Annotated in this window: 112 protein-coding genes, 1 tRNA gene and 3 pseudogenes (2 of these 116 only partly in view); 83 read left to right on the top strand and 33 right to left on the bottom strand. The window is 70.6% G+C overall.

The window, feature by feature from the left end; translation table 11 throughout:
* The 14 genes and pseudogenes from murD to pyk all read left to right on the top strand — a co-directional run.
* Positions 1-546, top strand: the final stretch of a protein-coding gene (gene murD / locus OIE40_RS03820) for a UDP-N-acetylmuramoyl-L-alanine--D-glutamate ligase (RefSeq protein WP_264700231.1). It extends 963 nt beyond the left edge of the window; 546 of the gene's 1,509 nt are visible here — the last part of the coding sequence; its start codon lies off the left edge, out of view; it ends in the stop codon at positions 544-546.
* A gap of 6 nt (positions 547-552) precedes the next feature.
* Positions 553-1,815 carry a putative lipid II flippase FtsW gene (ftsW, locus tag OIE40_RS03825; protein WP_264700233.1) on the top strand — a complete coding sequence of 421 codons (1,263 nt, stop codon included), beginning with the start codon at positions 553-555 and terminating at the stop codon, positions 1,813-1,815.
* A 7-nt stretch (positions 1,816-1,822) separates the two neighbouring features.
* Entirely contained in the window at positions 1,823-2,920 is a 1,098-nt protein-coding gene (murG, locus tag OIE40_RS03830) for an undecaprenyldiphospho-muramoylpentapeptide beta-N-acetylglucosaminyltransferase (protein ID WP_264700235.1), read from the top strand.
* A gap of 1 nt (position 2,921) precedes the next feature.
* Positions 2,922-4,325, top strand: a complete 1,404-nt coding sequence (gene murC, locus OIE40_RS03835) for a UDP-N-acetylmuramate--L-alanine ligase (RefSeq protein WP_264700237.1) — start codon at positions 2,922-2,924, stop codon at positions 4,323-4,325.
* Positions 4,322-5,044, top strand: a complete 723-nt coding sequence (locus tag OIE40_RS03840; protein ID WP_264700238.1) for a cell division protein FtsQ/DivIB — start codon at positions 4,322-4,324, stop codon at positions 5,042-5,044. The genes murC and OIE40_RS03840 overlap by 4 nt, the downstream gene beginning before the upstream one ends.
* 187 nt (positions 5,045-5,231) lie before the next feature.
* A pseudogene (gene ftsZ, locus OIE40_RS03845) lies at positions 5,232-6,213 on the top strand (cell division protein FtsZ); the annotation flags it as partial.
* Positions 6,214-6,446: 233 nt separating this feature from the next.
* On the top strand, positions 6,447-7,172 hold the full coding sequence (locus OIE40_RS03850) for a purine nucleoside phosphorylase YfiH/LACC1 family protein (RefSeq protein ID WP_264700241.1): 726 nt from the start codon (positions 6,447-6,449) through the stop codon (positions 7,170-7,172).
* Positions 7,173-7,237: 65 nt separating this feature from the next.
* Positions 7,238-7,762 carry a cell division protein SepF gene (locus tag OIE40_RS03855; protein WP_264700242.1) on the top strand — a complete coding sequence of 175 codons (525 nt, stop codon included), beginning with the start codon at positions 7,238-7,240 and terminating at the stop codon, positions 7,760-7,762.
* 14 nt (positions 7,763-7,776) lie between these two features.
* Positions 7,777-8,067, top strand: a complete 291-nt coding sequence (locus OIE40_RS03860; RefSeq protein WP_264700243.1) for a YggT family protein — start codon at positions 7,777-7,779, stop codon at positions 8,065-8,067.
* Positions 8,068-8,154: 87 nt separating this feature from the next.
* Entirely contained in the window at positions 8,155-9,270 is a 1,116-nt protein-coding gene (locus OIE40_RS03865) for a DivIVA domain-containing protein (RefSeq protein ID WP_264700244.1), read from the top strand.
* Positions 9,271-9,374: 104 nt separating this feature from the next.
* Positions 9,375-9,782, top strand: a complete 408-nt coding sequence (locus OIE40_RS03870) for a TraR/DksA family transcriptional regulator (protein WP_264700245.1) — start codon at positions 9,375-9,377, stop codon at positions 9,780-9,782.
* Positions 9,746-10,312, top strand: a complete 567-nt coding sequence (locus OIE40_RS03875) for a signal peptidase II (protein WP_264700246.1) — start codon at positions 9,746-9,748, stop codon at positions 10,310-10,312. The genes OIE40_RS03870 and OIE40_RS03875 overlap by 37 nt, the downstream gene beginning before the upstream one ends.
* Complete coding sequence (locus OIE40_RS03880) at positions 10,309-11,226, top strand: RluA family pseudouridine synthase (RefSeq protein WP_264700247.1); 918 nt, start codon at positions 10,309-10,311, stop codon at positions 11,224-11,226. Before OIE40_RS03875 ends, OIE40_RS03880 begins: the two co-directional genes overlap by 4 nt.
* Positions 11,227-11,285: 59 nt before the next feature.
* Positions 11,286-12,695, top strand: a complete 1,410-nt coding sequence (pyk, locus tag OIE40_RS03885; RefSeq protein WP_264700248.1) for a pyruvate kinase — start codon at positions 11,286-11,288, stop codon at positions 12,693-12,695.
* A gap of 62 nt (positions 12,696-12,757) precedes the next feature.
* Here the strand turns inward: pyk and OIE40_RS03890 are convergent, their stop codons facing one another.
* The 3 genes from OIE40_RS03890 to OIE40_RS03900 form a co-directional block, all read right to left on the bottom strand.
* On the bottom strand, positions 12,758-14,251 hold the full coding sequence (locus OIE40_RS03890; protein WP_264700249.1) for an FGGY-family carbohydrate kinase: 1,494 nt from the start codon (positions 14,249-14,251) through the stop codon (positions 12,758-12,760).
* Between the two features lie 148 nt (positions 14,252-14,399).
* Positions 14,400-15,443: a zinc-binding dehydrogenase gene (locus tag OIE40_RS03895; RefSeq protein WP_264700250.1), complete on the bottom strand. Its 1,044-nt coding sequence runs from the start codon at positions 15,441-15,443 to the stop codon at positions 14,400-14,402.
* Positions 15,443-16,228: a class I fructose-bisphosphate aldolase gene (locus tag OIE40_RS03900; RefSeq protein ID WP_264700251.1), complete on the bottom strand. Its 786-nt coding sequence runs from the start codon at positions 16,226-16,228 to the stop codon at positions 15,443-15,445. Before OIE40_RS03900 ends, OIE40_RS03895 begins: the two co-directional genes overlap by 1 nt.
* 129 nt (positions 16,229-16,357) lie before the next feature.
* Between OIE40_RS03900 and OIE40_RS03905 the strand changes: the two genes are divergently transcribed.
* On the top strand, positions 16,358-17,164 hold the full coding sequence (locus tag OIE40_RS03905; protein ID WP_264700253.1) for a DeoR/GlpR family DNA-binding transcription regulator: 807 nt from the start codon (positions 16,358-16,360) through the stop codon (positions 17,162-17,164).
* 18 nt (positions 17,165-17,182) lie between these two features.
* On the opposite strand, the gene OIE40_RS03910 is transcribed toward OIE40_RS03905, so the two are convergent.
* Positions 17,183-17,265 (bottom strand) — tRNA-Leu (locus OIE40_RS03910).
* A gap of 104 nt (positions 17,266-17,369) precedes the next feature.
* Here OIE40_RS03910 and OIE40_RS03915 point away from each other — a divergent pair.
* On the top strand, positions 17,370-17,987 hold the full coding sequence (locus OIE40_RS03915) for an ANTAR domain-containing response regulator (protein ID WP_264700255.1): 618 nt from the start codon (positions 17,370-17,372) through the stop codon (positions 17,985-17,987).
* A gap of 2 nt (positions 17,988-17,989) precedes the next feature.
* On the opposite strand, the gene OIE40_RS03920 is transcribed toward OIE40_RS03915, so the two are convergent.
* Positions 17,990-18,748: a putative protein N(5)-glutamine methyltransferase gene (locus tag OIE40_RS03920; protein ID WP_264700257.1), complete on the bottom strand. Its 759-nt coding sequence runs from the start codon at positions 18,746-18,748 to the stop codon at positions 17,990-17,992.
* Positions 18,738-19,148: a PaaI family thioesterase gene (locus tag OIE40_RS03925; protein WP_264700259.1), complete on the bottom strand. Its 411-nt coding sequence runs from the start codon at positions 19,146-19,148 to the stop codon at positions 18,738-18,740. The genes OIE40_RS03920 and OIE40_RS03925 overlap by 11 nt, the downstream gene beginning before the upstream one ends.
* Before the next feature lie 66 nt (positions 19,149-19,214).
* Between OIE40_RS03925 and polA the strand changes: the two genes are divergently transcribed.
* Positions 19,215-21,926, top strand: a complete 2,712-nt coding sequence (gene polA / locus OIE40_RS03930) for a DNA polymerase I (protein ID WP_264700261.1) — start codon at positions 19,215-19,217, stop codon at positions 21,924-21,926.
* Positions 21,927-21,954: 28 nt separating this feature from the next.
* On the opposite strand, the gene OIE40_RS03935 is transcribed toward polA, so the two are convergent.
* Positions 21,955-22,521: a CG0192-related protein gene (locus OIE40_RS03935; RefSeq protein WP_264700263.1), complete on the bottom strand. Its 567-nt coding sequence runs from the start codon at positions 22,519-22,521 to the stop codon at positions 21,955-21,957.
* Positions 22,522-22,764: 243 nt separating this feature from the next.
* Between OIE40_RS03935 and OIE40_RS03940 the strand changes: the two genes are divergently transcribed.
* From OIE40_RS03940 to OIE40_RS04000, 13 genes are all read left to right on the top strand, one after another.
* The gene (locus OIE40_RS03940; protein WP_264700265.1) at positions 22,765-23,796 is read left to right on the top strand and encodes a sulfate ABC transporter substrate-binding protein; all 1,032 of its coding nucleotides are present in this window, start codon (positions 22,765-22,767) and stop codon (positions 23,794-23,796) included.
* The gene (cysT, locus tag OIE40_RS03945) at positions 23,793-24,668 is read left to right on the top strand and encodes a sulfate ABC transporter permease subunit CysT (RefSeq protein ID WP_264700267.1); all 876 of its coding nucleotides are present in this window, start codon (positions 23,793-23,795) and stop codon (positions 24,666-24,668) included. Before OIE40_RS03940 ends, cysT begins: the two co-directional genes overlap by 4 nt.
* Positions 24,665-25,621 carry a sulfate ABC transporter permease subunit CysW gene (cysW, locus tag OIE40_RS03950; RefSeq protein WP_264700269.1) on the top strand — a complete coding sequence of 319 codons (957 nt, stop codon included), beginning with the start codon at positions 24,665-24,667 and terminating at the stop codon, positions 25,619-25,621. Before cysT ends, cysW begins: the two co-directional genes overlap by 4 nt.
* Entirely contained in the window at positions 25,618-26,658 is a 1,041-nt protein-coding gene (locus OIE40_RS03955) for a sulfate/molybdate ABC transporter ATP-binding protein (RefSeq protein WP_264700271.1), read from the top strand. The genes cysW and OIE40_RS03955 overlap by 4 nt, the downstream gene beginning before the upstream one ends.
* A gap of 18 nt (positions 26,659-26,676) precedes the next feature.
* Positions 26,677-27,135, top strand: coding sequence for an RrF2 family transcriptional regulator (locus OIE40_RS03960; RefSeq protein ID WP_264700273.1), 459 nt, complete (start codon positions 26,677-26,679; stop codon positions 27,133-27,135).
* 236 nt (positions 27,136-27,371) lie between these two features.
* Positions 27,372-28,724, top strand: coding sequence for a dicarboxylate/amino acid:cation symporter (locus OIE40_RS03965; protein WP_264700274.1), 1,353 nt, complete (start codon positions 27,372-27,374; stop codon positions 28,722-28,724).
* A 287-nt stretch (positions 28,725-29,011) separates the two neighbouring features.
* A complete protein-coding gene (gene rpsA, locus OIE40_RS03970; RefSeq protein ID WP_264700275.1) occupies positions 29,012-30,469 on the top strand; it encodes a 30S ribosomal protein S1 in 1,458 nt (485 codons plus the stop codon).
* Between the two features lie 114 nt (positions 30,470-30,583).
* Complete coding sequence (locus tag OIE40_RS03975; protein WP_264700276.1) at positions 30,584-31,318, top strand: hypothetical protein; 735 nt, start codon at positions 30,584-30,586, stop codon at positions 31,316-31,318.
* Between the two features lie 55 nt (positions 31,319-31,373).
* Entirely contained in the window at positions 31,374-32,009 is a 636-nt protein-coding gene (coaE, locus tag OIE40_RS03980) for a dephospho-CoA kinase (RefSeq protein WP_264700278.1), read from the top strand.
* Between the two features lie 238 nt (positions 32,010-32,247).
* Positions 32,248-33,375: a PrsW family glutamic-type intramembrane protease gene (locus OIE40_RS03985; RefSeq protein ID WP_264700678.1), complete on the top strand. Its 1,128-nt coding sequence runs from the start codon at positions 32,248-32,250 to the stop codon at positions 33,373-33,375.
* On the top strand, positions 33,372-34,394 hold the full coding sequence (locus OIE40_RS03990; RefSeq protein WP_264700280.1) for a hypothetical protein: 1,023 nt from the start codon (positions 33,372-33,374) through the stop codon (positions 34,392-34,394). Before OIE40_RS03985 ends, OIE40_RS03990 begins: the two co-directional genes overlap by 4 nt.
* 99 nt (positions 34,395-34,493) lie before the next feature.
* Positions 34,494-36,575, top strand: coding sequence for an excinuclease ABC subunit UvrB (gene uvrB / locus OIE40_RS03995; protein ID WP_264700282.1), 2,082 nt, complete (start codon positions 34,494-34,496; stop codon positions 36,573-36,575).
* Between the two features lie 165 nt (positions 36,576-36,740).
* Positions 36,741-37,730: a TerC family protein gene (locus OIE40_RS04000; protein ID WP_264700284.1), complete on the top strand. Its 990-nt coding sequence runs from the start codon at positions 36,741-36,743 to the stop codon at positions 37,728-37,730.
* 3 nt (positions 37,731-37,733) lie between these two features.
* On the opposite strand, the gene OIE40_RS04005 is transcribed toward OIE40_RS04000, so the two are convergent.
* Both OIE40_RS04005 and OIE40_RS04010 read right to left on the bottom strand, forming a co-directional pair.
* A complete protein-coding gene (locus OIE40_RS04005) occupies positions 37,734-38,348 on the bottom strand; it encodes an MBL fold metallo-hydrolase (RefSeq protein ID WP_264700285.1) in 615 nt (204 codons plus the stop codon).
* 4 nt (positions 38,349-38,352) lie between these two features.
* Positions 38,353-39,069 carry a maleylpyruvate isomerase family mycothiol-dependent enzyme gene (locus OIE40_RS04010; RefSeq protein WP_264700286.1) on the bottom strand — a complete coding sequence of 239 codons (717 nt, stop codon included), beginning with the start codon at positions 39,067-39,069 and terminating at the stop codon, positions 38,353-38,355.
* Positions 39,070-39,144: 75 nt separating this feature from the next.
* On the opposite strand from OIE40_RS04010, the pseudogene uvrA reads away from it, so the two are divergent.
* From uvrA to OIE40_RS04060, 10 genes and pseudogenes are all read left to right on the top strand, one after another.
* A pseudogene (gene uvrA / locus OIE40_RS04015) lies at positions 39,145-42,042 on the top strand (excinuclease ABC subunit UvrA); the annotation flags it as partial.
* Between the two features lie 117 nt (positions 42,043-42,159).
* A complete protein-coding gene (uvrC, locus tag OIE40_RS04020; protein ID WP_264700290.1) occupies positions 42,160-44,109 on the top strand; it encodes an excinuclease ABC subunit UvrC in 1,950 nt (649 codons plus the stop codon).
* Between the two features lie 7 nt (positions 44,110-44,116).
* The gene (gene rapZ / locus OIE40_RS04025) at positions 44,117-44,986 is read left to right on the top strand and encodes an RNase adapter RapZ (RefSeq protein WP_264700292.1); all 870 of its coding nucleotides are present in this window, start codon (positions 44,117-44,119) and stop codon (positions 44,984-44,986) included.
* Positions 44,983-45,933, top strand: coding sequence for a gluconeogenesis factor YvcK family protein (locus OIE40_RS04030; RefSeq protein ID WP_264700294.1), 951 nt, complete (start codon positions 44,983-44,985; stop codon positions 45,931-45,933). The genes rapZ and OIE40_RS04030 overlap by 4 nt, the downstream gene beginning before the upstream one ends.
* Before the next feature lie 41 nt (positions 45,934-45,974).
* Positions 45,975-46,961, top strand: coding sequence for a DNA-binding protein WhiA (gene whiA / locus OIE40_RS04035; protein WP_264700296.1), 987 nt, complete (start codon positions 45,975-45,977; stop codon positions 46,959-46,961).
* Positions 46,962-47,118: 157 nt separating this feature from the next.
* Entirely contained in the window at positions 47,119-48,123 is a 1,005-nt protein-coding gene (gap, locus tag OIE40_RS04040; RefSeq protein WP_264700298.1) for a type I glyceraldehyde-3-phosphate dehydrogenase, read from the top strand.
* Positions 48,124-48,166: 43 nt separating this feature from the next.
* Positions 48,167-49,378 carry a phosphoglycerate kinase gene (locus tag OIE40_RS04045; RefSeq protein WP_264700300.1) on the top strand — a complete coding sequence of 404 codons (1,212 nt, stop codon included), beginning with the start codon at positions 48,167-48,169 and terminating at the stop codon, positions 49,376-49,378.
* A 1-nt stretch (position 49,379) separates the two neighbouring features.
* Positions 49,380-50,162, top strand: coding sequence for a triose-phosphate isomerase (gene tpiA, locus OIE40_RS04050; protein ID WP_264700302.1), 783 nt, complete (start codon positions 49,380-49,382; stop codon positions 50,160-50,162).
* Between the two features lie 69 nt (positions 50,163-50,231).
* Complete coding sequence (gene secG / locus OIE40_RS04055; protein WP_264700304.1) at positions 50,232-50,495, top strand: preprotein translocase subunit SecG; 264 nt, start codon at positions 50,232-50,234, stop codon at positions 50,493-50,495.
* Between the two features lie 44 nt (positions 50,496-50,539).
* Positions 50,540-50,896: an RNA polymerase-binding protein RbpA gene (locus OIE40_RS04060; protein WP_264700306.1), complete on the top strand. Its 357-nt coding sequence runs from the start codon at positions 50,540-50,542 to the stop codon at positions 50,894-50,896.
* A 60-nt stretch (positions 50,897-50,956) separates the two neighbouring features.
* On the opposite strand, the gene pgl is transcribed toward OIE40_RS04060, so the two are convergent.
* From pgl to tal, 4 genes are all read right to left on the bottom strand, one after another.
* Positions 50,957-51,688 (bottom strand): 6-phosphogluconolactonase, encoded by a 732-nt coding sequence (gene pgl, locus OIE40_RS04065; protein ID WP_264700307.1) that lies wholly within the window; start codon positions 51,686-51,688, stop codon positions 50,957-50,959.
* Entirely contained in the window at positions 51,685-52,614 is a 930-nt protein-coding gene (locus OIE40_RS04070) for a glucose-6-phosphate dehydrogenase assembly protein OpcA (protein WP_264700309.1), read from the bottom strand. Before OIE40_RS04070 ends, pgl begins: the two co-directional genes overlap by 4 nt.
* Positions 52,615-52,623: 9 nt before the next feature.
* Entirely contained in the window at positions 52,624-54,102 is a 1,479-nt protein-coding gene (gene zwf / locus OIE40_RS04075; protein WP_264700679.1) for a glucose-6-phosphate dehydrogenase, read from the bottom strand.
* A 110-nt stretch (positions 54,103-54,212) separates the two neighbouring features.
* Positions 54,213-55,304, bottom strand: a complete 1,092-nt coding sequence (gene tal / locus OIE40_RS04080) for a transaldolase (protein WP_264700310.1) — start codon at positions 55,302-55,304, stop codon at positions 54,213-54,215.
* Between the two features lie 134 nt (positions 55,305-55,438).
* Between tal and OIE40_RS04085 the strand changes: the two genes are divergently transcribed.
* Positions 55,439-56,353, top strand: coding sequence for a heme o synthase (locus OIE40_RS04085; protein ID WP_413774452.1), 915 nt, complete (start codon positions 55,439-55,441; stop codon positions 56,351-56,353).
* Here OIE40_RS04085 and OIE40_RS04090 read toward each other — a convergent pair.
* From OIE40_RS04090 to OIE40_RS04105, 4 genes are all read right to left on the bottom strand, one after another.
* On the bottom strand, positions 56,302-57,219 hold the full coding sequence (locus tag OIE40_RS04090; RefSeq protein WP_264700312.1) for a COX15/CtaA family protein: 918 nt from the start codon (positions 57,217-57,219) through the stop codon (positions 56,302-56,304). The genes OIE40_RS04085 and OIE40_RS04090 overlap by 52 nt on opposite strands.
* A complete protein-coding gene (locus tag OIE40_RS04095; protein ID WP_264700313.1) occupies positions 57,207-57,902 on the bottom strand; it encodes an ABC transporter permease in 696 nt (231 codons plus the stop codon). The genes OIE40_RS04090 and OIE40_RS04095 overlap by 13 nt, the downstream gene beginning before the upstream one ends.
* Positions 57,899-58,600 (bottom strand): ABC transporter ATP-binding protein, encoded by a 702-nt coding sequence (locus tag OIE40_RS04100; RefSeq protein WP_413774453.1) that lies wholly within the window; start codon positions 58,598-58,600, stop codon positions 57,899-57,901. The genes OIE40_RS04095 and OIE40_RS04100 overlap by 4 nt, the downstream gene beginning before the upstream one ends.
* Positions 58,601-58,677: 77 nt before the next feature.
* Entirely contained in the window at positions 58,678-61,278 is a 2,601-nt protein-coding gene (locus OIE40_RS04105) for a sodium-translocating pyrophosphatase (RefSeq protein WP_264700315.1), read from the bottom strand.
* A gap of 332 nt (positions 61,279-61,610) precedes the next feature.
* Between OIE40_RS04105 and OIE40_RS04110 the strand changes: the two genes are divergently transcribed.
* From OIE40_RS04110 to OIE40_RS04150, 9 genes are all read left to right on the top strand, one after another.
* A complete protein-coding gene (locus OIE40_RS04110; protein ID WP_264700316.1) occupies positions 61,611-62,321 on the top strand; it encodes a helix-turn-helix transcriptional regulator in 711 nt (236 codons plus the stop codon).
* Positions 62,318-63,760 (top strand): Fe-S cluster assembly protein SufB, encoded by a 1,443-nt coding sequence (sufB, locus tag OIE40_RS04115; RefSeq protein ID WP_264700319.1) that lies wholly within the window; start codon positions 62,318-62,320, stop codon positions 63,758-63,760. Before OIE40_RS04110 ends, sufB begins: the two co-directional genes overlap by 4 nt.
* Positions 63,760-64,908 carry a Fe-S cluster assembly protein SufD gene (sufD, locus tag OIE40_RS04120; RefSeq protein WP_264700321.1) on the top strand — a complete coding sequence of 383 codons (1,149 nt, stop codon included), beginning with the start codon at positions 63,760-63,762 and terminating at the stop codon, positions 64,906-64,908. Before sufB ends, sufD begins: the two co-directional genes overlap by 1 nt.
* A complete protein-coding gene (locus OIE40_RS04125; RefSeq protein WP_264700323.1) occupies positions 64,905-65,237 on the top strand; it encodes a Rieske (2Fe-2S) protein in 333 nt (110 codons plus the stop codon). The genes sufD and OIE40_RS04125 overlap by 4 nt, the downstream gene beginning before the upstream one ends.
* A gap of 6 nt (positions 65,238-65,243) precedes the next feature.
* Positions 65,244-66,008 carry a Fe-S cluster assembly ATPase SufC gene (gene sufC / locus OIE40_RS04130; protein WP_264700325.1) on the top strand — a complete coding sequence of 255 codons (765 nt, stop codon included), beginning with the start codon at positions 65,244-65,246 and terminating at the stop codon, positions 66,006-66,008.
* A gap of 33 nt (positions 66,009-66,041) precedes the next feature.
* Positions 66,042-67,301: a SufS family cysteine desulfurase gene (locus OIE40_RS04135; RefSeq protein WP_264700327.1), complete on the top strand. Its 1,260-nt coding sequence runs from the start codon at positions 66,042-66,044 to the stop codon at positions 67,299-67,301.
* Positions 67,298-67,744, top strand: a complete 447-nt coding sequence (gene sufU, locus OIE40_RS04140; protein WP_264700329.1) for a Fe-S cluster assembly sulfur transfer protein SufU — start codon at positions 67,298-67,300, stop codon at positions 67,742-67,744. The genes OIE40_RS04135 and sufU overlap by 4 nt, the downstream gene beginning before the upstream one ends.
* Positions 67,744-68,124: a metal-sulfur cluster assembly factor gene (locus OIE40_RS04145; RefSeq protein WP_264700330.1), complete on the top strand. Its 381-nt coding sequence runs from the start codon at positions 67,744-67,746 to the stop codon at positions 68,122-68,124. The genes sufU and OIE40_RS04145 overlap by 1 nt, the downstream gene beginning before the upstream one ends.
* Positions 68,125-68,188: 64 nt before the next feature.
* Positions 68,189-68,668, top strand: a complete 480-nt coding sequence (locus OIE40_RS04150; RefSeq protein ID WP_264700332.1) for a MarR family winged helix-turn-helix transcriptional regulator — start codon at positions 68,189-68,191, stop codon at positions 68,666-68,668.
* On the opposite strand, the gene OIE40_RS04155 is transcribed toward OIE40_RS04150, so the two are convergent.
* Both OIE40_RS04155 and OIE40_RS04160 read right to left on the bottom strand, forming a co-directional pair.
* Positions 68,631-68,804 carry a hypothetical protein gene (locus tag OIE40_RS04155; protein ID WP_264700333.1) on the bottom strand — a complete coding sequence of 58 codons (174 nt, stop codon included), beginning with the start codon at positions 68,802-68,804 and terminating at the stop codon, positions 68,631-68,633. The two genes, OIE40_RS04150 and OIE40_RS04155, sit on opposite strands and share 38 nt — an antisense overlap.
* 70 nt (positions 68,805-68,874) lie before the next feature.
* Positions 68,875-69,108: an ATP-binding cassette domain-containing protein gene (locus OIE40_RS04160; RefSeq protein ID WP_264700334.1), complete on the bottom strand. Its 234-nt coding sequence runs from the start codon at positions 69,106-69,108 to the stop codon at positions 68,875-68,877.
* Positions 69,109-69,842: 734 nt separating this feature from the next.
* Between OIE40_RS04160 and OIE40_RS04165 the strand changes: the two genes are divergently transcribed.
* The 7 genes from OIE40_RS04165 to OIE40_RS04195 all read left to right on the top strand — a co-directional run bounded on the left by OIE40_RS04165 (position 69,843) and on the right by OIE40_RS04195 (position 76,373).
* Positions 69,843-70,298 carry a GNAT family N-acetyltransferase gene (locus OIE40_RS04165; protein ID WP_264700336.1) on the top strand — a complete coding sequence of 152 codons (456 nt, stop codon included), beginning with the start codon at positions 69,843-69,845 and terminating at the stop codon, positions 70,296-70,298.
* A 26-nt stretch (positions 70,299-70,324) separates the two neighbouring features.
* The gene (locus tag OIE40_RS04170; RefSeq protein WP_264700337.1) at positions 70,325-71,218 is read left to right on the top strand and encodes an NmrA family NAD(P)-binding protein; all 894 of its coding nucleotides are present in this window, start codon (positions 70,325-70,327) and stop codon (positions 71,216-71,218) included.
* Between the two features lie 12 nt (positions 71,219-71,230).
* A complete protein-coding gene (locus OIE40_RS04175; protein ID WP_264700339.1) occupies positions 71,231-71,782 on the top strand; it encodes an ester cyclase in 552 nt (183 codons plus the stop codon).
* A gap of 448 nt (positions 71,783-72,230) precedes the next feature.
* Positions 72,231-72,488: a hypothetical protein gene (locus tag OIE40_RS04180; protein WP_264700340.1), complete on the top strand. Its 258-nt coding sequence runs from the start codon at positions 72,231-72,233 to the stop codon at positions 72,486-72,488.
* Positions 72,485-73,132, top strand: coding sequence for a TetR/AcrR family transcriptional regulator (locus OIE40_RS04185; RefSeq protein WP_105185868.1), 648 nt, complete (start codon positions 72,485-72,487; stop codon positions 73,130-73,132). Before OIE40_RS04180 ends, OIE40_RS04185 begins: the two co-directional genes overlap by 4 nt.
* Positions 73,120-74,073: a class I SAM-dependent methyltransferase gene (locus OIE40_RS04190; RefSeq protein ID WP_264700343.1), complete on the top strand. Its 954-nt coding sequence runs from the start codon at positions 73,120-73,122 to the stop codon at positions 74,071-74,073. Before OIE40_RS04185 ends, OIE40_RS04190 begins: the two co-directional genes overlap by 13 nt.
* Positions 74,074-74,771: 698 nt before the next feature.
* Positions 74,772-76,373: an ABC-F family ATP-binding cassette domain-containing protein gene (locus OIE40_RS04195; RefSeq protein ID WP_264700345.1), complete on the top strand. Its 1,602-nt coding sequence runs from the start codon at positions 74,772-74,774 to the stop codon at positions 76,371-76,373.
* A gap of 64 nt (positions 76,374-76,437) precedes the next feature.
* On the opposite strand, the gene OIE40_RS04200 is transcribed toward OIE40_RS04195, so the two are convergent.
* The 5 genes from OIE40_RS04200 to OIE40_RS04220 form a co-directional block, all read right to left on the bottom strand.
* On the bottom strand, positions 76,438-77,640 hold the full coding sequence (locus OIE40_RS04200) for a M20 metallopeptidase family protein (RefSeq protein ID WP_264700346.1): 1,203 nt from the start codon (positions 77,638-77,640) through the stop codon (positions 76,438-76,440).
* A 97-nt stretch (positions 77,641-77,737) separates the two neighbouring features.
* The gene (locus tag OIE40_RS04205) at positions 77,738-78,547 is read right to left on the bottom strand and encodes a putative RNA methyltransferase (protein WP_264700348.1); all 810 of its coding nucleotides are present in this window, start codon (positions 78,545-78,547) and stop codon (positions 77,738-77,740) included.
* Positions 78,544-79,302: an SDR family oxidoreductase gene (locus tag OIE40_RS04210; RefSeq protein WP_264700350.1), complete on the bottom strand. Its 759-nt coding sequence runs from the start codon at positions 79,300-79,302 to the stop codon at positions 78,544-78,546. The genes OIE40_RS04205 and OIE40_RS04210 overlap by 4 nt, the downstream gene beginning before the upstream one ends.
* A 9-nt stretch (positions 79,303-79,311) precedes the next feature.
* A complete protein-coding gene (locus OIE40_RS04215) occupies positions 79,312-80,139 on the bottom strand; it encodes an SURF1 family cytochrome oxidase biogenesis protein (protein WP_264700351.1) in 828 nt (275 codons plus the stop codon).
* Between the two features lies 1 nt (position 80,140).
* A complete protein-coding gene (locus tag OIE40_RS04220; protein ID WP_264700352.1) occupies positions 80,141-80,464 on the bottom strand; it encodes a DUF3099 domain-containing protein in 324 nt (107 codons plus the stop codon).
* 43 nt (positions 80,465-80,507) lie between these two features.
* Between OIE40_RS04220 and fabG the strand changes: the two genes are divergently transcribed.
* From fabG to OIE40_RS04245, 5 genes are all read left to right on the top strand, one after another.
* Positions 80,508-81,278: a 3-oxoacyl-ACP reductase FabG gene (gene fabG, locus OIE40_RS04225; protein ID WP_264700353.1), complete on the top strand. Its 771-nt coding sequence runs from the start codon at positions 80,508-80,510 to the stop codon at positions 81,276-81,278.
* 17 nt (positions 81,279-81,295) lie between these two features.
* Positions 81,296-82,066, top strand: a complete 771-nt coding sequence (fabI, locus tag OIE40_RS04230) for an enoyl-ACP reductase FabI (protein ID WP_264700355.1) — start codon at positions 81,296-81,298, stop codon at positions 82,064-82,066.
* Between the two features lie 74 nt (positions 82,067-82,140).
* Entirely contained in the window at positions 82,141-82,926 is a 786-nt protein-coding gene (locus OIE40_RS04235) for an ABC transporter ATP-binding protein (protein WP_264700357.1), read from the top strand.
* A 7-nt stretch (positions 82,927-82,933) separates the two neighbouring features.
* Positions 82,934-83,386, top strand: coding sequence for an NfeD family protein (locus OIE40_RS04240; protein ID WP_264700359.1), 453 nt, complete (start codon positions 82,934-82,936; stop codon positions 83,384-83,386).
* A 5-nt stretch (positions 83,387-83,391) separates the two neighbouring features.
* Positions 83,392-84,612, top strand: a complete 1,221-nt coding sequence (locus OIE40_RS04245) for an SPFH domain-containing protein (RefSeq protein ID WP_264700361.1) — start codon at positions 83,392-83,394, stop codon at positions 84,610-84,612.
* Positions 84,613-84,629: 17 nt separating this feature from the next.
* Here the strand turns inward: OIE40_RS04245 and OIE40_RS04250 are convergent, their stop codons facing one another.
* Positions 84,630-85,598 carry a bile acid:sodium symporter family protein gene (locus tag OIE40_RS04250; protein WP_264700362.1) on the bottom strand — a complete coding sequence of 323 codons (969 nt, stop codon included), beginning with the start codon at positions 85,596-85,598 and terminating at the stop codon, positions 84,630-84,632.
* Positions 85,599-85,654: 56 nt separating this feature from the next.
* On the opposite strand from OIE40_RS04250, the gene OIE40_RS04255 reads away from it, so the two are divergent.
* The 3 genes from OIE40_RS04255 to OIE40_RS04265 are packed head-to-tail and all read left to right on the top strand — an operon-like array spanning position 85,655 to position 88,849.
* Entirely contained in the window at positions 85,655-86,452 is a 798-nt protein-coding gene (locus tag OIE40_RS04255) for a TrmH family RNA methyltransferase (RefSeq protein WP_264700364.1), read from the top strand.
* Positions 86,453-86,489: 37 nt separating this feature from the next.
* Positions 86,490-87,371 carry a DinB family protein gene (locus tag OIE40_RS04260; RefSeq protein WP_264700365.1) on the top strand — a complete coding sequence of 294 codons (882 nt, stop codon included), beginning with the start codon at positions 86,490-86,492 and terminating at the stop codon, positions 87,369-87,371.
* Positions 87,372-87,424: 53 nt separating this feature from the next.
* Entirely contained in the window at positions 87,425-88,849 is a 1,425-nt protein-coding gene (locus OIE40_RS04265) for a serine hydrolase domain-containing protein (protein WP_264700367.1), read from the top strand.
* 115 nt (positions 88,850-88,964) lie between these two features.
* Here OIE40_RS04265 and OIE40_RS04270 read toward each other — a convergent pair whose 3' ends face one another.
* Both OIE40_RS04270 and def read right to left on the bottom strand, forming a co-directional pair.
* Complete coding sequence (locus OIE40_RS04270; protein ID WP_264700368.1) at positions 88,965-89,444, bottom strand: YbjN domain-containing protein; 480 nt, start codon at positions 89,442-89,444, stop codon at positions 88,965-88,967.
* Entirely contained in the window at positions 89,441-90,052 is a 612-nt protein-coding gene (gene def, locus OIE40_RS04275) for a peptide deformylase (RefSeq protein WP_264700369.1), read from the bottom strand. Before def ends, OIE40_RS04270 begins: the two co-directional genes overlap by 4 nt.
* A gap of 77 nt (positions 90,053-90,129) precedes the next feature.
* On the opposite strand from def, the gene OIE40_RS04280 reads away from it, so the two are divergent.
* Positions 90,130-91,044, top strand: a complete 915-nt coding sequence (locus tag OIE40_RS04280) for a tyrosine recombinase XerC (protein WP_264700370.1) — start codon at positions 90,130-90,132, stop codon at positions 91,042-91,044.
* Positions 91,045-91,100: 56 nt separating this feature from the next.
* Here the strand turns inward: OIE40_RS04280 and OIE40_RS04285 are convergent, their stop codons facing one another.
* Positions 91,101-92,030, bottom strand: a complete 930-nt coding sequence (locus OIE40_RS04285) for a M23 family metallopeptidase (RefSeq protein ID WP_264700372.1) — start codon at positions 92,028-92,030, stop codon at positions 91,101-91,103.
* A gap of 810 nt (positions 92,031-92,840) precedes the next feature.
* On the opposite strand from OIE40_RS04285, the gene rpsB reads away from it, so the two are divergent.
* The 7 genes from rpsB to OIE40_RS04320 all read left to right on the top strand — a co-directional run bounded on the left by rpsB (position 92,841) and on the right by OIE40_RS04320 (position 99,907).
* Positions 92,841-93,848 carry a 30S ribosomal protein S2 gene (gene rpsB, locus OIE40_RS04290; RefSeq protein ID WP_264700373.1) on the top strand — a complete coding sequence of 336 codons (1,008 nt, stop codon included), beginning with the start codon at positions 92,841-92,843 and terminating at the stop codon, positions 93,846-93,848.
* A 34-nt stretch (positions 93,849-93,882) separates the two neighbouring features.
* Positions 93,883-94,695: a translation elongation factor Ts gene (tsf, locus tag OIE40_RS04295; protein WP_264700374.1), complete on the top strand. Its 813-nt coding sequence runs from the start codon at positions 93,883-93,885 to the stop codon at positions 94,693-94,695.
* Between the two features lie 89 nt (positions 94,696-94,784).
* Positions 94,785-95,495: a UMP kinase gene (gene pyrH / locus OIE40_RS04300; RefSeq protein ID WP_264700375.1), complete on the top strand. Its 711-nt coding sequence runs from the start codon at positions 94,785-94,787 to the stop codon at positions 95,493-95,495.
* A gap of 30 nt (positions 95,496-95,525) precedes the next feature.
* Positions 95,526-96,080 carry a ribosome recycling factor gene (gene frr / locus OIE40_RS04305; RefSeq protein ID WP_264700682.1) on the top strand — a complete coding sequence of 185 codons (555 nt, stop codon included), beginning with the start codon at positions 95,526-95,528 and terminating at the stop codon, positions 96,078-96,080.
* Entirely contained in the window at positions 96,080-96,958 is an 879-nt protein-coding gene (locus OIE40_RS04310) for a phosphatidate cytidylyltransferase (RefSeq protein ID WP_264700376.1), read from the top strand. Before frr ends, OIE40_RS04310 begins: the two co-directional genes overlap by 1 nt.
* Positions 96,959-97,080: 122 nt before the next feature.
* Entirely contained in the window at positions 97,081-98,226 is a 1,146-nt protein-coding gene (gene rlmN, locus OIE40_RS04315; RefSeq protein WP_264700684.1) for a dual-specificity RNA methyltransferase RlmN, read from the top strand.
* 139 nt (positions 98,227-98,365) lie between these two features.
* Complete coding sequence (locus tag OIE40_RS04320) at positions 98,366-99,907, top strand: succinic semialdehyde dehydrogenase (protein ID WP_264700378.1); 1,542 nt, start codon at positions 98,366-98,368, stop codon at positions 99,905-99,907.
* On the opposite strand, the pseudogene OIE40_RS17130 reads toward OIE40_RS04320, so the two are convergent.
* Positions 99,864-101,028 (bottom strand): annotated as a pseudogene (locus OIE40_RS17130) (LOG family protein). The gene OIE40_RS04320 and the pseudogene OIE40_RS17130 sit on opposite strands and share 44 nt — an antisense overlap.
* 80 nt (positions 101,029-101,108) lie before the next feature.
* Between OIE40_RS17130 and OIE40_RS04330 the strand changes: the two are divergent.
* From OIE40_RS04330 to OIE40_RS04375, 10 genes are all read left to right on the top strand, one after another.
* Positions 101,109-101,645: a universal stress protein gene (locus OIE40_RS04330; protein ID WP_264700380.1), complete on the top strand. Its 537-nt coding sequence runs from the start codon at positions 101,109-101,111 to the stop codon at positions 101,643-101,645.
* On the top strand, positions 101,636-102,067 hold the full coding sequence (locus OIE40_RS04335; RefSeq protein WP_264700382.1) for a FluC/FEX family fluoride channel: 432 nt from the start codon (positions 101,636-101,638) through the stop codon (positions 102,065-102,067). The genes OIE40_RS04330 and OIE40_RS04335 overlap by 10 nt, the downstream gene beginning before the upstream one ends.
* On the top strand, positions 102,064-102,429 hold the full coding sequence (locus tag OIE40_RS04340) for a fluoride efflux transporter FluC (RefSeq protein ID WP_264700384.1): 366 nt from the start codon (positions 102,064-102,066) through the stop codon (positions 102,427-102,429). Before OIE40_RS04335 ends, OIE40_RS04340 begins: the two co-directional genes overlap by 4 nt.
* A 23-nt stretch (positions 102,430-102,452) precedes the next feature.
* Positions 102,453-103,610 carry a 1-deoxy-D-xylulose-5-phosphate reductoisomerase gene (gene dxr / locus OIE40_RS04345; protein WP_264700386.1) on the top strand — a complete coding sequence of 386 codons (1,158 nt, stop codon included), beginning with the start codon at positions 102,453-102,455 and terminating at the stop codon, positions 103,608-103,610.
* Positions 103,607-104,890: a M50 family metallopeptidase gene (locus OIE40_RS04350; protein WP_264700387.1), complete on the top strand. Its 1,284-nt coding sequence runs from the start codon at positions 103,607-103,609 to the stop codon at positions 104,888-104,890. The genes dxr and OIE40_RS04350 overlap by 4 nt, the downstream gene beginning before the upstream one ends.
* Positions 104,890-106,134 carry a nucleotide disphospho-sugar-binding domain-containing protein gene (locus OIE40_RS04355; RefSeq protein WP_264700388.1) on the top strand — a complete coding sequence of 415 codons (1,245 nt, stop codon included), beginning with the start codon at positions 104,890-104,892 and terminating at the stop codon, positions 106,132-106,134. The genes OIE40_RS04350 and OIE40_RS04355 overlap by 1 nt, the downstream gene beginning before the upstream one ends.
* 158 nt (positions 106,135-106,292) lie before the next feature.
* Entirely contained in the window at positions 106,293-107,444 is a 1,152-nt protein-coding gene (gene ispG / locus OIE40_RS04360) for a flavodoxin-dependent (E)-4-hydroxy-3-methylbut-2-enyl-diphosphate synthase (RefSeq protein ID WP_264700389.1), read from the top strand.
* Positions 107,445-107,461: 17 nt separating this feature from the next.
* Entirely contained in the window at positions 107,462-108,310 is an 849-nt protein-coding gene (locus OIE40_RS04365; protein ID WP_264700390.1) for a GNAT family N-acetyltransferase, read from the top strand.
* Between the two features lie 4 nt (positions 108,311-108,314).
* Entirely contained in the window at positions 108,315-108,977 is a 663-nt protein-coding gene (locus OIE40_RS04370; RefSeq protein ID WP_264700391.1) for a cysteine hydrolase family protein, read from the top strand.
* Positions 108,974-109,960 carry a Gfo/Idh/MocA family protein gene (locus tag OIE40_RS04375; protein ID WP_264700392.1) on the top strand — a complete coding sequence of 329 codons (987 nt, stop codon included), beginning with the start codon at positions 108,974-108,976 and terminating at the stop codon, positions 109,958-109,960. The genes OIE40_RS04370 and OIE40_RS04375 overlap by 4 nt, the downstream gene beginning before the upstream one ends.
* Positions 109,961-110,022: 62 nt before the next feature.
* On the opposite strand, the gene OIE40_RS04380 is transcribed toward OIE40_RS04375, so the two are convergent.
* The 4 genes from OIE40_RS04380 to OIE40_RS04395 form a co-directional block, all read right to left on the bottom strand.
* On the bottom strand, positions 110,023-110,736 hold the full coding sequence (locus tag OIE40_RS04380) for a YhfC family glutamic-type intramembrane protease (RefSeq protein WP_264700393.1): 714 nt from the start codon (positions 110,734-110,736) through the stop codon (positions 110,023-110,025).
* A 146-nt stretch (positions 110,737-110,882) separates the two neighbouring features.
* Positions 110,883-111,188 (bottom strand): winged helix-turn-helix domain-containing protein, encoded by a 306-nt coding sequence (locus OIE40_RS04385; protein ID WP_264700394.1) that lies wholly within the window; start codon positions 111,186-111,188, stop codon positions 110,883-110,885.
* The gene (locus OIE40_RS04390; protein ID WP_264700395.1) at positions 111,185-111,607 is read right to left on the bottom strand and encodes a hypothetical protein; all 423 of its coding nucleotides are present in this window, start codon (positions 111,605-111,607) and stop codon (positions 111,185-111,187) included. The genes OIE40_RS04385 and OIE40_RS04390 overlap by 4 nt, the downstream gene beginning before the upstream one ends.
* A gap of 57 nt (positions 111,608-111,664) precedes the next feature.
* On the bottom strand, positions 111,665-111,874 hold the 3' portion of the coding sequence (locus tag OIE40_RS04395) for a DUF202 domain-containing protein (protein WP_264700396.1). 138 nt of this gene lie beyond the right edge of the window; 210 of the gene's 348 nt are visible here — the last part of the coding sequence; the start codon falls outside the window, past its right edge; the stop codon is at positions 111,665-111,667.

Raw genomic sequence — 111,874 nt, forward strand, 5'->3', positions numbered from 1 at the left:
GAGAACGCGTTGGCCGCCGCCGCGCTGGCCCGGTCGTTCGGGGTGCCGGCCACCGCCGTGCGCGACGGGCTGCGGCACCTCGAGCTGGGTGACCACCGGATCCAGACCGTGGCGCAGGGTGACGGTGTGCGTTGGGTCGACGACTCCAAGGCGACGAATCCGCACGCCGCCGCATCCTCGCTGCGCGCCTTCGACTCGATCGTGTGGATCGCGGGCGGGCAGGCCAAGGGCACCACCTTCGACGAGTTGGTCGAGACCTACGCCGGCAAGCTCCGTGCGGCGGTGCTGCTGGGTGTCGACCGGGCGGTGATCGCCGATGCACTCGCCCGACACGCGCCCCAGATCCCCGTGACGGTGATCGATTCCCCCGACACTGGAGCGATGGCGCAGGCGGTCACGGCCGCACACGCCTACGCCCGGCCGGGCGACGTGGTGCTGTTGGCACCGGGTTGCGCCAGCCGGGACATGTTCACCGGGTACGACGCCCGGGGTGCCGCATTCGCCCGGGCCGCCCGGGAGATCACCGGAGCCGAGGAGAAGGGCTGAGACACCGTGGCGATCCTTTCTTCCCCGCTGGATCGTAGGCAGGCGACGAAAGGTGCGACACGGCGTCCCCGGGCCACCCTGATCGCGGACGCGCTGGCCCACCCGCGCGCCAGCTTCTACCTGGTCCTGGTGCCGACGGTGCTGCTGTTGGCGCTGGGCATGATGATGGTCCTGTCGGCCTCCAGCGTGCTGGGCAGCGTCCGGTTCGACGACGCCTACTACTTCGTCAAGCGGCAGGTGTTCTTCCTGGCCGTCGGCGGCGTCGCGGCGCTGCTGCTCTCCCGCTTCAGTCCGAAGTCGTTGAAGATCCTCGGCTGGGTCCTGGTGCTGGCCGCCCTGGGGCTGCAGATCCTGACCTTCACCCCGCTGGGCTGGGGCGAGGCGAAGGGGAACCGCAACTGGGTGCAGTTCGGCACGTCGTTCTTCCGCGTCCAGCCCTCCGAGCTGGCGAAGCTGGCGATCATCGTCTGGGGCGCCGACCTGCTGGCCCGCAAGCAGAAGTTGCTCGACCAGCCCAAGCATCTGCTGGTGCCGTTCGTGCCGGTCTCGGCACTGCTGATCGGCCTGGTCGTGCTGCAGCACGACCTGGGCACCGGCATGATCATGGGCGCCATCGTCGTGACGATGCTGTGGTACGTGGGCGCGTCCTGGAAGCTGCTGGCCGGCATCGGTCTGTCGGTGGTGGTCGCGGTGATCGGCCTGGTGGTCAGCTCGGGCAACCGGATGGACCGGATCGCGGGGTTCTTCAACTCCGACCACGACACCATGGGCGTCAACATGCAGCCGCTGCGCGGCATCTTCGCGCTCGCCTCCGGCGGCTGGTGGGGGCTCGGTCTGGGCGCCTCCCGGCAGAAGTGGGGGTCGCTGGCCGAGGCGCACACCGACTACGTGCTGGCGATCGTCGGTGAGGAACTCGGGCTGGTCGGCACCGTGGTCGTGCTGTCGCTGTTCCTGGTGCTGGGCTATGCCGGCTTCCGCATCGCACTGCGCTCCGACTTCGCCTTCTGCCGCTACTTGTCGGCCGGCATCACCTCCTGGCTGATGATCCAGGCGCTGGTGAACATCATGGTGGTGCTGAGGCTGATCCCGGTGCTGGGCGTCACCCTGCCGTTGTTGTCCTACGGCGGATCGGGACTGATGGCGAACCTGGCGGCCATCGGCATGCTGCTGGCCTGCGCCAAGCTCGAGCCGGACGCCCGTAGGCTGGCCCAACGCAGCAAGCGCAAGGGCGGGAAGGCCGTGACCGTGGTCGAGTCCCGCCGCGCCTAGGAGGACCATGGCTCACGTCGTGCTGGCCGGTGGCGGCACCGCCGGGCACACTTCCCCCCTGATCGCCACCGCCGAACGCATCGCCGAGGCCGACCCGTCCGGCACCCTGGCGGCGGTCGGCACCGCCCGGGGGCTCGAGACCACCGTCGTCCCGGCCGCCGGGCTCCGGCTGGAACTCATCCCTCCGGTGCCGCTGCCCCGTTCGCTCACCCCGGAACTGCTGGCCGTGCCCTGGCGGCTGGTCCAGTCGGTGCGGCAGGCGCGCCGCATCCTGCGCCAGGAGGCTGCGGACGTCGCCGTCGGGTTCGGCGGCTACGTGTCGCTGCCGGTGTACCTGGCGGCGCGCAGCCTGGGCATACCGGTCGTCATCCACGAGCAGAACGCCCTGCCCGGGCTGGCCAACAAGGTCGCCGCCCGGTTCGCGAAGCTGGTGGCGGTGTCGTTCCCGGACACGCCGCTGGCCGGCGCGGAGTACTTCGGGCTGCCGGTGCGCCGCGGCATCGCCGAACTCGACGTCGACGGGCGACGCGCCGCCGCGCGGACCGGGTTCGGCCTCGACGCCGATCGGCCCACCCTGCTGGTCTCGGGCGGCTCCCAGGGTGCGTTGAGCATCAACACGGCCACGCTGGGCGCCCGCGCGGCGCTGCTGGCGGCCGGCATCCAGATCCTGCACGTGCTCGGGCCGAAGAACATCACCGAAACCGACGTGGTGGTCACCGACGACACCACCGGCGCCCGCTACGTGCCGGTCGGTTACGTCGAGGCGATGGAGGACGCCTACGCGGCCGCAGACGCGATGGTGGGGCGCTCGGGTGCGGGCACCGTGATGGAGACCGCCACCGTCGGCCTGCCGGTGATCTTCGTGCCGCTGCCGCACGGCAACGGCGAACAGGCTCGCAACGCCACCTTCCTGGTCGCCGGCGGGGCCGGCGTCCTCGTCGACAACGCCGACTTCGGCGCCGACCGGATGCGCAGCGAGGTGCTCGCCCTGTTCGACGACCCCGAACGGCTGCCGGCGATGCGGGCCGCGGGCCGGGCTCTGGTGCCGCCGGACGCCGCCGGCCGATTGGCGGCGCGCGTGCTGCAGATCGCGGAGCGGTCCTGAGATGGCGCTCGTCGAGCCCGTCCCGCTGGTCGAGGTGGACGCCCTGGGCGGCGTCCACTTCATCGCGGTGGGTGGAGCCGGGATGAGCGGCATCGCCGCCGCGTACGTCGCGCGCGGCGTCGCCGTCAGCGGCAGCGACCAGGCCGACTCCGGGAACCTGCGGCAGCTGGCCGCCGAGGGGATCGCCGTGCACGTCGGCCACGACCCGGCCCAGCTCGGCACGGCGGGCACCGTGGTGGTGTCCTCCGCGGTTCGCGAGACCAACGTCGAGCTTGCCGAGGCGCGGCGCCGGGGCCTGCGGGTGTGGCATCGCAGTGCCGCGCTGGGGGCGCTGATGCTGGGCCGGCGCGGGGTGGCGATCAGCGGCACCCACGGCAAGACCACCACCACCGGGATGACCGCCGAGGTGCTCACCGCGGTCGGCGCCGACCCGTCCTACGTGATCGGCTCACCGTTGGCGAGCACCGGGCACAGCTCGCACCTGGGCGCGGGGGAGGCGTTCGTCGTCGAGGCGGACGAGTCCGACGGCTCGTTCCTGCAGTACCCCGCCGAGGTGGTGGCGATCACCAACATCGAGGCCGACCACCTGGACAACTGGGGCACCGCCGAGGCGTACTTCGACGGCTTCGCCGCCCTGGTGCGGCAACCGGGGGTGCGCACCGTGGTGCTGTCCGCCGACGACCCGGGCACCCGGGCGCTGCGTGGGCACGCCGAGGGCGACGGACGCCGGGTGGTCACCTTCGGCGAATCCCCGGACGCCGAGGTGCGGCTCACCGACCTGGTGGTCGACGTGCCCGGCGCCTCGGCAACCCTGCACGCGCCCGGCGACACCGGCGCGCTGCGACTGGCCGTGCCGGGCCGGTACAACCTGCACAACGCCGCCGCCGCGTACGCGATCGGCCGGGCGCTGGGCCTGGACGGCGCGCAGCTGCGGGCCGCGGCGCTGCGGTTCCACGGCACCCACCGCCGGTTCAGCTTCGTCGGCGAGCTGGGCGGTGCCCGGCTCTACGACGACTACGCCCACCACCCGACGGAGGTGCGGGCTCTGCTGGCCGCGGCCCGGCCGCTGGCCGGGGCGGGTCGCCTGGTGGCGTGCTTCCAGCCGCACCTGTTCAGCCGGACCCGCGACTTCGCGGTCGAGTTCGGCGCCGCCCTGGCCGCCGCCGACGAGGTGATCGTGCTCGACGTGTATCCCGCCCGCGAGGACCCGATCCCGGGTGTGACCGGCGCCCTGGTCGCCGACGCGGCCCGGGCGGCGGGGGCCGCGTCGGTGCACTACGTCGCCGACAGGGCGGACGCCCCGCGCGTCCTGGCCGGACTGCTCCGCCCCGGCGACCTCGCGCTGACCATCGGCGCCGGTGACGTCACCGCCGTCGGTCCGGCCGCGCTGGAGGTGACGCGATGACGGCGACCGGCGTCCGTGATGCCACCGGACGGATCGACCTGCGACGCCGGCAGGGCCGGCGCCGGCGTGGGCTGCTGGCGCTGCTGTTCGCCGGGGTGATTGCGCTGATCGGCGGCCTGGGTTGGCTGGTGCTGGGCTCCGACGTGCTCGGCGTGAAGGCCGTCGAGGTGCAGGGCAGCACGCTGGTGTCGGCCGACCGGGTCCGCGAACTCGCCGCCGTGCCGGCGGGCGTCCCGCTGGCCACCCTCGACCTGGACGCCGTGGCCGAGCGGGTGGCCGGCCTGCCGTCGGTCGAGCGGGTCAGCGTGGCCCGGCAGTGGCCCAACACGGTCGGCATCACGATCACCGAGCGCACCGCCCTGATCGCTGTCGAGACCCCGGGCGGCTACTGGCTGGCCGACGCTTCGGGCGTGGTCTTCGACTCGGCCACGAAGCCGCCCAAGGGGCTGGTGGTGGCCCGGGTGGCGTCCGGCGACCAGCGGCTGATCCGCGACCTGGGCACCGTCACCGGGGCACTCCCGGCGGCCCTGCGCGCGAAGGTCCAGCGGGCCGCCGCGCAGAGCGCCGACGACATCACCCTCACGCTCAGCGGAGGTGCGACGGTGGTCTGGGGCGGGGCCGAGCAGTCGGAGCTGAAGGCCCAGGTGCTGGCGGTGCTGATGAAGACCGAGGCCCGTGTCTACGACGTGTCGGCGCCGTCCCATCCGACCACCCGGTGAGGGCTCCCGGACAACCCTGAAGTAGTACTTGAGGGACGCGCCGAGGGGAGTGGCCGCGTTGGACGCGAGTGTTCGCCGCTGCGTAGCCTGTCATTCGACGTGAGTGAGTTGCCTTCCCCGTGGTCTACACCGCAACTTGAGACTTGTTGTCGGCAACAGCAGAAGCGCTATTGAGGTGGGAATCTTCGTGGGCAGTGCATCCCAGAATTACCTGGCGGTCATCAAGGTCGTCGGCGTCGGCGGTGGCGGGGTCAACGCCGTCAACCGGATGATCGAATCGGGTCTGCGGGGCGTCGAGTTCATCGCCGTCAACACCGACGCCCAGGCGTTGCTGATGAGCGACGCCGATGTCAAGCTCGACATCGGCCGCGACCTGACCCGCGGGCTCGGCGCCGGTGCCGACCCCGACAAGGGCCGGCAGGCCGCCGAAGACCACTCCGACGAGATCGAAGAGGTGCTCAAAGGCGCCGACATGGTCTTCGTCACCGCCGGCGAGGGCGGCGGCACCGGCACCGGCGGCGCGCCGGTGGTGGCCCGCATCGCCCGCTCGCTGGGCGCGCTGACCATCGGCGTGGTGACCCGCCCGTTCAGCTTCGAGGGCAAGCGCCGGGCCACCCAGGCCGAGAACGGCATCGCGGGCCTGCGCGAAGAGGTCGACACCCTGATCGTCATCCCCAACGACAAGCTGCTGGAGATGACCGACCACCAGGTGGCGATCCTGGACGCCTTCAAGCAGGCCGACCAGGTGCTCATGCAGGGCGTGTCCGGCATCACCGACCTGATCACCACCCCGGGCTTGATCAACCTCGACTTCGCCGACGTGAAGGCCGTGATGAGCAACGCCGGTTCGGCGCTGATGGGCATCGGCTCGGCCCGCGGCGAGGACCGCGCCCGGGCGGCGGCCGAGATGGCGGTCAGCTCGCCGTTGCTCGAGGCCAGCATCGAGGGCGCGCACGGCGTGCTGCTCTCTATCGCCGGTGGCTCCGACCTGGGCCTGTTCGAGGTCTCGGCGGCCGCCAACCTGATCGAGGAGGCGGCCCATGAGGACGCCAACATCATCTTCGGCACGGTGATCGACGACGCCCTGGGCGACGAGGTCCGGGTCACCGTGATCGCCGCCGGCTTCGACGGCGGCCAGCCGCCGCGGCGCCAGCCCGGGATCACCCGGGCGCCCGACCTGCGGCAGTCCCGGCCGACCGGGCCCGCGCCGGCCGGACGGCCCGATCCGGCGCCGGGCCAGCCCGCTCAGCAGCAGCCGGCCGCACCGGCCTCCGAGCCGGCCCAGCAGCAGCGTCCGACCCAGGCCGAACGGCCGTCCATGTTCGCACCGCGGCCCGCGGCGCCGGCCCCCGACGACGACCTGGATGTGCCCGACTTCCTGAAGTGAGCCCACCCTCCGACGATGTACCACTTCCTGCGTGACCCCGGCGCCGACGGCGTCGGGGTCGCGTTTTCGGACGCCGTGGCGGCCGACGGCTCGGTGCTCAGCCTGGGCGGTGCGCACGGCGCGGCGGGGCGTCCGCCGGGGATCGCCACCGTCGAGGCGGCGCTGGGCGTGCCGCTGGCCGTGGTCCGGCAGGTGCACGGCACCGACGTGGCGGTCGTCGGCGGGGTCGACGACCTTCCCGAGGTGGCGACGCGCAGCGCCGACGCGCTGCTGACCACCGCGTCCGGCGTCGGGCTGGCGGTCCGGGTCGCCGACTGCGTGCCGGTGCTGCTGGCCGACGCCGGCGCCGGCGTGGTCGCGGCCGCGCACGCCGGCCGGGTGGGGCTGGCCGCCGGGGTGCTGCAGGCAACCGTGCGGGCCATGCGGGACGCCGGGGCGGCGACGATCACCGGGTGGATCGGCCCGCACATCTGCGGCCGCTGCTACGAGGTGCCAGAGGCGATGGCCGACGAGGTGGACGCCGCAGTGCCCGGCACGCGCTCGGTCACCTCCTGGGGGACGCCGTCGCTCGACCTGGCCGCCGGGGCGCGGGCGGTGCTGGCCGGGCTGGGCGTGGAGGCGGCCACGGTGGGCGGCTGCACACTGGAGGACCGCTCGCTGCACTCCCACCGCCGGGACGCCGCGGCGTCCGGGCGGCAGGCCGGGATCATCTGGCTGGACGGCGCGTGTCGGCCAACCTAGCCGGGGGACCGCCTGCCACCATGGGTTAGGTTGCAGCAACTCGGCAGGACGACAAGGGGTTTGAGATGGCTGACGCACTGAAGAAGGCGGCCGTGTGGCTCGGGCTGGTTTCCGACAACGACTACGCCCAGTACGAGTCGGGCGCCGAAGACGTCACCCAGGAGGTGCCCACCGACGACCGGCAGCGCGCCACGTCGGCGCAGCCCGCCGTCCCGCGCGCCACCCCGGCGACCCCGGTGCCGGCCACCGCTGCGGCGACCGTGACCGAGCTGGAGTCGCGGCGTCCGGCCTCGCCCGCCCCGCGCACCGCCGACATCAGCCGGATCATCACCGTGCATCCGCGCACCTACAACGAGGCCCGCACGATCGGTGAGAACTTCCGCGACGGCGTCCCGGTGATCATGAACCTCAGCGACATGGAGGACGTGGACGCCAAGCGACTGGTCGATTTCGCCGCCGGACTGATCTTCGGACTGCATGGCAGTATTGAACGCATCACCAGCAAGGTGTTCCTGCTCTCGCCGCACAACGTCAACGTGACCGCCGAGGACAAGGAACGCATCGCCGGGGGGTTCTACAACCAGAGTTGAGTGGGGGAGCGCACGTGCAGTTCGTCGGTTTGGTCCTGTGGTACGTGCTGTGGGCATACCTGGCCGTCCTGATGGTGCGTGCCGTGCTGTCCTTCGTGCCCCTGTTCGTCCGCGACTGGCAGCCGCGCGGCGTCATGCTCGTGGTCGCCGAGTTCGTCTACACCCTCACCGACCCGCCGCTGCGCTTCATGCGCAAGCTGATCCCGCCGCTGCGGATCGGCTCCACCAGCTGGGATCTCGGCTTCCTGGTGCTGTTCATCGGACTGTCGTTCCTGCAGCGGCTGATCCCGGTGATCTTCTTCTGAGCCTCCTCGTTGGGGCTTTGTGCCGCCCACCGGGCAACGGCTAGCCTGGCGTGCGGTTGATCCATCCGTTCCGACACGAGGTGAAGCATGACCCTGACCCTGGAGCAGGTCCGCAAGACCAGGTTCCACCTGGCCCGTCGCAACGGGTACGAGCCGGTGGACGTCGACAACTTCGTCGACAAGGTCGAGGTCACCCTCGCCCAGCTGGGCGAGGAGAACGACAGCCTGAAGAAGCAGGTGGATGCCCTGACCGCCGGCGGCGACGAGCCGAGCGCCCCCGCCGCCGACACCGCGGCCGCCGAGACCTCCGGTGCCGACACCGCTGAGCTCGACACGCTGCGGCGCCAACTGGACGAGTCGCACGCCGAGGTCGAGCGGCTGCGAGGCGAGCTCGACGGCAAGGGCCGCGAACTCGCCGGGGTGCAGGGTGAACTCGAGACCGCGCGCGGGGCCTTGTCCGAGGGCGACCAGGGCGAACTGGTGGCCAAGCTGCAGGCCGAACTGGACGCGGCCCGCAACGAGCTCGACCAGGTCAAGGCCGAGATCGCCGGACGGGACGAGAAGCTCGCCCAGTTGACCGCCGACCTCGAGACGGCCAGGGCCGCCCAGGAGGAGCGCACCAGCAAGGTCGAGAACATCGTCGTCACCGCCGCCCCGGACGCCGCACCCGCCGTCACCAAGCTGCTGCAGATGGCCACCGAGCAGGCCGAGCGGCTGGTCGGCGAGGCCGAGACCGAGGCCGAGGAGCTGCGCAGCACCGCCCGGGCCGAGGCCGACCGGGTCACCGCCGAGGCTTCCGGCAAGGCCGACGCCGCCGTCGAGGAGGCGTCCGCCAAGGCCCACGAGGCGCTCGCGTCGGCCCGCACCCGCGCCGAGGAGATCGAGACGCAGGCCCGCACCGCGGCCGACTCGGTGACCGGTGAGGCTCAGGCCAGGGCCGAGGCGCTGCACGCCGAGATCGACGGCCGGCGGACCGAGTTGATCAAGGCTCTCGAGGGCGAGCGCGACGAGTTGCGCGGCAAGGTCGAGCAGCTCCGATCGTTCGAGGACCGCTACCGGCAGAGCCTCACCAGCCAGTTGCAGGCGCACCTGGACTCGCTGTCCGGGAAGGCCGAACCCGACGATGCTCCGGAGGTTCTCCAGGAGCATGCGCAGGCGTCCGCGACCCCCCGGCTGGACGCCTTGCTCAACGAGCAGAACTGAGTCCTGGCAGGGCCTTCGACGGCGTCGGCGCAGGTGGTACTGTTCCCGCTCGTACCGTCACCCCGAAGGAGCGCCCCATGTCAACGGCTCGCAGGACGGGTCCCATGGTCAAGGGGCCGGAAGCCATTCCCGTCGCCGACGGAGAGGACCCGTGGACGGCGGAGGAACTCGAGGAGCAGCGCGACGAGCTGACCGGTGAGATCGCGCGCCTGCAGCGGGCGATCAGTATCGCGCAGGCGGGCCTGAAGGATCTGTTCTCGGACGGCAGCGAGGGCGCGGGCCGGGACTCCGCCGATGTGGGGACCTCGAACTTCGAGCGGGACCAGGAGATGTCGCTGGCGGCCAACGCCCGCGAAATGCTTGAGCAGGCGCAACTGGCCCTGCGCTTGTTCGACGCAGGGGAGTATGGAAAGTGCGAATCGTGCGGCAGGCCGATCGGCAAGGACCGGCTGCAGGTGTTCCCGAGGGCGACGCTGTGCATGCCGTGCAAGCAGCGGGAGGAACGGCGGTAGCCGGCGCCGGCCGCCGCTACGCCGCGGTGGCGGTGGGCCTGGGCGTCCTGGGTTTCCTGGCCGACTGGCTGACCAAACGGTGGGCGCTGTCCGCGCTGTCCGATTCGACCTCCGTGCCGGTCATCCCGGGCCAGCTCTACCTGCGCCTGGTGCGCAACCCTGGCGCCGCCTTCAGCATGGGGGAGAGTTTCACCGTCGTGCTGACCTGCCTGGCCATCGCCGCGCTGGGCTTCCTGCTGCTGTGGATGGTTCCGCGCGTCAAGCACGGCGGCTGGGCGGTCGCCACCGGCCTGCTGCTGGCGGGGGTGTCGGGCAACCTGTTCGACCGGCTGTTCCGTGAGCCGGGCGCCTTCCACGGCCACGTGATCGACTTCCTGCAGGTGCCCTGGTTCGCGGTCTTCAACGTCGCCGACATCTGGATCACCTTCGCTGCCGTCACGGTCATCTGGCTGACCATGATCACCGGGGTCAACCTGGCCGGCGAGAAGGTCGACCGACCCGGCCGGGACACCCCACCCGCGCAGCCGTGAGCGTCCTGCTGGTGCCGGACGGCCTGGCCGGGCAGCGCCTCGACGCCGCGGCCGCCCGGATGACCGGACTGTCCCGCAGCCGGGTCGAGGAGTTGATCGGCACCGGCCACGTCCTGCTCGACGGGCAGCCGGCCACCAAGTCGACCAGGGTGAGCGGCGGCGAGCTGCTGGAGGTGACGATCCCCAGTGGCGGGCGGTCGGTCCAGGTCACGCCGCGCGAGGTCGCCGGGGTCCGGATCGTGCACGACGACGCCGACATCGTGGTGGTGGACAAGCCCGCCGGCGTCGCCGCTCACCCCTCACTGGGCTGGGACGGGCCGTCGGTCACCGAACACCTGGCGGCGGCCGGTTTCCGGATCTCCACCTCGGGTGCGGCCGAGCGGCAGGGCGTCGTGCAGCGGCTCGACGTCGGCACCTCCGGGCTGATGGTGGTGGCCAAGAGCGAACGCGCCTACACACTGCTCAAGCGCGCCTTCCGGGACCGGACGGTCGACAAGGTCTACCACACGCTGGTCCAGGGCTTCCCGGACCCGCACGTCGGCACCATCGACGCCCCGATCGGACGCCACCCGGGCCACGACTGGAAGATGGCGATCATCGACGGCGGCCGGCACAGCGTCACCCACTACGACACCCTGGAGGTGTTCCGCGGAGCCACCCTGCTCGAGGTGCACCTGGAGACCGGCCGGACCCACCAGATCCGGGTGCACATGCAGGCCATCGGCCACCCGTGCGTGGGCGACCCGCTGTACGGCGGCGATCCGGTGCTCGCCGCCCGGCTGGGCCTGGACCGACAGTGGCTGCACGCCGTCGAACTCGGCTTCGAGCACCCGGGCACCGGTGAACAGGTGCGGTTCAGCTCGCCCTATCCGGCCGACCTGGCACACGCGCTGGAGTATTTCGGCGAGGGTTGAATACCGATACGTCACGCCGCCGCAGCAGGATCGTCACATGGGTCCGGTAGTGTCGCTGCGTGCGTAGAGCGAAAATTGTTGCAACCCTCGGGCCCTCAACGGACACCCTCGAGAAGGTGAAAGGACTGCTGGACGCCGGTGTGAACGTGGTGCGCCTCAACATGTCGCACGGCGACCACCAGGAGCACATGCGCCGGCTGCAGTTGGTCCGGGACGCCTCCCACGACGTGGGTCGTCCGGTCGGGGTGTTCGCCGACCTGCAGGGCCCGAAGATCCGGTTGCAGCGCTTCGAGAACGACTTCGCCGTCCTCGAGCCCGGCCAGACGTTCATCATCACCACCGACGACGTGCTGGGCACGGCCGAGCGGGCGTCCACCACCCTGAAGAGCCTGACCCGCGACGTCCAGCCCGGCGACCACGTGCTGATCGACGACGGCAAGGTGCACCTGCGGGCCGTCGAGGTGACCGACACCGACGTGGTGACCGAGGTGATCGTCGGCGGCCGGGTGTCGAACAACAAGGGCATCAACCTGCCGGGTGTGGCGGTCTCGGTGCCGGCGCTCAGTGAGAAGGACGCCCACGACCTGCGCTGGGCCCTGCGGCACGGCGTCGACATGGTGGCGCTGTCGTTCGTCCGCAGCGCCTCCGACTACGACCGGGTGCGGGAGGTGATGGACTCGGAGGATCGGCACGTCCCGGTGATCGCCAAGATCGAGAAGCCGCAGGCGGTCGAGAACCTGCAGGAGATCGTCGACACCTTCGACGCGCTCATGGTGGCCCGCGGCGACCTGGGCGTCGAGCTGCCGCCCGAGCAGGTGCCGTCGGTGCAGAAGCGCATCATCGAGAGCGCCCGCAAGTGGGCCAAGCCGGTGATCGTCGCCACCCAGATGCTCGAATCGATGATCAGCGCCCCGCAGCCCACCCGCGCCGAGACGTCCGACGTGGCCAACGCCATCCTGGACGGCGCCGACGCGGTGATGCTGTCCGGCGAGACCGCGATGGGGGAGTACCCGATCGAGGCGGTCGAGACGATGTCGCGAATCATCAACTTCACCGAGGGCACCGGAATGCAGAACATCCGGGGCATCGACTGGAACCCGCACACCCACTCGGGCGTGATCTCCAAGGCCGCGGTCGACATCGCCAGCCGGGTGGGGGCCAAGTACCTGGCGGCGTTCACCATCTCGGGCGACACCCCGCACCGGCTGGCCCGGTTGCGCAGCGAGATCCCCATCCTGGCGTTCACCCCGAAGCCGCGTACGGCCCAGGAACTGACCCTGTGCTGGGGGGTGCAGTCCTTCGTCACCCCCGAGTTCACCACCACCGAGGCGATGCTCGAGTCGGTGCAGGACGTGTTGATGGAGACCGGCTGGGTGACAAGTGGCGACCTGATCGTGATCGTCGCGGGCAACCCGGCCCGGCTCGGCGGGCAGACCAACGCCGTGCGCATCTACGAGTTGCACGGCTGAGCGCCGTAAGGCGACGAAGGGGTGACGGAGCTGCTCCGTCACCCCTTCGCCGGGTCAGTGGATCATTCGCCGAGCTGGATGCCCGCCAAGTGATGGGCGATGTCCTTGGTCGCCGGGTACAAATCTAGGTAGTGGCCGAACAGGTCGTCGTACAGACCCTTGTTGTCGGTGTCGGGCTGGACCCTGGCCGACTCCTTCATCCACGACGTCGACTCGTCGGCGGCGCCCACGTTCTGCGCCGAGATCAGCGCGTCACCGTAGCTGGCGCCGATGGCGAGCTTGGGCAGCACCTGCTCGATGCCGCAGATGTCGGACATTATCTGCGTCCACAGCCCGCCCTTGGTGCCGCCGCCGACCGCCACGTACCGCTTGCCCTCGCCGCCGGCCTCCTTGATCGACTCCAGCAGGTGCCTGGTGCCGTACGCGGTGGCCTCGAGCAGCGCCCGGTACAACTCGGCCCGGCTGGTGCTCAGGGTGAGCCCCGCGATCACGCCGCGGGCCATCGGATCGCTGATCGGCGTCCGCTCACCGGCGAAGTAGGGCAGAGCCAGCAGCCCGTTGGAGCCGGGTGCCACCTCGGACGCCTCCTCGGTGAGGACCGCGTACTCGGTGCCGCCGACGATGTCACGCAACCAGGTGGTCAACGCGCCCGAGGCCGACAGGCCGCCGGCCAGCGCGAACGTGTCGCGGTAGGTGCCGGTCAGCGCCCACAGGTTCGGGTGCGACATGAAGTGGTCGGCGATCAGGTCGGCCACGATCGTCGAGCCGTACATCAGCATGACGTCGCCCGGATCCTTCACACCCACGCTCAGCGCCTCGCTGAATGCGTCGGTGCTGCCCACGCCGACCGGGATGCCCTCGGGCAGCCCGCTCAGCCGTGCGCCCTCGGCGGTCACGTGACCGGCGATCTCGTTGGAGTACTTGAGCTGCGGCAGCGGCAGGCCGGGGGCGACCAGCTCGGCCCATTCCGGGATCCAGTCCTGGGTCTTGGGGGAGTACATCGGGTCGAACATCGAGGCCGACAGGTGGTCCAGCACGTACTCGCCGGTGAGCTTGAACGCGACGTAGGTCTGCGACATGAAGACGTACTTCGCCTTCTCCCACACCCACGGCTCGTTGCGGGCCGTCCACAACAGCTTCGGCCCCTGCGACTGCGAGGTGAGGATGTTGCCACACTTCTCGACCAGGGCCTCCTCGCCGATCTTGTCGGTGAGTTCGGCCACCTCCTTGTAGGCACGGGTGTCGACGCCGTACAGGATGGCGGGCCGCAGCGGCTTGCCGTCGGCATCGCAGAACAGGCTGCAGGGTCCGATGCCCGAGGTGGTGATGCCGACGATGGGGCCGTCGGCCTTGCGCAGCAGGTCGCCGGTGATGGCCAGGAAATCGGCCCACCAGACCTCTTCGGCGTCATGCTCGACGTGGCCGGGCTTCGGCATCGAGGTCCGGTGCGCCTTCTCGGAGGAAGCGATGACCTTGCCGTTCAACCGGGCCAGCACGCCCTTCGAGCTGCCGGTGCCGAAGTCGATCCCGATGACCAACCTCTTGTCCTTCGCCATTGTGGTGCTCCTTTCTCGAGCAACATTGCTCATCGCGGGGCGACCGCGGCGGTGCCGTCCTCCCCACACAGCACGGTATTGGATGCCGAGCCGTGTGGGGAGTGTCCGTGAGAATTGTTTTGTGGATACTCCCACTAACGGTGAGGTCTCAATCGGGGATGACGGCCACCTTGATGCCCTCGCCGGAGGCCACGAACTCGATCGCCTCGGTGGCCTGTGACAGGCCGAAGGTGTGGGTGATCAGCGACTTGGTGTCGATGGCTCCGCTCTCGATCAGGGCCACGGCCCGGACGAAGCTTTCCCGCCCCGAGTTGGAGGCCCCCACCACGGTCAGTTCGCGATAGTGGATCAGGTTCGCGGCGATGTTCGACCAGCCCTCGCCGGCCAACCCGGCGAAGATGCTCACCCGGCCCCGCTTGCGGACCAGGTTCAGGCAGTCGTTGACCAGGGCCGGCACGCCGATGCACAGCACCGCGACGTCGGCGCCCTCACCGTCGGTCAGACCCCGCACGGTGCCCAGCAGGTCGCTGGCGGTCGGGTCGACCGTCAGGTCCGCACCCAGCGCCTCCGCGGTGGCCCGCCGGGTCTCAGACGGGTCGGAGACGATCACCTGGCGGGCCCCGGCGATCCGGGCGAGTTGCAGGTGGATCAGCCCGATCGGCCCGGCACCGACGATGACCACCACGTCGCCCACCTCCACCCGGTAGTTGTCCAGGCCGTTGAGGCAGCACGAGATCGGCTCGGCCAGCGACAGCTGCGCCGGCTCCAGGTGGGGGGCGGCCTTGACCAGCTGCCGGCGGGCCCGCGCCTCGCGCGGAATCAGCATGTAGTCGGCCAGCCCGCCGTCGATGTCGTAGCCGACCAAATGGACGTCCTCGCACAGGTGCTCGGTGCCGCGCCGGCACGGCCCGCACACGCCGCAGCACACCGATGGCGGCATGGCGACCAGGTCGCCCTCGGCGAACCCCTCGACGCCCTCGCCCACGGCGTCCACGTAGCCGGCAACCTCGTGACCCAGCACCGCGCCCAGCCGGACGCCCTTGGACTTCTCGCCGCGCAGGATGCGAAGGTCGGTGCCGCACACGGTGTTGGCGCCGACCCTGATGCGCAGTTCGCCGGGACCCGGTTCGGGGGTGGGCAGTTCGGTCAACTGGGCCGGCACCCCCGGGCCGGCGTAGGTGAAGCCGCGCATCACTGCTCCCCGTGCACGATCTGGACCAGATCGCGGGTCGCGGCCACCGGGTCGGGGGTGTTCCACACGTTGCGGCCGAAGATCAGCCCGCGGGCGCCGGCCTCGATCGCGCCCTGCGCCGACCGGATCACGTCGTCGCGGGCACCCTCTGCGCCGCCCAGGGTGAGCACTGGGATCGCGACCGAGTCGATGATCTCGCGCATGGTGGCCGGGTCGCCGGTGTACTCGGTCTTGATCGCGTCGGCACCGAGCTCGTAGGCCATCCGGCAGCCATGCTGCAGGGCCTCGGCGTTGTGCTTGTCGGTGTGCCTGGTGCCCCACAGGGTGGCCTCGACGATCAGCGGCATGCCGACCCGGTGCGCCTCGACGGCGGCCCGGGCGACCTGCTGGACGTTGTCGGCGAAGGTGGTGCCCTCGGCCGGGCCCAGGATCAGGTACATCACGATCGCACCGGCCCCCATGGCGTGTGCGTCGCTGGGGGACAGCATCACCTTGTAGTGCTCGCCCGAGTCGCGCTTCCAGTCGTCGTTGATGACGGTCCAGTCGGCGCGCAGCACCGGAACGGGCGCGCCGCGGTGGGCGAAGAGTTCGGCACCGGCGCGCAGCATTCCGGGCGCCAGCAGGACGCCGTCGGGGCCGCCCTCGACGATCTTGGCCAGAACGTCGAGCGGTTTGCCGCTGGCGGCGGGCACCTTCAGGTTCGTGCCGTGGTCGTAGGCGGTGATGAACGATCGCCCCGAGCCGGGCTGGAACAGCCGTCCGAGAGAGATCTGGGTTCCCGTCATTGCTTCCTCCTCACCAGCTTCCATGCTGGTTTCTGCGGTTTCTTGCAAGAAGATTAGCGGCCCGGGTTGCAGGAGGCCAACTGGAATGCGAAAGTTGGCATAAAACAGCATCTCTGGCATTCTGGGTGCGTGAATCTGCATGCTGAACCGGCGTCCCCTCCCACCGTGGGCGGTGCGGCCCTACCGGGCGCGCGGCGCTCGTTGGTCGCCGAATACGTCCGCACCCACGGCAGCGCGACGGTGGCCGAACTGGCGGAAGGGTTCGAGGTCTCTGCCGACACGGCGCGGCGCGATCTCGACCTGCTGGACGAGCAGGGCGTGGTACGGCGCACCCATGGCGGTGCGGTGGCGATCGCGACCCCTGCGGCCGACCTCGAGAGCGTGACCGAACGCGGCACCCGGCAACTGGCCGCCAAACGGGCGATCGGAGCGGTCGCGGCCCGGCTGGTGCGTGACGGTGAGACCGTGCTGCTCAACGGCGGCACCACGGCGGTGGCCGTCGCCCGGGCGCTGGGCACCCGCGACATCGCCCTGGTCACGTGTTCGCCCGCGGTGGCACAGGAGGTCGGCGAGACCGCGACCCGCGGGGTGTACCTGCTGGGTGGGCGCTACCACGCCGCGTTCGGCGTGGTGATCGGACCGGTGCGGCTGCCGGGTGCGGTGGGCCTGCGGGCCGACCTGCTGATCACCGGGGCGGCCGGGATCTCCGCCGGCGGCATCAGCATCGCCAACATCGAAGAGGCGGAGATGCTCAGCGGCATGATCGAGGCCGCCGAGCGGGTGGTCGTGGTGGCCGACTCCACCAAGTTCGACCGGACGGCGTTTGCCCGGCTGGCCGGGCTCGAGCGGGTTGACGTGCTGGTCACCGACCGCCCGCCGGGCGAGGAGTTGGGACGTGCCCTGGACGACGCAGCGGTCGAGGTGATCATCGCCTGAGGGCACCCGATGGTGCGGTGCCGAGGAGGGGAGTCGAACCCCTATGCCCTTGCGGGCAGACGGGTTTGAGCCGTCCGCGTATGCCATTCCGCCACCCCGGCTGGAGCCATACGATCATGCCACATTCTGGCCAGCACCGCTTGTCGGAGTAAGGTGCTCCCAGAGCCATGCGACACCCCCACCCCACGACAGAAGAGTGCAGACAATGACGTCCGAAGACGAGACCACCACCGGTCGCGCCCGAGTCCTGGTTGCCGAGGACGAGGCGCTGATCCGTCTCGACCTGGTCGAACTGTTGACCGCCGAGGGCTACGAGGTCGTCGGCGAGGCCGGTGATGGCGAACAGGCCCTCGCCATGGCCCGGGAACTCGAGCCCGACCTGGTGGTGATGGACGTCAAGATGCCCAAGATGGACGGCATCTCTGCCGCCTCGGTGATCGCCGAGGAGCGGATCGCCCCCGTGGTCATGCTGACCGCCTTCTCGCAGCGCGAACTGGTCGAGCGGGCTCGTGAGGCCGGCGCGATGGCGTACGTCGTGAAGCCCTTCGACGCCTCCGACGTGGTGCCCGCCATCGAGGTGGCGATGGCCCGGCACGCAGAACTCAAGGCGCTCGAGGACGAGATCGACGACCTGACCGAACGGTTCGAGTCGCGCAAGCTCGTCGAGCAGGCCAAGGGCCTGCTGATGGAGGGCCTCGGGCTGACCGAGCCTGAAGCCTTCCGCTGGATCCAGAAGACCGCCATGGACCTGCGCAAGTCGATGCGTGAGGTCGCCGAAGGGGTCATCGACCACGCCAAGGCGGGCAAGAAGCCCCGCCGCTGAACTCAGCCGTTCACCGTCTCGGCAACGACGGCGGTGGCGTCCAACGCGTCGTCGGTGTGCACCCGCACCCGCAGCCCCGCGGCGCCGAGCAGCGCGGTCGCCGCCTCCACCTGAGCGGGGGCCACCTCGATCAGCAGTCGCCCACCGGGTGCCAGCCAGTCGGCCGCCTCGGCGCCGATCCGCCGGTGCACCGCCAGGCCGTCCAGTCCGCCGTCCAGGGCGCTCAGCGGTTCGTGGTCCCGCGCCTCGGCGGGCATGAACGCGATGTCGTCGCTGGGCACGTAGGGCGCGTTCGCGACAATCGCCCGCACGCCACCCTGCAGGCGCCGGGGAAGCGCGTCGAAGAGATCGCCCGTCCACACCGACGACGTGGGCAGGTTCAGCCGCGCGCAGGCCACCGCGGCCGGATCGCGATCGGCGGCATGCAGGTCGAGGCCGGGCACCCGCTGCGCCAGCGCAGCGGCCAGCGCTCCGCTGCCGCAGCACAGGTCCACCACGACGTCGCCGGGCCGCAGCCCCTCGGCTGCGAGCCGGACCAGGAGCTCGGAGCGGCGCCGCGGCACGAACACCCCCGGCCGCACGGTGATCCGCAGGCCGTCGAAGGCCGCCCAGCCGAGCACCTGCTCCAACGGCTCGCCGGCGAGCCGCCGTCCCAGCAGCGGTTCCACCGGGCCGGGGGCGTTGGACAGCAGCGCCGCTTCGTCCTCGGCGAAGACGCACCCGGCGGCGCGCAGCGCCGCGATCAGCCGGTCAGGAGTCACGGCGCTTGGGTCGCTGCAACGCGCAGGTGACCCGGGCGGTGCACAGCCGCTCGCCGTCGTCGTTGGTCAGCACCACATCCCAGGTGCCCAGCCTGCCCCCCACGAACAGGGCGGTGGCTACGCCGTTCACCCAGCCCTCACGGATCGAGCGGTGATGGGTGGCGTTGATGTCGACCCCGAAGATCGCCCCACCCTGGCCCACCTCGGCGAAGGCCGCCATCGACGCCAGCGTCTCGGCCAGCACGCAGGACGCCCCCCCGTGCCAGTACCCGAAGGGCTGGGTGTTGCCCTCGACGGGCATTCGCCCCGCGGTTCGGGTGGCGGACAGCTCGAACAGCTCGATGCCCATCTTGTCATCGAGTGCGCTGTGGACGCCGGTGGCCCAGTCGGGAAGGCTCATGGGGTCACGATTCCACATCGGAGGGCGCCGTCCGCAACCCCCGCTGCAGGGTCGCCGGCCAGGTCAATGTCGGTGCGCTCCGCTACCCTCGCTCAGGTGAGTGACGAGCCGGGAACGCTGCTGCTGATCGACGGCCATTCGGTTGCCTATCGGGCCTTCTTCGCGCTGCCGGTGGAGAACTTCTCCACGACCACCGGACAGCACACCAACGCCGTCTACGGCTTCACCTCGATGCTGATCAACGTGTTGCGCGACGAGCAGCCGACCCATCTGGCCGTCGCGTTCGACGTGTCCCGGCAGACCTTCCGCAGCCAGCTCTACACCGAGTACAAGGCCAACCGCTCCAAGTCGCCGGCCGAGTTCACCGGTCAGGTCGCGCTGATCAAGGAGGTGCTGGACGCACTCAACGTCACCCATGTTGAGCTCGACGGCTTCGAGGCGGACGACATCATCGGCACCCTGGCCACGCAGGCGTCCGCCCAGGGCATGAAGGTGCTGATCTGCACCGGCGACCGCGACACCTTCCAGCTGGTCAGCTCCGACGTCACGGTGCTGTACCCGCGCAAGGGCGTCTCCGACCTCGCCCGGATGACCCCCGAGGCCGTCGAGGAGAGGTACTTCGTGCCGCCGGCCAAGTACCCCGAACTGGCGGCGCTGGTGGGCGAGACGTCCGACAACCTGCCCGGCGTGCCGGGGGTGGGGCCCAAGACCGCCGCCAAGTGGATCGCCACCTACGACGGGCTGGAGAACATCGTCCGGCGCGCCGATGAGATCCCCGGCAAGGCGGGCGAGTCGTTCCGCGCCCATCTCGACGACGTGGTCCGCAACCGTGAGGTGAACGCGCTGGTCTGCGACCTCGAGCTGCCGGTGACGGTGTCCGAGCTGGAGCGGCGTGACTGGAACCGCGAGGCCGTGCACACCGTTTTCGACGGCCTCGAGTTCAGGGTGCTGCGCGACCGGCTGATCGAAACCCTTCCCGCCGAGCAGACGGCTCCCACCGGTGGCTTCGAGGTGGTCGGCGACGTGCTCGAGCCGGGGGCCCTGGGCGACTGGCTCAGCACGCACGGACGCGGCGAGCTGACGGGCCTCGACGTCACCGGCCAGTGGCGGGCGGGGACGGGCGACGTCACCGGGTTGGCGCTGGCCGCCGCCGACGGCGCCGCGTGCTGGGTCGACGTGGCAGAACTCACCGCGACCGACGACGCGGCGTTGGCGTCCTGGCTGGCCGAGCCGGGCGTCAGGAAGGCGCTGCACGACGCGAAGGGTCCGCTGCTGGCGATCTGGGCCCGCGGCTGGGAGCTGAACGGGCTGGCCAGCGACACCCAGCTGGCCGCCTACCTGCTGCGGCCCGACCAGCGGGTCTACGACCTGGGCGACCTGACCGCCAGGCACCTCAAGCGCGAACTGAGCGCCGAGGGTCCGGCGGCGGCGCCGAGGGACCAACTGGCTCTCGACTTCGACGATCCGGACGAGGGCCAGGACTCGATGATCCGCGCCCGCGCCGTGATCGATCTGGCCAGGGCGCTGACCGACGAGCTCGACGAGCGCGGCGAGGCCACCCTGCTGGCCGAGGTCGAACTGCCGCTGCTGCGCACGCTGGCGACGATGGAGCGCGACGGTATCGCCGTCGACGCCGAGTATCTCGACGGTCTCTACCGCGACTTCGACACCGCGGTGCGAGCGGCCGAGTCGGACGCCTTCGGCGTGCTCGGCCGCCCGATCAACCTGGGTTCGCCCAAACAACTCCAGGAGGTGTTGTTCGACGAGCTGAAGATGCCCAAGACCCGGCGCACCAAGACCGGCTGGACGACCGACGCCGAGTCGCTGGAGAGCCTGTACGCCAAGACGGAGCATCCGTTCCTGGCCCATCTGCTGCGGCACCGCGACCAGATCCGGCTGCGCCAGACGGTCGAGGGGCTGCAGAAGTCGATCGCCGACGACGGCCGGGTGCACACCACCTACATCCAGACCATCGCCGCCACCGGCCGGCTCAGTTCGACCGACCCGAACCTGCAGAACATCCCGATCCGGACCGAAGAGGGCCGGCGCATCCGCCGCGCCTTCGTGGTCGGCGCCGGGTACGAACGGCTGATGACCGCCGACTACAGCCAGATCGAGATGCGGATCATGGCCCACGCCTCGGCCGACGCGGGCTTGATCGAGGCGTTCCATTCCGGTGAGGACTTCCACACGGTGATGGCCTCGCGGGTGTTCTCCGTCGGGCCCGACGAGGTCGACCAGCGGATGCGGGCCAGGATCAAGGCGATGAACTACGGGCTGGCCTACGGGCTGAGCGCCTACGGGCTGTCGCAGCAGCTGAAGATCGAGGTCTCCGAGGCCAAGGGCCTGATGGAGGAATACTTCGAGCGGTTCGGCAACGTCCGCGACTACCTGCGCGAGGTCGTCCGGACGGCGGGCCGCACCGGCTACACCGAGACGCTGCTGGGCCGCCGCCGCTACCTGCCCGACCTCACCTCATCGAACCGTCAGCGCCGTGAGATGGCCGAGCGGATGGCGCTGAACGCACCCATCCAGGGCTCCGCGGCCGACATCATCAAGGTCGCCATGCTCGACGTCGAATCGGCGCTGGCCGAGCGTGGGCTGAGTTCACGCATGCTGCTGCAGGTGCACGACGAACTCGTCTTCGAGGTCGCGCCGGGTGAGGCCGACGAACTGGACGCCCTGGTCAGGGACAAGATGGGTCACGCCGTCGACCTGGCGGTGCCGCTGGAGGTCTCGGTCGGCACCGGCCGGTCGTGGCACGACGCGGCGCACTAGGCCGGCCCCGCGTCGTCACCGGCCGGTCTCAGCGGATCGTGGCGAGCACCTCGTTGCGCTCGTGGCCGTCCTCGGTCCAGGTGCCCTCGAGGATGCCCAGCGGAATGGCGGTGTGGTTGTGTGCGCCGTCCAGCACCCGGATGAGCCGTGCCGCCTGCATCGCGGCGTTGGAAACGGCGGTGATGCCGCTGCCGAGCACGCTCATCGACTTCTCCCCCTGGGAGAGGTCGGCCTCGTTGTCGGCCTCATGGATGACGCGGATCAGTTCGGCCACGTACACCGGGTCGCCGACGGCGTCGTAGACGTAGCGGGTACCCAGCACGGAATGCTCCAGGGTGCCGATCAGGTACGAACCGGCGTCCTCGAGCGGCTCGGCGCGGTAGGTGAGCGGCACCTGGTAGGTCAGCCCGCCCGAGCGGACGAGCAGGGTCTCGATGCCGACCTCGCCGTCGGGGTCGACGAAGCGGTAGGCGCCGACCCGCTCGGGGTCGTGCGCGTCCCCCTCGAACCAGGGCTGGGACGGCAGCCACTGCGCCAACAACTCGAGCTTGGTGGGCTTCAGCTCCGCGTGGTGGACGGTTGCGGTTCCGCTCATCTGGGGTTCCTCCTCTGGGCTCGGCCCCCACGCTAGTGCCAGCCGACCGGCCGGCGGGAGCGGCCCGGGGGATTCGCCCATCAGGCTGCGGCCGCGGATCCGGATGCTGAGACACGCCGCGCGGGGTTTGACGGCTTGCCCGCTCATGCGATTAAATCCTATCACTCCCATAGGAGTTACCTGAATAACCATTTCGGTCGAACCGTTTCGACCAGGCCGCCGGGCCGTTCCCAAGGAGTTCCCATGAAGCCTTCGCGCAGAGTCGTGTTGTCCGCCGTCGCGGCGTCCCTCGCCCTGGCGATGACCGGCTGCGCCGGTGGCGGTTCGAGCGACGTGGCCGGTGGCACCACCTCCGCCGGCGCGGGCGGCGTCACCCTCAACCTGTACGCCTACGCCGTCCCGAAGGTCGGCTTCGACCAGATCATCCCGGCCTTCAACGCCACCGAGGCCGGTTCCGGCGTCCAGTTCCAGCAGTCCTACGGCGCCTCCGGCGACCAGTCCCGCAAGGTCGAGGCCGGCGCCGAGGCCGACGTGGTCAACTTCTCGGTCACCCCCGACATCACCCGGCTGGTCAAGGCCGGCCTGGTGGCCGAGGACTGGGCCTCGGGCGAGCACAAGGGCATCCCCTTCGGCTCGGTGGTGACCATCGTCGTGCGCAAGGGCAACCCCAAGGGCATCAAGGACTGGGACGACCTGCTCAAGCCGGGCGTCGAGGTGGTCACCCCGAACCCGTTCTCCTCGGGTTCGGCGAAGTGGAACCTGCTGGCCCCCTACGCCACCTACAGCAAGGGCGGCACGAACCAGCAGGCCGGCCTGGACTACATCGACAAGCTGGTCACCGACCACATCAAGGTGCAGCCCAAGTCCGGTCGCGAGGCGTCCGAGACCTTCCTGCAGGGCACCGGTGACGTGCTGCTCAGCTACGAGAACGAGGCGCTCTTCCTCGAGGGCCAGGGCGAGGACGTCGAGCACGTCACCCCGCCCAGCACCTTCAAGATCGAGAACCCGGTCGCGGTGCTGAAGGGCAGCGAGAACCTCGCCAAGGCGCAGGCGTTCGTCGACTACCTGTACACGCCCGAGGCGCAGAAGCTGTGGGCGGAGGCCGGCTTCCGCCCGGTGGACGCGACGGTCGCCGCCGAGTTCGCCGACAAGTTCCCCGAGCCCACCAAGCTGTGGACGATCGATGACGTGGGCGGCTGGCCGGCGGTCGACGAGTCGCTGTTCGCCAAGGACACCGGCACGATCGCGGTGATCTACGACAAGGCGACGGCATGACCGCAGTCGTCGGCCAGGGCGCTGCCGGTTCGCCGGCCGCGCCCGCGCGCACCCCGCAACCCCGAAGCCGGGCCGGCTGGGCCGGCCGGGTGAACGGACTCACTCTCGGGGTGGTCACGCTGTGGCTGAGCCTGATCGTGCTGCTGCCGCTCGCTGCCCTCACCGTGGCGTCGTTCGGTGACGGCTGGTCGGGTTTCTGGGCGGCCGTCACCGCACCCGTGGCGCTGGCGGCGCTGTGGACCACCGTGCTGGTCTCGGCGGTCGTCGCCGTCGTCAACGTGGTGGTAGGCACCCTGATCGCCTGGGTGCTGGTGCGCGACGAGTTTCCCGGCAAGCGGTTCGTGGACGCCCTGATCGACCTGCCTTTCGCACTGCCGACCATCGTGGCCAGCATCGTGCTGCTCTCGCTGTACGGGCCCAACAGCCCGATCGGCGTGGAGTTGAACGCGACGCGCTGGGGCCTGATGGTGGCGCTGGCCTTCGTTACCCTGCCCTTCGTGGTGCGGTCGGTGCAGCCGGTGCTGATCGAGGTCGACCGGGACGTCGAGCAGGCCGCCGCGTCGCTGGGTGCGGGCAATTGGACCACCTTCCGTCGCGTGGTGCTGCCCACCCTGGCGCCGGCCATCATCTCCGGCGGCGGCCTGGCCTTCGCCCGCGCCATCGGCGAGTACGGCTCGGTTGTACTGATCGGCGGCAACATCCCGCGCGAGACCCAGGTGGCGTCCCAGTACATCCAGCAGCAGATCGAGATCGACCGGCCGGTGAACGCAGCCGCGGTATCGGTGGCCCTGCTGGTGATCTCGTTCGTCACGCTGCTGGTGCTGCGCTGGATCGCCGCCCGCGGCCAGGAACGTGAGGAGCGGGCCGCATGAGGATCGCCCGACCCACCCGCATCGTCCTGCGCACGCTCGCGCTGGTGTACCTGACCGTGCTGCTGGCCGTGCCGATCGTGACCATCCTGTGGCGCACCTTCGAGCCCGGCTTCGGCGCCTTCTGGGAATCGATCCGGACGCCGGCCGCGATCTCGGCGTTCAACCTGTCCCTGCTGATCGTTGCGATCGTCGTGCCGGTCAACGTCGTCTTCGGGGTGGTCACCGCGATCGTCCTGGTCCGGGGCCGCTTCCCGGGCCGCCGGCTGCTGTCCGGCATCGTCGACCTGCCGTTCGCCGTGTCCCCGATCGTCGTGGGCGTCTCACTGATCATGCTGTGGGGCGTCAACGGCTGGTTCGGCGGCCTGGACAACGTCGGCATCAGGGTCATCTTCGGGCTGCCCGGCATGGTGATCGCGACCATCTTCGTCACGCTGCCGTTCGTCGTGCGCGAGGTCGAGCCGGTGCTGCACGAGATCGGCATCGAGCAGGAGCAGGCCGCCGCCACCCTCGGCGCCTCGCGCTGGCAGACCTTCGCCCGGATCACCCTGCCCGCCATCCGCTGGGGGCTCACCTACGGCGTGGTGCTCACCGTGGCCCGGGCGCTGGGCGAGTTCGGAGCGGTGATCATGGTCAGTTCGGGCTTCCCGGGCGTCTCGCAGACCCTGACCCTGCTGGTTCACTCGCGCTACATCGACGACCACAACACCCACGGCGCCTACGCGGCCGCCACCCTGCTGATGTTCCTGGCGCTGCTCACCCTGCTGCTGATGACCGTCCTGGACCGCAAGCGGCCGGGGCAGCCGTCCGGCGCGACGATCGCCGCCGCCACAGCCCCGGCGGAGGCCGACACCGACGCCGAGGTGGCAGGCGCCGACGACCCGGCACCGCCCGGTCCCGTTGCGTCAGCCGTCCCCGAACCCGAACTCGCGACCACCACCAGGAGTAGCCGATGATCACCGTCGCCGCCGCCCACAAGTCCTACGGCACCTTCAAGGCGCTCGACGACGTCTCGCTCGAGATCCCCTCCGGGTCGTTGACGGCGTTGCTGGGTCCCAGTGGCTCGGGCAAGTCCACCCTGCTGCGCGCCATCGCCGGGCTCGAGGACCTCGACGCCGGCACCGTCATGATCGCCGGGCAGGACGTCACCCGGTTGCCGCCGCAGCGGCGGGGGATCGGCTTCGTCTTCCAGCACTACGCCGCCTTCAAGCACATGTCGGTGCGCGACAACGTGGCGTTCGGCCTCAGCATCCGCAAGCGACCCAGGGCCGAGATCGCCACCCGCGTCGACGAACTCCTCGATGTGGTCGGGCTGGCCGGCTTCCAGCACCGCTATCCGGCGCAGCTGTCCGGCGGGCAGCGGCAGCGGATGGCGCTGGCCCGTGCGCTGGCCGTCGACCCGCAGGTGCTGCTGCTCGACGAGCCGTTCGGTGCCCTGGACGCCAAGGTGCGCGATGACCTGCGTCGCTGGCTGCGCCGGCTGCACGACGAGGTGCACGTCACCACCGTGCTGGTCACCCACGACCAGGAGGAGGCCCTCGACGTCGCCGACCAGATCGCCGTGCTGAACGAGGGCCGGATCGAGCAATTCGGCAGTCCCGAGGAGCTCTACGAGCGGCCGGCGAACCCGTTCGTGATGTCCTTCCTGGGTTCGGTCTCGCGGCTGAACGGCGAGATCGCGCGACCGCACGACCTGCGCCTGATCCGCAGCCGGCAGCAGGCCGAGGCAGAGGCGAGTTCGGCCGGCGTCCGGGTCACCGACGCAACCGTCGAGCGACTGGTCCGGCTCGGATTCGAGGTGCGCGTCGAGTTGCGGCACACCTCCACCGGCGAGCCCTTCTTCGCCCAGCTGACCCGGACCGAGGCCACCGCTCTCGACCTGCAGGTCGGCGACCGGGTGTGGGTCCGGCCGACCCGCACGCTCGGTTCCGACCAGGCCGCTCCCGTCCGCGCCCTGCCGACAGAGGAGGAATTCCCCGCGCTGGCCGTCTGAGGCGCGAGAATGCGGACCGTGGAGATCTCGGCGAAGACGGAGTACGCGGTGCGGGCCATGCTCGAGCTGGCGGCGACCGGCGACGGCGGTCCGATCTCGGTGGACGTGCTGGCCAGGGGCCAGGGGCTGCCGCGCAAGTTCCTCGAGTCGATCCTGGCCGACCTGCGCCGGGCGGGCCTGGTGGTGAGCACCAAGGGCGCCCGCGGCGGGTACCAGCTCGCGCTGCCGCCCGCCGAGATCCCGATCGGTGCCGTCTTCCGGGCGGTGGACGGCCCGCTCGCCGAGGTGCGCGGACGGCGTCCGCACCAGACCGAGTACGACGGCGTCGCCCAGCACCTCCCGGTGCTCTGGGTGGCGGTGCGGTCAAGCCTGCGCCAGGTGCTCGACGACACGTCGCTGGAGCAGCTGCTGTCGGGGGAGCTGCCCGGCAGGGTCCGCGACCTCGCCGCCGAGCCGGACGCCTGGCTGAGCCGCTGAGCGCCGCCCCCGGCCGGCCGGCGGCGCGGCCCCGATCCGGCACGAACTGCGAAGGCGCGGGAATAACCGGCCCAGCGGGCCGGTTGGACCTGCACGGAAAGGGATTACCAATGCCGCTGCTGTGGACCTGTCCGGTGCTCGACCACCGGCTGGACGCCAGCTGCCTGTGTTGACCGGCGGTTGAGCGACCTCGTCGCGCCCCCGTCCCCACCCCATCGGTCTCGAAAGGTTCACCCATGTCATCCACCGCAACGGCGGCCGCCCCGGCACGCCGTCGATTCCCGTTCTGGGCGCAGGTCCTGGCGGGCCTCGCCGCCGGCGTCGTGCTCGGCTTCCTCGCCCGCACCTTCAGCCTCGGCTGGCTCACCGAGACGCTCACCACCGTCGGCACCATCTTCGTCCAGTTGCTGCGGGTGCTGGTCGTCCCGCTGGTGCTCACCGCGCTGATCGTGTCCATCACGCAGCTGCGCAAGGTCACCAACGCGGCCCGGCTGGCCGTCCAGACGCTGCTCTGGTTCGCCGTCACGGCCCTGGCGTCGGTCTTGATCGGCATCGCGCTCGGCCTGCTGACGAACCCGGGCGCGAACGCCTCGATCGGCACCGACGGTGCCCAGGCGGTCGCCACCCAGGGCAGCTGGCTCGACTTCCTGAAGTCCCTCGTGCCGGGGAACATCCTCGGCCTCGAGGTGAGCAGCAAGGCCACCGAGGCCGCCGGCTCGATCTCCGTCACCAGCTCGCTGTCGTTCAACGTGCTGCAGCTGGTCGTGCTGGGCATCGCGCTCGGTGCCGCGGCGCTCGCCGCGGGTGAGAAGGCGGGGCCGTTCGTCAGCTTCGCCGAGAGCCTGCTGGAGGTCTCGCAGAAGCTGGTCTGGTGGGTCATCCGGCTCGCCCCGATCGGTTCGGCCGCGCTGATCGGCAAGGCCGTCGCCAGCTACGGCTGGGACCTGCTCGCCCCGCTCGGGGTGTTCACCGTCGACGTCTACCTCGGCTGCGCCCTGGTGCTGTTCGGGCTCTACCCAGTGCTGCTGAAGCTCAACGGGCTGAGCGTGCGCCGCTACTTCTCCGGCGCCTGGGAGGCGATCGTGTTCGCCTTCGTCTCCCGCAGCTCGATCGGCACCCTGCCGCTCACCCAGAGCGTCACCATCGACAAGCTGGGCGTGCCGCGCGAATACGCCTCGTTCGCGGTGCCGCTGGGCGCCACCACCAAGATGGACGGCTGCGCCGCCATCTACCCGGCACTGGCGGCGATCACGGTGGCGCAGCTGTTCGGCATCCAGTTGGACCTCACCCACTACCTGCTGATCGCGTTCGTCGCCGTGGTCGGGTCGGCAGCCACCGCCGGGCTGACCGGCGCCGTGGTGATGCTGACGCTGACCCTGTCCACTCTCGGCCTGCCGCTGGAGGGTGTGGGCCTGCTGCTGGCCATCGACCCCATCCTCGACATGGCCCGCACCGCCACCAACGTGGCCGGGCAGGCACTGGTGCCGACCATCGTCGCCAAGCGCAACGGCATTCTGGACGCCGACCGCTACAACGGCCTCACCCAGGGCACCGCGCCGGCCGCCGAACGCCAGCCCGTCGGCGCCTGAGAGGCGCTGCCCCACGTGGCTGCTCCCACGCACGCGGCCGCCCGCACCGGCGGCAACGTGTCACCGGGGCGGCCACGTGAGCGGCGGCGTCCGCCCGGGTGGGGGAATTGCTCTCACAGCGGGCGCTAGGTAGGCTGGGGAAGCCTCGCAATCTGTGGGTCCTCAGACCGAGCAGGTTCCGCGTGCCCCTGATGATGACGTTCTCGGATCTCTCCGGCGAAGCGAATCCTGACGGAGCGGGATTGCGGCGCGCCCACTACGTCCAACCACTATCGGAGCCCTACTACATGACCTCCTCTCCCGAGGCTCCCCAGATCGCGATCGACGACCTGGGATCCCCCGAAGCCTTCCTGGCTGCGGTGGATGCAACCATCAAGTACTTCAATGACGGCGACATCGTCACCGGAACCGTCGTCAAGGTCGACCGGGACGAGGTCCTGCTCGACATCGGTTACAAGACCGAAGGCGTCATCCCCTCCAAGGAACTCTCCATCAAGCACGACGTCGACCCCTTCGAGGTCGTCGAGGTGGGTGATGAGATCGAGGCCCTGGTCCAGCAGAAGGAGGACAAGGAGGGACGCCTGATCCTGTCCAAGAAGCGGGCTCAGTACGAGCGCGCCTGGGGCACGATCGAGAAGGTCAAGGAATCCGACGGCGTCGTCACCGGCCGGGTGATCGAGGTGGTCAAGGGCGGCCTGATCATCGACATCGGCCTGCGCGGCTTCCTGCCCGCCTCGCTGGTGGAGATGCGCCGGGTGCGCGACCTGCAGCCCTACGTCGGCATGGAGCTCGAGGCGAAGATCATCGAGCTGGACAAGAACCGCAACAACGTGGTGCTGTCCCGCCGGGCGTGGCTCGAGCAGACCCAGTCCGAGGTGCGGCACACGTTCCTCAACCAGCTCGCCAAGGGCCAGATCCGCAAGGGCGTGGTCTCCTCCATCGTCAACTTCGGCGCCTTCGTCGACCTGGGCGGCGTGGACGGCCTGGTGCACGTCTCCGAGCTGTCCTGGAAGCACATCGACCACCCCTCCGAGGTGGTCAGCGTCGGTGACGAGGTCACCGTCGAGGTGCTCGACGTCGACATGGACCGCGAGCGTGTCTCGCTGTCGCTGAAGGCGACCCAGGAAGACCCGTGGCAGACCTTCGCCCGCACCCACCAGATCGGTCAGATCGTGCCGGGCAAGGTCACCAAGCTGGTGCCCTTCGGCGCCTTCGTCCGTGTCGAGGAGGGCATCGAGGGCCTGGTCCACGTGTCCGAGCTGGCCGAGCGTCACGTCGAGATCCCCGAGCAGGTGGTCAGCGTGAACGACGAGGTGATGGTCAAGATCATCGACATCGATCTCGAGCGCCGCCGGATCTCGCTGTCGCTGAAGCAGGCCAACGAGGGCGTCGACATGCATGCCGACGACTTCGACCCGGCGCTGTACGGAATGACCGCGTCCTACGACGACCAGGGCAACTACATCTACCCCGAGGGCTTCGATCCCGAGACCCAGGAGTGGAAGCCCGGCTACGAGGAGCAGCAGGCTGCGTGGGAGCGGCAGTATGCCGAGGCCCAGGCCCGCTGGGAGGCGCACAAGCAGCAGGTGAAGGACGCCGAGGCGGCCGGTGTAGAGGCTGCCGTCACCGACGCCAGCACCGCCGCCTACTCCGCCGGTGGCGTCCCCGCCGCCGCTCCGGAGGGCTCGCTGGCCTCCGACGAGGCCCTGCAGGCCCTGCGCGACCGCCTCACCGGCAGCCGCTGACCTGCGTCGCTGAACACCCGGACGGCCCCCGCCCTGGCGGGGGCCGTCCGCGTTTCCGCCCCTGCCCGGCGCTGCCTGGCAGCGGCCGGCCCGATCGGGTGGGACCGTGACCGCATGACCGATCGCCCCCCGGTGTCCGACTACGAGAATTACCCGCTCGCCGGTGACCCGGACGCCGAGCGTGACCCGGAGTCGGCGTCACCGATCCTGCCGGCGTCATATCCACCAGCAGGTGGCGTCCAGCAGTCGCAGCCGCCGCGCTCGGGCACCAGCCGACGAATGCTGCTGGGCGGCATCGGGGTGGGTGTCGGAGCGATCGTGGTCGCCTCCTTGATTGCCCGGGGATCGACCCAACCCGGCTTCGGGACGGGGGAGGAGCCGATCGAAGACGAGGACGAGGGGGACGAGTCCGAGCGCACCGTGGATCTCGACGGCTATGAGGTGCAGTGGCCGGAGGGCTGGAACCTCGACGACTACGACGGGGGCAGCTCGGCCACCCTCACCAGGGGCGACAACACCGTCGTGTTCCGCTCCTTCAGCCCCTCCTCGGACGCCACCGCGGCCGAGGAGGCGCAACGCCTGCTCACCCGTCACACCGCCGACCTGACGAGCCTCGGCACGGTGAAGACGACGACGGCCACCACCCGCCGCGATGAGACCAGGGCCGCCAGCGCCCGCACCACCGGCCGCAGCGACGGAGACCCCGTCTCGGTGACCTCGCACGTACTGATCGACGACGAGGAGGGCCAGGCGCTGGCGGTGATCGCCGTCGTGCTGGACAGTGCGTCGGACGAGGTCCGGGCCGAAGTGACCGAGATGCGGGTGCGCTTCCTCGATCTGGTGAGCTGAGCCGGCTACGGGCGAGCCCTGCGCCTCACGGCCGCTGTGACGGCACAATCGATGGATGCTGCTCGTGGGACTGACCGGCGGGATCGCGTCGGGCAAGACGGCCGTGGCGGACCGGCTCGCCGCCCGCGGCGCGGTGATCGTGGACGCCGACCTGCTGGCCCGTGAGGTCGTCGCGGTCGGGACGCCGGGCCTCGCCGCGGTGGCCGAGCGGTTCGGGCCCACCGTGCTGACAGTGCCCCGTGACGGTGCCCCGGCAGAGCTGGACCGGGCCGCCCTGGGCGCCATCGTGTTCGCCGACCCGGACGCCCGACGCGACCTGGAGGCGATCGTGCATCCCCTCGTCCGGGCCAGGGCGGCCGAACTGACTCGGGCCGCGCCCGCCGACGCGGTGGTGGTGCAGGTGATCCCGCTCCTGGTGGAGACCGGGCAGGCCGGCGTCTTCGACCTGGTCGTGGTGGTCGACGTCGACCCAGGCGTCCAGCTCAGCCGGCTGATCGAACGCAACGGGCTGACCCCCGAGCAGGCCATGGCCAGGATCGAGGCGCAGGCGTCGCGGGCGCAGCGGCTCGCCGTCGCCGACCGGGTCGTCGACAACTCGGGCTCGATCGCCGACCTTGACGCGGCGGTCGACGCCCTGTGGCGGTGGCTGCTGGCCAGGGTGCCCGGGCCGGGGGAGACGTCCGGGCGGTGACGCGCGGCCGCACGGCGTCCGGTGACGAGTTCTCCGCGGCCGAAACCGACTGCGGCACGGCTCCGCGGCGCGCCGGTTGTGGAATTCCTCGGCGGGTTCCACCTGTGGCGGCCCTGTGGGTTGAGAGACTGATCGCGCGGGTCCGCCGGGGCTGACCCGAGAAACCGACCGGAAGGAATCAACCGTGCAGTGCACCCGTTGCCACGCGGACGTACCCGAGGCGGCGCATTTCTGTCAGGTGTGCGGCTTGGACACCCACACCGACGACGGCGCCCGCAAGGCGTCCTACGCCGCCAAACCCAATGAGTCCGTGGTGTCGCTCAAGCTCGTGTCGACCATCATGCCGCGCGGCGCCGCCGTCCGGCCGATGACCTATCAGTTCGCCCTCGGCCTGGCCCTACTGCTCACCGTGATCGTGGCGGCCACCGGCGCGCTGCCCATCGCGGTGCTGATCGCCGCCTTCGCGATGCCGATCGTCTACATCGTCTATCTCTACGACGTGAACCTGTGGGAGGACGAACCGGTGCTGGTGACCGGACTGGCGTTCCTGCTCACCGCGGTGGTCGGAGGCCTTTGGACCTGGCTGTGGCTGACCCTGCGCGGTCCGGTCGCTCCGGAGTCCTCGTGGGACGCCGACGCCATGGCTCCGACCATCACCGGCTTCCTGATCGCGGCCGTGTTGGCCCCGGTGATCGGTGAGGCGATCCGGCAGGTCGGACCGGTGGTGCTCGCCTCCCGGCCCGAGTTCGACGACCTGATGGACGGCCTGACCTTCGGCGTCATCTCCGGCGTGGCGTTCGCCACCGCCGACACGCTGGTGAAGCACTGGCCGCTGATCACCGGCGGCTACGCCGGTGCCACCGACGCGCCGACCTGGATCTCACTGCTCGTGCTCGAGGGCTTCGTCAAGCCGCTGGTGATGGGCACCGCCACCGGCATCGCCTGCGCGGAGTTCTCCGGGCTGGGCGAGGGCTACGACGGGTTCACCCCGCGGTACTTCCGGGGGGTGGCCGCGGCGGTCGGCGCCAACGTGCTGTTCTCGGGCGGCACCTACCTGCTGGGCTTCCTGGGCAACCAGGTGCTCGCGCTGGTGCTCTCGATCCTGTGGGGCCTGGCCATCCTGGCGGTGTTGATCCTGCGCATCCGCACAGCGCTGCACCGCGGCCTGATGGAGGCGGCGCTCGAGTCGACGGCCCGTGCGCGTGGGGTGGGCCCCGGGTTGGAGTTCTGTCCCTCGTGTGAGATGCCGCTGCTGCCCGAGGCCCAGTTCTGCTCCAACTGCGGCGTCAGCGTCCGGGCGGCCGGGAAGGTGCCGCACGCCCACGCCGCCGGTACCACGCCCAGCACCGAGGAGGCCCAGTCATGAGCCAGAACAACCAGTACCCGGGCCAGGGCGGCCAGCAGAACCCGCAGGGCGGCCAGCAGTACCCGCAGCAGGGTGGCCAGCAGTTCCCGCAGCAGGGCGGCCAGCAGTACCCGCAGCAGGGTGGCCAGCAGTACCCGCAGCAGGGTGGCCAGTTCCCGCAGCAGGGTGGCCAGCAGTACCCGCAGCAGGGCGGCCAGCAGTACCCGCAGCAGGGTGCTCAATACCCGCAGCAGGGCGGCCAGCAGTACCCGGCAGCGGGCGCGTCCGGCCAGTTCGGCCAGCGTCCGCCCGGCGGCGGCTACGGGGGCGGCTTCCAGCCGCAGCCGGCCAAGCCCAAGAGCAACGGCGTGGTGATCGGCATCGTGGTGGCCGGCATCGCGGCGGTGGCGCTGCTGGGCTGGCTGCTGATGACGATGTTCGGCGGCGGCAACGATCCCGATCCGACGCCCACCCCGACCGTCTCGACGCAGACGACCGATCCCGGTCCCTCGCCGACGCCGACCGAGACCACCTCCACCGATCCGAGCCCGTCCCCGACCACGTCGACCAGCACGCCGGCTGGTTCGGCGGAGGTGGGGCTCGGAGTCAGCGTCGCGCCGGCGGACGGCTGGCAGCAGACCAGCCGCAACGAGCTCAAGAACTACACCGAGCTCAGCAACGGCAAGGCGCTGCTGGCTACCCAGGCGTTCCGGGTCGAGGGCAACGTCACCGGCAAGGACATCGTGACCGCCTACATGAAGCAGATCACCGAGAACATGACCGGGGTGTCCAGCAAGGACCCGGCCACGATGGACGTCAAGAACGAACGGCTGTCGGTGGGCATCGGCAGTTGGGCGGGAACGCGGGCGACCTCACAGGGCTCGGTCAAGCTGCAGTACGTGTCGATCATCTCGGTGCGTGACGACGGCCTCGCGGTGATGTCGACCCTGATCGTGCCGTCGGGCACGACGGTGGCGTCGCAGCAGGACGACTACCTGGCGATGACCAACTCGTTGCTGTCCAGTCAGTTGAAGGCCTGAGTTCAGGCAGCCGCGCGGCGGGGTCCCGGTGGGGACCCCGCCGTTGCCCTGCCCGGCCGGTCACCGGAACTGTCGGACCGGACGCCTAGGCTTGCGGTCATGCGTCCGACAACCGATCTGCAGCGCCGGGTTGCCCCCTTCCGGGTCCAGGCCGACTTCGCCCCGGCCGGCGACCAGCCCGCCGCGATCGCCGAGCTCGAGAAGCGGGTGAAGGCCGGAGAGACCGACGTGGTCGTGCTCGGCGCCACCGGCACCGGCAAGACCGCGACGGTGGCTTGGCTCGCCGAGCGGCTGCAGCGGCCGATGCTGGTGATGCAGCCCAACAAGACGCTGGCGGCACAGTTCGCGAACGAGCTGCGCAACTTCTTCCCCGACAACGCGGTCGAGTACTTCGTCTCGTACTACGACTACTACCAACCCGAGGCGTACGTTCCGCAGACCGACACCTACATCGAGAAGGACTCCTCGCTCAACGAGGAGGTCGAGCGGTTGCGGCACTCGGCCACCAGTTCGCTGCTGACCAGGCGCGACGTGATCGTGGTGGCCACCGTGTCGGCGATCTACGGTCTGGGCACCCCGCAGGAGTACGTCGACCGGATGGTCCGGCTCCGGGTCGGCGACGAGCACGACCGCGACACCCTGCTGCGCGCCCTCGTCGACATCCAGTACGCACGCAACGATCTCGCCGGTACCCGGGGCACCTTCCGGGTCCGCGGCGACACCGTCGAGATCTTCCCGATGTACGAGGAGAACGCCGTCCGGGTCGAGTTCTTCGGCGACGAGATCGAGGCGCTGTCCACGCTGCACCCGCTGACCGGCCAGGTGCTGTCGGTCGACCAGGAGGTGGCGGTCTTCCCGGCGTCCCACTATGTCGCCGGTCCCGAACGCATGGAGCACGCCATCACCGGCATCGAGGCCGAGCTCGAGGTCCGGCTCGCCGAACTCGAGGGTGAACAGAAGCTGCTGGAGGCGCAGCGGCTGCGCATGCGCACCGGCTACGACATCGAGATGATGCGGCAGATCGGTACCTGCTCGGGCATCGAGAACTACTCCCGGCACATCGACGGCCGCGGCCCGGGCAGTGCTCCGAACTGCCTGCTCGACTACTTCCCCTCGGACTTCGTGCTGGTGATCGACGAGTCGCACGTCACCGTGCCGCAGATCGGCGGCATGTACGAAGGGGACGCCTCGCGCAAGCGCACCCTCGTCGAGCACGGCTTCCGGCTGCCCAGCGCGATGGACAACCGGCCGCTCACCTTCGAGGAGTTCACCGACCGGATCGGCCAGACCGTCTACCTGTCGGCGACCCCCGGGCCGTATGAGACCGCCCGCTCGGGCGATCCGGTCGAGCTGTTGATCCGGCCCACCGGGCTGGTCGATCCCGAGGTGGTGCTCAAGCCCACGAAGGGGCAGATCGACGACCTGATCGGCGAGATCCGGCTGCGTGCCGAGCGCGACGAGCGGGTGCTGGTCACCACGTTGACCAAGAAGATGTCGGAGGATCTCACCGACTACCTGATGGAGAACGGCATCCGGACCCGCTACCTGCATTCCGAGGTCGACACCCTCAAGCGGATCGAGTTGCTGCGCGAGCTCCGGCTGGGCGAGTACGACGTGCTGGTCGGCATCAACCTGCTGCGCGAGGGCCTCGACCTACCCGAGGTGAGTCTGGTCGCCATCCTGGACGCCGACAAGGAGGGCTTCCTGCGCAGTGAGCGATCGCTGATCCAGACCATCGGGCGCGCCGCCCGCAACGTCAACGGTCAGGTGCACATGTACGCCGACAGGATCACCCCGTCGATGGCCGCCGCCATCGACGAGACCAATCGGCGCCGGGCCAAGCAGGTCGCCTACAACACCGAACACGGCCTCGACCCGCAACCGCTGCGCAAGAAGATCGCCGACATCACCGACATGCTGGCCCGCGAGGACGCCGACACCGCCGCCCTGGTCACCAGGGCCGGTGGCCGGCGTCCGGTCGCACCGGTGCCGCTCGGCGAGCGCGAGCAGCGCAACACCGAGGGCATGGCCGCCTCCGAACTGGCGGGCCTGGTGCAGGAGCTGACCGACCAGATGCACTCGGCCGCGGGCGAACTGCAGTTCGAGCTGGCGGCCCGGCTGCGCGACGAGATCGCCGACCTGAAGAAGATGATCCGGCAGACCCTGGCGGCCACCCGTTAGGTGGTGGCGCAGTTGGCAGGTCTCGCGAGGGAATGGAAGAATCGAAACGGAGGGGAGTACTCCCTAGCGAGAACGTCGTCATCACGGACCGGCACTCCGGTCCCGGCGCCTCGGCTGGCAACAGTGGCGGAGACCTCCGACGCTGAGCCCTGAGGAGACCCTCCGTTGCACGTCACCCCTACCGTCTGGCTGATCACCCTCGGCGTGACCGTCGCCATCCTGGCCTTCGACCTGGTCGTCATCGGCCGGCGCCCGCATGAGCCGTCGATGAAGGAATGCACGATCGCGATCAGCATCTACGTCGCGATGGCGATCGCGTTCGGCCTCGGTGTCTGGATGGTGTCGGGTCCGCGGTTCGCGGGCGAGTTCTTCGCCGGGTGGCTGACGGAGTACAGCCTCAGCATCGACAACCTGTTCATCTTCGTCATCATCATGAGCAACCTGCGGGTGCCCCGGAAGTACCAGCAGTTCGCGCTGATGGTGGGCATCGTGCTGGCGCTGGTCTTCCGCGGCATCTTCATCGCGCTCGGTGCGGCCGCCATCGAGCGGTTCTCCTGGGTGTTCTTCGTCTTCGGCGCGTTCCTGATCTGGACGGCGTGGAACCTGTTCCGCGAGTACCTCAGCCCCGAGGACGACGACGAGAAGACGGAGAACTTCGCGATGCGCTGGGTGAAGCGCACCTTCCCGTCGACCGACGAATACCACGGCACGAGGCTGACCGTCGTCGAGAACGGCAAGCGGCTGATCACTCCCATGCTGTTCGTGATCATCGCACTCGGCAGCACCGACCTGCTGTTCGCGTTGGATTCGATCCCGGCCATCTACGGCCTCACCCAGGAGCCGTTCCTGGTGTTCACGGCCAACGTGTTCGCGCTGATGGGGTTGCGCCAGCTGTACTTCCTGATCGGCGGGCTGCTGCAGCGACTGGTCTACCTGTCGGTCGGCCTTTCGTTCATTCTTGCCTTCATCGGCGTGAAGCTGGTCCTGCACGCCCTACACGAGTACCACCTGGACGATGCCTGGGGGATCAACGTCGACATCCCGATCTGGCTGTCGTTGACCGTCATCCTCGGCACCCTGGTCATCACCACGGTGGCCAGCCTGATCAAGTCCAGGCGCGACCAGGAACGCGAAGGCGCCCAGCCGCGGCGCTGAGTCTCACCAGCCCCGCTCGCGCCACTCGGCCAGGTGCGGCCGCTCGGCGCCCAGCGTGGTGTCGGCGCCGTGCCCCGGATGCACCACCGTGTCGTCGGGGTAGACCTCGAACAGCTTGGTCGTCACGTCGTGCAGCAGCGTGTCGAAGTCGCCGGCGTTCCAGGTCCTGCCGACACCGCCGGGGAACAGGCTGTCGCCGGTGAACAGCCGCGCCGGCCCGCCCTCGGGGGTGTGCGCCAGGGTGATCGAGCCGGGCGTGTGGCCGACCAGGCCGATGACCCCCAGGCCGACGCCGCCGAGTTCGATCACGTCGCCGTCCCACACCTCGCGGCAGGTGACGCCGGTGGCTTCGGTGATCGAGGCGGCGTCCGGTCGGCCCGCGTAGGCGGGTGCTCCGGTCGCCTCCACCACCGCAGCCAGCGCGTCGATGTGGTCGTGGTGCAGATGGGTGGTGACGACGGCGACCAGCCGCAGCCGTTCGAGCTGCCGCAACAGGACGTCGGCCTCGGCGGCGGCGTCGATGAGCAGGGCGTCGTCGCCGTGGGTCAGCAGATACGCGTTGTTGTCCATCTGGCCGACCGATGTCTTCGCCAGCCGCAGTCCGTTACCGATCAGCATGCAGTCATGATCGCAGGCCGGGCACCAATCCGTCCGCCCCTTCGAGCCGGTCGTCGCCACCGCGTCCGATGAGCCAGCCCCACAGCGCGGCATCGCCGCCGGACACCGTCCGTTCGCCGGCCTCCGCCGGCCCCACCCGGCCGGTGACCCCGGAGGTGCTCTCGACCCGCAGCGGCGGCAGCCGGGGGTCGTCGGCGTAGCGCGTCAGCGCCCACTGCAACAACCAGCGGGCCGACGACTGGTCGAGCCGGTCCAGCTCGTAGCCGCAGTCCAGGTCGAGCAGGTGCGCCACCAGCTCGGCCAGCCGGGCCATCGGCACCTGGGCCATCGTCATCCGGCGTCCGGCCAGGTCCAGCGGCACCGTCCAGTCGCCGACCGAATCCAACGCCCGCTCCAGCCGGCCGGCCGAGGTGTCGAGCAGGATCTGCAGGTCGAGCCCGGTCAGTTCCGAACCCCGCTCGACGCCTTCGTCACGACGCACGTCGTCGGCGTACAACGGCACCTCGCGGCCGTCGGCGGCCGCGGTCACCAACTGCGTCAGCGCGTCGGCGTTGGCGGCCAGGTGGGCGGCCACGTTGGCCCGGGACCAGCCGGGCAGCAGGCTGGGCCGGTGCCAGTCTTCGTCGGAGATCCCGATCGTTTCGCCGAGCAGCCGTTGGGTGCCCTCGTGAACCCGTTTGCGCAGCGTCTCCAGCGGTGCTGCAAACGTCGGCTCGGCCATGCCTGCCACCCTAAGGGGTTGTCCGGACATGTGGGGACGTCTGCGGCGCGGGTTCTGTCACAGCCGGCAACTAGCATGATCGCCGTGAATGAACGGCTGATCGTCCGGGGTGCGCGCGAGCACAACCTGCGCAATGTGAACCTCGACCTCCCACGGGACGCGATGATCGTCTTCACCGGGTTGTCCGGGTCGGGCAAGTCCTCGCTCGCCTTCGACACCATCTTCGCCGAGGGCCAGCGACGCTATGTCGAGTCGCTGTCCGCCTACGCGCGGCAATTCCTGGGCCAGATGGACAAGCCCGACGTCGACTTCATCGAGGGGTTGTCGCCGGCAGTGTCCATCGACCAGAAGTCGACCAGCCGCAACCCGCGTTCGACGGTCGGCACGATCACCGAGATCTACGACTACCTGCGGCTGCTGTACGCCCGCGCCGGCCGTCCGCACTGCCCGATCTGCGGCGAGCCGATCATCCGGCAGACCCCGCAGCAGATCGTCGACCGGTTATTGGCGCTGCCCGAGGGCACCAGGTTCCAGGTGCTGGCACCGGTGGTCCGCGGCCGCAAGGGCGAGTACGTCGACCTGTTCCGGCAGCTCTCGACGCAGGGCCTGAGCCGCGTCCGGGTCGACGGCGAGATCCACCAGCTCACCGACCCGCCGACCCTCGACAAGCAGAAGAAGCACAACATCGACGTCGTGGTCGACCGGCTGGCGGCCAAGCCGTCGGCCAAGCAGCGTCTGACCGACTCGGTCGAGACGGCGCTGGGCCTGGCCGCGGGGGTGGTGGCCGTCGACTTCGTCGACCGGCCCGCCGACGACCCCGAGCGCGAGCGTCGCTACTCCGAGAAGCTGGCCTGCCCGAACGACCACGACATCGCGATCGAAGAACTCGAGCCGCGCCAGTTCTCCTTCAACGGCCCGTGGGGAGCCTGCCCGGCCTGTTCGGGGCTCGGCACCACCAGCGAGGTCGACGTCGAGCTGGTCGTGCCCGACGAATCCAAGAGTCTCGCCGACGGCGCCATCTCGTGCTGGACGTCGGTGTACGTCGCCGGCTACTTCCAGACCCTGTTCAAGGCGCTGGCCGAGACCCACAAGTTCTCCCTGGACGCACCCTGGAGCGCCCTGCCCGAGCGCGTCAGGTCCCTGATGCTGAACGGCGTCAAGGGCACCATCCAGGTACACACCCGTTCCCGGCACGGCCGTGAGCACTCCTTCCGGGCCAAGTTCGAGGGCGCGATCCCGTACATCAAACGGCGGTTCAACGAGGCCGAGTCCGAGAACTCGCGCGAGCGGTTCGCCGGCTATATGCGCGAGGTGCCGTGCCCGACCTGTAAGGGGGCGCGGCTCAAGCCGTCGTCGCTCGCCGTCACCGTCAGCGGCCGCAGCATCGCCCAGGTGTCGTCGATGTCCATCGGCGATGTGGCCATGTTCATGCGCACCCTGGAGCTCAACCAGCGCGAGGCGCGGATCGCAGAGCGGGTGGTGAAGGAGATCAACGAACGACTCCGGTTCCTGCTCGACGTGGGCCTCGACTACCTCACCCTCGCCCGCTCGGCCGGCAGCCTCTCGGGCGGCGAGGCGCAACGCATCCGGCTGGCGACCCAGATCGGCTCGGGGCTGGTCGGGGTCCTGTACGTGCTCGACGAGCCGTCGATCGGGCTGCACCAGCGCGACAACCGGCGGCTGATCGACACCCTGGTCCGGCTCCGTGACCTCGGCAACACCCTCATCGTGGTCGAACACGACGAGGACACCATCCGCACCGCCGACTGGGCCGTCGACATCGGTCCCGGCGCCGGCGAACACGGTGGCCACGTGGTGGTCTCGGGTCCGGTCAGCGAGTTGCTGTCGAACCCCGACTCGTTGACCGGCGCCTACCTGTCCGGACGCCGCAGCATCCCGCTGCCGGCGAAGCGCCGGCCGGCCACCGGGCGCGCCATCACGGTGCACGGGGCGCGCGAGAACAACCTGCGCGACATCACCGTGTCGTTCCCGCTGGGCCAGTGCGTCGCCGTCACCGGTGTCTCCGGCTCGGGCAAGTCCTCGCTGGTCAACGGCATCCTGTACTCCGCGCTGGCCAAGCACCTGTACAGCGCCCGCACCGTGCCCGGCCGGCACCGGGCGATCACCGGCATCGAGCACATCGACAAGGCCATCCACGTCGACCAGTCGCCGATCGGCCGGACGCCGCGCTCGAACCCGGCGACCTACACGGGGGTCTTCGACCATGTGCGCAGGCTCTTCGCAGAGACCCCCGAGGCGAAGGTGCGCGGCTACCAGCCGGGCCGGTTCTCCTTCAACGTCAAGGGCGGCCGCTGCGAGAACTGCTCCGGCGACGGCACGATCAAGATCGAGATGAACTTCCTGCCCGACGTGTACGTGCCCTGTGAGGTGTGCCATGGGGCCCGCTACAACCGCGAGACCCTCGAGGTGCACTACAAGGGCCGGACGATCGCCGAAGTGCTCGACATGCCGATCGAGGAGGCGGTCGAGTTCTTCGCCGCCATCCCCTCGATCGCCCGACATCTGCGCACGCTGGTCGACGTGGGGCTGGGTTACGTCCGGCTGGGGCAGCCGGCCACCACCCTGTCCGGCGGCGAGGCGCAGCGGGTGAAGCTGGCCAGCGAACTGCAGAAGCGTTCCACCGGCCGCACCATGTACGTGCTCGACGAGCCGACCACCGGCCTGCACTTCGAGGACATCCGCAAGCTGCTGGGGGTGCTGGGCAGGCTCGTCGACGCCGGCAACACGGTGGTGGTGATCGAGCACAACCTCGACGTGATCAAGACCGCCGACTGGGTGATCGACATGGGGCCCGAGGGCGGCTCCCGCGGTGGCCTGGTGGTGGCCGAGGGCACCCCCGAGCAGGTGGCCGCGACGCCCGCGTCGCACACCGGCGCCTTCCTGCGCGACGTGCTGCGCGGGCACGACATCGGGGTGGCCGAGTCGCCCGAACCATTGATCGAGGTGCCGGCGCCCGCACGCCGCCGGCGGAAGGCAAGCTGAGCGTGTCCGCCCCAGCGGCCCGGCCGGCGTGGCCGGGGCGTGACGGGACGGTGCCTACGCTGGGCCGCGTGCGAGAGGGGGAGTTCGGTGGCTGATCCGGAGAGCTATCGCCCGGCCACCGGCACCATTCCGACCCAGCCGGGCGTCTACCGGTTCAGCGACGCCGCGGGCAGGGTCATCTACGTCGGCAAGGCCGTCAACCTCAGACAACGGCTGACGTCGTACTTCGCCGATCCTGCGGTGCTGCACTTCCGCACCCGCACGATGGTGCGCACCGCCGCCAAGGTCGAGTGGACCGTCGTCCGCAACGAACTCGAGGCGCTGCAGCTCGAGTACACCTGGATCAAGCAGCACGATCCGCGGTTCAACGTGAAGTACCGCGACGACAAGTCCTACCCGTGGGTCGCGGTGACCTGGTCGGAAGAGTTCCCACGCGTCTACGTCGGCCGCGGCAAGAAGCGCAAGGGCACCCGCTACTTCGGGCCCTACGCGCACGCCTGGGCGATCCGCGAGACCCTCGATCCGCTGCTGCGGGCATTCCCGATGCGCTCGTGCACCAACGGCGTGTTCCGCAACGCCGCGGCGTCCGGACGGCCCTGCCTGCTGGGCTACATCGGCAAGTGCGCGGCCCCATGCGTCGGCCGGATCGGCCCGGACGAGCATCGTGACCTCGCCCAGGACGTCTGCGACTTCCTGGCCGGCCGCACCAACGCGCTGCTGAAGCGGCTCGAGCGGCAGATGGCCGAGGCGTCCACCAACCTGGAGTTCGAGAAGGCGGCGGTGCTGCGCGACCAGCTGCACGCCCTGCGCCAGGCCACCGACTCCAACACCGTCGTGCTCGGCGACGGCACCGACGCCGACGTGATCGCCCTGGCCGAGGACCCGCTCGAGGTGGCGGTGCAGATCTTCCACGTCCGTGATGGCCGGATCCGCGGCCAGCGGGCCTGGGTGGCCGACCGCACCGACGACACCGCGACGTCGGGGTTGATCGAGACCTTCCTGCTGCAGCTGTACGCCGACGTCGACGGCGACGAGGTGCCGCCGGAGATCCTGGTGCCCGAGGTGCCCACCACCGGTGGGCTGATCGCCGAGTTGCTCACCGAGTCCCGCGGTGCGCGGGTGGTGATCCGCACCCCGCGGCGCGGCGACAAGAGGACGCTGATGGAGACGGTGGCCCGCAACGCCGCCGAGGCGCTGGCCCTGCACAAGACGCGCCGGGCCAGCGACCTGTCCACCCGCAACCAGGCGCTCGAAGAGATCCAGGAGGCCCTGGGCCTGCCGACCGTGCCGCTGCGGATCGAGTGCTACGACGTGTCGCACCTGCAGGGCACCGAGATCGTCGCCTCGATGGTGGTCTTCGAGGACGGGCTGGCCCGCAAGAGTGACTACCGGCGATTCGTGATCCGCGGCCAGGACGGCTCCAACGACGTCGCCGCCATCCACGAGGTGATCACCCGCAGGTTCCGCCGCTACCTCGACGAGCAGGGCGAGACCGGCAGCGACGGCCCGCTGCTGGTCGACCCGACCACCGGCGCCGCCCGGAAGTTCGCCTACGCCCCCGGGCTGGTCGTGGTCGACGGCGGGGCGCCGCAGGTGGCGGCCGCGGCGCAGGCGCTGGCCGTACTGGGCATCACCGACGTGGCAGTGATCGGCCTGGCCAAACGCCTCGAGGAGGTGTGGCAGCCCGGGGAGGAGTTCCCGCTCATCCTGCCGCGCACCAGCGAGGGCCTGTACCTGTTGCAGCGGGTCCGCGACGAGGCGCACCGCTTCGCCATCACCCACCACCGCGGCCGGCGCAGCGCCTCGATGGTCGAGTCCGTGCTGGACGCCGTGCCCGGCCTGGGCGAGGTGCGGCGCCGCACGCTGCTGAAGCACTTCGGGTCGCTGCGCAAGCTCCGCGCCGCCGACCCCGCCGAGCTCGCGGCGGTGCCGGGTATCGGGCCCGCCATCGCCGCCGCCATCGTCGAGGCGCTCGCCGAGCCGGCACCCGAGGCGATCAACCTGACCACCGGCGAGGTGCTGGACGGGGCACCATAATGACCCCATGAGCACCCCCAGCCACGGCTTGCGGTTCGTCATCGTGACGGGCATGTCCGGCGCGGGCCGGCGCACCGCCTGTCACACGCTGGAGGATCTCGGCTGGTACGTGGTCGACAACCTGCCGCCCGAGCTGCTGCCCGGGTTGGTCGATGTCGCCCGCGAGCGCGAGTTCAGCCGGGTCGCGGTCAGTCTCGACGTGCGTACCCGCTCGGCGTTCAACCAGATCCCCGAAGCCTTCGACAGGCTGGGCCGGGCCGGCGTGGTGCCACAGATCCTGTTCCTGGACGCCGCCGACGATGCGATCGTCCGGCGCCAGGAGTCGGTCCGGCGGCCGCTGCCGCTGCAGGGCGAGGACGGGCTGCTCGACGGGGCGGTCCGCGAGCGGCGGCTGCTGGCCAGCCTGCGAGCCTCGGCCGACCTGGTCATCGACACCTCCACCCTGAACGTGCATCAGCTCGCCGACCGGGTGACCACCGTGTTCGGCTCCGACGCCGACCCCGAACTGCTGTTCACCGTGATGTCGTTCGGGTTCAAGAACGGTCTGCCGATCGACGCCGACATGGTGTTCGACGTCCGCTTCCTGCCCAACCCGCACTGGGTGCCCGACCTGCGGCCGCTCACGGGGCTGTCCGAGCAGGTGTCCGATTACGTGCTCGGCCAGGCCAGCGCCGGCGCCTTCCTCGACGACGTCGTCGACCTGCTCGGCATCATCAGCCCCGGCTATGTGCGCGAGGGCAAGCGGCTGGCCACGGTGGCAATCGGCTGCACCGGCGGCAAGCACCGCAGCACCGCGATGGCCGAAGAGCTGGCCCGCCGGCTGCGCGTCCAGGGCACGGCCACCCGGGTGTTCCATCGAGACCTGGGCAAAGAGTGAGCCCGCGGCGAATCTCGCCGGCGGTCGTCGCCTTCGGCGGTGGCCACGGCCTCTACGCCTCCCTGCAAGCGCTGCGCTACCTCACGCCGCGGCTCACCGCGGTCGTCACGGTCGCCGACGATGGCGGCTCCTCGGGCCGGCTGCGCCAGGAGTTCGACATCCTTCCGCCCGGCGACCTGCGGATGGCGCTGGCCGCGCTGTGCGGCGACGACGAGGTGGGGCGCACGTGGGCCGACGTGCTGCAGTCACGGTTCGGGGGTTCCGGTCCGCTGGCCGGCCACGCGATCGGGAACCTGCTGATCGCCGGGCTGTGGCAGCGCCTGGGCGACCCGGTCGCCGGGCTCGACCTGGTCGGCGAGCTGCTGCGCATCCAGGGCCGGGTGCTGCCGATGGCCGCCGTGCCGTTGGTGATCGAGGCCGACGTGGTGGGCGTCGACGCGGGCGACCCCGACGAGGAGTCGGTGCTCCGCGGCCAGGCGACGGTGGCGAAGACGTCCGGCGACGTCCGCGCGGTCCGGCTGGTGCCGCCCGACCCGCCGGCGCGGCACGAGTCGGTGGCGAGCGTGCTGGCCGCCGACCACGTCGTCCTGGGCCCGGGGTCGTGGTTCACCTCGGTGATCCCGCACCTGCTGGTCCCCGAGCTGGCCGAGGCGATCCTCACCACCCGGGCCCAACGCATCCTGACGATGAACCTCGTCCCGGCCGACGAGACGCACGGCTTCCCGGCCTCCCGGCACCTGGAGGTGCTGGCCGACCACTGTCCGAGACTGCGTCTCGACGTGGTGGTGGTCGATCCGTCCTTCGCTGTCGACGATCCGCCCCTGGAGAGGTTCGCGCGGTCGCTGGGCGCCCGGCTGGTGGTGGAGAATGTACGGATGCGCGACGGTTCGCCCCGGCACGACCCCCACCGGCTGGCCGCCGTCTACGCCGAACTGATGAACCAATAGGCCGACCCCCGGCGACCCCCCGACCGATAAGGATGACCCCCATGGCGATGACCCAGCAGGTGAAAGCGGAACTGGCCACCGTGCAGGTGACCAAGCCCGCCTGCCGCCGGGCTGAGGTGGCCGCCACCCTGCGGTTCGCCGGCGGACTACACCTGGCGGGCGGCCGGATCGTGGTCGAGGCCGAACTCGACACCGGAGCGGCCGCTCGGCGGCTGCGGACGGCGATCGCCGACCTGTTCGGGTTCAACTCCGAGTTCGTGGTGGTCACCTCGTCGGGGCTGCGCCGAGGGACCCGCTACATCGTCCGGCTGATCCGCGACGGAGAGTCGCTGGCCCGGCAGACCGGTCTGGTCGACGGCCGCGGCCGACCGGTGCGCGGGCTGCCCGCCGGCATCGTCAGCGGCGCCCTCGACGTCGCGGTCGCCGCCTGGCGAGGCGCCTTCCTGGCCCACGGTTCGCTGACCGAGCCGGGGCGATCGATGGCGATGGAGGTCACCTGCCCCGGGTCGGAGGCGGCGCTGGCGTTGGTCGGCGCGGCCCGCCGGCTCGGGATCGCCGCCAAGGCCCGCGAGGTGCGGGGGGTCGACCGGGTGGTGATCAGGGACGGTGACGCGATCGCCCAGATGCTGACCAGGCTCGGCGCTCACCAGACCCTGCTGGCCTGGGAAGAGCGGCGGATCCGCCGCGAGGTGCGGGCATCGGCGAACCGGCTGGCCAACTTCGACGACGCCAACCTGCGCCGCTCGGCAAGGGCCGCGGTGGCGGCGGGGGCGCGGGTCGAGCGAGCCTTGGACATCCTCGGTGACGACATTCCCGAACACCTGCGGGTGGCCGGCCTGCTGAGGCTCGAGAACAAGCAGGCGTCGCTCGAGGAGTTGGGTCAGCTGCACACGCCGCCGCTGACCAAGGACGCGGTCGCGGGCCGCATCAGGCGGCTGCTGGCGACCGCTGACAAGCGTGCCGCGGAGTTGGGGATTCCTGGAACGGAAGCCAATCTGTCGCCAGAAATGTTGGAAGATCGCGACTGAAAAAAGCCCAGCCCACACGATATCAGGCGGCTTGCCCGGTCCCCGATACGGGTGTTCACAAGGGGCAGTCACAGCGGTGCTTTCTCTATAGAGTGGGGGGCGTCCACCCTTGCTCGTGGCTGTTCACGGGCAACACTCAACGAAGGGGAACCATCACATGACGGTGAAGGTTGGAATCAACGGCTTCGGCCGGATCGGCCGTAACTTCTTCCGGGCGCTGGTGGCGTCCGGGGCCGACATCGAGGTCGTCGGCGTCAACGACCTGACCGACAACCACACGCTGGCGCAGCTGCTGAAGTACGACTCGATCCTGGGACGTTTCCCGGGCGAGGTGACCTACGACGACGAGTCGATCACGGTCGACGGTCACAAGATCCTGGCCTACGCCGAGCGCGATCCGGCCAACCTGCCCTGGGGCGAGATCGGTGCCGACGTCGTGGTCGAGTCGACCGGCTTCTTCACCGACGCCACCAAGGCGAAGGCGCACCTCGATGCCGGCGCCAAGAAGGTGCTCATCTCGGCTCCCGCTAAGAACGAGGACATCACGATCGTGATGGGCGTCAACGACGAGCTGTACGACCCGGCGCAGCACAACATCATCTCCAACGCCTCGTGCACCACCAACTGCCTGGCCCCGCTGGCCAAGGCGCTGAACGACGGCATCGGCATCGTCAAGGGCCTGATGACCACCATTCACGCCTACACCCAGGACCAGAACCTGCAGGACGCCCCGCACAAGGACCTGCGTCGCGCCCGCGCCGCCGCCCTGAACATCGTCCCGACCACCACCGGTGCGGCCAAGGCCGTGGCCCTGGTGCTGCCCGAACTGAAGGGCAAGCTCGACGGCTACGCGCTGCGCGTTCCGACGCCGACCGGTTCGGTGACCGACCTCACCTTCGAGGCCTCCCGCGAGACCAGCGTCGAAGAGATCAACGCGATCGTGAAGGCGGCGGCCGAGGGCCCGCTCAAGGGCATCCTCGAGTACAGCGAGGACCCCATCGTCAGCAAGGACATCGAGACCTACCCGCTGTCCAGCATCTTCGATGCGCCGCTGACCAAGGTGATCGGCAACCAGGTCAAGGTCGTGTCCTGGTACGACAACGAGTGGGGCTACTCCAACCGGCTGGTCGACCTGGCCGTGCTGGTCGGCTCGAAGCTCTGAGCGTCCGTACCCGATCCGATAACTGAAACGAGGAAGGCCGAAGGTGAAGTCAGTACAGGACCTTGGTGACCTGAAGGGCAAGCGGGTGCTCATCCGCTGCGATTTCAACGTCCCGCTCGACGGCGAGACGATCACCGACGACGGACGGATCCGGGCGGCACTGCCGACCCTGACCCAACTGAAGGACGCCGGCGCGAAGGTCATCGTGCTGGCTCACCTCGGCCGGCCCAAGGGGGCCCCCGACCCCAAGTACTCGGTGGCACCCGCGGCCAAACGGCTCGGCGAGTTGATCGGGGCCGACGTCAAGCTGGCCTCCGACACCGCCGGGCCGGGCGCGCAGGAGACCGTCGCCGGTCTGGCCGACGGCGAGATCTGCCTGCTCGAGAACGTCCGGTTCGAGCCCGGTGAGACGTCCAAGGACGACGCCGAGCGCGAGGCGCTGGCGGAGAAGTGGGCGGAACTGGCCGACGTCTTCGTCTCGGACGGCTTCGGGGTGGTGCACCGCAAGCAGGCGTCCGTCTACGACGTGGCGAAGCTGCTGCCGCACGCCGCGGGCGCCTTGGTGAAGAAGGAGGTCGACGTCTTCTCCAAGGTGCTCTCCGACCCGGAGCGCCCGTTCGTCGTGGTGCTGGGCGGGGCGAAGGTCGCCGACAAGCTGGCCGTCATCGACAACCTGCTGAAGATCGCCGACACCCTCGTGGTGGGTGGCGGCATGGCGTACACGTTCCTGGCGGCCAAGGGCTACCAGGTCGGCAAGTCGCTGCTCGACGAGGCCAGCATCGATGCCTGCACCAAGTACCTGAGCACCGCCGAGTCCGCGGGCAAGCAGATCCTGCTGCCGATCGATGTCCGGATCGCCTCCGGCATGGATTTCGCGGCGCGCACCGTCGAAGGTGACGTCGAGGTGGTCGCGGCCGAGGCGATCCCGGGCGACAAGATGGGCCTCGACATCGGCCCGCAGACCGAGAAGCTCTTCGCCGAGGCGATCAAGGCCGCGAAGACGGTGGTCTGGAACGGCCCGATGGGCGTGTTCGAGATCGACGCGTTGGCCCACGGCACCGCGGCGGTCGCCCAGGCGCTGACCGAGGTCGACGGCCTGAGCGTGGTCGGCGGCGGCGACTCGGCGGCCGCCGTGCGTGAGCTCGGCCACGCCGACGACGAGTTCGGTCACATCTCCACCGGCGGCGGCGCCTCGCTGGAATACCTGGAGGGCAAGGAACTGCCGGGCATCGCGGTGCTCGAGGAAGGCAACTGAGATGGCACGCACCCCCCTGATGGCGGGCAACTGGAAGATGAACCTCGACCACGTCGAGGCGACCGGGCTCGTCCAGAAACTCGCCTGGACCCTCGACGACCTCAAGTACGACCCGACCAGGTCCGAGGCGGCGGTGATCGTGCCGTTCACCGACCTGCGCACCGTGCAGACGCTGATCGAGGGCGACAAGCTGCCGCTGGCCTTCGGCGCACAGGACGTCTCGGTGCACGACAAGGGCGCCTACACCGGCGAGATCTCGGCCGCGATGCTGGCCAAGCTGAACTGCAGCTACGTGGTCGTGGGTCACTCCGAACGCCGTGACTACCACGGCGAGACCGATGAGCTGGTCAACGAGAAGGCCAAGGTCGTGCTCGCGGCCGGCCTGACTCCGATCATCTGCGTCGGCGAGAAGCTCGACGTCCGCAAGGCCGGCGAGCAGGTGCCGTTCGTGCTCGCCCAGGTCGACAAGGTGCTGGCCGGTCTGAGCGCTGAACAGGTGGCCTCGCTGGTCATCGCCTACGAGCCGGTCTGGGCGATCGGCACCGGCGAGGTGGCGACCCCCGACGACGCCCAGGAGGTCTGCGGGGCGATCCGCTCCCGGGTGGCCGAGTTGCTCGGTCAGCAGGCCGCCGACGCGGTGCGCATCCAGTACGGCGGGTCGGCCAAGGCGTCCAACATCGTCGAGTTGATGGCCCAGCCCGATGTGGACGGCGGCCTGGTCGGCGGTGCCAGCCTGGACGCCGGCGAGTTCGCCAAGATCGTCACCTTCTACCAGCAGGCCTGAGCGCGGCTCCGGCGACGTCCGGAGCGGTGGTGCAGGTGCGTTAGGATTCACCCTGTGATTGTTGTGCCCATGTTGACCTGGCCGATTCTGACCTTGTCGATCGTGCTGATCCTGACCAGCGTCGTGCTGGCCCTGTTCGTGCTGTTGCACAAGGGCCGCGGCGGCGGCATGTCGGATCTGTTCGGTGGGGGCATGTCGACCTCCATGGGTGGATCCTCGGCGGCTGAGCGCACCCTGGACCGGCTGACCGTGATCGTCGGCCTGGTCTGGCTCGCCGCCATCTTCGGCTTGCTGGTGCTGTACCGGTTCTTCCCGGACTACGGCACCTTCTGACCTTCCCCCAGCCCTCACGGGCGACCTGACAAGGAGAAAAACACGTGGTTGGTGGTAGCGCGATCCGGGGTAGCCGGGTCGGCGCCGGACCCATGGGCGAGGCCGAGCGCGGCGATGCCGCTCCCCGGCTCTACGTCTCGTACTTCTGTGCGAACCGGCATGAGACCCGTCCCGCCTTCGCCGCCGATGCGGTGGTCCCGGAAACCTGGGACTGCCCACGGTGCGGCCTTCCGGCGAACCTGGATTCGGAGAACCCCCCTCCTCCGCCCAAGATCCAGCCCTACAAGACGCACCTGGCCTACGTGAAGGAGCGCCGCAGCGACGCCGAGGCGGCCGCCATCCTCACCGAGGCTCTCGAAGGCCTGCGGGCCCGTCGCGCGGCCGGCGAGGTCATCTACTGACGCTGGGCCGGGCGCGCGCCTAGCGCGTCCGGTCCGCTGGACCTGCCGGTCGGCTGCCGGCTAGAGCGAACAGTTGTACCAGGGCAGTTCCGAGGCCGCCTCACGGTCGATGAACCACCGGGTGTCCTGTTCGCCGCGGACGACGCCGGCGGGGATGCCGGGGTCACCGGCCAGCGCCTGTGCCGTCGCGTGCGCCTTGTCGGGCCCGTTGGCCAGGAACCACACCTCGCGCGAGCGCCCGAGCGCGGGCACGGTGAGCGAGATCCGGTCGTCCTCGCCCTTGGGTGAGCCGGTCAGCCCGATGACCGACTGGGTGGTCGCCTCGAACGAGGGGTGGCCGGGAAAGATACCCGCGACATGGCCCTCCGGCCCGATGCTGAGCAGACAGATGTCGAAACGGACGTCGTCGAGTTCCTTGGCGTAGGTGGCGGCGGCCGCGTCGGCGTCCGCCACACCGTCCGCGGCCGGCATCGGGTGCGTGCGCGCCGGGTCGAGCGCGAACCGGCCCGCCAGCTGCGCCAGGGTCGGGCCGGCGTGCCGGGCCGGGTCGTCGGTCGGCACGAACCGTTCGTCGGTCCACCACAGCTCAAGGCGTCCCGGGTCCAGTTCGGAGCCCTCGATGCGACTGCCGAAGCTGTCGTAGAGGTGCTGCGCGATCCGCCCGCCGGTCAGGCCCAACTGGACGATGCGGTCGGGATCCTTCTGCCAGCCCGCGATGGTGCTGACCAGCATGCCCGCCGCCGTCTCCGCCAGGGTCACTGGCCGGGTGAACCGCAGCACCTGGTCGTTCACCGGCCCGCCGCCTCCGCGGCGTCCTGCCGCTCGCACCGTTGGGCCAGCCGGGCCATCGCCGAGGCGAAGATGTCGTCGGCGTCGAGCCGGCGCAACTCCTCGGTGATCAGCGCGTTCACCTCGCGGCGGCGCAGTGCGACCCGGCGTCCGCTCAGCCCGGGGGCCGAGAAGGTGGCCGTTCTCCCGTCCTGGCGGGAGATGGAGATGTCGCCGGCGGACGTGGTCAGGGTGACCGAGTTCATCCCGATGCCGGTGCCGTCGGTGCGGGTCACCGGCACGGTGAGCCGGTCCTCCAGCCAGGCCGCCAGCAGCATGCTGCCCGCGTTGTCCGGCGCCGCCTCCACGGCGGCGGACGAGACCCGGGCCGGGTAGGAGTCGAGCGAACCGGCCAGCAGCGCCCGCCACGGGGTGAGCCGCGTCCAGGTCAGGTCGGTGTCGCCGGGGGAGTAGTTGCGCGCCCGGCACTCGATGGCCGCGATCGGGTCGCGCGAGCCCATCGAGTCGGTAATCCGGCGGATGGCCAACGTGCCCAGCGGATCCTCGCCCGGCTTGTCCGGCGCCTCGCCGGGCCACCAGGCGACCACCGGCGAGTCGGGCAGCAGCAGCGGCAGCACCACCGAGGCGCGGTGCTGGGTGAGCTCGCCGTGGAAGCGCAGCGAGATGATCTCTCCGGGCACCTCCTCGCCGAGCCGGATCTCGGCGTCCACCCGGTCGGCCTTCGCCTGACCGTCGGTGACCAGGATGATCCTCGACGGATGCTCGCGCCCGGCGTCCTGGCAGGCCTCCAGTGCCTGCTCGTAGCCGCGCAGTTCCGCCACCACGATCATGGTGAACACCATCGACGACGCGACACCGATGCTGTGCCGGGCCTTCACCAGGGCCATGTGGATGCCGGTGGCGTTGGTATCGGGAACGGTGATGATCATCGCAACCTCCTAGGGTCGACGCCAGACGAAGCCGTCGCGGGCCAGCATGGCGTTGGCACTCGACGGCCCCCACGAGCCCGACGGGTAGCCCTGCGGCTGGGTGTCCAGATCTGCCCAGAAGTCCAGGATCGGGTCGAGCAGCTTCCACGACAGCTCCACCTCCTCGTGCTGGGGGAACAGCGGGGGGTCGCCGAGGAACACGTCGAGGATGAGTCGTTCGTAGGCCTCGGGGCTGGATTCGGCGAACGAAGTGCCGTAGGCGAAGTCCATCGTGACGTCGCGGATCTCCATCAACGTGGCCGGCACCTTCGCGCCGAAGCGCAGCGTGATGCCCTCGTCGGGCTGGATGCGCAGCACCAGGGCGTTGCTGCCCAACGCCTCGGTGTCGGTCATGCTGAACGGCAGGTGCGGGGCCCTGCGCAGGTTGAGCGCGATCTCGGTCACCCGGCGGGGCATCCGCTTGGCCGAGCGCAGGTAGAACGGGACGCCGGCCCAGCGCCGGTTGTCGATGTCGACCCGGATCGCGGCGTAGGTCTCGGTCTGCGACTTCGGGTCGATGCCCTCCTCTTCGAGGTACCCGCACACCTTCTTGCCGCCCGCCCAGCCGCCCAGGTACTGGCCCCGGGCCGTGTGGGCGGCCAGGTCGCGCGGCGGCCGCGCCGCGGCCAGCACCTTCTTCTTCTCGGTGCGCAGCTGTTCGGCGTCGAACGAGGTCGGCTCCTCCATCGCGGTCAGCGCCATCAGCTGCAGCAGGTGGTTCTGGATGACGTCGCGGGCGGCACCGACCCCGTCGTAGTAGCCGGCCCGGCCGCCGATGCCGATGTCCTCGGCCATGGTGATCTGTACGTGGTCGATGTAGCTGCGGTTCCAGATCGGTTCGAACAGTTCGTTGGCGAAGCGCAGCGCCAGCAGGTTCTGCACCGTCTCCTTGCCGAGGTAGTGGTCGATCCGAAACACCGACTGGGAGTGGAACACCGACGACACCCTGCGCTCGAGCTCCTCGGCGCTGGCCAGATCGTGACCGAACGGCTTCTCGATTACCACCCGGCTCCAGGTGCCCCTGGTGTCGCGCTTGGCCAGGCCGTGCTTCTTCAGCATCGAGACCACCTGGTCGAACGCCTTGGGCGGAATCGACAGGTAGAAGGCGTGATTGCCGCCCGTGCCCTGCGTCCGGTCCAGCTCGGCGAGGGTCTCCTTCAGCGTCTCGAACGACTCGTCGCTGTCGAAGGTGCCCTGGACGAAGCGGATTCCTTCCAGCAGCTGCTTCCAGACCTCCTCGCGGAACGGCGTCCTGGCCCGCTCCTTCACCGAGTCGTGCACCACCTTGGCGAAGTCCTGGTCCTCCCAGTCGCGGCGGGCGAAGCCGATCAGTCCGAAACCTGGGGGCAGCAGCCCGCGATTGGCCAGGTCGTAGACGGCCGGCATCAGCTTCTTGCGCGCCAAGTCGCCGGTCACCCCGAACAGGACCAGGGCACAGGGCCCGGCGATCCGGGGCAGCCGGCGATCGTGCGGATCGCGGAGGGGATTGGCGGTCTCGCTGGACGTGCTCACCGGTTCATCGTTTCGCGGATCGGCGAGCGGTGGCAATCGTCTTGCGATCAGCGCGCCGAGGCGATGGCCTGCTCGACCGATGCGACGAGTTCGTGCCAGGAGACGATGAATTTCTCCACGCCTTCGCTCTCCAGGACCTCGAACACGTCGGCCAGGTCGACTCCGGCCGCGGCCACCTCGTCGAGCACCGCGCGGCCCTCGTCGGCCTTGCCGACGATGGAGGGTCCGACCTCGCCGTGGTCGCCGAACGCGTCCATCGTCTTCTCGGGCATGGTGTTGACCACGCCGTCGGCAACCAGGTTGGTCACGTAGAGGGTGTCGGGCAGGTTCGGGTCCTTGGTGCCGGTGGACGCCCACAGCGGCCGCTGCGCGTTGGCGCCCTTGGCGGCCAGCGCCTTGAAGCGATCCGAGCCGAACACCTCCTCGTAGGCGCCGTAGGCGACCAGCGCGTTGGCGATCGCGGCCTTCGACTTCAGGTCCGGCCGGCCGGCCTGCTCGAGCCGCTTGTCGATCTCGGCGTCGACGCGCGAGACGAAGAACGACGCCACCGAGTGGATCGTGGAGAGGTCCTTGCCGGCGGCGTCGGCCGCTTCCAGACCGGACAGGTAGGCGTCCATGACGGCGCGGTAGCGGTCCTCGGAGAAGATCACCGTGACGTTGACCGAGATGCCGTTGGCGATGGTCTGCTGGATGGCGGGCAGGCCGGGCTTGGTGGCGGGAATCTTGATCAGCACGTTCTCGCGGCCGACCAGGGCGTGCAGCTCGGCGGCCTGGTCGATGGTGGCCTGGGTCTCGTTGGCCAGGGTCGGCGCGACCTCGATCGAGACCCGGCCGTCGTAGCCGCCGGAGGACTGGTAGAGGGCGGCGAACAGGTCGCAGGCGTTGCTGACGTCGGTGCTGGTGAGCTGCTTGATGGCGGTGTCCACGTCGACGTCGGCGCCCAGGCCCTTGATCTGCTCGGCGTAGTCGGCGCCGTTGCGCAGCGCTGCGGCGAAGATGGTCGGATTGGTCGTCACCCCGCTGACCGAGTCGTCCTCGATCTTCGAAGCCAGGTTGCCGCTGGTGATCCGGCCGCGCGACAGGTCGTCGAGCCAGATACTCACACCAGCATCCGCCAGAGCCTTCAGACGATCGTTCATTCTCGATGCACTCCCTTGTGGTGACGGTGGGACGGGCCGAGCTGCGGCCCTTCGCCACTCTAGTCGGGTGGCTGTGTGTCCAGCGAGGTTCGGGCTAGACTGCTCGCGATCCGGGCTGGAGGGAGACGACGCGGATGCACTCATCGGCGCCGACGGTTGACGTCGCGACATCGGGCGTTGTCCGGGCCTATATCGCGCTCACCAAGCCGCGAATCATCGAACTGTTGCTGGTGACCACCGTGCCCGCCATGTTCCTCGCGGCCGGCGGCGTACCGGAATGGCAGCTGGTGGTCTGGACGCTGGTCGGCGGCACCCTGGCGGCGGGCTCGGCAAACGTCTTCAACTCGGTGCTGGACGCCGACATCGACTCGCACATGCGGCGCACCCGGCGGCGTCCGATGGCCCGCAACAGCGTCTCCACGCCCAAGGCGTACGCATTCGGCGCCGTGCTGGGCGTGCTCGCCGCGCTGATTCTCGGCCTGGGCGCCAACTGGCTGTCGGCGTCCCTGGCGATGGTCGCGAACGCCTACTACGTCTTCGTCTACACCATGGGACTGAAGCGCCGGACGTCGCAGAACATCGTCTGGGGCGGCATCGCCGGGTGCTTCCCCCCGTTGATCGGCTGGACCGCGGTGACCGGGAGCGTCGCCTGGCCGCCGCTGGTGCTGTTCGCGATCGTGTTCTTCTGGACGCCGCCGCACACCTGGGCGCTCGCCTTCCGCTACAAGGAGGACTACAAGCAGGCCCACGTGCCGATGCTACCGGTCGTGATGGCGCCGCCCGCCGTGGCGTGGCGGATCGTCGTCTACACGGTGGTGACCGTTGCGGTCAGCCTGCTGCTGTGGCCGGTGGCTCACACCGGCTGGTTCTATCCGGCGGTGGCCCTGCTCGCCGGTGCGGTGATGATCGTCGAATCGGTCCAGCTGCTGCGCCGGGCCAGGGCCGGGCTCGTCGAGGCGGCGCTGAAGCCGATGCGGCTGTTCCACCTGTCGAACTCCTACCTGGCGGTGGTGTTCATGGCCGCCGCCATCGACCCGCTGCTGTTCTGAACCCGGCCGCGCACCCCGAACCACAGGTGCGCCACAGCGACGGTGTACAGCGTGGTGCCGACCATGTGCGCCAACACCAGCCCCAGCGGCAGGCCGGTCAGATACTGGGCGTAGCCGATGGCGCCCTGCAGTGCCGCCGCCGCCAGTACTCCCAGCACCGACCGGCGCAGCCGCGCGTCGCTACGGCCGACGATCAGCAGCAGCACGCCCAGGGCGAGGGTGACCCACATCGTCAGCGAGTGCAGCCGCGCCACGTCGGTGACGGCGAAGCCGTTGCGGGTGGCGGCCCCGTCGCCCGAATGCGGACCGGCTCCGCTGGTGACGGTGCCCAGGTACATCATCAGCATCGATCCCCAGAAGACGCCCTGGGTGAGCAGCCACGGCGTCCGGCCCAGCGAACGCGCCGGCAGCGCGAAAACCTCGTGGACGATCCGGGTGCAGATCACGATCAGGCCGACGGAGACGACCATGTGCAGCCCCACCACCCACGGGTTGAGCTGGACCAGTACCGAGATTCCGCCGATCACCGCTTGGGCGATGATGCCGAGCCCGACCGCGAAGGCGAGGGTGCGTACCAGCGGGCGGGCCTGCTGGGCCCGCACCGCGCGTCCGGCGGCCAGGAAGGTGCCCAGCGCGATCGCGATCAACACGAAGGTGAGCAGCCGGTTGCCGAACTCGACATAGGCGTGCCATGGCGCCTCGGCGTGCGGCGTGTACGAACCGGCCTCGCATTGCGGCCAGGTCGAGCAGCCCAGGCCCGAGCCGGTGAGCCGCACCAGTGCGCCGGTCCAGACGATGGCCATGTTGCCGACCAGGTTGGCCACCGCCCAGCGGGGCAGAGTGCGCGGGCTGATCAGGAAGTCCATCGGAACGCCTTTCGTGCGATGAGGGCCAGGGCGGCCGCCCAGCCGAGCAGGACCAGCAGCGCCGCCGGGACGACCCCGCCGGTGGCTGCGGCGCGCAGGACCGTCCCCAGCGCCGCGGTGGGCAGCCAGGCCGGCTGGTCGACGAGCAGGCCACCCACCGCCAGCCCGGCCAGATAGATCAGGTTGGCCAACGCGAGCGTCACCTCGGCCTTCAGGGTGCCGGCCAGCAGCAGGCCGAGGCCGGCGAACGCGACGATGCCCAGTAGCACCGCGACCAGGGCCGACAGCGCACCCAGCGGCGTCCAGACCGGACGCCAGCCCAGGGCGAGGGCCACCACCGTCAGCAGCAGGGTCTGGACCGCGACCAGCGCTGTCGCGGCGACCGCCTTGCCGGCGATCAGGTCGGCCCGTGTCAACGGCGTCGCCACCAGCCGTTCCAGGACGCCGTAGCGGCGCTCGAACCCGGTGGCGACGGCCAGCGCGGTGAACGCGGTCGACCAGGTCGCCACGGCGATCACCGAGGCGGGGAAGCGCACCAGATCGAGACCCCAGCCGCCGCCCCACAGCATTCCGCCGACCAGCAGGCCCAGCGGGATCGCGAAGGCCAGCAGCAGCTGTTCACCGTTGCGCAGCAGCATCCGCAGCTCCATGCCGGCGTGCGCCACGACCCTGCGGGCGGTCATCCGGCACCACCGGTGTGCCGGAGGAAGACGTCCTCCAGCGACGCCTCGGCGGTCAGTTCGGCGACAGTGCCCGAGACGGTGACCCTGCCCGCGTCCATGATCCAGACCCGGTCGGCGAGCCGGGCCGCCTCGGCCATGTCGTGGGTGGTGAGCAGCACCGAGACCCCGTCGGCGCGCAGGGTGTCGATCACGCCCCAGGTGCGACGCCGGGCGCGCGGGTCCATGCCGGCCGTGGGCTCGTCGAGCAGGACCAGCTCGGGGCGTCCGATCAGGGCGCCGGCCAGGTTGACCGCCTGCTGCTCGCCGCCCGACAGCCGCCGGTAGGGCCGGTTCAGCAGCGGTCCGAGTTCGAGCGCCTCGACGAGGTCGTCGATGGGCACCGGGCGGGGGTAGAGCCCGGCCAGGTAGCGCAACAGCTCACCGGGCCGGACCGCCGACCAGGCGCCCACCGACTGCGGCATCAGCCCGACCCGATCGTCCGTGCCGCCAGGAGCTCCGTCGAGCACCCGGATGGTCCCGGCGTCCGGGGTGAGCAGGCCGGTGATGCACCTGATGGTGGTGGTCTTGCCGGCGCCGTTGGGCCCGAGCAGGGCGGTGATCTCACCGGCTGCGGCCGACCAGGTCAGCCCATCGAGCACCCGTCGTCCGCCGAGAGTGACAGTGACCCCGGCCAGTTCGAGGGCGGGAACAGGGGTCACCCGGTCAGCATAGGACGGCGTGACCGGGCCCCGGGTGACGTAGCCTGCTTTGATCCACAGGCGGTCGCGGGGAGCGCCTACCCGCCGTTGTGGCCCACCGGCACGCTCCCGCTGCCGTTGCGGATGGCGGCCGCCACGGGCTCGCCGGTCGCCGGGTGGACGTCGGTCTGCGTCTCCGGCCCGGGCGCGGGCTCGGGATCGGCGAAGTCGGCGGCGGTCAGCATCTCGCGCTCGATCAGCATCGAGTAGAAGGAACGCCACACCATCACGCACAGGGCGATGAAGAAGACCGCGGCCAGCACCCAGGTGATCACGTGCTTGCCCTGCGCGTTCAGGCTGACCGCCAGTTCGACGGCGAGCAGACCGAACAGGGTGGTGAACTTTATCACCGGGTTGAGCGCCACCGAACTGGTGTCCTTGTACGGGTCGCCCACGGTGTCGCCGATCACCGACGCGTCGTGCAGGTCGGTGCCCTTGGCGGCCAGGTCGGTCTCGACGATCTTCTTGGCGTTGTCCCAGGCGCCGCCCGCGTTGGCCATGAAGATCGCCTGGTACAACCCGAACAGGGCGATCGAAACCAGGTAGCCGATGAAGAAATACGGCTCGATGAAGGCGAACGCCAGGGCGGCGAAGAAGATGCCGAGGAAGATGTTCAGCATGCCCTTCTGGGCGTACTGGGTGCAGATCTCGACGACCTTGCGGGAATCCTCAACGGAGGCCTTGGTCGCCCCGTCGAGCTTGATCGAGTTCTTGATGAACTCCACGGCCCGGAACGAACCCGTGGTGACGGCCTGGATCGAGGCGCCGGTGAACCAGTAGATGATCGCGCCGCCGGTGATCAGGCCGAGCAGGAACGGCGCATGCAGCAGCGACAGCTTGTCCAGGTTCTCGGTCATGCCCGAGGTGAGCCCCATGATGATCGAGAAGATCATCGTCGTGGCGCCCACCACGGCGGTGCCGATCAGCACCGGTTTGGCGGTGGCCTTGAAGGTGTTGCCTGCGCCGTCGTTGTCCTCCAGCAGCGCCTTGGCCCGCCCGTAGCGCGGGCTGAAACCGTACTCGACGCGGATCTCGGCGCCGGCGTCCGGCTGCTCCTCGATGGTGCTGAGCTCGTACACGCTCTGCGCGTTGTCGGTGACCGGGCCGTAGGAGTCCACCGCGATGGTGACCGGGCCCATGCCGAGGAAGCCGAAGGCGACCAGCCCGAAGGCGAAGACGGCCGGGGCGACCATCACCGCATCGACGCCGAGGTTGCTGATCCCGAACGCCGCCGCCATGAGGGCGATGATCGCGATGCCCAGCCAGAACGCCGAGAAGTTGCCGGCGACCAGGCCGGACAGGATGTTCAGCGAAGCGCCGCCCTGATGGGAGCTCTTCACGACCTCCTTGGTGTGCACCGAGTTGGTCGAGGTGAACACCTTCACCAGTTCGGGGATCAGGGCGCCGGCCAGGGTGCCGCAGGAGATGATCGTGGACAGCTTCCACCACAGGGTGCCGTCGCCGAGGTCGGCGATCAGCAGGTACGAGGTCATGAAGGTGGCCAGGATGCTGACCACCGAGGTGATCCAGACCAGGTTGCTGAGCGGCTGTTCGAAGTCCATCTGGCGCTGGTTGCGGTACTTGGCCGCGGTGATCACGCTGTTCACCTCGTAGGACGCCGCCGAGGCCAGCACCATGATCGCGCGGACGAAGAAGATCCAGCACAGCAGCTGCACCTGGACCAGCGGCTCCGGCACGGCCAGCAGGATGAAGGTGACCAGCGCCACGCCGGTGACCCCGTAGGTCTCGAAGCCGTCGGCCGACGGGCCGACCGAATCGCCGGCGTTGTCGCCGGCGCAGTCGGCGATGACCCCGGGGTTGCGGGCGTCGTCCTCCTTGATCTTGAAGACGATCTTCATCAGGTCCGAGCCGATGTCGGCGATCTTGGTGAAGATGCCGCCTGCGATCCGCAGCGCGGAGGCGCCCAGCGACTCGCCGATCGCGAAGCCGATGAAGCACGAACCGGCGATCTCGGCCGGCAGGAAGAGCATGATCGCCAGCATCATGAACAGCTCGATGCTGATCAGCACCATGCCGATGCTCATCCCGGACTTCAGCGGGATCTGGTGCAGTGGCAGCGGACGCCCGCGCAGCGCGGCGAAGGCGGTGCGGCTGTTGGCGTAGGTGTTGAGCCGGATGCCGAACCAGGCGATGCCGTACGAGCCGGCCATGCCGAGAATGCTGAACGCGAGCACGATCATCACCCGGTCCCAGCCCAGGCCGGCCAGGAACTTGAAGTAGACGAGGATGACCGCGCCGATGAAGGCCCACAGCAGCAGCAGGAACTTGCCCTGCTGGATGAGGTAGGCCTTGCAGGTCTCGTAGATGAGTTCGGAGACCTCACGCATCGAGGAGTGCACCGGCAGCCGCTTCACCTGGACGAACCGGACGATGCCGAAGGCCAGCCCGGCCAGGGCGATCAGCAGACCGAGGCCGAGCAGCTGCTTGCCGTCGAGGAGGCCCAGGAACGTGGCCTGGGACAGGTCGGGCAGCGCCAGGTTCGCCTCACCGCCGCCGGCGTGCGGCGGGGGAGCGGTGGTGCTGCCGGAGCAGCCGGCCAGTCCCAGCGCGGTGAGTACGGCCAGGACGGCGAGGGCGGGGCGGAGCCGCCCTGGGGCGGTGGGGGATGCTGTGGTCACGTCGTTGTTCCTCACACGGAATGGTTTTCACCTGGCGGCGAATAAGCCGCTACGAACCGAAACTACTACGACGTGTCGTAGGCGAGGAGCCGTCCGTTCAAAGGGGTCAACTGGCGACCGGTCGCGTCTCGGATGCCGACCCTGGCGCCCCCGGGGCCCCGTTGTCGGCCCGCGGTGGTGTCTGACGGGCCGTGACCGACCGGCGGCCGGGGGCGAGCGCAGGCGGTCGCTGTATCACAGTGCGGGACGACGGGCCACAAGATTCGCCGTGCGCCAGGTGAGGCGACCCTAAGAAGTTTGGAGGCCTCCGCCGATTCGGCAAGAATGGTCTTGTGAAAAAGGAAACGGCCAACATGCCCGGCGTGCAGTCGCCGGTGGCCGAGTCCGACGCGTCCACCCGGGACCGGGTCGTCAGGTCGATCCTGCAGCACGGGCCCTCGACGGCGTCCGAACTGGCGCAGCGACTGCAGCTCACCCCAGCGGCCGTCCGGCGGCACCTGTCGGTGCTGATCGAGGTCGGTCACCTCACCTCCCGCCAGCAGCGGGTCTACGGTCAGCGCGGCCGCGGCCGCCCGGCGATGGTCTTCGCGCTGACCGACGCCGGCCGGGAACAGTTCCCGCACGGCTACGACGCACTGGCCATCGACGCGCTCGGCTTCGTCCGCGACGCGCTGGGCCAGCAGGGGGTGGACGAGTTCGCCGGACACTTCGTCGACGGCGTCCAGCGGCGCTTCGCCGAGCTGCGCGGGGAATACGACAATCCCACCGACGCGTTGGTCCAGGCATTGAACGATGCAGGCTTCGTGGCCTCGGTCCATCCCGTGGCCACGGGTAAGCAGTTGTGTCAGCACCACTGTCCGGTCGCCCAGGTGGCGGCCGAGTTCCCCGAGTTGTGCGAGGCCGAGACCAGGGTCTTCGCGGAACTCCTGGACAGCCACGTCCAGCGGCTGGCCACCATCGCCCACGGCGACGGGGTGTGCACCACCCACGTGCCGCGGCCGGTCCGGCCCTCCGACCATCCGAACAGAAAGGCCGCCTCATGACGACCACCGCACCGCAGGCCCCCGGACTGGGCGCCACGCAGGAAGAGCACCTCGAGGCCCTCGGCAAGTACCAGTGGGGTTGGCACGACGCCGACACCGCCGGCGCCGCCGCCCAGCGCGGACTGACCGAGGACGTCGTCCGCAACATCTCGGGGATGAAGAGCGAACCCGAATGGATGCTGAACACCCGCTTGAAGGGCCTGAAGCTGTTCGAGCGCAAGCCGATGCCGAGCTGGGGAGCCGACCTCGACGAGATCGACTTCGACAACATCAAATACTTCGTCCGCTCGACCGAGAAGCAGGCGCAGTCCTGGGAGGACCTACCCGAGGACATCAAGAACACCTACGACCGGCTGGGCATCCCCGAGGCCGAGAAGGCCCGCCTGGTGGCCGGTGTCGCGGCCCAGTACGAGTCCGAGGTCGTGTACCACAAGATCAACGAGGAGCTCGAGCGCCAGGGTGTCATCTTTCTCGACACCGACACCGGTTTGAAGGAGTACCCGGAACTGTTCCAGGAGTACTTCGGCACGGTGATCCCGGTGGGCGACAACAAGTTCGCCTCGCTGAACACCGCGGTGTGGTCGGGCGGCTCGTTCATCTACGTGCCGAAGGGCGTCCACGTGACGATTCCGCTGCAGGCCTATTTCCGGATCAACACCGAGAACATGGGCCAGTTCGAGCGGACGCTGATCATCGCCGACGAGGACTCCTACGTGCACTACGTCGAGGGCTGCACGGCGCCGATCTATTCGTCCGACTCGCTGCATAGCGCGGTGGTCGAGATCATCGTCAAGAAGAACGCCCGGGTGCGCTACACCACCATTCAGAACTGGTCGAACAACGTGTACAACCTGGTCACCAAGCGCGCCACCTGCGAGGAGGGCGCGACGATGGAGTGGATCGACGGCAACATCGGGTCCAAGGTGACAATGAAGTACCCGGCGGTCTATCTGATGGGCGAGCACTCCCGCGGCGAGACGCTGTCCATCGCCTTCGCCGGCGAGGGGCAGCACCAGGACGCCGGCAGCAAGATGGTGCACTGCGCGCCGCACACGTCGAGCTCGATCATCTCCAAGTCGGTGGCCCGCGGGGGCGGACGCTCGTCCTACCGGGGCCTGCTGCAGGTCCAGGAGGGCGCGCACCACTCGGCGTCGTCGGTGAAGTGCGACGCGCTGCTGGTCGACACGATCAGCCGCTCCGACACCTACCCCTATGTCGACGTCCGCGAGGACGACGTGTCGCTGGCCCACGAGGCCACCGTGTCCAAGGTGAGCGACGACCAGCTGTTCTACCTGATGCAGCGCGGCATGGGCGAGGACGAGGCGATGGCGATGATCGTCCGTGGCTTCGTCGAGCCGATCGCCCGCGAGCTGCCGATGGAGTACGCGCTGGAACTCAACCGCCTGATCGAACTGCAGATGGAAGGAGCAGTCGGCTGATGGCCGCACCCGTGTTGGAGGCCGTGGAGGCACTCGAATCCCACCTCCACCCCACCCCGTCGTTCGAGGTGGACGACCACCCCTACCCGAAGGGGCAGGAGGAGATCTGGCGGTTCACCCCGCTGCGGGCGATCAAGTCGCTGCTGACCGACGAGCCCAGCGACGAGCACCTGGACTGGGACGAGACGCTGCCGCAGGGCGCGTCCAGCCGCTCGATCAGTGCCGCCGAGGCGCGGCTGATGGTCGCCGAGGCCCCGATCGACCGGGTCTCTGTGCTGGCGGCGGCGCACTCCGGCGGTGCCCAGCTGATCGAGATCGAGCCGGGCGCCGAACTGGACGGTCCGCTGACGATCACCCTGACCGGCAGCGGTCAGCGGGTCTGGGGCCACCTGGTGTTCAAGGTGGGCGCCCAGGCCACCGGCACCATCCTGCTGCGCCACGAGGGCAGCGCCAGCTACGCCACCAAGGTGGACGTGTTGGTCGGCGACGGCGCGAAGGTCAACTTCGTGTCCATCCAGGACTGGGACGACGATGCGCTGCACGGCGGCCACCACAGCGTGCTGGTCGGCCGGGACGCGCAGGTGCGCACCGTCACGGTCAGCCTGGGCGGCAAGGTCGTCCGGCTCGCCGAGACGGCACGGTTCGCCGCCCCCGGCGGCTCGCTGGAGCAGTTCGGCCTCTACTTCGTGGACGCCGGGCAGCACATCGAGCACCGGCTGTTCGTCGACCACAACGCCCCGCACACCCACAGCAACGTCGACTACCGCGGCGCGCTGCAGGGTGAGGGAGCCCGCTCGGTGTGGATCGGCGACGTGCTGATCCGCAAGGTCGCCGAGGGCATCTCGACGTATGAGTCGAACAAGAACCTGGTGCTCACCGACGGCTGCCGGGCCGACTCGGTGCCGAACCTCGAGATCGAGACCGGCGAGATCGAGGGTGCCGGGCACTCCTCGACCACCGGCCGGTTCGACGACGAGCAGCTGTTCTACCTTCGCTCCCGCGGCATCAGCGAGGCCGAGGCCCGGCGACTGGTGGTGCGTGGCTTCTTCGCCGACATCGTCCGCCGCATCGGCGTCCCCGAGGTCGAGGAGCACATGATGGCCGCCGTCGAGCGCGAACTGGCCGTCACCATGGGGTCCTACGCATGAGTTTCCGGCACGCCGCCACCCTGGACGAGGTCCCGGTCGGCACCGCGATCCCGGTCGACCTCGGCGGTGACGCCGAGGTGGCCGTGGTGAACACCGACGAGGGCGTGTTCGCGATCCGTGACGTGTGCAGCCACGCCGAGGTGCCGCTCAGCGACGGTGACATCGACGGCTGCACCCTGGAGTGCTACATGCACGGCTCCCGGTTCGACCTGCGCACCGGCTTCCCGCTGGAGCTCCCGGCCACCGAACCGGTCCCCGTCTACCCGGTGCGGCTCGACGGCACCGACATCTACGTCGACATCGACAACCCGATCAACCAGGAGAACTGAAACCGCATGTCCACACTGACCATCACCGACCTGCGGGTCGAGGTCGCCACCGAGTCCGGCCCGAAGGAGATCCTGAAGGGCGTCAACCTGACCGTGAAGTCCGGTGAGGTGCACGCCATCATGGGCCCCAACGGCTCCGGCAAGTCCACCCTGGCCTACGCCATCGCGGGTCACCCGAAGTACACCATCACCGGTGGCTCGGTGAAGCTGGACGACGTCGAGTTGACGCAGCTGAGCGTGGACGAGCGGGCCCGGGCCGGGTTGTTCCTGGCCATGCAGTACCCGATCGAGGTGCCCGGAGTGTCCACCGCCAACTTCCTGCGCACCGCCAAGACCGCGCTGGCCGGCGAGGCGCCGAAGGTCCGGACGTGGGTGAAGGACGTCAACGCCGCTCTCGACCGGCTCGGCCTCGACCAGAGCTTCGCCGCCCGCTCGCTCAACGAGGGCTTCTCCGGTGGCGAGAAGAAGCGCAACGAGATCGTCCAGCTCGAGCTGCTCAACCCCGGCTTCGCGATCCTCGACGAGACCGACTCGGGCCTCGACATCGACGCGCTGCGGATCGTCTCCGAGGGTGTCAACCGGTTCGCCGCCCAGGGCGACCGCGGCGTCCTGCTGATCACCCACTACACGCGGATCCTGAACTACATCAAGCCCGACTTCGTCCACGTGTTCGTGGATGGCCGGATCGCCGAGGAGGGCGGCCCCGAGCTCGCCGACAATCTCGAGATCGAGGGCTACGAGCGGTTCATCAAGGCCGCGGCGGCCAACTGAGGCCACCCGGCGTCGCCGCCGACAGGAGAGCCCGTGAGCTACGATGTCGAACTGATCAGAGCGGACTTCCCCATCCTGGAGCGTCGGGTGGGGGAGTATCCGCTGGCCTATCTGGACTCGGCCAACACCTCGCAGAAGCCGCAGGTGGTGATCGACGCGATGGTCGACCACTACGAACGGCACAACGCCAACGTCGCCCGCGCCATGCACGTGCTGGGAGCGGAGGCGTCTGCCGCCTACGAGGCCGGACGCGAGAAGGTCGCCGCCTTCATCGGCGCCGACCGTGCCGACGAGGTGGTGTTCACCAAGAACGCCTCCGAAGCGCTCAACCTGGCCGCGCACAGCCTCGGGCAGGGCCTCAAGCCCGGCGACGAGGTGGTGATCACGGTGATGGAGCACCACTCCAACATCGTGCCGTGGCAGTTGCTCTGTGCGCGCACGGGCGCCACCCTGCGGTGGTTCGACATCACCGACGACGGCCGGCTTGACCTGGCCAAGGCCGCGGCCGAGAACCTGATCAACGCCAACACCCGGATCGTCTCGGTCGGCTGGGTCTCCAACGTGCTGGGCACCGTCAACCCGATCGCCCAGATCGCCGCCCAGGCGCACGCGGTGGGTGCCGTGATGGTCGTCGACGGCGCCCAGGCCGTCCCGCAGCTGACCACGAAGGTGGCCGAGTCGGGCGCCGACCTGGTGGCGTTCACCGGGCACAAGATGGTCGGTCCGACCGGCATCGGCGGGCTCTGGGGACGCCACGACCTGCTCACCGAGCTGCCGCCCTTCCTGGGCGGCGGCGAGATGATCGAGATCGTCCGGATGACCGGCTCGACGTTCGCCCCGCCGCCCTACCGGTTCGAGGCCGGGACGCCGCCGATCGCCGAGGCGGTCGGGCTGGGCGTGGCGGCCGACTACCTGGCCGAACTGGGCATGGCGGACGTCGCCGCGCACGAGCGGGCGATCACCGCCTACGCACTGGAGACGATGCAGCAACTGGACGGCCTGGCCGTGCTGGGCACCACCGAGGTGGGTCCGGAGGGCCGCGGCGGCGCGATCTCGTTCACCCTGGCCACTCGCGACGGGCTCGACATCCACCCGCACGACGTGATGACGTTCCTCGACTCGCGCGGGGTCGCGGTGCGCGGTGGCCACCACTGCGCCCGACCGTTGCACGAGCGGCTGGGAATAACCGCGTCCACGCGGGCGTCGTTCTACCTGTACACCCTGGAGCGCGAGATCGACCAGCTGGTCGAGGCGCTGGCCTACACCAGGGATTTCTTCGGGAGGGCTGCGTGAGCGTCGAGGCGATGTACCAGGAGATCATCCTGGACCACTACCGCGAGAAGCATCACAGCGGGCTTCGCGAGCCGTACGGCGCGCAGGTGACGCATGTGAACCCCACCTGCGGCGACGAGGTGCTGCTCCGGGTGCAGCTCGACGGCGACGTGGTCGCCGACGTCTCCTACGAGGCGGTGGGCTGCTCGATCTCGCAGGCGTCCACCTCGGTGATGAGCGACCTGGTGATCGGTCGCAGCGTCGCCGACGCGCTGGCGCTGCACGAGGAGTTCACCGAGATGATGCACAGCCGGGGTGAGCTGGAGCCCGACGAGGACACCCTCGAGGACGGCATCGCCTTCATCGGCGTGGCGAAGTTCCCGGCCCGGGTCAAGTGCGCACTGCTGGGCTGGTCGGCGTTCAAGGACGCCGCCGCCCAGGCGCTGGCAACGAAGGAGTCCTGATGAGTTCCGAACCCCGTCCCTCCGACCTGGTGGAGGACACTTTTCCCGATAGCACCGCCCCGCCGTCGGCGGCACCCTCGCTCGACGACCTGACCGAGGCGATGCGCGACGTCGTCGACCCCGAGTTGATGGTGAACGTCGTCGACCTGGGCCTGGTCTACGGCATCCACCTCGACGAGGCCAACAACTGCACGATCGACATGACGCTCACCTCGCCGACCTGTCCGCTCACCGACCGGCTCGAGTTCGACACCGAGATGGCGCTGGACGGCCTGGTCAACTCGGTCACCATCAACTGGGTGTGGCTGCCGCCGTGGACGCTGGACAACATCACCGAGGACGGCCGCGAGCAGCTGCGCGCCATCGGTTACAACGTCTGAGGGCTTCCTGAGACCCCCGCGTCCCTGCCTGACGCCCCCCGTCGTTACCGCGTAGCATCCCGTTGTGGATGAGACGCGCTGGTTGAGCGAGGACGAGATGTCGCTGTGGCAGACCTTCGTGCTCGCCCAGCAGGATCTCGACCGGGTGATCTCGGCCGATCTCGCCGGCAGCGGCCTGTCCCACGCCGACTATGCGGTGCTGGTCGGGCTCAGCTCGGCCGGCAGCAGCGGCGTCCGGGTGGGGCGGCTGCGCGAGTGGATCGGCTGGGAGAGCAGCCGGCTGGCCCATCAGTTGCGCCGGATGGAGAAGCGCGGCCTGGTCGGTCGCTGCCCGGCCGCCGACGACGGCCGCGGCACCATGGTGACGATCACCCCTGAGGGCCTGAGCCGGATCGAGGCGGCCGCCCCGAGCCACGTCGAGACGGTACGGGCGCACTTCATCGACCTGATGAGCGAGGACGAGCGCACCCTGCTGCTCGGGGTCTTCCAGCGGGTCGCGGGAGCGATCAGCCCCGATCGTCCGCCACTGGCCGGACTGACCTGAGCGCCGGCGCCCGGCTGGGCACCACCGTGGGCAGGCCGTACACGGGGTCCGGGAAGACGTGCGCGGCAAGGCCGAACACCTCCGCGAGCAGCCGCTCGTCGAGCAGGATCACCGGCGTCTGCTGGGCCAGCACCATGGCCAGTCGCGCTGCCGCTGCCCGCCGGACAGTTCCTCCAGCGGCCGGTCGGCCAACTCGGTCAGCTGGGTCAGCCGCAGCGACTCGTCGACGATGCGTTCGTCGTCACGGACCACTGCCGGTACCAGGGCTGGTGCGGCTGCCGTCCGCGAGCGGCCAGGTCGGTGACGGTGAGCCCCTCCGGCGCCAGTGGCGACTGAGGCAGCACCGCGATCCGCCGGGCGACCTCTCGGGTGGACAGGTCGCCGATCGGCCTGCCGCCGACCAGCACGTCACCCCCGGTCGGCTTCAGCAGCCGCCCCATGGTGGACTTGCCGCACCGTTCGGGCCGATCACGCTGGTCACCCCGTGCGGCTCGACGGCGAGGTCGATGCCGTGCAGGACGTCCGTTCCCCGTAGCCGGCCCGGATGCCGCGCAACGCGAGCGGGGAGGGCTCGGTGGTGGTGTGATCAGACACTCGATCTCCTCAGTCGGCCGAGCATGCAGTAGAGCAGGGCGGGGGTCATCGGCATGGACAACGGCCACCTAGTCAACATCATCCACGACCTCACCGAACCCGGCATCGGCCTGAGAGTCCCGACGGTGCAGGGCGCGGCGATCGACACGGTCACCGCCTCCGGCGAGCGCGTCGTCGGCCTCTTGCGGCCATGGCCGAGTAAGAACGGGAGCTGTCATCTGAACGGACAGGCCGGCCGGATACGCCCTCCGAGGACCGTGCCAGGAACTCGGCATCGCCCGGTCGAACCCTCAACCGGCACGTCTCACCCCACCGGTGAACTCCGCCACGGGGCCACAAGATCCTCGCCCGCCACGCGGTCCGCGGCGGATCACGAACCGATCAAGCCTGTGCCGGCGGGCTAATCCACGGCGTGAGCGTCGCTGAGTAGGGCACGCGGTCGACGGGGTGGCGACGACCTTCGGCCACTGACCACGCGCGGGTTCCGCTGCACGCCTCATCCCTGGCGGCGTTCGAGGCTTGCCACCCTCACTACAGTGTGCTGTACTTAGAATACAGTCAACTGTAATCGAGGTGTGAGATGTCGCAGTGTTCGTCGGCGACCGGGGCGGTGGCCCTGGCAGAGGTACCGGAGGCAGCCGCTGACCGCGTTTTGTGCTGGGTGCTGTCCTCGGGGTTCTCCCAGGAATGGGCGCCAGGTGAGGACAACGCCGTCGCAGAGCCGGCCAATTGGGCCGGGCTGGACGGGGCGCGGACCTTTCTGCTGACCGAGGGCGCAGAGCCGGTGGGGTATGGAGAGATCTGGGTCGAGGAGGGCGATGACGAGGCTGAGCAGGCTCATCTCGTCATCGACCCGCAGCGGCAGGGGGAGGGGTTGGGCCGCGAGCTGACCGCCCGACTGACCGAGCGCGCCGCCTCGTCGGCCTCCCGAGTGGTGCTGCGGGTCGCCCAGGAGGACACCCGCGCCCGGGCGGTCTACCGCAGCTGCGGCTTCCGGCCGAGGATGGAGCGAGCCCGAGGGGAGTCGCTCACATGAGCCTCAACGCGACGAAGGTGGATCCAGTGAGCAGCGTCCTGATCACCGGAGCGACCGGCACGCTCGGTGGGCGGGTGCTCAGGTCGCTGCAGCAGCGAGGGGTCTCGGCCCGTGCCTTGGTCCGCGACGCTGCCGCCGGCCCGCTGCCCGGCGCTGCCGACACAGTGGTGGGCGACTATGCGGACCGCCGGGCACTGGTGGCCCTGATGGCCGGTGTCGACCGCGTCTTCCTGGTCGCGCCCAACGGACCGGCCCAGGTGGAGCACGAGTGCTCGGTGATCGACGCCGCGGTGTCCGCCGGAGTCTCGTTAATCGTCAAGATCTCCGCGCTCGGCGCCGACGCTGCGGCTCCGGTGGCCTTCTGGCGTGCCCACGCCGAGATCGAGGACCACCTCACCGCCAGCGGTGTGCGGGCGGTGTCACTGCGGCCGGCCTATCTCATGTCCAACCTGCTCGGCGAGGCCCCCCAGGTGCGGCAGCACGGACTCCTGCCGACCCCTGCCGTGGCGGCCGGAGTAGCCATGGTGGACCCCGACGACGTGGCCGAGGCCGCCGCCCGCCTGATCACGCTCCCCGAGTCCGCCCTCGCCCCGGGACACCGCAGGTGGCGGCTTACCGGCCCGCGTGCGGTCGCCTTCGCCGAGATCGCGGACGCGCTCAGCGACGTCACCGGACACCCCGTGGCGCATCTCGCAGCCTCACCCGACCAGGCTCGCGCCGCCCTCGCCCAGCAGGGTGTGCCGGCCCTGATCGTCGAGCAGATTCTCGAGCTCTTCGCCGCCATCGACCGGGGGGCCCACGCCCGGCCCACCACGGACGTCGCGACGCTGCTGGGCCGAGCGCCCGGAGGCGTGGAGGACTTCCTCCGTCGCCATGCCCATCTCTTCACTCGGGCCGCCGACGGCGCGGCCTCCCACTGAACGGAGTCACACATGTCGTATGCGTCACCACTTAACAGCGGACAACAGCTCGGCCAGGAAGCCCTGACCGAGATGGCGCGCAGGTCGGTCGGCCTGATGGCCACCGGCGCTCGCGCCGACTTCGACGCGGTCTATCACCCGGACTTCTGCAACCGGGAGGCCTCGGCCGAGCCGCCCGAGACCCGCGGACGCGGTCCGGCTGCCGCGTGGGCGACCGCTCGGTGGCTGCGCGGCTCCTACGCGGACCTGCGCTGGACGGTCACGCAGGTGTTCGGCCGCGACGACCTCGCGGTCGTGTACGCCAGCATGGCCGGCCAACACACCGGCGACGTGGTGTTCTACGACGCCCAGGGCCGGGTGGATCGCGTCTTCCCTGCCACCGGCCGCCCCTTCGAGGTGGATCAGGTCCACTTCTGCCGACTCCGCGACGGCCTGGTGGTCGAGCACTGGGCGGTCCGCGACGACCTCGGGCAGGCCACCCAGCTGGGCTGGATCCCACCCAGCCCGGGCTACCTGTGGCGGTGTTTCCGCGCCACCCGCCGAGCCCGACGGAACGCGAGATGACCGCACCCCGGTTGGATCCGGAGCGCTTCCCGCGAGCCTCCCGCTACCACCCGGCCTGGGCAGCCGCCGCGGTCAGCGGCAGAGCTAACCCGCTCCTGCTCACCGAGGGGCTGACCCAGGCGCTGCCGCTGCGGCCCGGCATGCGGGTGCTGGACCTGGGCGCGGCCGGGGTGCGTCCTCGGTCTTCCTGGCCCGGGAGCACGACGTGGAGGTGTGGTCGGTCGACCTGTGGTTCCCCGCCCACGAGCGCCGAGCCGAGGACGCGGGCGTGGGGGGGACGCGTGCAGGCCCTGCGCGCCGACGCCCGGAGCCTGCCCTTCGCCGCGGAGTTCTTCGACGCCGTGGTCGCCATCGACTGCTTCGGGTATCTCGGCACCGACGACCTCTACCTGCCCCTCCTGCTCCGACACGTCAAGCCCGGTGCTGGGAGCGCAGCGGTCTTCTCGAGGTGCGTACCGACGACGCCTTGCCGGACGCGTGGCGCGACTGGTTGTCCTGGCTCGAGCTGGTGGCACCGGAGAACGTGGTCGAGCGGGAGGCGGTGGCCACCGACGCCGGCGACGTGCTCACCTACACCCGGGTCGTGGCCGAGCGCACCGCCACGCCCGTGAGGAGCCCCGTCGCCACCATCGAGGTCGACTACATCGACGTGCCGCTCATGGCCGCTGACCGTGGCCCAGACCGGCCTGGGAGACTGATCCTGTGACGCAGGAGAGAAGCTACCGCACCACCGCGGCCGAGGCCAACCGGCGCAAGATGATCGACGCCGCCCGGGAGTGCTTCGTCGAGCGCGGGTACGCGGGCACAACGATCAAGGCCGTCGCACAGCGGTGCGGGCTGTCCCAGGAGAGCCTCTACAAGACCTTCGGCGGGAAGGCGCGCCTGCTCAAGGCGGTCTACGACACCACGCTGGCTGGGGACGACACGCCGGTCCCGGTGGCCATGCGGGAGCACGGCCTCGCGGTACGCGACGCCGCCTCGCCCGACCAGGCCGCCCGTGCGTGGGCCGACATGGTCATCGCCCTCGGGGACCGGCTCGGGCCCCTCCTGGCTGCCGTCACCGCCGCCGGCGCCACCGACACCGGCGCCGCCCAGCTGCTGGAGACCATGAACCAGGAGCGACTCGTCGGCGCCCGGATGGTCGCCGATCACTGGGCCGGGAACGGCTGGCTCGACCCCGCGCGCGAGCCGCATGAGCATGCCCGAACGCTCTGGCTCCTCAACTCACCGGAAGTCCGTCAGCTAGCCACCCAGCAGCAGGACTCGACCGAGGACTACCACCGGTGGCTGGTCCACATGGTCCGCACCAGCGTCCTCCGCGACCATCCCGAGACCGCATGGACACCCTGAGCGCTCTCCACGCCGAGCTTGACCCACGATCCTCGCTCACCGAGCCGCTGCCCTTGGCCCGGCACCTGCACGGCCACGTCGGCGCGACCCGTCCCACGCGCTCGCCCTGCGCCGCGGCGATCAACGCCGCACCCGCCCTGCAGGACGCGATGAGACAGCGGACAACCACCGGAGCCGGCGTCCCCGCCTTCTGTGCGGACCCGGTCGGCCACGTCGCCGCCCGGACCGAGCAGTGCCTGCACGCCCACAACCAGTTCCTCCAGATCGGCTCACGCATACGTGCCGCCTACCACGCCCACCTGACTCGAGTGCTGCGTCGCCTCGTCACCATGGCTCCCCACATCAACAGCCTCGACCCGGTCGCCCAGCTCTTCGAACAGCACGAGCACGCCGTGCGGCAGCTCGTCCTAGACGTCGCGGGACCACGTCCGATCGAGGTCGCGAACGCCGCATACACCCCCGAGCTGCAACTGCGGATCCTCGGACTCGACGTGCATGCCCTCTCCGGGAGGGTTCTCGACCTCGGCTGCGGAGTCGACGGGCGGCTGGTGCGCCACCTGCGCGACCATGGGGTTCGGGCATGGGGTATCGACCGGTACGCCGACGCCGCCTGGTGCCGGGCGGCCAGCTGGCCCGAGGCCCTCCTCCACGGCGACCGGCGATGGCGCACGGTCGTTAGCCACCATGCGTTCTCACTCCACTTCCTGCACCACCACCTCAATCCCTCGAGCGGTCGAGCACTCGGCTACGCCACCGCCTACCGAGAGCTCCTCGACCACCTCCCACCCGGCGGCACCTTGGCCTACGCCCCAGCCCTACCCTTCATCGAGCAGGCGGTCGACCGCCACCGATTCGCGGTAGCCCATCCCACCGCCGCCACCCTGCATGTCGCAGGGATGGAGATCCCCCTCGCCACCCAGATCCGCAAGCTAGTGGCCTGACCCGTGCTCCGCACGGGAGTAAGCCGCCACCGGGGCCTCCGATCTCGGCAGATCGCTGTCGTGCTGAAGGGGTTCTCCGCGTGCCCGGGGCCACTCGGTAGTCCACGCTGGCAATGCGCCGTCGGCGCACGCAACCGCGACGGCCGGGGGGGTGCGATGGCTGTGGCCCGGATCACGTCCAGCCCCGCACGGCCACGGACCACGACCCGCCGCGCGCTTGGCGTGGAAGGCGCGCGACTCTTCGACGAACTCCCGGCGAGCCACCCGAGGGCGAAGGCGCGAACCGACCGCCGCAGCGTGCCCGTCCGCGTTCACCTGGGAGGCAGCCGGGACCCGGCGCACGCACCGATCCCTTTGCCGTGACGTGGGTGCTGTGCAGAGGACTATTGACGTCGATGCAAGCGACTTGGGACTTTGACACGAGGATCACAACGGGATCTGCTCCTCCACCGATCGTGGGGGCAGCGCCTCGACGGTGAACACCAAGCTGATCGAGTCGGCATGGTTCAAGAACCCGGGGCGCGGGCTAGGTCGGGCTGGACCTGCCGACGAGGTGGGGAAGCGCCGACCCCTTAGCCGCCGCGCAGTCGCAGGTGGACGACATCAGGGCCGCGGAGAAGTGGGCCGGCGGCGGCCAAGGGCTGAGCACCGACGCGTGCGTCGGGGCACCCGTCCGAACCCCGGTAGAGTTCTCCCTCGTGCTGGTTGCGAGGGAAGTCGAGGTGCGGGCGGGCGCCCGCCTGCTGCTGTCGCCGGCGTCCTTCCAGGTTTCGCCCGGTGACAAGGTCGGACTCGTCGGCCGCAACGGTGCCGGCAAGACCACGCTGACCCGCATCCTGGCCGGGGAGGCACTGCCGGCGTCCGGTCAGATCAGCCGCTCGGGCCAGATCGGCTACCTGCCGCAGGACCCTCGCACCGGCGACCTGGGCGTGCTGGCCCGCGACCGCATCCTGTCCGCCCGGGGGCTCGACCACATACTGGCCCGGATGAACCGGTACTCGCTCGAGATGGCCGCCGAGACCGGGGACGCCCAGGACGCCGCGATGGCGTCCTACGCCCGGGCGGAAGCCGAACTGGCCTCCGCCGGGGGCTACGCCGCCGAGTCCGAGGCGGCCCGGATCGCCGCCAACCTGGGCCTGCCCGAGCGGGTGCTTGGCCAGCCGCTGCGCACCCTGTCCGGTGGCCAGCGACGGCGGGTCGAACTCGCCCGGATCCTCTTCTCGGGCGCGGACAACCTGCTGCTCGACGAGCCGACCAACCACCTGGACGCCGACTCGATCGTGTGGCTGCGGGAGTTCCTGAAGGCCTACCCGGGCGGCGTCATCCTGATCAGCCACGACGTCGGGCTGCTCGAGGCGATCGTCACCAAGGTGTTCCACCTGGACGCCAACCGGGCCGAACTCGACCAGTACGCGATGGACTGGAAGCGATACCTGCTGCAGCGCGAGACCGACGAGAAGCGCCGCAAGCGCGAACGGGTCAACGCCGAACGCAAGGCCGAGCAGCTGCTCGCCCAGGCCGACAAGATGCGCGCCAAGGCGACCAAGGCGACCGCCGCGCAGAACATGGCCAAGCGGGCCGAGAAGTTGCTGGCCTCGGTCGAGGGGGAGCGGGTCGCCGACCGCGTGGCGAGGATCCGCTTCCCGACCCCGGCGCCGTGCGGCAAGGTGCCGCTGCGGGCGTCCGAACTGTCGAAGTCGTACGGCTCGCTGGAGGTGTTCACCGACGTCGACCTGGCCATCGACAAGGGCTCACGGGTGGTGGTGCTGGGCCTCAACGGCGCGGGAAAGACCACGCTGCTGCGCATCCTGGCCGGCATCGAGGCCGCCGACACAGGCGAGGTCCAACCGGGGCACGGGCTCCGGCTCGGCTACTACGCCCAGGAGCACGAAACCCTGGACGTGTCCCGGACGGTGCTGGAGAACATGATGACCGCGGCGCCGGCCGACATGACGCCCACCGACGCCCGCAAGATCCTCGGCTCGTTCCTGTTCACCGGCGACGACGTGGACAAGCCGGCGCGGGTGCTCTCCGGAGGAGAGAAGACCAGGCTCGCGCTGGCGATGCTGGTGGTCAGCGCGGCCAACGTGCTACTGCTGGACGAGCCGACCAACAACCTCGACCCGGCGTCCCGCGCCGAGGTGCTGTCCGCGATCCACACCTTCACCGGGGCGATCGTGCTGGTCACCCACGACGAGGGTGCCGTCGAGGCGCTGGAGCCCGACCGGGTGCTGCTGCTGCCCGACGGCGACGAGGACCTGTGGACGCCGGAGTACGCGGACCTGATTTCACTGGCCTGAGCGGCCCGGGCAGACGGTGTGAGCCTCGACATTGAACTCAATGTCGAGGCTCACACTGTGTGGACTAGAGCGCGCCGGTCAGCCGGGCACCCGCCACGTAGCCGGCGGCCAAGGCCGCGGCAACCGTGCGGATGGTGTGATCGCCGGGCAGGAATCGGGCGTGGTGCAGGCCTATGTCGTGGCGGGTCTCGGCCTCCTCACCGGTGCCGACGAACATCATCACGATCGGGACCCGCTGGCCGAAGTGGCTGAAGTCGTCCGCACCGAGGGAACGGAACGACTGCTCGGCGACCGGCAGCCCGGCCGCGTGCAGCAGCGGGTCGAGGGCCACCACCAGGTCGCGGTCGTTGGACAGCACCGGGTCGCCGCGCAGCAGGCTGACTTCGGCGACGGCACCCCGGGCCGCCGCGGTGTGCTCCGCGAACCGACGGATCTCGGCATGCAGCAGGGCGCGGTCGGCCTCGTGCATGGTGCGGATGATGCCCTGCAGCTTCGCCGAGTCCGGAATGATGTTGTGGGTGGCGCCGGCCTCGATGCGGCCGATGCTGATCAACGCGGCGTGGGTCGGGTCGATCAGGCGTCCACGCAGTTCGTACAGGCCGGACGCGATCGCCGCCAGGATGGGCACCGGGTCGATCGTGACGTGCGGGTAGGCGCCGTGGCCGCCATGTCCGCGCAGCACGATGTCGAAGGCGTCCGCGGCGGCGTTGACGCCGCCGATCCCGCTGCTCACCAGGCCGGCCGGCACCCGCGGCTGCACGTGCGCGCCGATCACCGAACGGATCTCCTGCGCCTCCAGGACGCCGCTGTCCAGCACGTCGGGAGCACCTGACGGCTGGCACTCCTCACGGGGCTGGAACAGCCCCACCAGGCCGGTGGGAAGCTCGACGGTCTCGGCGGCCTTCAGCAGCGCCCACACCGCGGCCATGTGGACGTCGTGGCCGCAGGCGTGCATGGCGCCGTTGGTGGCGGCCCAGTCGACCCCGGTCTCCTCGCGGATCGGCAGGGCGTCGAGCTCGGAGCGGATCGCGACAGCGGGGCCGTCGGGACCCAGCCGGGTCCAGAAGCCGGTGCCCGCGACCGGGGTGGTGCGGCGTCCGAGCGCGGCGCTGAGCAGGTCGGCTGTCGGTTGCTCGTGCCCGCCCACGTACGGCTCGGCGTGGATGGCCCGCCGCAGCGCCTGCGCCTGGGGGAGCACCTCGTCGATCCCGGCCAGCAGCTTCTCGATCAGGGCGAAGGCGTGGGGATCGGGCCAGGCTGAGGTCACGAGGGGCGAGTCTACGGCGTCGGCGCGACGGCCGGGCGACGCGACCGGCCCGCGGAGCCGCCAGCGCCGCGACGTCTGCCGCGGGCCGGCCCGATGCTCACGCCTTGACGAACACGTCCAGCCGGATCGACAGGGTCACCCGCTCGGCCGCACGGGCCGGCGGAGGTGCGTGGAAGGCGTTCGGGCCCATGCCGATCAGGTCGTCGATCATCGCCGGCTGCAGCGTCGCCACCGTGTCGTGGGTCGTCGACGCTCGGTGCCGCAACCGCGCGCCGAGGGTGTCCAGCAGCCGGTCGTGCTTGTCGAGCTCGATGCCGAGCAGGCCGTAGTCCCGGCGCAGTTCGGCCAGGTGCCGGGCGCTTGGGGTGACCACCAGCACCCGGCCGGTGGGTGCGAGCACCCGGGCGAACTCGTCGGCGTTGCGGGGAGCGAACACGCACAGCAGCACCTCGACCGCGGCGTCCAGCACCGGCAGACCCCGCCACACGTCGGCCACCACCGACGCGATCCGGGGGTGGGCGCGGGCCGCCCGCCTCGCTGCCGCCCGGGACACGTCCAGCGCCAGGCCGCGGGCCGTCGGACGTCGCTCGACCAGGCCGGCCAGGTAGTGCCCGGTGCCGGCGCCCACCTCCAGCACGGTGCCCCCCTCGGCCGGCCCGGCCGCGTCGTCGAGGGCCTGCTCGACGAACCCGAACAGCCCGGAGTCCTGTACCCGTGCGCGGGCGTCCAGCATCGCGGCGGTGTCGGCGTTGGCCGGTTCCGGTCCGCCGGCGAGGTTCAGGTAGCCCTGCTTGGCGACGTCGAAACTGTGCCCGACCGGGCAGTGCCAGGCGCGGCCGTGCGCAGCCAGGGGGCCGCCGCAGTGCGGGCAGGCCAGGAGTCCCTGCGCGACCTGCAGGCCGCTCACAGCGATCGCAGGACGCCGCCGTCGATCGCGACCAGAGACCCGGTCACGTAGGACGCCGCCGGTGACAGCAGGAAGGCGGCCACCTTCGCGAACTCGGCCGGCTCGCCGAACCGGCGCAGCGCGATGGACGCCTCGGCGGACGCCCGGGCGCCGGCGGCGTCCTCGGTGGCCGCGTGCAGGGTCTGCAGGCGTTCGGTGAGGATCGACCCCGGCATCACCCCGACCACCCGGCTGCCCTGGGGTCCGATCTCGTCGGCGAGTTGCTTCACCAGGACCGCCAGACCCGGCCGCAGGCCGTTGCTGATCGCCATGCCGGACAGCGGGGCCTTGGCCGAGGTGGAGAGCACCAGGGCCAAGCTGACGGGCCCGGTCGCGGTGCCGATCACCGCCCGCGCCACCCTCAGGCCGGCCAGGAAGACCGCCTCGAACGCGTCCCGCCACTGCTCGTCGGTGTTGTCCAGGACGCCGCCGCGGGGCGGCCCGCCGACGCTGATCAGCGCCCCGTCGAGGCGTCCGAAGGTGCGCACGGCGAGGTCGGCGGCGGCCTGTGCGGTGCCGGGGTCGGCCAGGTCGGCGGCCAGCGCGACTGCGTTGGCGGCCCCCAGGTCGTCGACCACGTCGCTCAGCACGTCGCCCCGGCGGGCCACCAGCACCACGCGGGCGCCCTCGGCCACCAGCACGTCGGCGGTCGCCCGGCCGAGCCCCGCGCTGGCGGCGGTGACCACGAAGACCCGGTCGGTCAGTCCCAGTTCCATGGCGAAACCCTAGTGCTGGACCGTCCCCTGGTGGGTCTCATCGGGGGCCGGCGCCGTCGTCGCCGCCTTCGCTGCCCTGGCCCGGGCCAGCCGACGGTCGCGCAGGTCGCCGCGGATCAGCACCACGAGGCCGAATCCGGCGATCGCCGCGAACGCGAACCACTGCAGCGCGTAGGAGAAGTGGTTCCCCTCGGACAGTTCGGGCGGCTGCACCGGCACCAGGGCGTCGGTCGGGGCGGGGGTCGTGCTGATGGCTCCGATGTACCCGTTGACCAACGGGTAGCCCAGGGTGGACGCCACCGCGTCGGAGTTGATCAGCCGCATCGAGCCCTCGATCGGGGTGGTGGCGTTGCTGTCGCCCTGCTCGTTGCGGTGTACGTACCCGACGATGGTCACCTCGCCCGAGGGCGGCTCGGGGGCGGTCCGCGGGAAGTCCTGATCGGCGGGACGCTCGGCGAACCCCCTGCTCACCAGCACGTTGCCCGCATCGGTGCGCAGCGGGGTGACGATCTCCCAGCCGGTGCTGCCGGCGTTGCTGCGGTACCGCACCACGTAGGAGTGCGCGGGGTCGAAGGTGCCGGTCACCGTGACCCGCTGCCAGGCGTCGGCGTCGGTCAGCTCGCGGTTGAACACGGTGCGCCAGTCGACCACCGGTGCGTTCTCGTGGGCCACGACGATGCCGTTGCTGTCCCGGCGCTGCTCCAGCCGGTCCAGCTGCCAGCGGCCCAGGTTGACGAAGGCCACCGCCAGGCAGGCCACGGCCAGCCCCATCGCCAGCCAGCGCAGCCACAGCCGGCGTCCGGACGGTGCGGAGCCCATCGTGCCCAGCCCCGACACGTCAGTCCTCCACCGAGCCGGGGACGATGCCGCCGGCGGCCAGCGCCGGGCGGTCGGGCGCCTCGTCGTCGGACGCGGGCGGGTCCTGGCGCAGGTCGACGGCGTTGGCGAGCATGACCGCCATCGGCGGGATGACCGCGGCCCCGATGAACGACACCCAGTTCCACGGGTGCGGCGCCACCACGCCGCCCAGGAAGCACGCCACGCGGACGGCCATCGTCCACAGGTAGCGCTTGTTGCGGGCGTCGGCGTCCAGTGAGCGGGCACGCCTGGCGGTAGTGATGACGGCGCCCCGGACGGAGCCACGAGCCTTCGCCCGCGTCACCTCCGACTCCTAGTCAACCGGCCGACGCCCACGCAGACACTGTATGTCCTCCTGCCGCCGGCGAAGCTCCTGGGCTAGGTTGTGCACCGTGACGGACACCGAGGACTCCGCCGGCCGCAGCGCCGTGGTCACCGGCGGCAACAAGGGCATCGGGGCCGCGATCGTCGCGGCCCTGCTGGCGCAGGGCCACCGGGTGGCCAGCTTCTCGCGGGGCGGCGACGCGCCCGAGGGTGCGCTCGGCATCGCCTGCGACGTGACGGACGCCGACGCGGTCGAGGCAGCGTTCAAGGCGGCCGAGGAGGCCCACGGGCCGACCGAGATCCTGGTCGCCAACTCCGGCGTCACCAAGGACACGCTGATCCTGCGGATGAACGACGCCGAGTGGGACCTGGTGCTGGAGACCAATCTCAAGGGCGCCTTCCGCTGCGCCAAGCGGGCCAGCCGCTCGATGCTGCGCCGGCGGTGGGGGCGGATCATCTTCACCGGGTCGGTGGTCGGGCTGTACGGCTCGCCCGGGCAGGTGAACTATTCGGCGTCCAAGGCGGCCCTGGTGGGCGTGGCCCGCTCGCTCACCCGTGAGATCGGCGGCCGCAACATCACCGCCAACGTGGTGGCACCCGGCTTCATCGAGACCGACATGACCGCGGTGTTGCCCGAGGAGGTGGTGGCCGGCTACCAGGCGTCCATCCCCGCCGGACGGCTCGGCCAGGTCCGCGAGGTGGCGGCCACCGTCGCCTTCCTGGCCGGAGAGGACGCCGGGTACATCTCCGGCGCCGTGATCCCGGTCGACGGCGGCCTCGGCATGGGCCACTGACACAAGGAGACAGAGCTATGGGAATCCTCGAGGGCAAGAACATCCTGGTCGCCGGGGTGACGATGAACACCTCGATCGCCTACCGGGTCGCCGAGATCGCGCAGCGCGAGGGCGCCACCGTGCTGGTGTCCAACTTCGGCCGGGCGCTCAGCCTGACCCGGCGGATCATCAAACGGCTCGACCCAGAGCCCCCGCTGCTCGAACTCGACGTCACCAGCGAGGAGCATCTGGCGGGGCTGGCGGACGCCGTGCGCGAGCACGTCGACCACCTCGACGGCGTCGTCCACTCGATCGCGTTCGCCAACCCGGAGACGGCACTGGGCGGAAAGTTCCTGACCACCCCGGCCGAGGACGTGAAGACCGCCGTGCACGTGTCGGCCTATTCGCTGGTGTCGCTGGCGATGGCCTGCAAGCCGCTGCTCGGCCCCGGTTCGTCGGTGGTCGGGCTGACCTTCGACGCCCGCCAGTCGTGGCCCACCTACGACTGGATGGGGGTGGCCAAGTCGGCGCTGGAGAGCGCGTCGCGCTACCTGGCCCGCTACCTCGGCCCGGACGGCATCCGCAGCAACGTGGTGGCAGCCGGCCCGCTGGAGACGATCGCCAAGAAGGCCATCCCGGGCGCCGAGTCGTTCAACGAGATCTGGGCGCAGCGCGCCCCGCTGGGCTGGGATCCCCGTGACCTGGACCCGACCGCCAAGGCGGTCGTGGCCCTGTTGTCAGACTGGTTCCCCGCCACCACCGGCGAGATGGTGCACGTCGACGGCGGCCTGCACTCCACCGGCGCCTGACCCGCCGCCGCACAGGGGGCGGCGCCGCGCGTCCGGGACGACTCCGACGCGCCCGAGCCGGTAGGTTGGCGGGCATGGCGGTTGTGGCTGAGTTGGCGGGCGTCTCGATCGTGCGCGGAGGGGCCACCCTGCTCGACGGCGTCGACTGGCGCGTGGACGAGACCGACCGTTGGGTGATCATCGGCCCCAACGGCGCAGGCAAGACCACGCTGCTGCAGATCCTGGCCGCCCAGCTGCACCCGTCGTCCGGAATGGCCGAGGTGCTCGGCGAGGTGCTGGGGGCGGTGGACGTCTTCGAGCTGCGGCCGCGCATCGGGGTGACCTCGGCGGCGCTGGCCGACCGCATCCCGCGCAGCGAGCGGGTGGCGGACGTGGTGGTCTCGGCCGCCTACGCGGTGATGGGGCGGTGGCGGGAGAGCTACGAGCAGGCCGACTTCGAGCGAGCGGTCTCATTGATGAACCAGTTGCGGGTGGGGCACCTGGCCTACCGCACCTTCGGCACCCTGTCCGAAGGGGAGCGCAAGCGGGTGCAGATCGCCCGGGCGCTGATGACCGACCCGGAGCTGCTGCTGCTCGACGAGCCGGCCGCCGGCCTCGACCTGGCCGGCCGCGAGTCGCTGGTCAGCACGCTGGGCGAGTTGTGCAGCGATCCGGACGCCCCGGCGACCGTGCTGGTCACCCACCACGTCGAGGAGATCCCGGCCGGGATCACCCACGCCCTGCTGCTCAAGCAGGGCCGCGTGCTGCACGCCGGGCCCATCGACGAGGTGCTGACCGCCGAGAAGCTCAGTGAGACGTTCGAATTCGGTCTCGAGGTATCCCGCATCAACGGCCGGTGGAGTGCCCGCGCCCGGGCATGATGGAGGCATGGTGCAGTGGCTGGGGGAGAACTGGTGGGCGATCTGGCTGATCGTGGCCACCCTTCTGGCCGTGTCCGAGAGCCTGACGCTTGATTTCACGCTGCTGATGCTGGCCGCCGGCGCGCTGGCCGGCGCCGGCGCGGCGCTGCTGTTCCCCGGGCTCGTGCTGGTGCAGGTGCTGATCGCAGTGGCGGTCGCCTTCGCGCTGCTGTTCCTGCTCCGTCCCACCCTGCTCGACAAGGTGCGATCCGCCCCGGGCTACCGTTCGTCGCTGCAACGTATGGTGGGCAGCACCGGACGTGCGCTCACCGCGATCAGCGGCGAGGTCGGCGAGGTCAAGGTCAACGGTGACGTGTGGCAGGCCCGCAGCCTGAACGACATCCCGATCGAGGCGGGCGCACCGGTGGAGATCTACGAAGTCGACGGCACGACCGTCATCGTCTACCCCAAGGAGCTGTGACCACCATGGAGTACATCCTCCCGATCATCATCGTGGTGCTGGCGGTGGCGCTGCTCACCCAGGCGCTCAAGGTGGTCCGGCAGCAGCAGGTGGGCATCGTGGAGCGGCTGGGCAAGTTCCGCCGCACCCTCGACCCGGGTCCGCACCTGCTGGTCCCGCTGATCGACAACGTCCGCTACACGATGGACATGCGCGAGGCCGTCGTGCCGTTCCCGCCGCAGGGCGTGATCACCGAGGACAACCTGATGGTGAGCATCGACTCGGTCATCTACTTCCAGGTCGTCGACCCCGTCCGGGCCGCGTACGAGGCGCAGAACTACATCCAGGCGATAGAGCAGCTGACGATGACCACGCTGCGCAACATCATCGGCGGGCTCGACCTGGAGCAGACGCTGACCAGCCGCGAGGAGATCAACCAGAAGCTGCGCGCCGTGCTGGACGACGCCACCGGCAAGTGGGGGATCAAGGTCAACCGCGTCGAGCTGCGGTCCATCGAACCGCCGGCCACCATCCGCGACGCGATGGAGAAGGGCGCCCGCGCCGAGCGCGACAAGCGGGCCCAGATCCTGCTGGCCGAGGGCCAGCGGCAGTCGCAGATCCTGTCGGCCTCCGGTGACCGGGAGTCGTCGATCCTGCGCGCCCAGGGCGACCGGGAGTCGCAGGTGCTGCGGGCGCAGGCCGACCGCCAGGCGCAGATGCTGCGCGCCGAGGGCGAGGCGCAGGCCATCACCACCGTGTTCGGGGCCATCCACGCCGGCAAGCCCGACCAGTCGCTGCTGGCCTACCAGTACCTGCAGATGCTGCCGAACCTGGCGCGCGGCGACGCCAACAAGGTGTGGATCGTGCCCTCGGAGCTGAACGACGCGCTGAAGGGGCTGGGCAAGGCGGCCGGCGACCTGCTCGCCGGCGGCGGCGGTTACGGCGAGCCCGAAGCGGGCGAGTTCAAGGCGCCCGAGAAGGTCGACGTCTTCGCCGAGATCGAGCAGCAGAAGATCGAGGCCGAGGGCGAGGCCGGACGCGCCGTCGAGCAGGCGATCGCCGAGGCTCAGCAGATGGAGCAATCCCGCGCCGCGCGCCGGGCCAGCATCAACCCGCCCGCCCAGCTGGACGCCCCGGCGTCCGAGCCGGCGCAGCCCGGTCCCGACTTCCAGCAGGGCACTCCGCCCCTACCGGACGCCGCGCCGGACCAGGCGGCCGAGGCGCCGCTGCACCAGCCGGAGCAGTGAGCCCGTCCGGACGTCGCTCAGCCGGCGTCCGGCACCTGCTTGGCGTAGCGGGAGGCGAGCGAGCCACAGGCCATCAACTGGGCCTGGTGGAAGATCATCAGCGGCAGCACCAGCAGGCCGATCGGCGAGCCGGCGAACAGCACGTTCGCCATCGGCAACCCCGTGGCCAATGACTTCTTGGTGCCGCAGAACTGAATGGCGATGACGTCGGCACGGTCGAAGCCGAGCCGCACCGCCAGCCAGTGGCTGAACCACAGCATCCCCGCCAGTACCACCAGGCACACGCCCAGCAGCACGAGCAGGTCGGTGATGCTGACCTGCTGCCACATGTGCTCGCGCATGCCGGCCGAGAAGGCCGAGTACACCACCAGCACCACGACGCCCTGGTCGAACAGCTTCAGCCTGGGGTGTGCTGCGACCCAGTCGGCCGTCCAGCGCCGGGAGAGCTGGCCGAGAATGAACGGCACGAGCAGCTGTCCGATGATGTCCAGGGTCGACGACGGGTCGATCGCGATCCCGCCCGAGGTGGTCAATAACGCCCAGCACAGCAGCGGGGTGAGGAAGACGCCCAGCATGTTGGACGCCGAGGCGCTGACGATCGCGCCCGCCACGTTGCCCTTTGCGATGGAGGTGAAGTTGATGGAGGACTGCACGGTCGAGGGCAGCAGCGTGAGGTAGAGCACGCCGGCGTAGAGGCTGGGGCTGAGCAGCCACGGCGACAGCACCTGCAGCGACCAGCCGATCAGCGGGAACAGCAGGTAGGTGAGGGCAAGGATGGTCAGGTGCAGCCGCCAGTGCTTCAACCCGGCCAGCGCCTGCTCGGGTTTGAGCCGGACGCCGTAGACGAAGAACAGCACGGCGACCGCGACCTTGGTCGCCCAGGCGACCACGTCGACCATCACGCCCTGCGCGGGCAGCAGGCTGGCGACGACGGCCGCCGTCACGATGGCCAGCAGGAAGCGGTCGATGCGTTTCAGCCAGCCCATGGGCGACACCCTAGTGCGGCCCCTCCGGGCCGCCCGGTCTGCGCCAGACTGTGACTGTGCCCCAGGTGATCGACGTCGAGGACCCGAGCGATCCGCGGCTGGCCGACTACGTCGCGCTGCGGGACGCCGCGCTGCGCCGACACCTGGAATCCGAGCGCGGCCTGTTCATCGCCGAGGGCGAGAAGGTGATCCGCCGGGCGATCGAGGCCGGCTACCGACCGCGGTCGTTCCTGCTCGCACCCCGCTGGCTGGCGTCGCTGGCGGACGTGATCGGTGAGGTCCCGGTCTACCGCGTCAGCGAGGCCACCGCCGAGGCGGTCAGCGGCTTCCACGTCCATCGGGGGGCGCTGGCGTCGGTCCACCGCGAGACCCGGCACCGGGTGGCCGACCTGCTCGGCGCGCGCAGGCTGATGGTCTGCGAGGACGTCGTCGACCACACCAACGTGGGGGCGATCCTGCGCAATGCGGCCGGACTCGGCTGGGACGGGGTGCTGCTTGCTCCGCGGTGCGCCGACCCGCTGTACCGGCGGGCGATCAAGACCTCGATGGGGGCGGTGTTCTCGCTGCCGTGGGCGCGGCTCGACGACTGGGCCGGTGCGGTGCCTGTGCTGCAGGCGTCCGGCTTCACGGTGGTGGCGCTCGCCCTGGCCGAAGGCGCGCTCGAACTGGACGCCGTGGCGGCGGCCCTGAGCCCCGACGCAAAGGTGGCGGTGCTGCTCGGGACGGAGGGCGCCGGGCTGTCGCAGCGGTGGATCGGGGCGGCGGACGCGGTGGCGAGGATCCCGATGCGCCGGGGGATCGACTCGCTGAACGTGGCGGCGGCCAGCGCGATCGCCGGGTACGTGCTTCGCTGACGGCGCAAGCGTCGGTGGCCCTGCCTAGGCTGCTGCCATGAGGTGGAGCACTGACCTGGCCGATCAGTTGCGCTTCTACTGGGAGGTGCACCTGTGGCCGCGACTGGCCGGCCTCACCGATGAGGAGTACCTGTGGCGGCCGGTCGGCGACGCGTGGAGCGTCGGGCCGGACGCCGCGGGCCGGTGGCGGGCCGAGGGCGGTAGCCCCGCGCCGCCGACGCCACCGGTCACCACCATCGCATGGCGGCTCGACCACATCGGCCGGGAGGTGCTCGGTACCCGAGCGCGGTCGTTGTTCGGCGGCTCCCCGCTGGCCGATGCGGCGGACGCCGACATGTACGACGGGCGGCACTGGCCCGAGCCCGTCCCCCGCGACGCGGCAGGGGCGCTGGCCATGCTCGAACAGGCCTACACCGCCTGGACGACCGGCGTGGACGGCCTCGACGATGAGGCGATGTGCAGGCCGCTGGGCCGCCGGGGCGGCCCCTACGCCGAGGACTCCTACGCCCGGCTGGTGCTGCACGCCAACCGCGAGGTGATGGCGCACGGCGCCGAGATCTGCCTGTTGCGCGACCTGTACCGAGGCCGGAAACTCGACGCCGACCCGTTGACCCGTGCCGTGGTGGCGGGCGACGTCGCGGCTGTACGCGAGCTGGGCGTCGACGGCCCCCGTCCCGGGCTGGCCGCCGAGGCGGCCGGGCGCGGCCACTGGGCTGTGGTGCGGGCCCTGGTGGCAGGCGGTGCCGACCCTGAGGGCGCGCTGCACTACGCGTGCGCGGCCGGCGAGGGTGAGCTGGCCGACGTTCTGGTCGCGCACGGCGCCCGGCTCGACGCCCTGGACCCCTCGTTCGGTCAGACGCCGTCGGGCAGGGCGGACTTCTGCGGCCACCACGAGCTGGCCCGACGCCTGCAACCCTGATCCGCCGGGTGTGCGGATGCCCGCGGTCGATGCCGGGCCGTTACGTTGGTGGCATGACCTTGCCACGCAGTACTCCGTCGGCCCAGGGCGTCGACGCGACCGGACTACTCGCCCTGCTCGACGCCCTCGAGACGCCGGGGCACGGTACGCACTCGTTGATGGTGGCCCGGCACGGCCAGGTGATCGCCGAGGGCTGGTGGGCGCCCTACCGCCACGATCGGGTGCACCTGGGCTACTCGCTGAGCAAGTCGTTCACCGCCACGGTGCTCGGCGGCCTGGTCGGCCAGGGCCTGATCGATCTGGACGCCCCCGTGCTGTCCTACCTGGTCGACGACCTGGGCACCCTGCACGAGAAGTGGCAACGGGTGACGGTCCGCAACTGCATCACGATGACGGTCGGCCACAGCACGGAGGCGTGGGACTGGCGAGGCGAGAACCTGCCGCCGGTCGGCGGTCCCGACGACGCCGACCCGCTGCTGCCGCAGATCCTGGCCAAGGTGCCCGACGGCGAGCCCGGCCGGGTGTGGGCCTACAACCAGGTCGCCACCTATCTCGTGGCACAGGCGATCGCCGCCGTCACCGGTGAGCCGTTGACGACGCACGTCCGGCGGCTGCTGCTGGAACCCTTCGGTGGGCTGCCTGGGCGGGCCCAGCGCACCCTGCAGGGCCGCGACCTGGGATTCAGCGGTCTACACGTCACCACGCCGGCGATCCTCGCGCTGGCCCAGAGTTGGCTGGACGGCGGCCGCTGGCAGGGCGTCGACCTGGTCCCCGCCGGCTACGCCGCGCAGGCGCCCCGGCCGACGCCGGCGTCCCTGGCCGCGGCCGAGACCGGCGACTGGGGCTACGGGTACGGCTGTTCGTTCTGGAACGCCAGCCACGGCTATCGGGGCGACGGTGCCTACGGGCAGTACGCCATCGTGCTGCCCGAGCACGACGTGGCGGTCGCCATCACCTCCGAGGTCGAGGACATGCAGCACACCCTGGACCTGCTCTGGACCCACCTGCTGCCGGCCGTGGACGCCGACGTCGACCCGGCGTCCGACGAGGTGCTGGCACGCAGGCTCACCGACTTGGGGCATCCGCCGTTGACCGGGGAGCAACCCGGGGTGGCCACCCGCGCGGCCAGGCATCCCGACTCGCAGCTGCCGCCCGAATACGCGACGGTGTCGGTGGAGGTGACCGATGGCGGCCACCAGTTGCTCCGCTTCGACCACCCGACCGGCGACCTGGCGACCCTGGTCGGCAACGGTCAGTGGTTGGAGTCGGCCTGGCCCACGCCGTTCGGCGTCGACTTGCCCATCGCGGCCAGCGGGGGGTGGCGCGGCGGCGCGTTCACCGCGGAATTGCGAGTCGTGGAGACCCCGCACACCATCCGGTTGGTGGTGCAGCCGGACGCCGGCACGGCCCGGCTGGACTGGCGGCTGGTGCCGCTGACCGGGCCGGATCCGCTGCTGGCGGCGTCCCACCCGTTCTGAGCCCGCACTCCGGTGATCTCGGCCTCCGGCGGTGGCGGCCGAGATCCCGGTGCAAGCCCGGGATGACGGTGGCGGGTTCGTCATCCAGGGCTCGACCCGGGATCTCTGCGGTGCCTTACTCGCTGCCGAGCCGGAACCAGCCCGAGGATTCGGGGAAGGTCTCGGTCAGGAACTCGTAGAACTGTCCCGAGGTGCCGACCATGCACCGCACCTGTTGGCGCAGGAAGTCGTCGCTCACCCCGGTTTCGATGTCGATCACCAGGTCACCGAAGACACCCAGCTGCTCCTCGCCGCGGACCACGCTGGCCTTGGGCCAGAAGTGGTCGCGGTTCCACGAGTTGAGCGCCTCGACCATGAAGTCGTAGCTCTCGATCGGCGGGCGCACATCCCACATCGAACGCATCGCCATCAGGTCGTTGTTGTTGCCCTCGACCAGGAACCAGACCCGCATGTTCTCCCAGTCGGCGAACCGGTCCCCGTCGTCGTCGAGGGCGAAGTTGATCTCCAGGCTCGTCAACACCGCGTCCCACCGCTCCTTGGTGAACGGTTCCGGCTTTTCGGGCTGCCCCGTGGAGCCCCAGTTGAACATCGTCATGCGTTCTCCTTTCGCGGCGGCTGCTCGTCCGCCGAGGTCCGGCGCGGGGTCACCGGCCAGTCGTCCGGGTAGAGATGGTCCAGCTCCGCCTGCTGGCGCGACAGCAGCCGGCGGGCACGGGTGGAGAGACGGTCGCCGAAGACGGTGCCGCCGAGGTGGTCGGTCTCGTGCTGCAGGCAGCGGGCCAGCAGGCCCGTGCCCTCGATCCGGACCGGGTTGCCGTCGGCGTCCTGCCCCTCGCACACGGCCGTGTTCGGCCGGGCGAGCACCTGGTAGGCGCCCGGGAAGGACAGGCAGCCCTCTTCGGCGGACTCCAGTTCACGGTCCCTCGTCTCGGGGACCGTGACCACCGGGTTGCAAACCACGCCGGAATGCAGCACGTCGTCGGCGTCGGGGCACTCGAACACGAAGACCGCCAGGTCGAGGCCGACCTGGGTGGCGGCCAGGCCGACGCCCTGCGCGGCCTCCATGGTGGCGAACATGTCCCTGACCAGGGTGTGCAGGTCGTCGTCGAAGTCGGTCACCGGCCTCGTCCGGTTGTGCATCACCGGTTCGCCCCAACGGGTGATCGGCAGCACCGTGCCGCCGCTGGTCAGATCGTCGCTCATGTCCGCCTTTCGCTACAGACTTGCCATGCTAGTGGTGCTGCCGGGCCGACGGTTGCCCGCGTCGTAGGCTGCCGGACATGGACACCAGCCTGGTGCGGGAGTGGGAGCGGCAGCTGCGGCTGGGCCGCAACGCGTCGCCCCACACGGTGCGTGCCTACACCGGCGACCTGCTGCACCTGGCCGACTACCTCGACCGGACCGGGTCCGGTGAGCTGGCCGACGTCGACCTGCGCGTCCTGCGGCGGTGGCTGGCGGGCATGCACGCGGCCGGCGCCGAGCGCGCCACCATGCAACGCCGTGCCGCCGCGGCCCGGGTGTTCTTCGCCTGGGCCCACGAGACCGGACGCCTGGCGTCCGACCCGGCGGCCGGGCTGCGCTCACCGCGGGTGGACCGGACCCTGCCACCCACGCTGGCCGTCGACCAGGCCCGCCGCGTGCTGGAGTCACTGGCCTCGACGGCGGCCGCCGTCGAGGACGCCGACGCCCGGGCGGCCGCGTTGCGCGACGTGGCCATCGTGGAGGTGCTCTACGCCAGCGGCGTCCGGGTCTCCGAACTGTGCGGGCTGGACGTCGCGTCGCTCGACACCGACCGCGGCACCCTGCGGGTGCGTGGCAAGGGTGACAAGGAGCGCAGTGCGCCCCTGGGGGAGCCGGCCGTGCGCGCCCTCGACGGCTGGCTGGCGGTGCGCCACCTGCTGGCCGGGCCGAACGCCGGCGACGCGGTTTTCGTCGGCGACCGCGGTGGCCGCATCGATCCGCGGGTGGTGCGGCGGATCGTGCACCGGGCCCTGGCGCAGGTGCCGGACGCCCCCGACCTCGGCCCGCACGGGCTGCGCCACGCGATGGCCACCCATCTGCTCGAGGGCGGGGCCGACCTGCGCAGCGTGCAGGAGATCCTCGGTCACGCCTCGGTGGCGACCACCCAGATCTACACCCACGTGACCACGGAGCGGCTGCGCACCGCCTACACCCAGGCCCATCCACGGGCTTAGCCCCTGCCAGTGGGCCCTCCGCCGACCGGGCGGCGACCTGGCGCAGCGGCCGGTCGTCACAACAGCCCGGCCGGATCGACGAGCCGTCCGTTCAGCTTCGTCGTCAGGTGCAGGTGGCAGCCGGTCGACCAGCCCGTGCTGCCCACCAGTCCGACGACCTGGCCTTGTTCCACCCGCTCGCCCTCGTGCACCCCGTAGCGCCGCAGCGCGTGCAGATAGTGCGTGGTCAACCCGCCGGCGTGAGCGATCACCAGCCGGTGACCGCCCGAGGAGTCGTAGGAGACCGAGACGACCACGCCGTCGGCCGCGGCGCGGATCGGTGTGCCGCACGAGGCGCGCAGGTCGACGCCCTCATGCATCCGCCATTCGTGGAAGATCGGGTGGAACCGCAGCCCGTATGGACCGGTGATCGGCCCGCCGACCGGGTTGAGCAGCACCCCCGACCCGGAGGCCTCGAAGCCGCCGGCGGCGAGCACCGCACGCCGTTGGGCGGCCAGTTTTGCCGCCAGGGCCACCGCGGAGGCGGGCAGCAGCCGCACCGCCGTCACCTCGTCGAGCGGATCGAGATACTCCTCGCCCCGTTTCAGGCCGAAGTGCAGGCAGCCGGCTGCGCAGTGCCCGGTCTGGACGGTGCCGATCACGTCACCGGCCGACACCGATTGGCCCGCCCGCACAGTCGGGGTGACCGGCTCGTAGGTGGTGCGCAACTCGCCGTGCAGGATCGCCACTACCCCCCGGCCGGCGATGGTGTGCGCCACGCCCACCACGCCCGAATCGGCCGCCCGCACCACGGAGCCGACCTCGGCGGCCAGGTCGACGCCGCGGTGCCCGGGCAGCCAGTCGTCGGCGGGCGGGTCGAAGCCCCGCACCACCGGGCCGGGCACCGGGCGCACCGACCCGAACGCCCGGCCCGTGGCGGCGGTGACCAGCAGCAGCACGCACGACAGCGCCAGTGCCGTGCCCACCCGCATCACTGTGCGCACCATGCCGACCACCTCCACCCATCACCTTGAGCACCAGCGGCTGAAAGTGTTCAAAATCGTGCCGACGGGTTGGGGTTGGGGCGCTTCACGGCCGCTCGGGGCTGCGTCCGCTCGGGCGACCGTCGCGTCCTTTTTGGGGGTCCGCCGTTCTCTGCAACGCCGACTGTCCTCAGGGACGCCAACCGTTCTCTGCAACGCGTCCGTTCGGAGGTCTGCCGTTCTCTGCATCGCGTCCTTTTGGGGGTCCGCCGTTCTCTGCATCGCGTCCTTTTGGGGTCCGCCGTTCTCTGCAACGCCGACTGTTCTCGGGTACGCCGACCGTTCTCGTGTCGTAACACGAAAACAGCCACCGAAGGTGAGAGCAGTGGGCGTTGCAGAGAACGCACCGGCGTGCCCGGGGCTCCCGGCGCCGGCACCGGGGCTCCCGCACCGGCGTAGCGGGGCTCCCGGCGCCAGCACCGGGGCGCCCTAGTACGCCCAGCACGCCCGCACCAGGTCCCCGGCACCCACGCACGAGAACGCCCAGCACCCACGCACCAGAAGCGCCCGCCACCCGCACACCAGAAGCTCCCGCCACCCGCGTCCGGGCGTTTCGACAACCTGTGAGCGGCCGTCGTAGAATGCCCCTTAGCGACTCGGCAGATCCGGGTCGACTTCGCATGCACCTCGAACCGTCGCGCTCGACGGGTCGTGTCCGCGGTCCCCGGCACGGGGAGGAACACGACGGTCGCATCAGGCGGGCCGAAGGTATCGGCCCGAACAACCCACCGCGGGTTGGCGCGCGCAGCGCGACCCGCGCAGAAAGGACCGGCCATGGCCGTCGTCACCACGCGTCAGCTGCTCGAGAGCGGTGTCCACTTCGGGCACCAGACCCGCCGCTGGAACCCGAAGATGAAGAAGTTCATCTTCGCCGAGCGCAACGGCATCTACATCATCGACCTGCAGCAGTCGCTCACCTACATCGACCAGGCGTACGCGTTCGTGCGCGACACTGTCGCCCGGGGCGGTCAGATCCTGTTCGTCGGCACCAAGAAGCAGGCCCAGGAGGCCATCGCCGAGCAGGCCACCCGGGTCGGGATGCCGTTCGTCAACCAGCGTTGGCTGGGCGGCATGCTCACCAACTTCGCCACCATCAGCAAGCGGATCGGCAAGATGAAGGAGCTCGAAGGCATCAACTTCGACGACGTCGCCGCCTCCGGCCTGACCAAGAAGGAACTGCTGCAGCAGCGCCGCAAGAAGGACAAGCTGGCCAAGACCCTGTCCGGCATCCGCGACATGGGCAAGCTGCCGCAGGCCGTCTGGGTGGTCGACACCAAGAAGGAGCACCTCGCCATCGACGAGGCCCGCAAGCTGCGCATCCCGATCGTCGGCATCCTCGACACCAACTGCGACCCCGACGAGGTCGACTTCGCCATTCCGGGCAACGACGACGCGATCCGTTCCGTCGCCCTGCTGACCCGCGTGGTGGCGGACGCCGTCGCCGAGGGCCTGCTGGCCCGCAGCCGGTCCAACGCCGGCACCGGCGAAGAGGCCGAGCCGATGGCCGACTGGGAGCGTGAGCTGCTCGGCGCCGCCGACGAGGCCGCCGCGCCCGCTCAGGCCGCCGCTCCGTCCGAGGCCGAGGCCGTCGAGGGCTCCGACCTGCAGGCCGACCAGCTCGCGGACGCCGTGGAGGACGCCGTGACCGGCGCCGCCCAGGTCGACGTCGAGGCGGCCCAGGAGATCGAGGCCGCCGAGGTCGCCGCGGACGAGACCGTCGAGCCCGCTGTCGAGGCCGCGGCCGAGCCGGTCGCCGAGGCCGACGCCGCCCAGACCAAGTGACACCCACTCAGAACCAAAGGAACCAAGAGCAGACATGGCAATCACTGCCGCTGATGTGAAGAAGCTCCGCGACGCCACCGGCGCGGGGATGATGGACGCCAAGAAGGCGCTCACCGAGGCCGACGGCGACTTCGACGCCGCGGTCGAGATCCTTCGGGTGACCGGACAGGCGAAGCTGGCCAAGCGCTCAGACCGGGAGGCCTCCAACGGCCTGGTCGCCGCAGCCGGCAAGAGCGTCATCCAGCTCGGCGCCGAGACCGACTTCGTCGCCAAGAACGCCGAGTTCATCGCCCTGGCCGACGAGATCGCCCAGGCCGTCGAAGCCGCCGGGGCCAACGACGTGGCCGCTGCCAACGCCGTCGTGCTCGCCTCGGGCAGGACCGTCGGCGACGCCGTCGCCGAGCTGTCGGCCAAGATCGGCGAGAAGCTCGAGGTGGCCAACGCCGCCAGCTACGACGGCGACGTGACCATCTACCTGCACAAGCGGTCCTCGGACCTGCCGCCGCAGGTGGGCGTGATGGTCGAGTACGACGGCGGTGACGAGGAGTTCGTGCGTGGCATCGCCATGCAGATCGCCGCGATGTCGCCGCAGTACGTCACCCGCGAGGAGGTGCCGTCCGACGTCCTCGACCACGAGCGTCACATCGCCGAGCTGACCGCCAAGGAGGAGGGCAAGCCCGAGAAGATCATCCCGCGCATCGTCGAGGGCCGCCTCGGTGGCTTCTTCAAGGACGTCGTGCTGCTCGAGCAGGCGTCGGTCTCCGACGACAAGAAGACCGTCGGCCAGCTGCTGAAGGAGAACGGTGTCACCGTCAAGCGCTTCGTGCGCTTCGCGGCCGGCGCCTGAACCGAGCGGCACCCGAGAACTAGAGTGACGTGCGCCGCGGGTTCCGACTCGTGGCGCACGGCGCTGTCAGCCCCCAGCCGAGGAGAACCATGACCTACCACCGCATCATGCTCAAGCTGTCCGGGGAGATGTTCGGCGGCTCCCGCGGCATCGGGGTCGATCCCGATGTGGTCGCCAGCCTGGCCGGCCAGATCAAGGCGGTCGTCGACTCGGGCGTCCAGGTCGCGGTGGTGATCGGTGGGGGCAACTTCTTCCGAGGGGCGGAGCTTTCCGAGCGCGGCATGGATCGTGATCGCGCCGACTACATGGGCATGCTGGGCACGGTGATGAACTGCCTGGCCCTGCAGGACTTCTGTGAGAAGGCCGGCGTCCAGACCCGGGTGCAGACCGCCATCACGATGGGCCAGGTCGCCGAGCCGTACATTCCCCGGCGGGCGGAACGGCACCTGGAGAAGGGGCGCGTGGTGATCTTCGGTGCCGGCTCGGGCATGCCGTACTTCTCCACCGACACCGTCGCCGCCCAGCGCGCCCTGGAGATCGGCGCCGAGGTGCTGCTGATGGGCAAGCAGGGCACCGACGGGGTCTACGACTCCGACCCGAAGAAGAACCCCGACGCCCGCCGCTTCACCGAACTCACCTACGACGACTACCTGGCCCGCGACCTGAAGGTCGCCGACGCCACCGCGATCAGCCTGGCCCGCGACAACGACCTGCCGATGGTCTTCTTCGACCTCGGGGTGGAGGGCAACATCCTGCGGGTGGTGCAGGGTGAGAAGATCGGAACCACCGTCCACGCCTGATCAACGCCAACCCCGGAAAGGATCACGATGATCCCCGCCATCATCACCGACGCCGAACAGAAGATGAAGGGTGCCGTCGAGCACGCCCGCGAGGATTTCGCGGCGATCCGGACCGGACGCGCCCACCCGGCCATGTTCAACAAGCTGATGGTCGACTACTACGGTGCGCCGACCCCGCTGCAGCAGCTGGCCACCTTCCAGGTGCCGGAGGCACGCACGGTGCTGATCAGCCCGTTCGACCGGTCCTCGATGGCCGGCATCGAGAAGGCGATCCGCGACTCCGACCTGGGCGTCAATCCGGCCAACGACGGCAACGTCATCCGCGTGGTGATGCCGCAGCTCTCCGAGGAGCGCCGCAAGGACTACATCAAGCTCGCACGCGGCAAGGCCGAGGAGGCCCGGGTGGCGGTGCGCAACATCCGCCGGCACGCCAACGACCAGGTGCACAAGCTGGTCAAGGACAAGGAGGTCGGCGAGGACGATGCCCGCGGCGCTGAGAAGCAGCTCGACGGCGTCACCCGCAAGTACGTCGACACCATCGATGAGCTGCTGAAGTCCAAGGAAGCGGAATTGCTGGCCGTCTGATGGCGGGCGAGCAGGAGGCACCGGCAACTGATCAGGTGGTGAAGTCGCGCGCCGGGCGCGACCTCCCCGCCGCGATCGCGGTGGGGCTCGGCCTGGCCGCCGCCGTGGTGCTCACCCTGCTCTACTGGCACTGGGGTTTCGTCCTGCTCGTCACCGCGATGCTCACCCTCGGCACCGTCGAACTCCACGACGCGCTGAAGCGGATCGGGATGAACTCGGCCATCATCCCGATCGTGGCGGGCACGGTCGCGGTGATCTGCGGCTCCTACGCAGCCGCCACCATGCCGCAGGGGGCACTGCCGTGGCATTCGGTGCTGCTCGGATTCCTCGGCGCCACCGTGCTGGCCGCGCTGATCTGGCGGATGCCGGCGGGCGCCGCCGGCTACGTCAAGGACGCCGCGGCGAGCCTGTTCACCATCGGCTACATCCCGCTGCTGGGCTCGTTCACCGGCCTCATCCTGGCCTCACCCAACGGGTCGGCGAAGATGGCGGTCACGCTGCTGATCGTGATGGGCACCGACACCGGCGGCTACGCGGTGGGCGCGCGCCTGGGCAAGCACCCGATGGCGCCGCAGATCAGCCCGAAGAAGACCTGGGAGGGCCTGGCCGGCTCGGTCGGCCTGGCCGGCGCGGTGGCCGTCCCGCTCACCGTGTGGTGGCTCGGCTCCACCTGGTGGGTGGGGCTGCTGCTGGCCGTCTGCATCGTGGCCGCCGGGACCTGCGGCGACCTGATCGAGTCGCTGGTCAAACGCGATGTCGGCATCAAGGACATGTCGTCGTTCCTGCCCGGCCACGGCGGGGCGATGGACCGGCTCGACTCGATCCTGGTTGCCGGGCCGGTGGCCTGGCTGATCATGTTCCTGCTGATCCCCAACTGAACCGACCCCCGACCCACGAGGACGAGATGACCGACCAGGCCGGCAACACCGGGGACGGGCTGCGGCCCGACGAGGTGAGCGCCTACGCCGCGCTGGAGGACCGGGTGCGCGCCGGAGCGACGATGCCGCTCACCATGGCGGCTCCGCGCCGCGGCAAGCCGCCGCGGCACTGGCTCGACCTCACCGCCGACGAACGCTCCGACGCCGTGGCCGAGCTGGGCCTGCCACGCTTCCGCGCCGACCAGATCAACCGACACCTGTTCGAGCACCTGGACGTCGACCCCTCCGGCTGGACCGACCTGCCGGCGGCGGCCCGCGGCAGGGTTGCCGAGGCGCTGCTGCCGCCGCTGCTGACCAACGTCCGTCCGCTCTCCTGCGACGGGGGCACCACACTGAAGACACTGTGGCGCCTGCACGACGGCTCGCTGATCGAGTCGGTGCTGATGCGTTACGGGGTGCCCGGCGTGCGGGCGTCCGGCTCGGGTCGCAACCGGGCGACCCTGTGCATCTCGTCGCAGGCCGGTTGCGGGATGGCCTGCCCGTTCTGCGCCACCGGCCAGGGTGGCCTGCAGCGCAACCTGTCGGCCGGCGAGATCCTCGCCCAGGTGATCGCCGGCGCCCGCATCCTGCGCGACGGTGAGATCCCCGGCGGGCCGGGCCGGGTCAACAACATCGTCTTCATGGGCATGGGTGAACCGCTGGCCAACTTCAAGGCCGTGCAGGCCACCATCGGCACGCTCACCGCGCCCGCCCCGCACGGCCTCGGCATCAGCGCCCGCGGCATCACCGTCTCGACCGTGGGGCTGGTGCCCCGGATCAACGCGCTGGCCGACGCCGGCGTCCCGGTCACCCTGGCGGTCAGCCTGCACGCGCCGGACGACGAACTGCGCGACGAGCTGTGCCCAATCAACACCCGCTGGAACGTGGCCGAGGTGGTCGAGGCCGCGCACCGCTATTTCCGGCTCACCGGGCGCCGGGTGTCGATCGAGTACGCGCTGATCCGTGACGTCAACGACCAGCCGCACCGCGCCGACCTGCTCGCCGACCTGCTGCGCCGCGACGGCGGCACCGGCTGGGTGCACGTCAACCTGATCCCGCTCAACCCGACTCCCGGGTCCAAGTGGACGGCGTCGCGGCGCCGCGACGAGGCCGCCTTCGTCGCGACCCTGGAGCGACGCGGGGTGACCGTGACCGTCCGCGACACCCGCGGCCGTGAGATCGACGGGGCCTGCGGCCAGCTCGCGGCCACGGAGCTGGCCCGCGCCTGATCGCCGGACCGCCGGGCGTCCCGGACGGCTCCCGCGGCCCTCCAGGTTCCACCGGGCACAGCTTTCACAACCGTTGCCGCACTGCGACCCGACGGCGTTACCCTGAACCATGCGCACGGTGGCCGGGAGACGACACACCGTGCGAGCTGCGCCCCACCTGAGCGACCTGACCGACGCGATCGTCGCCGAGCCGGACGCCGACGTCCGACGCATCCGCAGCCCGTTGGACGACAAGCCACTGGTCGACCTGCCCCTTTCCACCACCTCCGACGTCACCTGCGCGGTGCAGGTCGGACGGGCCGCGCAGCGGGCTTGGCAGGCGCTCAACCCGGGCCGCCGGGCCGCGATCGTGCTCGACTTCCACGACCGGCTGCTGGCCGGTCAGGACGAGCTGCTCGACCTCATCCAGCGGGAGACCGGCAAGACCCGGGCCAACGCCTTCGAGGAGATCGCCGAGGTTGCCAACGTGGCGCGGCACTACGCCCGGCGGGCCGCCTCGCTGCTCGCCCCCCGCCGCCGGCGCGGCGCGCTGCCGATGCTGGCCACCGCCACCCAGACCCGGCAGCCCCGTGGGGTGGTCGGCATCGTCACGCCCTGGAACTATCCGTTCGCCCTGACCCTCGGTGAGGCCACGGCGGCCCTGCTGGCCGGCAACGCGGTGCTGCTGCGCCCCGACCCGCGCACCAGCCTGTCGGCGTTATGGGGGCTGCGCCAGCTCCGCGAAGCGGGCCTGCCGCCCGGCGTCCTGCAGGTGGTGACCGGTGACGGAGACCCGATCGGTGAGGCGGTGATCCGTTGCACCGACTACGTCAGCTTCACCGGCTCGACCCGCACGGGGCGGATGGTGGCGCTGCTGGCCGCGCACCGGCTGATCGGCTGCCACCTCGAACTCGGCGGCAAGAACGCCCTCTACGTGCGCGCCGACGCTAACCTGGACGCCGCGGTCAGGATCGCCCTCAGCAGCGCGTTCGCCGGGGCCGGCCAGGTCTGTGTGCACACCGAGCGGTTGCTGCTGCACGCCGACATCGCCGAGCAGTTCCTGGCTGCCTTCCTGCCCGCGGTGCGCCGGCTGCGGCTCGGCGTCGGACTCGGCTACGGCTACGACATGGGCTCCCTGATCGGCGCCGATCAGTTGCAGCGGGTGGTGGCCCACGTCGACGACGCGCGCCGGCACGGCGCCAGGGTGCTGACCGGTGGCCGGGCCAGGCCCGACATCGGGCCCTGGGTCTACGAGCCGACGGTGCTCGAGGGTGTCACCGCGGCGATGGAGGTCCGCGACGCCGAGACGTTCGGGCCGGTGCTCAGCGTCTACCGGGTCGACGACGACGACGCGGCGGTCCGCCTGGTCAACGACTCCGACTACGGCCTGCACGCCACCATCGTTACCGGCGACCGCGCCGCCGCCCGCACCCTGGCGCCGCGGCTGCGGACCGGCACCGTCAGCATCAACGAGAGCTACCTGGCCTCGTGGGGTGCCACCGCCGCGGCCATGGGCGCCCGCGGCCTGTCCGGCACCGGCGGAAGGCACGGCACCGACGGGCTGCTGAAGTACACCGTCGTGCAGACCGTCGCCGAGCAGCGCGCCGGCACGCTCGGGGTGAGCGGTGAGAGCCGGCAGCGCTGGTTCGCCGCCGCCTTCAGCCGCTCGCTGAGGGCCGCCCGGCGGGCGCGGCTGAGCTGAGCAGCCCGGGCACCTCTAGGACCTCGCCGACCAGGTGGACGGTCGCCGAGCCGGCGTCCGCGGCCCAGCGAATGCAGCAACGGCCACACCGGCACCGTCTCGGTCCAGTACTCGGTGCCGACCAGCACCAGCGGGGTCAACGGCTCGCCGTCGGCCGCGTAGTAGTTCGGCGTGACCGCCTGGAACACCTCCTGCACCGTGCCGGCCGCGCCGGGCAGGTAGACGATGCCACCACGGCACAGCCGCAGCAGCGCGTCCTCACGCAGTGCGTTGGTGAAGTACTTGGCGATGCCGGTGGCGAACAGGTTGGGCGGCTCGTGGCCGTAGAACCAGGTCGGGACGCCGATCGACAGCCGCTCGCAGGGGTACTGCCGGGTGACCGCCTGCGCCGAGCGGGCCCAGCCGGTGACGTCCTCGGCCCACGACGCGCCGGCGAGCAGCGCGTCGACGACCCCGTCGAGTTCGGACGCCGCTCCGCTGAACGCGGCGCCCAGATTCGCCGCCTCCATGGAGCCCGGCCCGCCGCCCGAGATCACCACGAAACCGGACGCCGCCAGCGCGTGACCCAGGGCCGCCGCAGCCCGGTAGGGTCCCGACCCGCGTGGTTCGGCGTGACCGCCCATGATGCCGACCAGCCGCGTCGGGGACAGCCCGCCGAGGCGCTGCTGCAGCGCCTCGGTCATCGCGTGGTCGTGCAGGGCGACCGCCAGGTCGGCGTCCAGCGCCCCGGGCCGCAACCGCCGCCGCGCCCAGCGGAAGATCGCGGCGTCCACCGTGGCGGGGTAGCCCCCGGCGAGTCCCGCGTACAGGTCGTCGGGGGTGTAGAGCAGTGGCCGGTACGGGTCGAACGGCAGGTCGGGCAGCGTCGGGAAGACGAGCGCGCCGCGCCGGCCGAGCGCCGAGGCGTCCGCCGCCCGCAGGCCGCAGCCCAGGAACACCGCACCGGCCACCTCGACTCCCTGCAACTGGGCTGAGCGGCCGGTCAGGTCGACCGACTGGACGAACACCCCGGCCAGCGAACCCGAGCCGGCGAGATGGTCGTCGAACTCCGCCAGCGACTCCAGATCGATGCGCACGACCGCCACGCTAGTGGTGCGGCCGCCCGGCGGGCAGGGGAGCAGGCCCGGCCACGGGCCGACCCGCCGGCCCGTCTGGATCGGCTCGTACTAGCGTGGCCCCGCACGGTAAAGGAGACCCCGGCATGCAGCACCACGTACCCCAGCCCCACCCGGACCGGATGACCCCCTTCGCGGGCGGTGCGATCGTGGCGGCGGTGCGCCCCGGCGGCGACCCGTTGCTGCCGCTGACGGCGGCGGACTTCGCCCGCACCACGCGCGGGCGGCTCTACTTCGCCTACGTCGACGAGCAGCGCTTCGTCGAGCAGGAGTTCCCCGACGGGACCGTGCAGCACAGTGACATCAACCCGGACTCCGACGACGAGGGCTGGCGCCGCACCGAGGCGACCCTGCTCGCCGAGCTGCGGGCGACGCTCACTAAGGGCCCGGCCTGGGAGTTCCGTTACCTCGCCGGCCGGCCCGACCGGTCGCTCACCCACCTCGCCAGGGCGGTCGACGCGGCGGTGATCATCGTCGGCGCCCACGCCCCCGAACGCAACGCGAAGGTCCGCGAGTTCCTCGACGGCAGCCTGTCGCTCAAGCTCGCCCAGCACCAGCACCGGCCGGTGCTCGCGGTGCCGCTCACCGTCGTCGACTGGAAGGCGCCGATGCCGTGGACTTGACAGCCGCCGCCCGTCGGCTGCCCGGCGGGCGCTCCGCGGTGGTGCTGGTCGGCGGAACGATCGGCACCGCCTTCCGGGCAGCCCTGGAGGCCGCCTTCCCGGCCCAGCCGGGCGGCTGGCCGTGGGCCACCTTCCTGATCAACCTCAGCGGCGCCTTCCTGCTCGGCCTGCTGCTCGAGACGCTCAGCCGCCGCGGTCCCGACGTCGGCGTCCGGCAGTACCTCAGGCTCGGGGTGGGCACCGGCGTGATGGGCGGCTACACCACCTACAGCACGTTCGCGGTCGAAACGGTGCGGCTGCTCGAGCACGGCGCCGTCCTGGCCGCCCTCGGCTACGCCGTCGCCAGCGTGCTGCTCGGTCTGGCCGGCGCGCTGGGCGGGATGCTGTTGGCCGGACGCCTGGTGCGGAGGGCGACACCATGATCGCCTTCCTGGTGGCCCTGGCCGGAGGTCTCGGGGCGGTGGCACGATTCCACAGCGACGCGGCGATCGCCCGGCTGCACAACCTGCGGATGCCGGTCGGCACGCTCACCATCAACACCGCCGGCTCGGTCCTGCTCGGGCTGCTGACCGGGTGGCTCACCTTCAAGGCGGGCGCCCCCGACTGGGTGAGCGTGGCCGGCACGGGCTTCTGCGGCGGCTTCACGACCTTCAGCACCGCCTGCGTCGAAGGGGTCCGATTGCTGCGGGCCGGGCGTCCGGTCGCGTCGCTCGTGCACGCCGCCGGCGGGTTGCTGGCCGGCCTCCTCGCGGCCGGCTTGGGCCTGTGGCTGATGTCGCTGTGACCGGCGCTGTGTAGCCTTGCCCGGTGCGTGACGTCGTCCTGCTCGGATCAACCGGATCGATCGGTACCCAGACCCTGGAGGTGATCGACGGCCACCGCGACCGTTTCCGGGTGGTGGGCCTGTCGTCGGGGGGTGGCAACCTGGACGCCCTGATCGCCCAGGCGCACGACTTCACCCCGGACGTCGTCGCCGTCCCCACGCCCGCCGCCGCCGCGACGCTGGCCGGTCGGCTGCCCGCGCAGACGGCGGTCTGGTCGGGGCCGGACGCCTCCAGCCGCCTTGCCGCGCAGCCCTGTGACGTGGTGCTGAACGCGATCACCGGCGCGGCCGGCCTGGAGCCGACCCTGGCTGCGCTGCGGGCCGGCAACGCCCTCGCCCTGGCCAATAAGGAGTCGCTGGTCATCGGTGGCGAACTGGTCACGGCAGCGGCCGCACCCGGCCAGCTCATCGCGGTCGACTCGGAGCATTCGGCGTTCGCCCAGGCGCTGCGCGCGGGCCGTGCCGACGAGGTCGGCCGGCTGGTGCTGACCGCGTCCGGGGGGCCGTTTCGTGGACGGCGCCGCGACGAACTCGTCGACGTCACCCCCGAGCAGGCGCTGGCGCACCCCACCTGGACCATGGGCCGGATCATCACCATCAACTCCGCCACCCTGGTCAACAAGGGCCTCGAGCTGCTCGAGGCGCACCTGCTCTACGGCGTCGACCTGGACGCCATCCAGGTCGTGGTGCATCCCACCTCGGCGGTGCACTCGATGGTCGAGTTCTGTGACGGCTCGACAATCGCCCAGTGCTCGCCGCCGGACATGAAGCTCCCCATCGCGCTCGCCCTGAACTGGCCGGAGCGGCTGCCGGGCGCCGTGCGCGGCTTCGACTGGAGCCGGCCGATCGACTGGCACTTCGAGCCGCTGGACGCCGACGCGTTCCCGGCCGTCGAACTGGCCCGCCGCTGCGGCCACGCCGGCGGCACCGCGCCGGCCGTCTACAACGCCGCCAACGAGGTCTGCGTGGACGCCTTCTGTGACGGACGCCTCGGCTTCACCGGCATCGTCGACACGGTGGCGGCCGTCGTGGAGGAACACCTGGCCTCGTCGCCGCCGGCGGCGTTGTCCGTCGAAACCGTCCTGGCGGCCGACGCCTGGGGCCGGGCGCGGGCCGGCGAACTCGTCGGGGAGCTGGTATGAACACCGTTGTCACGATCGTGTTCGCGATCGTCTTCTTCGGCTGCATCATGGTGTCGATCGCGCTGCACGAGATCGGCCACATGGTGCCCGCCAAGGCGTTCGGCGTCCGGGTGCCGCAGTACTTCGTCGGTTTCGGCCCGACCATCTGGTCGACGGTGCGGGGTGAGACCGAGTACGGCGTGAAGTGGATCCCGTTGGGCGGCTTCGTCCGGCTGTTGGGCATGTATCCGCCGGCGCGCGCCGGCCGGGCCGGCAACCGCCTCACCAGATTCGCCGACGCCGCGCGCGAGTACGAATGGTCGGAGATCACCCCCACCGACGTGTCCGGCAACCGGTTGTTCTACCAGAAGAGGACCTGGCAGAAGCTCGTGGTGATGGCGGGCGGCCCGGCGATGAACGTGCTGATCGCCTTCGTGCTGTTCTGGTCGATCATCGGGCTGCACGGCACCTGGGTGCCGCAGCCGGTGGTAGCCGAGGTCCAGCCCTGCATCATCCGGGAGAACCAGCCGACCACCCAGTGCTTCGTCCCCGACACCCCGGCCGCCAAGTCCGGCATCCGTGCCGGCGACCGGATCGTCGAGTTCAACGGCGTCGCGATCACCGACTACGGCCAACTGGTCGACCTGATCCGGGCGAACCTGGACGGCCCGGCCCGGCTGGTGGTGGAACGCGACGGCGTCCGGGTGCCGCTCACCGAGGTCGACACGGTCGTCTCCGGCGTCCAGGACGAGCTCGACCCCAGCGTCCGCATCCCGGCCGGCTGGTTCGGCATCACGCCCACCTCCGAACTCGTCAAGGGCGGGCCGGTCGAGGTCGTGCAGCAGATGTGGACGATGACCGAGCAGAGCGTGGTGGCGATCGCGAAGTTCCCGGTGAAGGTCTACAACGTGCTCGCCGACCTGGTTCAGGGCAAGCCACGCGACATCTACGGGCCGCTCAGCATCGTCGGTGCCAGCCGGGCGGCGGGCGAGGTGGTCGCCAGCGACGACCTGCAGGTCACCGACAAGCTGGTGCTGTTCGGGTCGCTGCTGGGGGCGATCAACCTGTTCCTGGCGTTGTTCAACTTCGTGCCGCTGCCCCCGCTGGACGGCGGACACATCGCCGGTGCGCTGTGGGAGGCGATCCGCCGCGGCTGGGCGAAGCTGTTCCGGCGTCCCGATCCCGGTCACTTCGACACGGCGATGCTGCTGCCGGTCGCCTACGCGGTCGGCGGTTTCCTGATCCTCAGCGGAGTCGTGCTGATCGTCGCCGACGTCGTCAGCCCCATGCAGCTGTTCTGATGCCGGCCCCGGTCACCTTGCTGGCCGTGGGTTCGCGCGGCGACGTGGAGCCCCTGGCGGTCGTGGCCGGCGAGCTCGCCCGGCGAGGTCGCAGCGCCACCGTGGTGGCCGTCGACGACTACGCCGACCTGGTGGCCGCCCACGGTGCCCGGTTCCGCGGGCTAGGGCCCGGCATGGCCGAGGTGACCCGGCTGGGCCGGAGCTGGCTCGGCGCCCTGGCCTTCCGGACGCCGCTGGCCCAGCCGGTGCTGCTGCGCAGGTGGCTGGGCGGGCTGGCCGCGACCATGGCCGACGCGCTGGAGGAGGTGCCGGCAGGCTCGACGGTGGTCACCGGGCTGGCGTCGGTGGACGCCGCCCTGGCCCTCGTCGAGGACCGCGGCTGCCGGATGGCCACCGTGCTGCACACCGCGGTGCTGCCGACCGCACGGCCCGAGAGCCACCTGGAGGGCCGCCGGTTCACCGGGTCACGGCTCGATGCCGGCTTCGTGCGCTGGTACTGGCGCACGACGTCCGGGCTCTCGCGGGTGGTGGCCCGCCGGTTCCGGCGCGGCGCGGGGCTGCGGCTGCCGGGCGACAGCGGGGTCGCCGCGGCGACCCTGGCGCACCCGATCTGGCTGGCCGCGGACGCCGCGCTCATCCCACCCGCCCCGGACTGGCCGGACGCGGTGGTCCAGGTCGGGGCGATCAGGCCACCGGCGGTGCCCGGATGGAGCCCGCCCCGGCCGCTGGCCGACTTCCTGTCCGGCGGCGAGCCGCCGGTGCAGGTCGGCCTGGGCAGCCTCAACGACGCGGGCGGCGAGCGTTGGCTCGAACTGATCGGCGAGGCGGCCCGGCTGTCCGGGCGACGGGTCGCCACCCCGGCCGTTCCGGGGCGGGGCGCCGAACTCGTCGGCGACCTGCTGTGCACCCACGGCGCGCTGCCGCACGACCAACTGTTCGGCCTGATGGCCGGTGTGGTGCATCACGCGGGTGCCGGGACCACTGCGGCCGCGCTGCGCGCCGGGCTGCCGTCGGCGGCTGCACCGGCGGTGTTCGATCAGGCCTACCACGCCCGCCGGCTCGCGGCGCTCGGCGTCGGGCCCGAGCCGGTCGCGCTGCACCGGCTCGACGCCCGCGCCCTGGCTCGGCTGATCGCCGCGGTGGCGGGTGCCGGCCACCGGTCGAGGGCGGCCGAGGTCGGTGCGCTGTGCCGGGTCACCGACGGCACGGCCGGCGTGCTGGCCGAACTCGCCGCGCTGGGCTGACCGGCCGCACGCCCTGCCCGCACCACGCACCGGTGGAATCCGCGCCCGGCAGCGCACGGCCGCACTCCGCCGCGGTGACCCACCGCGCCGCACCGCCCGCGCCGGATGAGTAGGCTGTTCCACGGCGGTCTCACCGACCGCCGCGAAACGAGGAGTTCATGACCGTCAATCTCGGGATGCCCGTCACGGCCCCGCCCGTGCTGGCCGCGCGCCGGCCGACCCGGCAGATCAAGGTCGGCAAGGTGCTCGTGGGGGGCGACGCACCGGTCTCGGTGCAGTCGATGACCACGACCAAGACCACCGACATCAACGGCACCCTGCAGCAGATCGCCGAACTGACCGCCACCGGCTGCGACATCGTGCGCGTCGCGGTGCCCAGCCAGGACGACGCCGACGTGCTGCACATCATCGCCAAGAAGAGCCAGATCCCGGTCATCGCCGACATCCACTTCCAACCCAAGTACGTGTTCGCCGCGATCGACGCCGGCTGTGCCGCCGTCCGGGTCAACCCCGGCAACATCCGTCAGTTCGACGACCAGGTCAAGCAGATCGCCGCCGCCGCCACCGACGCGGGCGTCTCGATCAGGATCGGCGTCAACGCCGGCTCGCTGGACAAGCGGCTGCTGGAGAAGTACGGCGCCCCGACCCCCGAGGCGCTGGTCGAGTCGGCGCTGTGGGAGGCGTCGCTGTTCGAGGAGCACGGTTTCCGCGACTTCAAGATCTCGGTCAAGCACCACGACCCGGTCGTGATGGTGCGGGCTTATGAGTTGCTGTCGGACGCCTGCGACTACCCGCTGCACCTGGGGGTGACCGAGGCTGGGCCGTCCTTCCAGGGCACCATCAAGTCCGCGGTGGCCTTCGGTGCGTTGCTGAGCAAGGGCATCGGGGACACCATCCGGGTGTCGCTGTCGGCGCCGCCGGCCAAGGAGGTCAAGGTCGGCATCAAGATCCTGGAGTCGCTCAACCTGCGTCCCCGGCAGCTCGAGATCGTCTCCTGCCCCTCGTGCGGCCGCGCACAGGTCGACGTCTACACGCTCGCCGAGGAGGTCACCAAGGGTCTTGAGGGCCTGCAGGTGCCGCTGCGCGTGGCCGTGATGGGGTGCGTCGTGAACGGCCCGGGCGAGGCCCGCGAGGCCGACCTGGGTGTGGCGTCCGGCAACGGCAAGGGGCAGATCTTCGTCAAGGGCAAGGTGATCCGCACCGTCCCCGAGGACCAGATCGTCGAAACCCTGATCGCCGAGGCGAACCGGCTGGCCGAGGAGACCCCCGAGGGTGCGCCCGAGGGGGCGCCCATGGTCTCGGTGAGCTGAAACCCGGGAGCGTCACGATGAAACGCGCGCGGGCACTGGGCACGCGCGACGCCGGCCCCGTCCGCGAACTACTCGCGGCCGATCCGGTGGCGAACCTGTTCGTGGCGTCGCGCGTCGACGCGGGCGTGCTGTGGTCCGGCTCGCCCGCGACCCTGTACGGGTGGCCGGGCAACGCGCCGCGACACCTGCTGCACGCCGGGTCGAACCTGGTGCCCGTCCTCGGGCCCTGTGACGACGACGAACGCAACGCCGCCATCGACGCCTTCGCCGACGCCCTGGGACCGCACCGCTGGTGCCAGTCCATCGTCGGCCGCAGCGAGGCGGCGCTGGCCCTGCACGCGGTGCTGGCGGGCCGCGGCCGCAGCTACGCCGCACAGCGCGAGATCCGGCCCCGGCAGCCCCTGATGGTCGCCCGCGAGGTGCTCCCGCAGGCCACCGAGGCTCCGGTGCGCCGGATCACCATGGCCGAGTTCGATTCGTACCTGGCCGCCGCGGTCGCCATGTACACCGAGGAGGTCGGCGTCGACCCGACGATCGGCGGCGGCCGCAGCGGCTACCGGGCGCATTGCCAGGGGCTGGTCGAGTCGGGCCGGGCCTGGGGGGTGGTCGAGGACGGCACGGTGGTGTTCAAGGCCGACGTCGGGCTCTCCTGCGGCGGCATCGCGCAGGTGCAGGGCGTCTGGCTGGCGCCGCACCTGCGCGGCCGCGGGCTGGCCGCACCCGCAATGGCCGCCGCCACCCGCGGCATCCTGCGGCAGCACGACGTGGTGTCGCTCTACGTCAACGACTACAACGTGCGCGCGGTGCGGACATACCTGCGCACGGGTTTCGCTCACGCCGGCGAGTTCGCCACCGTGCTGTACTGAGCGGGTGCATCTTCCCGGCGTCGACGACTGGACGCGTCCGCACCTGGCCAGCAGCGCGCTGGTGGTGATCGACGTGCAGGCCGACTTCCTGGACGGCGGCGCGGCCCCCATCGCCGGCACCAGCGCCGTGCTGCCCGCGCTGTCCGCCCTGGCCGAGGCCTTCCGGGACGCGGGGCGTCCGATCTTCCACGTGGTGCGGTTGTACGACGGCGGCGACGTCGACCTGGTGCGCCGCGCCGCCGTGGCGGCGGGCCGCGGCCCGGTGCCGCCGGGCGGTGACGGCGCCGAGGTGCCGGCCGAGCTGCTGGGCCGCCCGGTGCGGCTGGACGCCGAGGTGCTGCTCGCCGGCGGGGTGCAGGCGGTGGGCCCGGCCGAATGGCTGCTGTGGAAGCCGCGGTGGAGCGCCTTCCACCGCACCGACCTCGACGTGCGGCTGCGGCAACTCGGCGTGGACACCGTGGTGGTGGCGGGCTGCAACCTGCCGAACTGCCCCCGGGCGACCATCTTCGACGCCACGTCCCGCGACTACCGGGTGGTGATGGTGTCCGACGGGCTCTCCCGCGTCACCGCCGAACGCTGGCACGACCTGCTCGGTATCGGGGCCATCGGAGCCACCGCCTCGGAGATCGTCGATGAACTCGTACAACTCACTGAAGGGGCTGCATGAGCGATCACCTGCGTTGGGGACTGCTGGGCGCGGGCGGAATCGCCGCCATCTTCACCGAGAACCTGCTCGCCGAGGGGATGACCGTCCAGGCGGTCGCGGCGCGCACCGGCGCGAAGGCGCAGCGGTTCGCCGACCGGTTCGGCATCGCGACCGCGCACGCCGGCTACGAGGCCCTCGTCGCCGACCCTGACGTGGACGCCGTCTACGTCAACACCACCCACAACTTCCACGCCGAGCACGCGCTGCTGGCGATCGAGGCGGGCAAGCCGGTGCTGGTCGAGAAGCCGTTCACCGTGACCGCCGGACAGGCCCGCACCGTGGCCGACGCGGCGCGGGCGCACGGCGTGTTCGCGCTCGAGGCGATGTGGGCCCGGTTCCTGCCCTCGACCGACTTCGTCCGGGCCCGGATCGCCGACGGCTCGCTCGGTGAGGTGAAGGCGCTCGTCACCGACCACAGCCAGCTGCTCAACCCCGACCCGGCCGGCCGGCTGTTCAACCCGCTGCTGGCCGGTGGGGCGCTGCTCGACCTGGGCGTGTACAACGTCTCCTACGCGCTCGACCTGCTCGGCGTCCCCGACGAGATCGTCGCCCGCGGCACCCTCACCGCGACCGGCGTGGACGCCGAGGTCTCGTCGATCCTGACCCACGGGGCGGCGCGGTCCGAGGCGCACACCTCGATGATCACCGCCGGGCCCTGCCGGGGTGCGGTGATCGGCACCGAGGGGTGGCTCGACCTGGCCGGCTCGTTCTACAACTGGACGACGGTGCGGCTGCACCAGGGCCGCGGGAACGAGCCCGTGCAGGTGTACGAGCCGCAGCGGACCTCGCGCGGCATGCACTTCCAGGCCCTCGAACTGGAACGTTGCGTGCGTGAGGGCCGCACCGAGAGCCCCCGGCACTCCCTCGACGACGCAATCGCCGTGATGGCCGTGCTGGACGAGCTGCGGCGCCAGGTCGGCTGTGTGTTGCCCGAGGACGGCTGAGCAAACAGCGGCGGCCGGCTGGGCTGAGCCGGCAGCCCGGTCGTCCGAGCCGGCCAGCGCCATCAGGCCGCGGTGCGACGCCACAGCCGGACGGCCAGCAGCAACGCGGCCAGCCCGACGGCGGCCCAGGTCGCGATGAACAGCGGCAGCGGCGCATAGTCGCGCAGAGCGAACATGGTGAAGTCGAGAGCGGCGTGGGCGCCCATCGCCAGCAGCAGATACCGCGTTCCCCTGCGATAGGCGAGCACGACGAGCAGCGCGAAGACCAGATGGCCGGCCATCGCGGGCAGCCGGTCGAGTCCCGTCCCGATGAACGCCCACGGGTCGGCGGCGCTCAGTTGGGAAACGGTCTCCGGCGGCAGCAGGGAAGGGGCCAGCAGCAGGCTGAGGGTGCCGATCAGGTACGGCAACCCGAACATGATCGCCTCGGTACCGCCGTGCCCGATGCCGGCGGCGATGGCGCCGTCGCCGTCGCGGTGCCGGCGTAGCGAGCCGATCCGGAACGACAGCCAGCGGGCCAGTTCCTCGCACACTCCGTAGGTCAGGGCGGTCAGCGCCAAGCCGGCCAGCGGCGGCAGCCCGAGCCTCGGGTACAGCAGGGTCACCAGGGGCACGTTGACCACCAGGTTCAGCAGATAGCAGCCGGCCGCGATCAGCGGCGCCGAGCCGGGCACCCGCCGGCGCCGGCACCACCAGATCGCCGCAACGACGGGCAGCACCAGCATCAGGGCCAGTTCGATGATGATCGCGAGCAGCTGGGTGGTGGAAAGGGGCATGACGGTTCCTTCGCTGGGAGTGGGCCGCGTTCGGGCACGGCGGTGCCGGGTGATGGGCTGGGACGGGCCGAGGCCCGCAGGGGTGAGCGTGGGATCGGACTCCGAGAGGGCCCGACCGACGAAGGTTCAGTGGATCGGCGAAGGTGTCAGCCGGAGCCTTGGCCGGTGTAGCCGGCGGCGGCCTCGGCGAGGGAACGCAGGGCGTCGAGGTGGCCGCGGAATGCCGCCCGGCCCTGGTCGGTGAGCGAGTACCAGGTGCGTGGTCTCTTGCCCACGTGGCCCTTGGTGATCCTCAGATAGCCGACCGCCTCGAGCGCCGCGGCCTGCTTCGACAGCGTCGAGTCGGAGGCTCCGATCGCATCGCGGACGAAGGCGAACTCGGCGCGGTCGAGGCTGACCAGGTAGGCCATGATCGAGAACCGTACGGAGGAGTGGAACTGCTCGTCGATCATGGTTCGAGCCTCGTCCGGCGTAGTACCGCCCGGGCGCCCATCAGGCAGGTGACAAGCATCGCGACGCCGCCGACCAGCCACCACGGCCAGGCCAGTTCGTACGTGCTGCCGAGCACGACGGTGGCCATCCACACCAGCGTCCAGACCGCCATCACCCAGCCGTGGATCCGGGCGCCGCCACGCACCATCGTCCGCTGCTTCGCCGCGTAGAGGCTGATCGCGAGGATCAGCACCGCCCACAGCCCGGTCAGCACGATCGTCCAGGCGAGCCCGTGCAGGACGCCGAACGCCGGCGCGATCAGCAACGACGCGACGCCGAAGATGAGGTAGTAGCGAGCCAGCCAGCGCGCCGAGCGGTGGGCGCGTAGCGCCAGTTCGTCGGCCTGGGTGAGCGTGAGCTGGTAGTTCGTCGGTTCCATGTCCCCAACCTAGCAAGTACTTTCCAGTATGGAAAGTACTTTCCACGCACGTGATTCCTAGGCGGTGTCGCCGATCACCAGGAGCAGCCCGCCCGCGGCGATCAGGATGAGCAACAGCACCATCAACGCGAACGCCCGGGCGTCCGGCAGCCGCCGACCCACGAACAGCGCCCCCCGGGTGCTGACCAACCGGCGACCGTGGATGAACGTGATCGCCCCGGCGACCACGGCGCTGAGCGCCGCCAGGGTGTAGCCGATCCAGGGAGC

Origin of the sequence: Micropruina sonneratiae, from assembly GCF_025972045.1 — a bacterium.
Lineage (GTDB): Bacteria > Actinomycetota > Actinomycetes > Propionibacteriales > Propionibacteriaceae > Micropruina > Micropruina sonneratiae.

Bases quoted from the DNA above. Each gene is read 5' to 3' on its own strand.
- OIE40_RS04240 (WP_264700359.1), top strand. From the start codon at position 82,934: ATGGTGCAGTGGCTGGGGGAGAACTGGTGGGCGATCTGGCTGATCGTG.
- tal (WP_264700310.1), bottom strand. From the start codon at position 55,304: ATGAACGATCGTCTGAAGGCTCTGGCGGATGCTGGTGTGAGTATCTGG.
- OIE40_RS04380 (WP_264700393.1), bottom strand. From the start codon at position 110,736: ATGCCCCTTTCCACCACCCAGCTGCTCGCGATCATCATCGAACTGGCC.
- rpsB (WP_264700373.1), top strand. From the start codon at position 92,841: ATGGCCGTCGTCACCACGCGTCAGCTGCTCGAGAGCGGTGTCCACTTC.
- whiA (WP_264700296.1), top strand. From the start codon at position 45,975: ATGGCGATGACCCAGCAGGTGAAAGCGGAACTGGCCACCGTGCAGGTG.
- OIE40_RS04265 (WP_264700367.1), top strand. From the start codon at position 87,425: ATGACCTTGCCACGCAGTACTCCGTCGGCCCAGGGCGTCGACGCGACC.
- OIE40_RS04385 (WP_264700394.1), bottom strand. From the start codon at position 111,188: ATGATCGACGAGCAGTTCCACTCCTCCGTACGGTTCTCGATCATGGCC.
- OIE40_RS04145 (WP_264700330.1), top strand. From the start codon at position 67,744: ATGAGTTCCGAACCCCGTCCCTCCGACCTGGTGGAGGACACTTTTCCC.
- OIE40_RS03925 (WP_264700259.1), bottom strand. From the start codon at position 19,148: ATGAGCCTTCCCGACTGGGCCACCGGCGTCCACAGCGCACTCGATGAC.
- OIE40_RS04190 (WP_264700343.1), top strand. From the start codon at position 73,120: ATGGACACCCTGAGCGCTCTCCACGCCGAGCTTGACCCACGATCCTCG.
- OIE40_RS03865 (WP_264700244.1), top strand. From the start codon at position 8,155: ATGACCCTGACCCTGGAGCAGGTCCGCAAGACCAGGTTCCACCTGGCC.
- OIE40_RS04005 (WP_264700285.1), bottom strand. From the start codon at position 38,348: ATGCTGATCGGTAACGGACTGCGGCTGGCGAAGACATCGGTCGGCCAG.
- OIE40_RS04340 (WP_264700384.1), top strand. From the start codon at position 102,064: ATGATCGCCTTCCTGGTGGCCCTGGCCGGAGGTCTCGGGGCGGTGGCA.
- secG (WP_264700304.1), top strand. From the start codon at position 50,232: ATGTTGACCTGGCCGATTCTGACCTTGTCGATCGTGCTGATCCTGACC.
- OIE40_RS04235 (WP_264700357.1), top strand. From the start codon at position 82,141: ATGGCGGTTGTGGCTGAGTTGGCGGGCGTCTCGATCGTGCGCGGAGGG.
- OIE40_RS04250 (WP_264700362.1), bottom strand. From the start codon at position 85,598: ATGGGCTGGCTGAAACGCATCGACCGCTTCCTGCTGGCCATCGTGACG.
- OIE40_RS04270 (WP_264700368.1), bottom strand. From the start codon at position 89,444: ATGACGATGTTCAACTGGGGCTCCACGGGGCAGCCCGAAAAGCCGGAA.
- gap (WP_264700298.1), top strand. From the start codon at position 47,119: ATGACGGTGAAGGTTGGAATCAACGGCTTCGGCCGGATCGGCCGTAAC.
- OIE40_RS04085 (WP_413774452.1), top strand. From the start codon at position 55,439: ATGCACTCATCGGCGCCGACGGTTGACGTCGCGACATCGGGCGTTGTC.
- OIE40_RS03855 (WP_264700242.1), top strand. From the start codon at position 7,238: ATGGCTGACGCACTGAAGAAGGCGGCCGTGTGGCTCGGGCTGGTTTCC.
- OIE40_RS03935 (WP_264700263.1), bottom strand. From the start codon at position 22,521: ATGAGCGGAACCGCAACCGTCCACCACGCGGAGCTGAAGCCCACCAAG.
- OIE40_RS03870 (WP_264700245.1), top strand. From the start codon at position 9,375: ATGGTCAAGGGGCCGGAAGCCATTCCCGTCGCCGACGGAGAGGACCCG.
- OIE40_RS04260 (WP_264700365.1), top strand. From the start codon at position 86,490: ATGAGGTGGAGCACTGACCTGGCCGATCAGTTGCGCTTCTACTGGGAG.
- rapZ (WP_264700292.1), top strand. From the start codon at position 44,117: ATGAGCACCCCCAGCCACGGCTTGCGGTTCGTCATCGTGACGGGCATG.
- OIE40_RS04160 (WP_264700334.1), bottom strand. From the start codon at position 69,108: ATGGGGCGGCTGCTGAAGCCGACCGGGGGTGACGTGCTGGTCGGCGGC.
- OIE40_RS04165 (WP_264700336.1), top strand. From the start codon at position 69,843: ATGTCGCAGTGTTCGTCGGCGACCGGGGCGGTGGCCCTGGCAGAGGTA.
- OIE40_RS04390 (WP_264700395.1), bottom strand. From the start codon at position 111,607: ATGGAACCGACGAACTACCAGCTCACGCTCACCCAGGCCGACGAACTG.
- OIE40_RS03840 (WP_264700238.1), top strand. From the start codon at position 4,322: ATGACGGCGACCGGCGTCCGTGATGCCACCGGACGGATCGACCTGCGA.
- OIE40_RS04285 (WP_264700372.1), bottom strand. From the start codon at position 92,030: ATGGTGCGCACAGTGATGCGGGTGGGCACGGCACTGGCGCTGTCGTGC.
- sufD (WP_264700321.1), top strand. From the start codon at position 63,760: ATGGCCGCACCCGTGTTGGAGGCCGTGGAGGCACTCGAATCCCACCTC.
- OIE40_RS03965 (WP_264700274.1), top strand. From the start codon at position 27,372: ATGTCATCCACCGCAACGGCGGCCGCCCCGGCACGCCGTCGATTCCCG.
- OIE40_RS04330 (WP_264700380.1), top strand. From the start codon at position 101,109: ATGCAGCACCACGTACCCCAGCCCCACCCGGACCGGATGACCCCCTTC.
- OIE40_RS03975 (WP_264700276.1), top strand. From the start codon at position 30,584: ATGACCGATCGCCCCCCGGTGTCCGACTACGAGAATTACCCGCTCGCC.
- sufC (WP_264700325.1), top strand. From the start codon at position 65,244: ATGTCCACACTGACCATCACCGACCTGCGGGTCGAGGTCGCCACCGAG.
- fabG (WP_264700353.1), top strand. From the start codon at position 80,508: ATGTCCTCCTGCCGCCGGCGAAGCTCCTGGGCTAGGTTGTGCACCGTG.
- OIE40_RS03850 (WP_264700241.1), top strand. From the start codon at position 6,447: ATGTACCACTTCCTGCGTGACCCCGGCGCCGACGGCGTCGGGGTCGCG.
- OIE40_RS03990 (WP_264700280.1), top strand. From the start codon at position 33,372: ATGAGCCAGAACAACCAGTACCCGGGCCAGGGCGGCCAGCAGAACCCG.
- cysW (WP_264700269.1), top strand. From the start codon at position 24,665: ATGAGGATCGCCCGACCCACCCGCATCGTCCTGCGCACGCTCGCGCTG.
- uvrB (WP_264700282.1), top strand. From the start codon at position 34,494: ATGCGTCCGACAACCGATCTGCAGCGCCGGGTTGCCCCCTTCCGGGTC.
- polA (WP_264700261.1), top strand. From the start codon at position 19,215: ATGTCGGTGCGCTCCGCTACCCTCGCTCAGGTGAGTGACGAGCCGGGA.
- OIE40_RS04095 (WP_264700313.1), bottom strand. From the start codon at position 57,902: ATGACCGCCCGCAGGGTCGTGGCGCACGCCGGCATGGAGCTGCGGATG.
- pyrH (WP_264700375.1), top strand. From the start codon at position 94,785: ATGACCTACCACCGCATCATGCTCAAGCTGTCCGGGGAGATGTTCGGC.
- fabI (WP_264700355.1), top strand. From the start codon at position 81,296: ATGGGAATCCTCGAGGGCAAGAACATCCTGGTCGCCGGGGTGACGATG.
- OIE40_RS04350 (WP_264700387.1), top strand. From the start codon at position 103,607: ATGAACACCGTTGTCACGATCGTGTTCGCGATCGTCTTCTTCGGCTGC.
- OIE40_RS04010 (WP_264700286.1), bottom strand. From the start codon at position 39,069: ATGGCCGAGCCGACGTTTGCAGCACCGCTGGAGACGCTGCGCAAACGG.
- murG (WP_264700235.1), top strand. From the start codon at position 1,823: ATGGCTCACGTCGTGCTGGCCGGTGGCGGCACCGCCGGGCACACTTCC.
- sufB (WP_264700319.1), top strand. From the start codon at position 62,318: ATGACGACCACCGCACCGCAGGCCCCCGGACTGGGCGCCACGCAGGAA.
- OIE40_RS04280 (WP_264700370.1), top strand. From the start codon at position 90,130: ATGGACACCAGCCTGGTGCGGGAGTGGGAGCGGCAGCTGCGGCTGGGC.
- OIE40_RS04375 (WP_264700392.1), top strand. From the start codon at position 108,974: ATGAGCGATCACCTGCGTTGGGGACTGCTGGGCGCGGGCGGAATCGCC.
- OIE40_RS04175 (WP_264700339.1), top strand. From the start codon at position 71,231: ATGTCGTATGCGTCACCACTTAACAGCGGACAACAGCTCGGCCAGGAA.
- OIE40_RS03955 (WP_264700271.1), top strand. From the start codon at position 25,618: ATGATCACCGTCGCCGCCGCCCACAAGTCCTACGGCACCTTCAAGGCG.
- murC (WP_264700237.1), top strand. From the start codon at position 2,922: ATGGCGCTCGTCGAGCCCGTCCCGCTGGTCGAGGTGGACGCCCTGGGC.
- OIE40_RS04090 (WP_264700312.1), bottom strand. From the start codon at position 57,219: ATGGACTTCCTGATCAGCCCGCGCACTCTGCCCCGCTGGGCGGTGGCC.
- def (WP_264700369.1), bottom strand. From the start codon at position 90,052: ATGAGCGACGATCTGACCAGCGGCGGCACGGTGCTGCCGATCACCCGT.
- OIE40_RS03895 (WP_264700250.1), bottom strand. From the start codon at position 15,443: ATGCGCGGCTTCACCTACGCCGGCCCGGGGGTGCCGGCCCAGTTGACC.
- tsf (WP_264700374.1), top strand. From the start codon at position 93,883: ATGGCAATCACTGCCGCTGATGTGAAGAAGCTCCGCGACGCCACCGGC.
- OIE40_RS04355 (WP_264700388.1), top strand. From the start codon at position 104,890: ATGCCGGCCCCGGTCACCTTGCTGGCCGTGGGTTCGCGCGGCGACGTG.
- OIE40_RS04365 (WP_264700390.1), top strand. From the start codon at position 107,462: ATGAAACGCGCGCGGGCACTGGGCACGCGCGACGCCGGCCCCGTCCGC.
- OIE40_RS03940 (WP_264700265.1), top strand. From the start codon at position 22,765: ATGAAGCCTTCGCGCAGAGTCGTGTTGTCCGCCGTCGCGGCGTCCCTC.
- OIE40_RS04155 (WP_264700333.1), bottom strand. From the start codon at position 68,804: ATGGTGCTGGCCCAGCAGACGCCGGTGATCCTGCTCGACGAGCGGCTG.
- tpiA (WP_264700302.1), top strand. From the start codon at position 49,380: ATGGCACGCACCCCCCTGATGGCGGGCAACTGGAAGATGAACCTCGAC.
- OIE40_RS03915 (WP_264700255.1), top strand. From the start codon at position 17,370: ATGACGTCCGAAGACGAGACCACCACCGGTCGCGCCCGAGTCCTGGTT.
- rpsA (WP_264700275.1), top strand. From the start codon at position 29,012: ATGACCTCCTCTCCCGAGGCTCCCCAGATCGCGATCGACGACCTGGGA.
- OIE40_RS04070 (WP_264700309.1), bottom strand. From the start codon at position 52,614: ATGATCATCACCGTTCCCGATACCAACGCCACCGGCATCCACATGGCC.
- ispG (WP_264700389.1), top strand. From the start codon at position 106,293: ATGACCGTCAATCTCGGGATGCCCGTCACGGCCCCGCCCGTGCTGGCC.
- OIE40_RS04310 (WP_264700376.1), top strand. From the start codon at position 96,080: ATGGCGGGCGAGCAGGAGGCACCGGCAACTGATCAGGTGGTGAAGTCG.
- rlmN (WP_264700684.1), top strand. From the start codon at position 97,081: ATGCCGCTCACCATGGCGGCTCCGCGCCGCGGCAAGCCGCCGCGGCAC.
- OIE40_RS04210 (WP_264700350.1), bottom strand. From the start codon at position 79,302: ATGGAACTGGGACTGACCGACCGGGTCTTCGTGGTCACCGCCGCCAGC.
- OIE40_RS03900 (WP_264700251.1), bottom strand. From the start codon at position 16,228: ATGACGGGAACCCAGATCTCTCTCGGACGGCTGTTCCAGCCCGGCTCG.
- OIE40_RS04125 (WP_264700323.1), top strand. From the start codon at position 64,905: ATGAGTTTCCGGCACGCCGCCACCCTGGACGAGGTCCCGGTCGGCACC.
- OIE40_RS04245 (WP_264700361.1), top strand. From the start codon at position 83,392: ATGGAGTACATCCTCCCGATCATCATCGTGGTGCTGGCGGTGGCGCTG.
- cysT (WP_264700267.1), top strand. From the start codon at position 23,793: ATGACCGCAGTCGTCGGCCAGGGCGCTGCCGGTTCGCCGGCCGCGCCC.
- coaE (WP_264700278.1), top strand. From the start codon at position 31,374: ATGCTGCTCGTGGGACTGACCGGCGGGATCGCGTCGGGCAAGACGGCC.
- OIE40_RS03890 (WP_264700249.1), bottom strand. From the start codon at position 14,251: ATGGCGAAGGACAAGAGGTTGGTCATCGGGATCGACTTCGGCACCGGC.